This window comes from Myxococcales bacterium (assembly GCA_016703425.1).
Taxonomy (GTDB): Bacteria; Myxococcota_A; Polyangia; order Polyangiales; family Polyangiaceae; genus JADJCA01.
On sequence record JADJCA010000013.1, the window covers coordinates 115344 to 230686 of the forward strand.

At 68.2% G+C, this 115343-nt stretch carries 82 protein-coding genes, 1 tRNA gene and 4 pseudogenes (2 of these 87 cut by a window edge); 33 read left to right on the forward strand and 54 right to left on the reverse strand.

Annotated elements, in window-relative coordinates:
- The 8 genes from IPG50_25455 to topA all read left to right on the forward strand — a co-directional run.
- A protein-coding gene (locus tag IPG50_25455) for a sigma-54-dependent Fis family transcriptional regulator (protein ID MBK6695531.1) crosses the window boundary here: on the forward strand, positions 1 to 166 show its final stretch. It extends 1184 nt beyond the left edge of the window; the window shows 166 of its 1350 coding nt (coding positions 1185–1350); its start codon lies off the left edge, out of view; its stop codon occupies positions 164 to 166.
- Between the two features lie 118 nt (positions 167 to 284).
- Positions 285 to 704 carry a response regulator gene (locus tag IPG50_25460; GenBank protein MBK6695532.1) on the forward strand — a complete coding sequence of 140 codons (420 nt, stop codon included), beginning with the start codon at positions 285 to 287 and terminating at the stop codon, positions 702 to 704.
- Positions 705 to 779: 75 nt separating this feature from the next.
- On the forward strand, positions 780 to 1841 hold the full coding sequence (gene queA / locus IPG50_25465) for a tRNA preQ1(34) S-adenosylmethionine ribosyltransferase-isomerase QueA (GenBank protein MBK6695533.1): 1062 nt from the start codon (positions 780 to 782) through the stop codon (positions 1839 to 1841).
- On the forward strand, positions 1838 to 2971 hold the full coding sequence (gene tgt, locus IPG50_25470; GenBank protein MBK6695534.1) for a tRNA guanosine(34) transglycosylase Tgt: 1134 nt from the start codon (positions 1838 to 1840) through the stop codon (positions 2969 to 2971). The genes queA and tgt overlap by 4 nt, the downstream gene beginning before the upstream one ends.
- Before the next feature lie 175 nt (positions 2972 to 3146).
- Positions 3147 to 4814 carry a zinc-ribbon domain-containing protein gene (locus IPG50_25475; GenBank protein MBK6695535.1) on the forward strand — a complete coding sequence of 556 codons (1668 nt, stop codon included), beginning with the start codon at positions 3147 to 3149 and terminating at the stop codon, positions 4812 to 4814.
- Between the two features lie 195 nt (positions 4815 to 5009).
- Positions 5010 to 5777 (forward strand): hypothetical protein, encoded by a 768-nt coding sequence (locus tag IPG50_25480; GenBank protein MBK6695536.1) that lies wholly within the window; start codon positions 5010 to 5012, stop codon positions 5775 to 5777.
- A gap of 44 nt (positions 5778 to 5821) precedes the next feature.
- A complete protein-coding gene (locus tag IPG50_25485) occupies positions 5822 to 6688 on the forward strand; it encodes a DNA-processing protein DprA (protein ID MBK6695537.1) in 867 nt (288 codons plus the stop codon).
- A gap of 42 nt (positions 6689 to 6730) precedes the next feature.
- Positions 6731 to 9241, forward strand: a complete 2511-nt coding sequence (gene topA / locus IPG50_25490; GenBank protein MBK6695538.1) for a type I DNA topoisomerase — start codon at positions 6731 to 6733, stop codon at positions 9239 to 9241.
- A 33-nt stretch (positions 9242 to 9274) separates the two neighbouring features.
- Here the strand turns inward: topA and IPG50_25495 are convergent, their stop codons facing one another.
- Together IPG50_25495 and IPG50_25500 are read right to left on the reverse strand one after the other, a co-directional pair.
- Positions 9275 to 9934: an O-methyltransferase gene (locus IPG50_25495; GenBank protein ID MBK6695539.1), complete on the reverse strand. Its 660-nt coding sequence runs from the start codon at positions 9932 to 9934 to the stop codon at positions 9275 to 9277.
- A complete protein-coding gene (locus tag IPG50_25500; GenBank protein MBK6695540.1) occupies positions 9931 to 10452 on the reverse strand; it encodes a group 1 truncated hemoglobin in 522 nt (173 codons plus the stop codon). The genes IPG50_25495 and IPG50_25500 overlap by 4 nt, the downstream gene beginning before the upstream one ends.
- A 180-nt stretch (positions 10453 to 10632) precedes the next feature.
- On the opposite strand from IPG50_25500, the gene IPG50_25505 reads away from it, so the two are divergent.
- Positions 10633 to 12693: a hypothetical protein gene (locus tag IPG50_25505; protein ID MBK6695541.1), complete on the forward strand. Its 2061-nt coding sequence runs from the start codon at positions 10633 to 10635 to the stop codon at positions 12691 to 12693.
- A 113-nt stretch (positions 12694 to 12806) separates the two neighbouring features.
- Here the strand turns inward: IPG50_25505 and def are convergent, their stop codons facing one another.
- The 10 genes from def to IPG50_25555 all read right to left on the reverse strand — a co-directional run bounded on the left by def (position 12807) and on the right by IPG50_25555 (position 26732).
- Positions 12807 to 13382 carry a peptide deformylase gene (def, locus tag IPG50_25510; protein MBK6695542.1) on the reverse strand — a complete coding sequence of 192 codons (576 nt, stop codon included), beginning with the start codon at positions 13380 to 13382 and terminating at the stop codon, positions 12807 to 12809.
- Between the two features lie 10 nt (positions 13383 to 13392).
- Positions 13393 to 14355 (reverse strand): magnesium/cobalt transporter CorA, encoded by a 963-nt coding sequence (corA, locus tag IPG50_25515; GenBank protein MBK6695543.1) that lies wholly within the window; start codon positions 14353 to 14355, stop codon positions 13393 to 13395.
- A gap of 7 nt (positions 14356 to 14362) precedes the next feature.
- The gene (locus IPG50_25520; protein ID MBK6695544.1) at positions 14363 to 16546 is read right to left on the reverse strand and encodes a methyltransferase domain-containing protein; all 2184 of its coding nucleotides are present in this window, start codon (positions 16544 to 16546) and stop codon (positions 14363 to 14365) included.
- On the reverse strand, positions 16543 to 17415 hold the full coding sequence (psd, locus tag IPG50_25525) for a phosphatidylserine decarboxylase (GenBank protein ID MBK6695545.1): 873 nt from the start codon (positions 17413 to 17415) through the stop codon (positions 16543 to 16545). Before psd ends, IPG50_25520 begins: the two co-directional genes overlap by 4 nt.
- 254 nt (positions 17416 to 17669) lie before the next feature.
- Positions 17670 to 19205 carry a hypothetical protein gene (locus tag IPG50_25530; GenBank protein MBK6695546.1) on the reverse strand — a complete coding sequence of 512 codons (1536 nt, stop codon included), beginning with the start codon at positions 19203 to 19205 and terminating at the stop codon, positions 17670 to 17672.
- Positions 19202 to 22126, reverse strand: coding sequence for a DUF4175 domain-containing protein (locus IPG50_25535; GenBank protein ID MBK6695547.1), 2925 nt, complete (start codon positions 22124 to 22126; stop codon positions 19202 to 19204). Before IPG50_25535 ends, IPG50_25530 begins: the two co-directional genes overlap by 4 nt.
- A 101-nt stretch (positions 22127 to 22227) precedes the next feature.
- A complete protein-coding gene (locus IPG50_25540) occupies positions 22228 to 23754 on the reverse strand; it encodes a protein kinase (GenBank protein MBK6695548.1) in 1527 nt (508 codons plus the stop codon).
- A 258-nt stretch (positions 23755 to 24012) separates the two neighbouring features.
- Positions 24013 to 25128 (reverse strand): hypothetical protein, encoded by a 1116-nt coding sequence (locus IPG50_25545; GenBank protein ID MBK6695549.1) that lies wholly within the window; start codon positions 25126 to 25128, stop codon positions 24013 to 24015.
- A 177-nt stretch (positions 25129 to 25305) separates the two neighbouring features.
- Entirely contained in the window at positions 25306 to 26280 is a 975-nt protein-coding gene (locus IPG50_25550; protein MBK6695550.1) for a D-alanine--D-alanine ligase, read from the reverse strand.
- Positions 26277 to 26732, reverse strand: coding sequence for a dCMP deaminase family protein (locus tag IPG50_25555; GenBank protein ID MBK6695551.1), 456 nt, complete (start codon positions 26730 to 26732; stop codon positions 26277 to 26279). Before IPG50_25555 ends, IPG50_25550 begins: the two co-directional genes overlap by 4 nt.
- A 111-nt stretch (positions 26733 to 26843) precedes the next feature.
- Between IPG50_25555 and IPG50_25560 the strand changes: the two genes are divergently transcribed.
- Positions 26844 to 27407: a hypothetical protein gene (locus IPG50_25560; GenBank protein ID MBK6695552.1), complete on the forward strand. Its 564-nt coding sequence runs from the start codon at positions 26844 to 26846 to the stop codon at positions 27405 to 27407.
- The gene (locus tag IPG50_25565; protein ID MBK6695553.1) at positions 27404 to 28501 is read left to right on the forward strand and encodes a hypothetical protein; all 1098 of its coding nucleotides are present in this window, start codon (positions 27404 to 27406) and stop codon (positions 28499 to 28501) included. The genes IPG50_25560 and IPG50_25565 overlap by 4 nt, the downstream gene beginning before the upstream one ends.
- 23 nt (positions 28502 to 28524) lie before the next feature.
- Here the strand turns inward: IPG50_25565 and IPG50_25570 are convergent, their stop codons facing one another.
- The 5 genes and pseudogenes from IPG50_25570 to IPG50_25590 all read right to left on the reverse strand — a co-directional run bounded on the left by IPG50_25570 (position 28525) and on the right by IPG50_25590 (position 36413).
- Positions 28525 to 29217: a response regulator transcription factor gene (locus IPG50_25570; protein MBK6695554.1), complete on the reverse strand. Its 693-nt coding sequence runs from the start codon at positions 29215 to 29217 to the stop codon at positions 28525 to 28527.
- A gap of 69 nt (positions 29218 to 29286) precedes the next feature.
- On the reverse strand, positions 29287 to 31542 hold the full coding sequence (locus IPG50_25575) for a hypothetical protein (protein ID MBK6695555.1): 2256 nt from the start codon (positions 31540 to 31542) through the stop codon (positions 29287 to 29289).
- Positions 31543 to 31666: 124 nt separating this feature from the next.
- A pseudogene (gene uvrC / locus IPG50_25580) lies at positions 31667 to 33764 on the reverse strand (excinuclease ABC subunit UvrC).
- Positions 33765 to 33785: 21 nt separating this feature from the next.
- On the reverse strand, positions 33786 to 34223 hold the full coding sequence (locus tag IPG50_25585; GenBank protein MBK6695556.1) for a L,D-transpeptidase: 438 nt from the start codon (positions 34221 to 34223) through the stop codon (positions 33786 to 33788).
- A 600-nt stretch (positions 34224 to 34823) separates the two neighbouring features.
- Entirely contained in the window at positions 34824 to 36413 is a 1590-nt protein-coding gene (locus tag IPG50_25590) for a BamA/TamA family outer membrane protein (GenBank protein ID MBK6695557.1), read from the reverse strand.
- Between the two features lie 121 nt (positions 36414 to 36534).
- Between IPG50_25590 and IPG50_25595 the strand changes: the two are divergent.
- From IPG50_25595 to IPG50_25605, 3 genes and pseudogenes are all read left to right on the forward strand, one after another.
- Positions 36535 to 37843, forward strand: a pseudogene (locus tag IPG50_25595) (aminotransferase class III-fold pyridoxal phosphate-dependent enzyme).
- A gap of 169 nt (positions 37844 to 38012) precedes the next feature.
- Positions 38013 to 38756, forward strand: a complete 744-nt coding sequence (locus IPG50_25600; protein ID MBK6695558.1) for a hypothetical protein — start codon at positions 38013 to 38015, stop codon at positions 38754 to 38756.
- A 215-nt stretch (positions 38757 to 38971) separates the two neighbouring features.
- Positions 38972 to 40579 (forward strand): hypothetical protein, encoded by a 1608-nt coding sequence (locus tag IPG50_25605; GenBank protein MBK6695559.1) that lies wholly within the window; start codon positions 38972 to 38974, stop codon positions 40577 to 40579.
- A gap of 21 nt (positions 40580 to 40600) precedes the next feature.
- Here the strand turns inward: IPG50_25605 and IPG50_25610 are convergent, their stop codons facing one another.
- On the reverse strand, positions 40601 to 41476 hold the full coding sequence (locus tag IPG50_25610; protein ID MBK6695560.1) for a hypothetical protein: 876 nt from the start codon (positions 41474 to 41476) through the stop codon (positions 40601 to 40603).
- A 127-nt stretch (positions 41477 to 41603) separates the two neighbouring features.
- Here IPG50_25610 and IPG50_25615 point away from each other — a divergent pair.
- Positions 41604 to 41677 (forward strand) — tRNA-Arg (locus tag IPG50_25615).
- Positions 41678 to 42612: 935 nt separating this feature from the next.
- Here the strand turns inward: IPG50_25615 and IPG50_25620 are convergent.
- The 4 genes from IPG50_25620 to IPG50_25635 form a co-directional block, all read right to left on the reverse strand.
- The gene (locus tag IPG50_25620) at positions 42613 to 42750 is read right to left on the reverse strand and encodes a hypothetical protein (GenBank protein ID MBK6695561.1); all 138 of its coding nucleotides are present in this window, start codon (positions 42748 to 42750) and stop codon (positions 42613 to 42615) included.
- Positions 42751 to 43071: 321 nt separating this feature from the next.
- Complete coding sequence (locus IPG50_25625) at positions 43072 to 43578, reverse strand: hypothetical protein (GenBank protein ID MBK6695562.1); 507 nt, start codon at positions 43576 to 43578, stop codon at positions 43072 to 43074.
- Positions 43579 to 43679: 101 nt separating this feature from the next.
- A complete protein-coding gene (locus IPG50_25630) occupies positions 43680 to 44291 on the reverse strand; it encodes a hypothetical protein (GenBank protein MBK6695563.1) in 612 nt (203 codons plus the stop codon).
- Positions 44292 to 44327: 36 nt separating this feature from the next.
- Positions 44328 to 45497: a serine/threonine protein kinase gene (locus IPG50_25635; GenBank protein ID MBK6695564.1), complete on the reverse strand. Its 1170-nt coding sequence runs from the start codon at positions 45495 to 45497 to the stop codon at positions 44328 to 44330.
- 80 nt (positions 45498 to 45577) lie between these two features.
- On the opposite strand from IPG50_25635, the gene IPG50_25640 reads away from it, so the two are divergent.
- The 3 genes from IPG50_25640 to IPG50_25650 are packed head-to-tail and all read left to right on the forward strand — an operon-like array spanning position 45578 to position 48940.
- Positions 45578 to 46906: a choice-of-anchor L domain-containing protein gene (locus IPG50_25640; protein ID MBK6695565.1), complete on the forward strand. Its 1329-nt coding sequence runs from the start codon at positions 45578 to 45580 to the stop codon at positions 46904 to 46906.
- 13 nt (positions 46907 to 46919) lie between these two features.
- Positions 46920 to 48074, forward strand: coding sequence for a hypothetical protein (locus IPG50_25645; protein MBK6695566.1), 1155 nt, complete (start codon positions 46920 to 46922; stop codon positions 48072 to 48074).
- A 50-nt stretch (positions 48075 to 48124) separates the two neighbouring features.
- Entirely contained in the window at positions 48125 to 48940 is an 816-nt protein-coding gene (locus tag IPG50_25650; protein MBK6695567.1) for a cupin domain-containing protein, read from the forward strand.
- A gap of 1 nt (position 48941) precedes the next feature.
- Here IPG50_25650 and IPG50_25655 read toward each other — a convergent pair whose 3' ends face one another.
- Entirely contained in the window at positions 48942 to 50549 is a 1608-nt protein-coding gene (locus tag IPG50_25655) for a DUF2330 domain-containing protein (protein MBK6695568.1), read from the reverse strand.
- A 167-nt stretch (positions 50550 to 50716) separates the two neighbouring features.
- Here IPG50_25655 and IPG50_25660 point away from each other — a divergent pair, with 167 nt between their 5' ends.
- Positions 50717 to 51598, forward strand: a complete 882-nt coding sequence (locus tag IPG50_25660) for a DegV family EDD domain-containing protein (protein ID MBK6695569.1) — start codon at positions 50717 to 50719, stop codon at positions 51596 to 51598.
- Between the two features lie 4 nt (positions 51599 to 51602).
- Here the strand turns inward: IPG50_25660 and IPG50_25665 are convergent, their stop codons facing one another.
- The 6 genes from IPG50_25665 to IPG50_25690 form a co-directional block, all read right to left on the reverse strand.
- Positions 51603 to 53645, reverse strand: a complete 2043-nt coding sequence (locus tag IPG50_25665; protein MBK6695570.1) for a c-type cytochrome — start codon at positions 53643 to 53645, stop codon at positions 51603 to 51605.
- A gap of 18 nt (positions 53646 to 53663) precedes the next feature.
- Positions 53664 to 53867 (reverse strand): hypothetical protein, encoded by a 204-nt coding sequence (locus IPG50_25670; GenBank protein ID MBK6695571.1) that lies wholly within the window; start codon positions 53865 to 53867, stop codon positions 53664 to 53666.
- Between the two features lie 88 nt (positions 53868 to 53955).
- Positions 53956 to 54759: an acyl-ACP thioesterase gene (locus IPG50_25675; protein MBK6695572.1), complete on the reverse strand. Its 804-nt coding sequence runs from the start codon at positions 54757 to 54759 to the stop codon at positions 53956 to 53958.
- Positions 54759 to 57086 (reverse strand): hypothetical protein, encoded by a 2328-nt coding sequence (locus IPG50_25680; GenBank protein MBK6695573.1) that lies wholly within the window; start codon positions 57084 to 57086, stop codon positions 54759 to 54761. Before IPG50_25680 ends, IPG50_25675 begins: the two co-directional genes overlap by 1 nt.
- Positions 57083 to 58879 (reverse strand): cyclic nucleotide-binding domain-containing protein, encoded by a 1797-nt coding sequence (locus IPG50_25685; GenBank protein MBK6695574.1) that lies wholly within the window; start codon positions 58877 to 58879, stop codon positions 57083 to 57085. The genes IPG50_25680 and IPG50_25685 overlap by 4 nt, the downstream gene beginning before the upstream one ends.
- Entirely contained in the window at positions 58879 to 60999 is a 2121-nt protein-coding gene (locus IPG50_25690) for an FAD-dependent oxidoreductase (GenBank protein MBK6695575.1), read from the reverse strand. The genes IPG50_25685 and IPG50_25690 overlap by 1 nt, the downstream gene beginning before the upstream one ends.
- Between IPG50_25690 and IPG50_25695 the strand changes: the two genes are divergently transcribed.
- Positions 60998 to 61606, forward strand: coding sequence for a thioredoxin (locus tag IPG50_25695; GenBank protein MBK6695576.1), 609 nt, complete (start codon positions 60998 to 61000; stop codon positions 61604 to 61606). The two genes, IPG50_25690 and IPG50_25695, sit on opposite strands and share 2 nt — an antisense overlap.
- Positions 61607 to 61621: 15 nt before the next feature.
- On the opposite strand, the gene IPG50_25700 is transcribed toward IPG50_25695, so the two are convergent.
- The 5 genes from IPG50_25700 to IPG50_25720 form a co-directional block, all read right to left on the reverse strand.
- On the reverse strand, positions 61622 to 63451 hold the full coding sequence (locus tag IPG50_25700) for a hypothetical protein (protein ID MBK6695577.1): 1830 nt from the start codon (positions 63449 to 63451) through the stop codon (positions 61622 to 61624).
- A 105-nt stretch (positions 63452 to 63556) separates the two neighbouring features.
- The gene (locus IPG50_25705) at positions 63557 to 64108 is read right to left on the reverse strand and encodes a hypothetical protein (GenBank protein ID MBK6695578.1); all 552 of its coding nucleotides are present in this window, start codon (positions 64106 to 64108) and stop codon (positions 63557 to 63559) included.
- Between the two features lie 115 nt (positions 64109 to 64223).
- Positions 64224 to 65546 carry a sigma 54-interacting transcriptional regulator gene (locus IPG50_25710; GenBank protein ID MBK6695579.1) on the reverse strand — a complete coding sequence of 441 codons (1323 nt, stop codon included), beginning with the start codon at positions 65544 to 65546 and terminating at the stop codon, positions 64224 to 64226.
- 50 nt (positions 65547 to 65596) lie between these two features.
- Entirely contained in the window at positions 65597 to 67057 is a 1461-nt protein-coding gene (locus tag IPG50_25715) for a protein kinase (protein ID MBK6695580.1), read from the reverse strand.
- A gap of 101 nt (positions 67058 to 67158) precedes the next feature.
- Positions 67159 to 67995, reverse strand: a complete 837-nt coding sequence (locus tag IPG50_25720) for a hypothetical protein (protein MBK6695581.1) — start codon at positions 67993 to 67995, stop codon at positions 67159 to 67161.
- 158 nt (positions 67996 to 68153) lie between these two features.
- Between IPG50_25720 and IPG50_25725 the strand changes: the two genes are divergently transcribed.
- Together IPG50_25725 and IPG50_25730 are read left to right on the forward strand one after the other, a co-directional pair.
- On the forward strand, positions 68154 to 68489 hold the full coding sequence (locus tag IPG50_25725) for a TIGR02266 family protein (protein ID MBK6695582.1): 336 nt from the start codon (positions 68154 to 68156) through the stop codon (positions 68487 to 68489).
- Between the two features lie 34 nt (positions 68490 to 68523).
- Complete coding sequence (locus tag IPG50_25730) at positions 68524 to 70380, forward strand: UbiD family decarboxylase (GenBank protein ID MBK6695583.1); 1857 nt, start codon at positions 68524 to 68526, stop codon at positions 70378 to 70380.
- Between the two features lie 4 nt (positions 70381 to 70384).
- Here IPG50_25730 and IPG50_25735 read toward each other — a convergent pair whose 3' ends face one another.
- From IPG50_25735 to IPG50_25755, 5 genes are all read right to left on the reverse strand, one after another.
- Positions 70385 to 71491 carry a VWA domain-containing protein gene (locus IPG50_25735; GenBank protein ID MBK6695584.1) on the reverse strand — a complete coding sequence of 369 codons (1107 nt, stop codon included), beginning with the start codon at positions 71489 to 71491 and terminating at the stop codon, positions 70385 to 70387.
- A 12-nt stretch (positions 71492 to 71503) separates the two neighbouring features.
- Complete coding sequence (locus IPG50_25740; GenBank protein MBK6695585.1) at positions 71504 to 73939, reverse strand: hypothetical protein; 2436 nt, start codon at positions 73937 to 73939, stop codon at positions 71504 to 71506.
- A gap of 184 nt (positions 73940 to 74123) precedes the next feature.
- Entirely contained in the window at positions 74124 to 75821 is a 1698-nt protein-coding gene (locus IPG50_25745) for an FKBP-type peptidyl-prolyl cis-trans isomerase (GenBank protein MBK6695586.1), read from the reverse strand.
- 128 nt (positions 75822 to 75949) lie between these two features.
- A complete protein-coding gene (locus IPG50_25750; protein ID MBK6695587.1) occupies positions 75950 to 78523 on the reverse strand; it encodes a DUF3516 domain-containing protein in 2574 nt (857 codons plus the stop codon).
- Between the two features lie 25 nt (positions 78524 to 78548).
- A complete protein-coding gene (locus IPG50_25755; protein ID MBK6695588.1) occupies positions 78549 to 78965 on the reverse strand; it encodes a hypothetical protein in 417 nt (138 codons plus the stop codon).
- Positions 78966 to 79156: 191 nt separating this feature from the next.
- Between IPG50_25755 and IPG50_25760 the strand changes: the two genes are divergently transcribed.
- The 9 genes from IPG50_25760 to IPG50_25800 all read left to right on the forward strand — a co-directional run bounded on the left by IPG50_25760 (position 79157) and on the right by IPG50_25800 (position 93133).
- Positions 79157 to 80443: an AarF/ABC1/UbiB kinase family protein gene (locus IPG50_25760; protein MBK6695589.1), complete on the forward strand. Its 1287-nt coding sequence runs from the start codon at positions 79157 to 79159 to the stop codon at positions 80441 to 80443.
- Positions 80444 to 80717: 274 nt separating this feature from the next.
- A complete protein-coding gene (locus IPG50_25765; protein MBK6695590.1) occupies positions 80718 to 82112 on the forward strand; it encodes a carboxypeptidase regulatory-like domain-containing protein in 1395 nt (464 codons plus the stop codon).
- Between the two features lie 77 nt (positions 82113 to 82189).
- Positions 82190 to 82801 carry a DUF2760 domain-containing protein gene (locus IPG50_25770; GenBank protein MBK6695591.1) on the forward strand — a complete coding sequence of 204 codons (612 nt, stop codon included), beginning with the start codon at positions 82190 to 82192 and terminating at the stop codon, positions 82799 to 82801.
- Positions 82798 to 84618: an Hsp70 family protein gene (locus IPG50_25775; GenBank protein MBK6695592.1), complete on the forward strand. Its 1821-nt coding sequence runs from the start codon at positions 82798 to 82800 to the stop codon at positions 84616 to 84618. Before IPG50_25770 ends, IPG50_25775 begins: the two co-directional genes overlap by 4 nt.
- Before the next feature lie 2 nt (positions 84619 to 84620).
- Positions 84621 to 87485, forward strand: a complete 2865-nt coding sequence (locus tag IPG50_25780; protein MBK6695593.1) for an Hsp70 family protein — start codon at positions 84621 to 84623, stop codon at positions 87483 to 87485.
- Between the two features lie 404 nt (positions 87486 to 87889).
- Positions 87890 to 88885, forward strand: coding sequence for a TRAP transporter substrate-binding protein DctP (dctP, locus tag IPG50_25785; protein MBK6695594.1), 996 nt, complete (start codon positions 87890 to 87892; stop codon positions 88883 to 88885).
- 103 nt (positions 88886 to 88988) lie between these two features.
- Complete coding sequence (locus IPG50_25790; protein ID MBK6695595.1) at positions 88989 to 91253, forward strand: methyl-accepting chemotaxis protein; 2265 nt, start codon at positions 88989 to 88991, stop codon at positions 91251 to 91253.
- Positions 91254 to 91388: 135 nt separating this feature from the next.
- The gene (locus IPG50_25795; GenBank protein MBK6695596.1) at positions 91389 to 92210 is read left to right on the forward strand and encodes an acyltransferase family protein; all 822 of its coding nucleotides are present in this window, start codon (positions 91389 to 91391) and stop codon (positions 92208 to 92210) included.
- The gene (locus IPG50_25800) at positions 92207 to 93133 is read left to right on the forward strand and encodes an SDR family oxidoreductase (protein MBK6695597.1); all 927 of its coding nucleotides are present in this window, start codon (positions 92207 to 92209) and stop codon (positions 93131 to 93133) included. The genes IPG50_25795 and IPG50_25800 overlap by 4 nt, the downstream gene beginning before the upstream one ends.
- 34 nt (positions 93134 to 93167) lie before the next feature.
- On the opposite strand, the gene IPG50_25805 is transcribed toward IPG50_25800, so the two are convergent.
- From IPG50_25805 to IPG50_25815, 3 genes and pseudogenes are all read right to left on the reverse strand, one after another.
- Positions 93168 to 95030, reverse strand: coding sequence for a BamA/TamA family outer membrane protein (locus IPG50_25805; protein ID MBK6695598.1), 1863 nt, complete (start codon positions 95028 to 95030; stop codon positions 93168 to 93170).
- A gap of 10 nt (positions 95031 to 95040) precedes the next feature.
- Positions 95041 to 98500: pseudogene (locus IPG50_25810) on the reverse strand (UvrD-helicase domain-containing protein).
- Positions 98497 to 101811 carry a PD-(D/E)XK nuclease family protein gene (locus IPG50_25815; GenBank protein ID MBK6695599.1) on the reverse strand — a complete coding sequence of 1105 codons (3315 nt, stop codon included), beginning with the start codon at positions 101809 to 101811 and terminating at the stop codon, positions 98497 to 98499. The pseudogene IPG50_25810 and the gene IPG50_25815 overlap by 4 nt, the downstream one beginning before the upstream one ends.
- Positions 101812 to 102015: 204 nt before the next feature.
- Here IPG50_25815 and IPG50_25820 point away from each other — a divergent pair, with 204 nt between their 5' ends.
- On the forward strand, positions 102016 to 102543 hold the full coding sequence (locus IPG50_25820) for a GNAT family N-acetyltransferase (GenBank protein ID MBK6695600.1): 528 nt from the start codon (positions 102016 to 102018) through the stop codon (positions 102541 to 102543).
- A 15-nt stretch (positions 102544 to 102558) separates the two neighbouring features.
- Here the strand turns inward: IPG50_25820 and IPG50_25825 are convergent, their stop codons facing one another.
- Positions 102559 to 103263 (reverse strand): hypothetical protein, encoded by a 705-nt coding sequence (locus tag IPG50_25825; protein ID MBK6695601.1) that lies wholly within the window; start codon positions 103261 to 103263, stop codon positions 102559 to 102561.
- A 2-nt stretch (positions 103264 to 103265) separates the two neighbouring features.
- On the reverse strand, positions 103266 to 104195 hold the full coding sequence (locus IPG50_25830; GenBank protein ID MBK6695602.1) for a Ku protein: 930 nt from the start codon (positions 104193 to 104195) through the stop codon (positions 103266 to 103268).
- Positions 104196 to 104308: 113 nt separating this feature from the next.
- Between IPG50_25830 and ligD the strand changes: the two genes are divergently transcribed.
- Positions 104309 to 107044, forward strand: a complete 2736-nt coding sequence (ligD, locus tag IPG50_25835; protein MBK6695603.1) for a DNA ligase D — start codon at positions 104309 to 104311, stop codon at positions 107042 to 107044.
- Positions 107045 to 107090: 46 nt separating this feature from the next.
- Here ligD and IPG50_25840 read toward each other — a convergent pair whose 3' ends face one another.
- From IPG50_25840 to IPG50_25885, 10 genes and pseudogenes are all read right to left on the reverse strand, one after another.
- Positions 107091 to 107837, reverse strand: a complete 747-nt coding sequence (locus tag IPG50_25840) for a hypothetical protein (GenBank protein ID MBK6695604.1) — start codon at positions 107835 to 107837, stop codon at positions 107091 to 107093.
- A gap of 77 nt (positions 107838 to 107914) precedes the next feature.
- Positions 107915 to 108622, reverse strand: coding sequence for a DUF72 domain-containing protein (locus IPG50_25845; GenBank protein ID MBK6695605.1), 708 nt, complete (start codon positions 108620 to 108622; stop codon positions 107915 to 107917).
- Between the two features lie 111 nt (positions 108623 to 108733).
- On the reverse strand, positions 108734 to 109072 hold the full coding sequence (locus IPG50_25850) for a hypothetical protein (GenBank protein ID MBK6695606.1): 339 nt from the start codon (positions 109070 to 109072) through the stop codon (positions 108734 to 108736).
- 247 nt (positions 109073 to 109319) lie between these two features.
- On the reverse strand, positions 109320 to 109850 hold the full coding sequence (locus IPG50_25855; GenBank protein MBK6695607.1) for a dihydrofolate reductase: 531 nt from the start codon (positions 109848 to 109850) through the stop codon (positions 109320 to 109322).
- Between the two features lie 2 nt (positions 109851 to 109852).
- A pseudogene (locus IPG50_25860) lies at positions 109853 to 110763 on the reverse strand (thymidylate synthase).
- Positions 110724 to 111050, reverse strand: a complete 327-nt coding sequence (locus IPG50_25865; protein MBK6695608.1) for a BolA family transcriptional regulator — start codon at positions 111048 to 111050, stop codon at positions 110724 to 110726. The pseudogene IPG50_25860 and the gene IPG50_25865 overlap by 40 nt, the downstream one beginning before the upstream one ends.
- 92 nt (positions 111051 to 111142) lie before the next feature.
- Positions 111143 to 112555 carry a protein kinase gene (locus IPG50_25870; protein ID MBK6695609.1) on the reverse strand — a complete coding sequence of 471 codons (1413 nt, stop codon included), beginning with the start codon at positions 112553 to 112555 and terminating at the stop codon, positions 111143 to 111145.
- Between the two features lie 72 nt (positions 112556 to 112627).
- The gene (locus tag IPG50_25875; protein ID MBK6695610.1) at positions 112628 to 113689 is read right to left on the reverse strand and encodes an alpha-ketoacid dehydrogenase subunit beta; all 1062 of its coding nucleotides are present in this window, start codon (positions 113687 to 113689) and stop codon (positions 112628 to 112630) included.
- A gap of 1 nt (position 113690) precedes the next feature.
- On the reverse strand, positions 113691 to 114728 hold the full coding sequence (locus IPG50_25880; protein MBK6695611.1) for a thiamine pyrophosphate-dependent dehydrogenase E1 component subunit alpha: 1038 nt from the start codon (positions 114726 to 114728) through the stop codon (positions 113691 to 113693).
- A gap of 98 nt (positions 114729 to 114826) precedes the next feature.
- Positions 114827 to 115343, reverse strand: the 3' portion of a protein-coding gene (locus IPG50_25885) for a hypothetical protein (GenBank protein MBK6695612.1). Its footprint extends 269 nt past the window's final position; only the last 517 of its 786 coding nucleotides appear in the window; the start codon falls outside the window, past its right edge; it ends in the stop codon at positions 114827 to 114829.

Below are 115343 nucleotides of genomic sequence, written 5' to 3' on the forward strand. Positions count from 1 at the left end.
CCGCACGCTCGCCGAGGTCGTCGACAGCGCCGAGCGGACAGCCATCGAAGCGGCCCTCCGCGACGCCGACGGCAACCGGGAGAAGGCCGCCGAGTTCCTTGAGATCTCGCCCACGACGCTTTGGCGCAAGATGACCCGTCACGGCGTGACCTTCGACGCCCGCTAAGCGGGCCCGCGCTCCTTTCAACCTTGAAAGGTACTACGCAGACCTGAACGGTGAGCCGCCCCAGAAGTGTATGGTTACCGCTCGGTCGGGCCGGCACTGTCGTTGCTAAGGAGCGGGCATGGCGGCGTTCTTGGTGGTCGACGATGACGAGAGCCAAGCCCACACGCTGGCCTTGAGCCTGCGCCTCGAGGGGCTCGACGCGACGGCCGCCGTCGGCCCGCAGGCGGCGCTCGCCATGTTGCGGGTCGCGCCGGCACGCGTCGTCGTCTGCGATCTGCGCATGAAGGGCAAGAGCGGCCTCGAGCTCGCGCGCGAGCTTGAGGCTGTGCACCCTGGCACGAAGGTGGTCCTCACGAGCGGTTACCCGCTGAGCGACGCGCAAATCGAGCGGAGCGGGTGCCAGGCCATCGTGGGGTTCGTGCCCAAGCCTTGCGACTTGCCCGCGTTGGTCACGCTCCTGCGCCGGCTCTACTCGGAGCCGCCGGCTCCGCCGCCGTCGTCGGCGCGCATGCTGACACGCCCGGCCTCGCGCGAGTAACGCAAGGCGCCGCGCGCCTCTGGCTGGGCCCAAAGTGCACGCGCGCGCAAGCCGCGATTCGCGGTATACGACCCCGTGCGCGTCGACGCGTTCACCTACGAGCTGCCCGAGGAGCTCATCGCGCAGAGGCCCGCCGCGGAGCGCGAGTCCGCGCGCCTCTGCGTGGTACTTCCCCACGCGCTCGAGCATCACGTTGTCCGCGAGCTACCGGAGCTCTTGCCGGATGGCGCGCTCCTCGTGGTCAACGACACGAGGGTCGTACCGGCGCGGCTCTTGGGTCACCGTCGCCCGAGCGGCGGCAAGGTCGAGATCTTCTTGGTACGCCAAGAGGGCTCGACGGGGCGCGGCGAGCGGTGGAGAGCCCTCGGCCGCGCCTCGAAGACGCTCCGGCCCGACACGGAGATCGAAGTCGGCGCGCTCACGGTGCGCGTGCTCACGCGGCACGACGACGGCACGCTCGACGTCGAGCTCGAGAGCGGCGACGGCCGCTCCGTTCGCGAGCTCGTGCACGCCCTCGGCCACGTGCCACTCCCGCCTTACATCGCGCGCGGCGACGACGCCGACGACGCGGCGCGCTACCAAACGGTCTTCGCGCGGGTCGACGGCGCCGTCGCCGCGCCGACGGCCGGCTTGCACCTGACCGACGCGTTGCTCGCGAGGCTCATGGCGCGCGGTGCCGCGCAAACGGCCATCACGCTCCACGTGGGGCTCGGCACGTTTCAGCCGGTGACAGCCGAAGACCTCGACGACCATCCGATGCACGCAGAGTTCTTTGAGGTCAGCGAGGCCACGGCGCACGCCATCGCCGCCGCCCGCAAGCGCGGTGCGCCCGTCGTGGCCGTCGGCACGACGGTGGCTCGCGCCCTCGAGAGCGCCGCGGACCGGGAGCGCCCAGGCCTCGTCGTGCCGCAGGCCGGTGAAACGCGCCTCTTGATTCAGCCTGGGTATCGCTTCCGCGTCGTCGATCGGCTGCTCACCAACTTCCACTTGCCGCGCTCGACGCTGCTGGCGATGGTCTGCGCCTTCGCGGGCACCGAGCGGATCCTCGAGGCCTACGCCGCCTGCGTTCGCGACCGCTATCGCTTCTTCTCCTACGGAGATGCGATGCTTGTGGCTCGGGAGCCCCGGACACCATGAAACCCCGCACGCCAGGCTTCTCTTTTCGCGTCACCCACCAAGACGGCCACGCGCGCCGCTCGGTGCTCACGACGCCGCACGGCGACGTCGACCTGCCGACCTTCATGCCCGTAGGAACCCAGGGCAGCGTCAAGACACTCACCCCCGACGAGGTGGCGGCAACGGGAGCCCGCATCGTCCTCGGCAACACCTACCACCTGTGGCAACGTCCAGGGCCCGACGCGCTCGCGCATTTCGGCGGCCTTCATCGCTTCACCAAGTGGCCCCACGCGATGCTCACCGACTCGGGCGGCTTTCAGGCGTTCTCCCTCGCGAAGCTCCGCAAGACCACCGAAGACGGCTTCTCGTTTCGCTCGCACCTCGACGGCAACCTCTTGCACTTGTCACCGGAAGAGGCCGTGCGCATCCAAGGCGCCATTGGCGCCGACATCCAAATGCAGCTCGACATCTGCCCGCCGGGGCAGGCCCCGCGCCGCGAGGTCGAAGAGGCCGTAGCCCGCACGACGCGCTGGGCAAAGCGCGCCCTCGCCGCGCCGCGGCCCGAGGCCCAGGCCCTCTTCGGAATCGTGCAAGGTGCATGTTTCACCGATCTTCGCCGGGCGCACGCGGCGGAGCTGGCCGCCCTCGACCCGGGCTTCGACGGCTTGGCCCTGGGCGGTTTCTCCGTCGGCGAGCCCATCCCGAAGATGCTGGAAACGCTGTCGGAGGTTGCGCACACGCTCGATGCCGAGCGCCCGCGGTACCTCATGGGCGTGGGCACCCCGAGCGATCTGCTCGAGTGCATCGAGCGGGGCATCGACATGTTCGACTGCGTGCTTCCGACGCGTAACGCCCGCAACGGGCAGGCGCTCACCCAGTTCGGCAAGGTCGTCATCAAGCAGGCGCGCTACCGCCTCGACGCCTCGCCTCTCGACCCAAAGTGTGGCTGCCCCGCGTGCGCCGGCGGCTTCGCGAGGGGCTACCTGAGGCACCTGTTCCTGGCGGGAGAAATCCTGGCGCTGCGGCTCCTTACGGTCCACAACCTCCACTTCTACGGCGAGCTCGTGGCAGGGGCCCGCAAAGCCATCGAGCGGGAGCGTTACGCCGAGTACAAGCGCTCCCTTTTGGCGCGCATGAGCGAAGGGGGCTGACGGGTCGGCGAGGGAGCCTCCTCGACATTTCCGCCCAAGGTAGACGCCCCGATGAGAGTCCGACTCGAGGGGCTCATCACGTTCACCGCCGCGGCAACCGGCGGAACGGGCCCGCTCTGCAAATCGTTGTCGCCCCCATCGGCCCCCGTGGGCTACACTTTCCCGTCGAACCGCCGTGAAGTTCCTCTGCGAACAATGCAAGGCGAAATACCAGATTGCCGACGACAAGGTCGCCGGCAAGACGGTTCGCATGAAATGCCGCAAATGCGGCTTCATGATCGAGGTTAGCGCCGACGTCACCGAGACGAGCGTGGCGCAGGGGCTGCCGCAGGAAGACGGCGCGAAGAAGGCGCCGCCGAAGCCCGCCGCCAAGCTGGCCACGAGCCTCACCGGCCGCCCACCGCCGCCCAAGGGAAAACCTGACGCGCTCGCTGGCGCGTTCCAGCGCAAGGTTCGGCAAGACGCGCCCGAGAGCACGGCCTCGCTCGACATGCTCGACTCGGCGGCGACCAACGGCTGGTACGCGGCCATCAACGGCGTCCCCGTCGGGCCCATCCGCATCTCGGAGCTGCGTCGCAAGGCCGCCAACGGCGCCATCAACGAAGACTCGCTCGTTTGGCGCGAAGGCCTCGAGGAGTGGCGCCCCGTTCGTTCCGTCACTGAGCTCGCGGAGATCGTGCGTGAGGCGATGAGCAGCGGAAGGCCATCGCTCGCGACGCCGCCGCCGGTCGACGTGCGACCGAGCAACCCGCCGCCGGCTCCATCGATCCCGCCGCGCGCGCCGGCGCGGCCGCAAGCGCCTCGCGCGCCGGAGCCGCGTCCCCCGGAGCGAAGCAACTCCCCGGACCGCCACGGTCAGCCGCTCGCCGCGCGAAGCAACGTCGTGCCGTTCACCGGACGCCTCGCCACCGCCGAGAAGCGCGACGAGCTCGAAGACATCGACGTCGACGAAGACTTGGCGCCGTCGGCGTTCCCCGCGCCACCGGCTCCTGCGCCGGCGCACTTCGCCGAGCGTCCGTCGCTCGTCACGGCGGATCCGTTCGCGGTGCCGGGCGCGCCGCTCGCGCCGACGCCCCCGCCAGCCGCTGTCTACGCATCGCAGCCGGTCGCCGGGTCGAGCCCCTTCGCGATGCCGGGCCCAGCGGTGGCCACGGCAGCCGTCGACGCGCAGCTCTCAAGCCTCGCTCAGCCGCCCGCTCGGAAGGCGCCCGTCAATCCGATCGTCATCGGGATGATCCTCGCGTTTATCGCCTTCGGCGTCACCGCGGCCTTCTTGTTCTTCAAGCCGGCTCCGCAGGCGCCCGAAGTGAAGGTCATCACAGTGCCGGTGCCCATGGGCCCCACGGCAACGCCGATGAGCACGGCGCAGACGCCCGAGGTCGCGCCCACGGAGAAGACGCCCGAGAAGACTCCGGCGTCAAAGACCGGCGCCGTGGCACAGGTGGGCAAGACCCCCGCACCAACGACGGCGCCGCAGCCCGGACCGGGAAAGATCGACGTCGGTGGCCTCCTCGGCGGTAGCGGCGGCCCCGACACGCGCCCGGGCCAGTCGACTCAGAAGCCCACCAGCGCGCTCGACGCCGCCGCGATCGAGTCGACGGTTCGCAGCTATGCGCCTGGGGTGAAGCGCACGTGTTGGGAGCGCGCCAACTCGCAGATCTCGTCGGTCAACATCAACGCCGAGGTAACGGTCGCGTCGACCGGTCAGGTGCAGAACGTCCGCGCCGACGGCAACGAGCCGACCGTTGCAAAGTGCATCGAAAACCAGGTGCACAACTGGAAGTTCCCGGCCTCGAGCGGAACGACCACCGTGAACATCCCGTTCAAGTTCGTTCGCCAATAGCGGTGTAAGGTCGGCGCGTCCGCCGCGTTGTCGTGAGGTGAGCCCCGGTTTTCGCGGTTTTCCCGAGACGTTCTTCGGGGTAACGTGTGTCCGCTCGCACCTCGGCAGACCGATGTGTGGGCTCGCGCGTCCATCGGGTGCGTGCATGAGGAGGCATTGATCATCATGGCGATTTCTTCCCGTTTGGTTTCCGCGGTGGCTTTGACGCTGGGCGCGCTCGCCCTCGGCTGTGGAGGCGGCGACAAGAAGCCCGCGGACACCCCGCAAGGCGCTTACCCGGGTTACCCGCAGCCGGGGCAGCCGGGCGCATACCCGCAGCAGGGCCAGCCGGGCGCGTACCCGCAACAAGGCCAGCCGGGGGCCTACCCGCAGCAGCCGATGGCGGGTCAGCCGGGCATGCAGCCCCAGCCGGGCATGCAACCGCAACCCGGCATGCAACCGCAGCCGGGCGCTCAGCCCGGTCAACCGGCGCAGCCGACGAACATCGCGGGCATCCCCATCGATCCGAACATGCTCGGGCAGATCGCGGCGGCCGGTGCGGCCATGATGGCGCCCGGCGGCGTCGGCGGCGCCTTGGGCGGCGATCCCGTTGAGTCCGGGATCCGCGCGGAGGCCGCGAAGTCGGCGCCCAACATGTCGCCGGAAGGCCAGATGGCGAAAGACCAGCTCCCCGCCGACGGGCACAAGGAGATGCTCATCACGCTGGCCGGTGGCAAGTGCTACACGATCATCGGCTTCTCGCCGGCGGGTCAGATCAAGGATCTCGATCTGCGTCTCCTCGCGCCGCCGCTCTACAACCTCGTGGCCGGGCAAGACGGCACCGCGAGCAACACGGCGGTGATTGGCAAGGGCTCCAACCCGACCTGCCCGCTGACGCCCTTCCCGCTCCAGTACAAGCTCGACATCCACGCCAAGAACGGCGGCGGCCAGTTCGGCGTCCAGGTCTTCTCGAAGAACAAATAGGTCTAACGACGCAACTTCGGAGCGACCGCCGCCGATTGGTGTGCGTGTCGCTCCGAGTGCATTTTGTGGGCGCGTCCTTCGCCGATTGGCCCGAGCGCCTGCGTCGCGGGCCGCGCCTCCGTGACGTGTCCGTCGAAGGCTCGCTGGAGGCGGAGCGTGTCGTTGCCATCGTAGGTCCGCGCGATCCGTGCCCCGGGATTCTCGAAGGCACGCGCTTCATCGCGGGCGAATGCGCACGGCGGGGCATCGTCGTCGCGTCGGGCGGAGCGCGCGGCGTCGATCGGGCTGCGCACGAAGGGGCGCTCGATGCGGGCGGCGTTTCGTGGGCCGTCTTGCCGTGCGGCGCCGACCACGTCTCGCCGACGGAGCATCGCGCGCTCTTCGGCCGCATCGCACAAGCGGGCGGCGCCCTCGTGTGGCCTTACGCGCCGAACCAGAAGAGCGGCCTGGGCACCTTCACCAAACGAAACGAAGTGCTCGTTGGGCTCGCCGACGCGGTCATCGTCACGCAGGCGCCCGAGTTCGGCTCCGGCACCCAAAACACGATGGGCCACGCGAAAAAGCGCCAATGCCCGCTATGGGTCGTTCCCCCCGTTCCGTGGGTGCGCGGCGTGGCCGCCGTGGCTGCCCTTGGCGGAGGCGCGCGGCCGCTCTACAGTCTCGAGCCGCTCTTCCGGTCCCTCGGCCTCGACGTTTTCGCAGAAAGCGGCCCGCTCGGCTCCCTGCCGCCCCGCCAGGATCCCACCGAGCAATCGCTCATCCTGGCCCTCGTGAGCGGGCCTCGGCATCCCGATGATCTCGTCTCCGCGTGCGGTGGTAGCGTGGCGGCGGTCCATCGAGCCCTCTTGACGCTCTCCTTGGACTCCGTAGTAGTAGACGGTCCTGACGGGCGTTACCGCCTTTGTCGGTAAACAGACCACTTCATCCCACACATTCGCGACGTCGACCCACTCATGCGTAAGAGCGCAGCCAAAGCCGAAGCGAAAGCCGAAGCGCCCGAACAAGAGTCGACGCCCAAGGCGAAGGCCAAGCGCTCCGCCGATGGAGCCAAGAAGGCGCCGAGCACCAAGACGCTCGTCGTCGTGGAGTCGCCGGCGAAGGCCAAGACCATCAAGAAATACTTGGGGGCCGGCTACGAGGTCCTCGCCTCAAAGGGACACGTCAAAGATCTCCCCAAGAAGATGGGGATCGACATCGAGAAGGGCTTCGAAGAGACCTACGAGGTCATCGAAGGCAAGGCGAAGGTCCTCGCGGAGCTGAAGGGCGCCGCCAAAGAAGCGGACGAAATCCTCCTCGCGACCGACCCCGATCGCGAAGGCGAAGCCATCGCGTGGCACCTCGCCGAAGAGCTCGGCAGCAAGCAGAAGAGGACCCAGCGCGTCGAGTTCCACGAGATCACGAAGTCCGGCGTGCAGCGCGGCATCGATCACCCGCGCGCCCTCGACAAGCACCTCTACGACGCGCAGCGCGCGAGGCGCGTCCTCGATCGCATCGTCGGCTACGACGTCTCGAAGCTCGTTTGGACGAAGGTCGCCTTCGGTCTCTCGGCGGGGCGCGTTCAGAGCGTGGCGCTTCGACTCATCGTCGACCGCGAGCGCGAGATCGATGCCTTCGTGCCGGAAGAGTATTGGAACTGCGGCGTGATGCTCACGCCGGCCGACAAGAAGACCGACGGTCGCAAGGCGGCGTTCTTGGGGCGCCTCGTGTCCGAGGGCGGCAAGAAGCTCGAGGTCGTCAACGCCGCTGGCGCCGCCGACGTCCGCGCAGGCCTCACCTCAGCCACCTTCCGCGTCGCCAAGGTCACCAAGAGCGAGCGCAAGCGGCGCGCGCCAGCGCCCTACACCACGAGCAAGCTGCAACAAGACGCGGTCAATCGGCTCAGCTTCGGCGCCAAGCGCACGATGCAGGTCGCGCAGGGGCTCTACGAAGGCGTCGACCTCGGAAAAGACGGCGGCCCCGTCGGTCTCATCACGTACATGCGTACCGACTCGACTCGCGTCTCACCGGAGGCCATCACCGCCGTCCGCGAGTACATCGCGCAGTCCTTCGGCGCCGATCACGTCCCCGCGAAGCCCAACGAGTTCAAGTCGAAGAAGAACGCGCAGGAGGCCCACGAAGCCATCCGCCCGACGAGCCTCGACCTGTCGCCGACGGCGGTGCGCAAGCACCTCAAGGACGAGCAATTCAAGATCTACAAACTCATTTGGGACCGCTTCGTCGCGAGCCAAATGGCTGACGCCCTCTACGATCAGACGAGCGCCGACATCGAGGCCAAGAGCCAAGTCGATGGCAAGGATCGGGTCTACGGCCTCCGCGCTAGCGGCCGCACGCTCAAGTTCCCCGGTTGGCTCGCAGCCCACGGTGAGACGACGTCGACGCCGCAGGCTGGCGAAGAGGAAACGCAAGAGCCGGCGACGGAAGAAGACAAGCCCCGCGCCGGGCAAGACGAAGAGAACGCGACCTTGCCGGAGCTCTCGGAGAACCAGCCGCTCGCCGTCGTCGATCCGCCGGGCGTCGTCACGGAGCAGAAGTTCACGCAGCCGCCCCCCCGCTACAACGAAGGCTCGCTCGTGCGCGAGCTCGAGAAGCGCGGCATCGGTCGCCCCAGCACCTACGCCGAGATCATCAGCAAGGTGCAGGCGCGCGACTACGTCGAGAAGCTCGACGGCAATCGCTTCCGGCCCACGGACCTCGGCAAGGTCGTTGTTGACGGCCTCGTCGGCAGCCACCTCGACTTCATGGACCCGGCCTTCACGTCGGGCATGGAAGCGGAACTCGACGAGGTCGGCGCCGGCAAGGAAGAGCGCGTCGATCTGCTCTCGCGCTTCTACAAGAAGTTCCGGACGCAGCTCGACGCCGTTCAAAAGGGCAAGCGTTGGGCGCCCGACCCGATCCCGACCGACGAGACGTGCGAGACGTGTGGCACCGGGACCATGATGAGGAAGTGGTCACGCAACGGCTGGTTCTTGAGCTGCTCGAACTACCCGAAATGCGAGAACAAGCGCGACCTCGCCGCCGACGGCACGGTGCTCGTGCCCAAAGAGACCGGCATCCTCTGCGACAAGTGCGGCAAGCCCATGGTCATTCGCATGGGCCGCTACGGCGAGTTCTTGTCGTGCACGGGGTACCCCGTTTGCAAGAACGCGAAGCCCGTTCCCTTGGGCGTCCCCTGCCCCAAGTGCGCCGGCGACCTCATCGAGGTGCGCTCTCGCAAGAAGGGCGGTCGCTCGTTCTTCGGTTGCTCCAACTGGAACAACGAGACCATCAAGTGCGACTTCAAGCTCTGGCAGCGGCCCATCGCCGAGCACTGCCCGCAGTGCGAGAATCCGTACCTCGTCATGGGCGGCAACAAGGCCAAGCCGATGATTGTGTGCGCCAACAAAGAGTGCGACTACAAGCGCGTCGTCGAAGAGCCGCCGGAGCCCGGTGATGCCGCGCCGACGGTGACGACGGCGACCGCCTGACGCCTCAACCCTTGGGACCGTGTCGGAGAGCCGTCAGGAAGCGGTCTTGACGGCGAAGGCGACGCCGTCACCGAACGGCAAGATCGCCGCCGAGAGGCGCGCGTGCGCGACGAGCGCGGCGTTGAACGACCGGAGCGCGGCGGTGCGTTTGCGCTCGCCTTCCGGCACCTCGGCGGCCGCCACATGGCCCTTCCAGAGGACGTTGTCGGCGACGAGCACGCCGCCCAGTGACAGGCGTGGCGCCAGCGCCGCTAGGTAGTCGACGTACTCTTCCTTGACGCAATCGACGTACGCGAAGTCGATGCTCTCGGGGGCGAAGCGTTCGAGCTCGGCCAGTGCGAGCCCTTCGACCACGGTTACGCGCGAGTCGAGCCCCGCTTCGCGGACGTTCGAGCGAGCGAGCGCGCACAACGACGGCGAGTGCTCGACGGTCACGACGCGCGCCGCCGGCGCTGCGCGCGCGAGGACGATGGCGCCATATCCGATGTTGGTGCCGAGCTCCACGACCAGCGCGGGCTGCCTGAGGCGCGCCACCAAGGAGAGGAAGTTCGCGACCTCGGGATCGCTGATGGGCTGCCGATGCTCGGCGGCGTAGGCCTCCATGCGCGTGAGCAGCTCGTCCCGCGGTCGCTCGAGGCTCGCGAGATAGCGAGCCTGCTCGGGCCTAAGGATGGCGTCGGCGGCGTCCTTCACTTCTTCTTGGCAGCGACGATGAGGTCCTTCATGGGAGCCAGCTTGGCTAGGAGCTCACTTTGCTCGTTGTCGGCGACCTTCTGCTCGTTGAGCGCGGCCGTTAGCATCGAGACAAACTTGTCCCACTGGGCTTCCGTGATGCCCATGCCCGTGTGCGCCGCCTTCATCTCCTTGCCCTGGTACTTGCAGCCGCCGTCGGTGGCCTCGCAGAGCTGGTCGGCCAGGTTCTTCTTGAAGGCGTCGAGCTTCGGGCCCGTCGTCTTAGCGAAGACCTTCTTTAGCTGAGGGTCGGTCGCCACGTACTTGACGAGAGACTCGACCACCGCGGCCACCCCCTCCTTCCCGCCGAGGCGGTCGTAGAGCGTCTTCGGCGCGGGCTCGGGCTCGGGCGTCGGCGGCGCGCCGGCATCGGCGACGACCGTGGGCGTGAGCGGCTCTTGAGGCTTCTTCGCCCCGCACGCGCCAAGGGCGCACATCCAAACGACGACACAGCACCGGGAAATCAATCGAGCGTTCATCGACCCGCCTCCGGAGACGCCAGCCCGAGGCGGCCAGGGGCCGTTGGGCGCGCAACAGGGAGCTATATAAGCGGAATCCGCCGCGATTAGCTCAAAAATTGTTGCCGCGGCGCATGCTGTGGCCAAATGGCAGTTCGGTTCTGGCCGGCCCGGGCCGATCGCGCAAGACTACGCCCGCCCATGGCATCCAGGGGAGACACCACAACTAGCCAGCCCGCTGGCTGCGAGCTCGAGATCGCGGGCGTGTCCGTGGTGCGCTCCGACGTGGGCCCCCTTGAGGCCGAATACGCGCTCTTCGACGCCTCCGAGATCGAGCTGCGCGCCACCGACTACGGCGCGATTCACGAGGTCGGCTACCGGACCACCGTGGCCGATGCGCTCGCGCGGCTCGACGCCGCCGGGGCCACGAGCGCGCTGGTCCGAGAGCTCGCGTCAGCGCTCATGGCAGTGGCGCCGAAATACGTCGCGACGTCCGCCGCGCCGGTCCTCGGAGTGCTCAGCGCCGCTGAGCTCTTGGTGGGTGATCGGTACGACGGCGAACGCAAGACCTACTCGAGCCCCGTCGTTGACCTGGCCCGCGTGTCGATCGATGCCGGCAGCGCGGGCGCCAGCGCCGCCCTCCAGGCGGCTGGCCTCGCGGCCTGGCTCCGCGACACGAACCCAGACGCCGAGGTGGTGCTCCGCACGGCCGACTACATGGCCAAGCGCCGGCCCGGCGAGAGGTCCATCAAGCGCGTGTCGCTGTCGGGCCTTCGCGCGCTCGCGGCGGCCGTTCTCAAGCTCGAGAACCACGGACCCGTTCGCACGCCGCCACCCGACGTGAGCCAGAGCGATCTCGTCTTGTGGCTCGCGCGGCGCGGCGCGCCAACGAACCGAATCTCGTGGGCCGAACAAGTCTTCGCGCGGGCGCCGAGCGGCTCGCCCAAGGGCCCGCTCTCGGATCCGCGGGCCCTCGCCATCGACGTCCTCATCGCGAGCGATCGAACCGCTGAGGCGATGCCGCTCATCGAGAAGCTCGAGGTCGACCTCGGCCGCGGCCCGGCGGCACAATACCTGCGACTTCACGCGTCGTTCGCCAGCAGTGCGCCGAAGGAGGTGGCGGAGCGCGCCACGGCGTTGCTCGCCCAGGAGCCATCGTCTGAACTTCGCATGCTGGCGGTCCGTGCGCTGACGGCGTCGGGCCACGCGGCTCGTGCCGCGTCGCTCGCGCGCGAGGTGCTCAGCGATCCCCACGCGAGCGAAGCCCTCAAGGTGGAGGCGCGCAAACACACCGACGTCGAGGCCGACGTCGTGACGGAGCGCACGCGAAGCGTGCCGACGGCGCCGCCGCCGGGACGCATGCGACCGAGCGCACCGAACCTCGTTCTCGACCTCCCGCGGTCACCCTCGCCGTCGGTGGCCGAGGTCGAGACGTTCTCGGCGCTCTCACGGCGTCCAACGCCGCCGCCAAGCCCCACGCCGTCGGGCGCCCCGAAGTCGTCGCCGAAACCCTTCATCATGGGTGTCACGACGCCGCCGCGAACCTCGGCCGCCGCCACGCCGAAGCCGCCGGAGGGTCACGTGGGCACGCCCTCCGAGATGCCGACGAGGCCGCCGGCCGCGGGCCTCGATCCGTACCTCTTCGCCGAAGGTCGGGCCGCCTCCCAAGGCCCCAAGGTGGAGCCCGCGGTCACCTACGAACCACCACCCCCGCAAGGGTCGCCGTCAAGCTGGGCGCGCGGGGCTTCGCGCCCGCCGTTCCAATCGGGACCGCCCGCCCCCGCGCTGCCGCGACCGCCAGCGGTCCCGCACTTCGAGCGCCGCGCCGCCGAGCTCGCCGAGACGCTGTCCTTGCCGCCGGGGCTCCACGGCCTCGCTGTTCCCTTCGACGCCGTGCCAAAGTCCGTTGCCGAAGCACGTGTACTGTTCACGCTTCTCTCGAGGACCCTGGGCCGCGCCTACCGCGAGCAGCGAGCCACCCAACTCAAGACCGACCTCTCGGGCATCGAGCACATGCAGGGGTGCCTGCGCGAACGCTTCACCGTCGCCGCGATTCGCTCCGCCGAGGAGGCCTCTGAGATTCGCAGCCACGGGGCCCTCTTGAGCGAGATCCTCGCTCGCAATTTCGGCGCCGAATGGACCGACATCGCGCCGAGCGAGCTCGGCTATTGGGCCATGACGACGCCGTCGGGCTTGCGCCTCTGGCCCTTCGGACGCGTCTTGCGATTCGTCTTGCAGGCCACCGCGAGCGCGACCTCGTGAGCTACTACCTCGAGCTCGACGCGCGCGTGCGCGGACCGCGCTAGGCTCGGCGCGAGCGCGGTCTAGCCGCCTCCGAACGGGGCGAGCTAAGCCAGCCGACCCCGTCAGGCCCGCTAGCCGGACCACCTCGCCGCGATGGCGCGCGCGCGCTCGATGTACCCAGGAAGCACGTGGCGCTCGAACTCGACGAGCGTCGCGAGCGTCGCCGTGTCGACGACGCGGTCGACGAAGAGCTTCCCGAAGAGGTGGTCGATCTCGTGCTGGAAGATGCCCGCCGCGAAGCCCTTGACCTCGAAATCGAGGTCCTCGCCGCGCCGACTCCAGCCACGAACCCGCACGTGGCCGAAGCGCGGCACTTGACCGCGGAGGTTGGGCACGGAGAGGCAGCCCTCGTAGTTGTCGAAGGTCTCGGTGGTGAGCGGCTCGACGACGGGGTTCACCACGACGGTGAGCGGATAGTTGGGCTTGTAGGGATAGCGAGGGTTGTCCTTCACTTCGACGGCCGCGATCTGAAGCGGCTCGTGGATCTGGTTCGCCGCGAGGCCCGCGCCGGCGGCATCACGCATCGTGTCGACGAGGTCGTCGATGAGCGCCTGCACCGGGCTCGAGAGGAGCTCCTCGCGCGACAGGCGGCGCGCGGGTTCACGAAGGATCGGATGGCCGATGCTCGCGATCTTCCGAATGGCCATACCTCGCTCCTTACAAAAGGCCCTTGCGCTTGAAGTAGAACACGATGGCGATGGCCACCGCTAACATGAGCGAGAGCGCGAACGGATAGCCGTTGGTCCACTTCAGCTCAGGCATGCGCTCGAAGTTCATTCCGTAGACACCCGCGATAAAGCTCAGCGGCAGCATGATCGTCGACATCAGCGTCAACGTCTTCATGACTTCGCCCATGCGGTTCGACTGCATGCTGAAGTAGGCGTCGAGGGCCGACGAGACTAGCTCGCGGTAACCGTCGACGATGTCGGTGACGCGGGCGAAGTGGTCGTAAACGTCGCGGTAGAAGGGCATCGCCGCCTTGGGAATCTCCGGGAACTCCCCCTTCGAGAGCCGCAGGAGGAGCTCGCGCTGGTGAAGGCTGTTGCGCCGCAGAATCTGGAGTGACCGCTTGAACGTCAAAATCCCTGTGAGAATGTCCTCGTTGTTTCCAGCGCCCTCGAGGACCTGCGCCTCGAGCGCCTCGAGTGCGACGTCCATTTCGTCGAGCACCGGCAGGTAGTGGTCGACGAGGTCGTCGACGATGGCGTGCATGAGCCAACCGGGCCCCCTGGCGAGCAGCGCCGGCGAGCGGCTCGCCTGTTCGAAGACCGACGCGATGGCTCGCGACCCGGTGTGGTGAGTCACGAGGAACTTCTTGCCGACGACGAAGTCGATCTCGCTGAGTTCGAGTTCGCGCGCGCTGGACCCGGCGCGGACGCCGTGCATCAGAACGAAGAGATAGTCGTCGTAGCGGTCGATCTTGGGGAGCGCGCGGTCGCCCCAGAGGTCTTCCACCACGAGCGGGTGGAGCTGGAAGACTTGGTCGAGGAGTCGATCGGTGTCCGGCGTTCGCTCCCCGGTGTCGACCCACAGCGCTTGGCCAGCCGCGAGGGCCGCGGCGACCTCCTCGACGTCGCTCGTGCGGCGAACGCGATCGCCATCGTGGATCAGCGCGTCCACAGTCGCTTCAACGCTTTTCGGCGAGGACCAAGACGCGGGGCGACTCGGCGCCAAAGAACACGCCCGGCGTGCTGACGCGGCCGCTCACCTCGGCCACCCGGAATCCGTGGTCGTGGAGCATCTTGCCGAGCTCATGGAGCGAGTAGATGCGGATCGAATATTCGATCTCACGCGAGCGACCGTCGTCCATCATCATCGTGCGCTTCACGCGCATGCGGCTCGTGATCCAGTCGATCTGCATCTCGTCCATGCACATGCAGCCGTCGCCCTCGAACCAGACGAGCGAGGGGGCCTGCAGGGCCGCGAAGTCGCGATTGACCACGTCGAGAACGAACTGACCACCCTTGCGGAGCGCGCGGTGAACGCGAGCGATGACCTGCGCGTTCTTCTCCTCCTCGAAGAAGCCGAAGCTCGTGTTCCAGCAGAAGATGCCGTCGAACATGTCCTCGAAGGTCATCTCGCGCATGTCGCCCTGCACGAAATTGAGCTTCTGGTCCCGCTCTTGCGCCTCTTCCGCCGCCTTCGCCAACATCGCCAGCGACAGGTCGAGTCCCACGACACGGTAGCCGCGGCGCGTCAGTTCGATGGAATGGCGCCCGGTGCCGCAAGCCATGTCGAGGATCATGGCGCCGCGAGCCACGCCAAGACTGTCCTCGATGAAGTCGATCTCGCGCGCGATCTGCGCATCGGTGATCTTCGCCATGGTGCGGATGAAGTCGTCGTTGAAGAGCTCCTCCCACCAGGGCCTGAGCCGCTTCGCGCGGCTCGCCGCGCTCTCGTTCATGGGCTGGGGCGCCAGCGGACTCGCGAGCGGTTCGACAAGAGCGGCCCGCGGCTCGACGACCGGCGAGGCGAGCGGTGCGGTGACTGGCAAGGCGATTCGCGGCTCCGACGCGGCAGCGGCGACCGGGGCCTTGACCTCTGCGGCCTTCGGCGTGTCGCCGACGCGCGTCTTGGGCGGGGGCACCGTCTCCACCGACAACATGTCGTCGGTGAGCACTTCGCTCTCGCTCGACGGTTCTGGCGGCGCGTCCTCGTCAACGGAGATGTCGATGCCGTCGCTGTCGGCGACCGTCATCGACGGGACCGGGGCGGCGGGCGGCGCGACGGGCGGCGGCGGGCCGGCCCGGAACTCGTCCGGAGGCGGGGCCGGCGCTACGTCGGTCGTGCGCGGCCTTGGCTCCGACGGCTCCAGCTCCTCTTCGACGATGGGAATGTTGTCGACAGAATCACGAGCCGGCTCGATGGCCGGCAGGTCGGTGAGGGTCGGCAGATCGTCGGGCGCTTCGAGGCTGCTGTCGGGGGGCGGGGGCGCCGGTGCGACCGACACGATGCGCGTAGGCTGGATCGGCGCGCCATCGATGGGCGTCGCGGAGTCCACGAGCTCCGTGGCGCTCATCACATCGGTGGGCACGGGCGCGTCTTTGGCACGGGGCACGTCGTTCGCGCGCGACACTAGATCGACGACGGGCGACTCGGCGACGGCCGGCACCGGTGCCGGGGGTGGCGGCGGCGCCGGCGGCGGTACGACCGGGAGCGGCGCGACCGGCCCGGGTCGCTCCGAGGCCACTTCGTTGGTAACGCTCGCACGCGGGCGCGGAGCTTGGGGCGGCTTGGGCGCCCCGTCCGGCCGCACCACCTCGGAGGAGACCGACGCCGCGCGGGCCCGCGCCGGCAGCGGCGGCGGCTCGAGCTGTGAGGACGCGCGGGGTCGCATGGGCGGCAGTCCGTCGGCGGCGTCGCGCGGCCGGACCGAAGTCGGCGCCGAGCCGCCCGGTGGGGCGAGCGCTGACCCATCGAGCTGAGACGGTCGCGGTGGCGGCCCCATCATCACCGGCGGCGTCGGCGCCGTGTCGTGCTCGATCTCACGAGGCGGCGGGGAGCTCCGCTGCTTCGTGACCCCCTCCTCGGAGCGCGCCGATGGCGGCGCAGGCCGACGCACCACCTCGTCGTCGGGTACGCGGAGCGAGATGCGGGCGCGCGGCTTCTTCGATTCGCGGACATCGGGCGGCGGAGGCGGCTCCGTCGCGACGCGGAGCGGTGTCGGCGCGGACGCGGCAGGCAACGCCGGCGCGCGCGCGCTGGCCGGGCGTTCGTCCGCCGTGTCGTCGAGATCCACATCGACCTCTTCGGCGAGCGCGTCGCCCGGCACGCGCGCCACACCAAAGCGATGGGACGCTTCGTCGCTCATCGCGCCTCCGTTGCGTCGCCGGGTCGCGCACGCGGCTCCCCTTGCCGGAGCAACGGATCACCGAGGCGCACGGCCCCTTCGCGGGAGAGCCAGGGGCCTTGGACGCCGCGCTCCATGAACATGACGACCGTCGAACCCAAGTGGAAGACCCCGACCTCATCGCCCCGGCTGACGGAGAGCGGGCTCGCCAATCGGTGTGTGCCTTCGGGAACGTCGCGCGCTGCGATGCCGCTGACGGTGACTCGCCCCACCACAATGGCCGCGACCATCACGAGCGTGACCCGCCCGAAGTCGCGACTGTCGATGGCGATGGCGACGCGGCGGTTGATGGCGAAGAGGTTCGGTACGTGCCGAATGCCAATGGCGTTGACGGGGAAATAGTCGCCGGCCATCGACCTCACTTCCGTCACGACGCCGGTCACCGGCGAATGCACGCGGTGATAGTCGCGCGGGGAGAGGTAGATGACGCAGGCCCGGCCCCCTCGATAGCGCTCGGCCTCGTCGTCGCTGCCGAGGAGCTCCGCGGCGCGGTAGGAGCGACCCTTCACCCAATACACGGCCGCCGCATCGACATCGCCGGGCGCATCGAGGCGTCCGTCCGCCGGGCTGATGATCGTGCGGTCGTCGCCGTGAAGCGGCCTCACCCCTTGCCGCAGGGGCCGCGTGAAAAACTCATCGAAGCTGCGCCAGTCGCCGCTGTGATCGCACTCCTCGAGCCTCACGTCGTAGGCCTTCGTGTAGAGGCCAACGACGGCCCGGCCTAGCGGCGCCGACCATTCATGCTCCGCGAGCCGCCCCATGACGCGACTCACCCCGGCCCTAGGCAAGACCCTGAGGATTTGGGCGGTGGCGAACGTCAAGGCGCTCATGGGGTGGTGCCCAGACGGGCGGCGGCGAAGGGGGCTCGGACGGACCACCACGCCAAGACGGCCAGGGCGGGTCCGTCGGAGGCCCCCCTCGAAGCGTGGTTGCGGGCACGAAAGCACGGGCCCGACGGCATCCGAGCAATCGTAACCGCCGGCGTTCGAAGCGGTCAAATGACCTCGGCTCGGCGGCGCCACGGTGGCAGAGCGACGGCGGCGCGATCTGCAAATTCAGCGGAAAAACTGGCAAAATGCGACGTTCAATCGCCCTGCGGTCCTCGACGGCGGGCGGCATCGCACAGTAGGCGCTTTTCAGGCCGAGGCAGCTCGACGCCCCCTTCGCAGGCCGCGTCGATGTCGATCGGATCTTGGGCCACGGCCTCGACAAACGCAGCGTCGGCGTCGCCCAGCACGCCTGAGCCGCGCAGGAGCGTGCCGCGGAGCGCCCACCAGGGACCGTACGAGGCGAGCAGCTCCTTGGGATCGCGGGTGACGGCCTCCGCCTCCTTCGACTGACCGAGGCCCGCGTGGGCCCTTCCCCAGAGCGTGCGCAGCACTGGATCGTCTTGCCCCGCAGCGGCCGGCAGCTTTCGAAGCTCCGCAAGCGCAGCGGCGGGATGCTCGCGACCGAGGAGGAGCTCAGCGAGGCGGGCCCGCTCGCGCAACTCGCTGAGGTTTGGGGGGGCCGCGCCAAGACCGAAGCCCGGCGGAATGGAGTCTTTCGGCTTGGCGGCAAGCCAGGTGCGCCACGTCCCATCCCAGGTCTTGAGATCGCGGCCGCTCGCGGCGACGAGCGCCTCATCGGCCCCCTTCGCGGTACGCAGCTCAGTCAAGAGCTTGGGGAGCACGTTCGGCGGCCCCGATTCGGCGAGGAAGCGGACGAAGCTCGTCACCTCGGCAAAGGCGACGAGGGCAGCGTCGGCGGTGGGCAACATGGCGATCGACGGGCCGAGCTTGTCGAGCGGCAAGTCGAGCTTGAGCTCCATCCCGCGGAGCACCAACGACTCGGGCGAAGGACGGTCGTCGAAGGGCCCCGGCGGACGCCAGCGAACCTCCTCGCGCTTCGCGAGCCCTTCTTGGAGCCACAAGGGTGCGCGGTCGAGCGAGGCCCGCGTGATGGCCATGTGCGTGAGCTCATGAGCCACCGTGTCGCGCCACGCGTAACCGTGAAGGCTCGCGCGGGGTGAGAGCAGCGTCACGCGGCCCCACTTGGCGACGCCGACGGTGCCCGTCGTGCGAGCAGCGTCGTACGGGAGACCGGTCATCGCGCTCAGCGACAAGAGATCACGCACGACGACGAAGCGCGTGGTCTTCGGCCACGTGACTCCGAGGTCGCGCGTGAGCGCCTCTCGGGCCGCAACAATGGTCTCCACGAGGACCGGCGTCAGGGCCCGATCTTCGTCGTCTTGATAGCGGATCTCGATGCCGCGAGCGTCGTCCCTCTCGATGTGCGTAGCCGCCGTCACGCGGGCGCAGCCGCCGCTGATTTCCGCGAGCGCCGCTCCCACTTCAAGCTTCTGCAGCTCCGGTCGCGCCAAGATTGCCAGCGCCGCATCGCAGTCGCCGTCGTAGATGGCGAGCCTCACGCGCTCGAGCGCCACCTCGATGCTCGTGGGCGCTGCCTTCGCCGCCACGTCGAGGAGGCGACGCGCGTCGTCGAGGTCGAGCCCCAACGTGAGGTCCCGGGCCTTGGCGCCCACGTCGAGCGGTCCGTCAGCGGAAGCCGGCAGCACGGCCGTTGCGCAGACGAACAGGCCGAGGGCCCCGAGAGACCGTAGTCGCGAGGAGCGGTTCATCGGAGCAACCCCTCGGCGTAGCGTCGCACGGCGTCTTTCAGGCGCCCCGCCGACGGCTGCCCGAGCCCTTGGATCACGCGCCGACGAAACTCCTCAGGCCCCTTGTGCGCGTCGGCTTTGGGAATATCGGCGTGGCCCATGTCGGTAGGTCCGTCGTCACCCCGCGGCGGATCCGACTGCCCTTCGTCGCCGAGCGCCTCACGGGCCGCCTCGAGCAAGCGCTGAGCCTCCGCCTGCTTTGAGACGCCTTTCTCCGCAGAGAGCTCCCGCAGCGCGCGGGCCGCATCCCGCGCGGCGCGCTCCGCGGACTCCAACGAATCCAGAGCCGGCGCCGGCAGCGCCCCCTTCTCCTTGCCACGCTCGGCGAGCTTGCCCATCCGTTCGGCGAGCTTCTGCTCCCCCTCGCCGCTCTGATGCAGTTGACCTGAAGCCCGCTCGGCGGCCCGCTTCTTCATGGCCTCGAGCTTCTCTTCGGTCCAACGGAGTTCGGGCTCGAGCTTCCTCTTGGCGTCGTCGATGCGCCGCTCCGCTTCCGCCTCGCCACCGAAACCGAAACGCGAGAAGCGATCGGAGCGAACCTGACGCCTCGCCTCTTCAAGGGCGGCGAGGCCGCTCTTGCCACTTTGCACCGCGTCGGCAGGGCTCCCCTGCTCGAGGGAGCGAGCCATTTGCTCGGCATGCTCGCGCGCCGCGGCGCCTTTGCTGGTCCACGAGTCGCTGCCTCCGCCGACGCTCGGAAGGCCCGCTGTCGCCTCGCGCACCGCCTCGGCGTGCTTCTTCGCCTCTTCCGCAAACGAGCGAAGCTCCTCCGGCGAGGCGCCGCTCACGGCCGCCTCGGTCTCGCCCTTCTGCTTGGCGTGATCGCCGATGAGCTGATCGAGATCGCGGGATGCTTCGTTGAAGGCCTGCTCCTCCTCGCTCATCTCGTCGCCTTCTCCCATGACGCCACGGGCGCCGCCCGATTCGCCGCCGGCGCGATGACCCGACCCCTGCGAGCCAAACGACGCATCAGGCTGCCTCAGGCGCGCGACGAGATCGCGCGCCGCGAGCTCGGAGTGCACGAGGTCTACGGCCTTGCGGCTGCGCTCGACGCGCACGAGCGCGGCATCCACCGCTCCGCCGATGTCTCGCCCCAAGGAGCCGAGGCGCTTCATGGCGGTCGCGCTCCCGGTGAGAATCGAGAGCGCCGCGTCGATGTGCTCGACGCGACGCGGGGAGGCCTTGGCCTTGCGAGCCTCCGACTGCGCGAGGAAGCCCAACTCGCTGGCGAGATCCTCCGCGACCTCGACGAGGCGCTTGGCGACGTCACGCGTGTCTTTGGCGCCGAAGCCGCGGAGCGCCGCGTCGACGACCAAGACGAAGCGCTCGTTCTGCTTCGTGAGCGCCGCAAGCGACGCCGCGCTTGGGGCGCGCGCGTGGGCCCGAACGGCGTCGTCGAGCTTCCGCGACTGCGCGCGAAACATCGCCTGGAGGCGCCCCGGGACACGAAGGCCCGCGTAGCTCGCGCCCAACACCGAGTCCATGAGGTCCATGTCGGCCTCGGCGCCCTGCACGAGCTCCGCGACGTAGTGCTTGCGCGGCTCACCGGCGGGGGGCACGGGCTTCTCCAGCCGCCACGCGAGTCGATCGACCAGGGCGTCGCGAAGCTTCTTGAGCGCCTCGACACGCCGCGCCTCCGGCTCGCCGACGCTCGGCGGCACCAGCGTGATCGCCGGGCTCGCTCCCCACTTCGGTCCGGTGACCGCGTCGTTGTCCTTGGCCTCCACCAAGATATCGACAGGGGCGTTGCTCTTCTTGATGAACGTGTCGGTGGCTCGGAGCACATGCCCGCCGCGATCCGACCTCGTCTCTCCGTCGAGCTTGGCGAGGACCCGCCGCTCCTCTCGGGAGCCGCTTCGCAGCACCAGATGAACCTCGCGCAGACCGTGGTCGTCGGTGACTTCGTAGCGAAGAGGAATTTCGGTTACCTCCACCTCGCCCGCGAGCGCGATCCGTTTGGGCGCCCCTTCGAGCTTCACGTCGGGAGCGCGGTCCGCGATGGAGACGACGGCCAGCGTCGACGCTTCTTCGATGATCACGTCACCAAAACGCGCGACCACACCGAGGTTCACGCTGTCGCCAAGAGCCCAGCGCGCGACGACCTTCCCGCTCCCGTCGTCGACGAAGGGAACCTCCGTGTGCCCATCGGTGAGGAGCAGCTGACGGCCACGATGCGTCGGCGCACCGCGCACCGTGAGCAGCGTGCCGCGCGGCAGCTCAACGCGCGCGGCCCTTACGCGTCCCTCGTCGAGATGGAGGTACTCGGGCGGCCGCGCGCGGACGTCCGTATCTTCGACCCACGTGCCCGTCAGCGGCGCCACGCCGCCGCGAGCGAAGAGGACGTTCGCACCTTCGATGATCGCAAAAGGATCGAGCGCCGTAACGACGAGCGCCGCGAGCCCGAGCGTCACGCCCGTGGCGAGCCACCGCGCCGCCGTTCGCTTCGCGCCACGCCTTAGCTGTTCGACGGAGACGTCTGATACGGACCGCTCGACGTGAAGCCTCGCCAGCGGCAACGAGGTCCCCGCCTGCCGCGCGTTTCCGCTTTCGTCAAAGAGCGTGAGCGCTCGCGAGAGGCGCCCCGCCACGTCGGGCTGCTCCACCGCGATGAGCTCGGAGACGACCCACTTCGTCGAACGCAGGCGGCGCTCGCGGCGCCGGCTCCACACGGCAGCGGCGCCGAAGGTGAGGATGACGCCGAGCACAGCGGCGATGCGGGAGCGGTCCGTTCCCTGGCGCCCCACCAGGCTCGCGGTGACGAGCGCGAGCGCGACGAGCGCCACGACGGCGCGGCGCGTCGGTGCGCGCACCACGCGCAGCCAAGCGTCGCGCATCGGCCGAAGCGGCTCGAAGACGTCAGCGCGGGCTTCGGGAGACGGCACGCCTCAAAATGTACCAGTCGCGTCGTCGATCGCCCAGCGACGCTGGCCGCTTCAGCCGCTTCAGCTGCTCTGGCGGTCGAGCGCGGCGCGGCCTTGGCGCGTCACTGCGGCTGCGGTGGCGGCGGAAAGGGCGGCAGCCCAAAGCCGCTCGGGATCGCCGGAAAGCCCGATGGCAAGGGAAACGCCGACGGCATCGGAAAGGGCAACGCCGTGGGAAAGCCCGAGGGAAAGGGTGGAAAAGGTGACGTGGGCGTCGTCGTCGTTGGCACGCTCGCTACAGGGCCCGCGTCGCCCGTGGGCGGCTTCGTCGAAGGCGCCGTCGGGAGCTTCTGCGTAGCGAGCGGCGGCGGAACTTGTCCCGACACGAGCGGCGGAAGAGCGGTGGCCGGCGTCAGCGTTGGCGCGGGTACGGTCTCGACGGGTGGGACCGGCGTGGCCGTCGTCGTTGGCGTGAAGATCGACGGCGCCGGCGGCGCGTCTTCGGCTTGGAGCATGAGAACCACCACGGCCCCCGCCGCGCCAAGGACGAGCGGCACGCCGATGACCCAAGGCAGCGCGCTTCGTTGACGACGCGCTGGCGCCTCCGCGTAGCTCGGCATGGAAGGTTGCGGCGCATGCGCGTAGGGCGTCGCGTACGGCGGCGGCACCGGAGAGTGCGCCGGCGCGACGTCGGGGGGCGCCGTTCTGAGGGCCGTTCCAGGACCCGACACGCCGGACGGTGCGGGACTCGCCAACGGACGCGCGAGCACCGTACCCGTCGCAAAGGCTGGTGAGGTGGCCAGCGACGGCGCGAGGGCGGCGAGGGCAGCGCTCATTTCCGCGACCGACGCGAAGCGCAGCTCGGGGCGCGCCGAGATGGCGCGATGAACGAGCCCCGCGAGTTCACCGGGCACGCCTGGCGCGGCGTGCACGAGCGGCACGATCTCGCCGCGATGCACCTTGGCCGCCACCGTCTGAGCGTCTTCGCCCGTCGCGGGCCTCGTGCCGGCGAGCATCTCGTAGAGCAAGACTCCCACCGCGTAGATGTCGGAGCGCGCGTCGGCGCGATCGGCGGAGAACGCTTGCTCCGGCGCCATGTATTCGGGCGTGCCCATGACGACACCGAAGGCCGTCAGGTTCTTCGCCGCAGGGTCGGCGCTTCGCAGCTTGGCGATGCCGAAGTCGATGAGCTTGACGACGGGGCCGGACGGTCCTGGCGTGAGGAAGATGTTGTCGGGTTTAAGGTCTCGATGCACCACGTTGAGACCGTGAGCGACCTCGAGCGCCTGCAAGATCTGGAGCGTGTAACCGATGGCTACCGCCGGCGTGAGGCGTCGCTCCCGATCGAGCGCGCGTGAGAGCGGCTCGCCGCCGAGCAGCTCCATCACGATGTACGCGGTGCCGTCGGGCGTTCGGTCGACGTCGAAGACCGACACGACGTGTGGGCTCTTGATTTGCGCCGCCACGTGGGCCTCCCGGAGGAAGCGGTCCACGAGGCCGGGGCGGCGAGCCAAGTCGGGATGGAGCACCTTGATCGCGAAGCTCGTGCCGAGGATCTCGTGGCGAGCCTCGTAGACGGTGCCCATGCCTCCGTCGCCCAACTGACGGACGAGGCGGTACTTGCCTGCGAGAAGCGCTCCCACCTCCATGATGGCTCGACTCTAGAGCGTATTTCACACCGACGCGACCGCCGAAATCGTGCTTGCCACGCTGGGCGAGCAAGCCCGATCTCGGCGGGACGGCACCGCTCCGTTCATCCGAGACTGTCCCAGGTCTCGAGCGCATTCACGTTGTGAAGTGCGCTCCCGAGCGTATTTCACACCGACGCGACCGCCGAAATCGTGCTTGCCACGCTGGGCGAGCAAGCCCGATCTCGGCGGGACGGCACCGCTCCGTTCGTTGAGCCGTCAGGCGGCCTGCGGAAGCTCGGGCGTCTCGCGCAAAAGAGTGCCGACGGTATCCGCGTCATCGATGGCTTGGAGCACCGGCTGAAGCGTACCGTCACTTTCGCCACCAAAGGCCCCGCTGGCCGCGAGCGCGCGCGCTTGCGGTCCGTCGAGCACGAGGAAGACGTCCCGCAGGCCACTCCAGCGCGGAACGAGACGGTTCGATGGCGCTGAGATCACGTACGCGATGCGGGAGCGGTCGAGCATGAGCTCTTCCCTGCCCCGCCGAATCAGAACGCGCCGGTCGGTCACGAAGTAGCGCGTCTCACGCGCCAGCTGCCTCGGCCGTAGCCCTGCGGCCCAACCGGTTCCAACTGCAACCACCGCCAAGAGGCCGATGCCGAGCCCGACCCCGGACACCAGGAGGAGCGCTTGCCCCACGGTGAGCGCGTGAAGTTCGAGCAGCCTCTCGAGCGCCGGTAGCGCTCGCCAGGCAGCGTGCGTCGCCGCTGCGCCGAGCACGAGAGCGGACAGCACGCCGGCGCTGCGGCGCACGGTCCATGCGGACTTCCGCGGGACTCCGCTCCAGAGGACGCGCTCGCCCGTGTCGAGCCGCTGCGCGAGCGGCCTCGCACCGGTGCCGAGGGGAGCGCTCGCATCGACACCTCGGATCAAGGACAGCACACGATCGGGCGCCGCCAGCCCTGAGAGTGTCAGGCGTAGCGTTCGTCGCAACGCGCCCGTCGGCACCGCGCGAACGAGCTCGAGATCACCGACTTGGCCCCCCGCATGCCATCGCACGAGGGCGTAGCTGATGGCGTCGCGCGAGATCGTTCGACGGAGTCGACCGCATCGCCAAATGACGTGCTTGTCGGTCACGAAGTATTCGAGCTTCTGCGTCACCAGCACCGGGAGCCGCCACGCCAAGAGCGCGAGTGTCGAACACCACGCCGACAGGATGAGGAGCCCGCCGGTTCGCACGTCGAGGGCCGTGGCCAGTGTGATGGCGAAGCACAGGCAAACGACGGCCACCACGACGGCGACCCCGGCGAGAAGGCGCAGCGACGGCGTGCGAACGATGGTGGCCGGCTTTCCCGACCACAAGATCGTTTCGTCGAAGAGCGAGTCGCGCGCCATGAGTCCTTGCCGTGAGCCGCGCAACGAGCGCGCGTCCTCTACCGTGGGACGCCGAAGCGGTCCTGTAAAGTCACCGTGAGCTCCCCGGACGACGAAGGCAACGACGTTGCCCTACACGCGTTGCTGCGCCAACCGCTGCGCGAGGGCCGCTTTGCGCTCAAACAAGAAACTTTGTGCTCAAACGGGAAAGGCCTTCGGGGCGTTCCGGGGCGTCGCCCCGCGCCGATGGGCGCGCTCCACGAGCTCGCCGCAGAGCCTCTCGAAGCCGATGCCAACGGCCGCTGCCTCCTCGGGAAATAGGCTCGTCGGCGTCAGCCCCGGCAGGGTGTTGACCTCCAGCAGCACGACCCGAGCGTCACCGACCACGAAGTCCGCCCGCGACAGATCGCGACAACCGAGGACACGGTGTGCCAGAAGGGCGACCTCCTCGACGCGAGCACGCTGCCCGTCGAGCTCGGCGGGGCAGACGTGCACGCTGCGACCCCGCGCATAGCGCGCCTCGTAGGAGTAGAACGCATCGCCGGGCGCACGGACCTCCGTAGGGGGCAAGGACCTCGCGGCGTCGCCCTGTTCGAGAACACCGCAGGTCACCTCGCGACCGCTCACGAACTCCTCGACGATGATATCGGCGGAGAGCGCGAAGGCCTGGCTCACGGCGGCGACCGCCGCTTCGCGGTCAGGGCGCTCGGGAAACCGACCGATGCCGATGGCCGAGCCGCTCTCCGCAGGCTTCACCACGAAGCCGGCGGGCAGCTCGTCGAAGATGCGCGCGACCACCGCGTCGTTCGCCTCCCCGCGCGAGGCGCAAAACCCGCGGGCGACCGGGAGGCCGGCGGCGACGAAGAGGCGCTTGGCCACCGCCTTGTTCATGGCGAGGGCGCTCGCGAGCACGCCGGACCCGACATAGGGCACAGCCATCACTTCGAGCAGCCCCTGCAGCGAGCCGTCTTCGCCCACGGCGCCATGCACCACCGGGAAGACCACATCGTAGCGTCCAACGCGCAGCGCCTCGGCGAGCGCCTGATCGAGCTCGAGGCACGTCACGCCGTGACCGCCAGCGCGCAGCGCCTCCGCAACGCCGCGCGCGGAGACACGACTGACCTCCGCCTCCGACGAGGGGCCACCTTGAACGACGGCGACGCGGAGGCTCATGTCGGAGACGCCTCGCCTTGTTTTGCCTTGCCCGAGAGGTCCACGAGCTCGATGCCGAGCGCCTGGGCCATCTCGAAGATCTTCGGATCGCGGTAGAACTCCCCGAAGACCACCCGCTGGATGCCCCCGTTGGCGATGAGGCGGAAGCAGCTCCAACAGGGCGAGGCGGTCACGTAGATCGTGCTCGCGTCGATGCGCGCGCCGTTGCGCGCCGCCTGAACGATGGCGTTCGCCTCTGCGTGCACCGTGCGAACGCAGTGGCCTTCCTCCATGAGGTGCCCCACATCGTCGCAGTGGGGAAGGCCGCGAATGGAGCCGTTGTACCCGGTGGCGAGAATGCACCGATCACGCACGATGACCGCGCCGACGTGCTTGCGATCGCAGGTTGCCCGCGACGACACCTCGCGTGCGATGTTCATGAAGTAGTCGTCCCAGGGAACTCGTCCGGACATGGCCATGGAATCTCACCGCTCCCGCCCAATGACAAGCGCCGCGGCGGGGGCTCGCCGGGACTTCGCGTGAATCGGATTGACGCAAGGGGGGCCGCACGGCATTCGTCGTGGGTGAAAATTCCCCGCGCGGCGGCGTCCGGCCTCCTGGCCCTGTCGATTTTCGGGCTCGTCGTGCACGCCGCCGGCGGAGCAAACGCAGCCCTCCCCGAGCCCGCCGCCGCGACCGACGCGACGAGAACCCTGGCGACGCTCAAGTCGCTAGAAGCTGACACGGAAACGACGGCGGCGACGGCCGACGCGCGCGCCCGCGCGCAGGCGGCGCTCGCCCGGGCCACCGAACTCAGGTCCGCCGGCGACGACTACCGGGCGCGCCTCACCGAGGGCCTCGCCGTGCGGCTCGCCGAGCTCGCAGGCGACGTAGCCCGCGCCGTTCGCTCCGAGCGGGCTGCCGCAACGGCGCTGCGCGGGGCCCAGGACGCCGGCGCGCAGCTCGACCGGGAACGGGCGCTGCTCGAAGAGGCGCTCGCGCAATCGGGCCGGCTCCGCGCGCAGCTCGAGGCCCTCACCGAGAAGCGGCCGCCGGACCGCGTGGGGCGCGAACCGACCGATGGCGGGGCGAAGGCGCCCAAGAAGGCCGCGTCACCAGCACGCGTGGCCGACGGAGGTGCGCCGTGAGGCGCGTCGCGTTGGGCGCTTGCGCCCTGCTCCTCGTCGCTTGCGGCGCAGGGCAACGCCCGGCGACGCCGGCCCTTGAGGCCGCCTCGCGACTTCGGCAGTCACCGGCGATCCGGGACGCGGAACGGGTGGCGCCCCAGCTCGTCGCGCTCGCCGACATCGAGCAGAAGAAGGCCGACGAAGCGGCCGGCGAAGGCGACCTCGCGAGCGCGGAGATCTACGCGGCCCGCGCCGCCGCCCTCCTCGACCGCGCCGTCGCGACTACGCGCCTGCTCCGCGCCGAGGCTCAGGAGCGCGAGGCTCGCGCGAAGGCCGAACACGCGGCGGCGGAGCTCAAGGAGCTCCTGCTGGAGCGCGCGGCGCGCGTTCGAGACAACACGGCCCTCGAAAAGAAGATCGCCATCGCGAAAGAGCTCGAACAACCCAAGGCGACGAGCCCCGCGGACCCAAAGCGCGAAGCGGCTCGCCGCGTGGCCGCCGACTCGCTGCGAACGGAGGCGCAGCTCCTTTGCGGCGCCGCGCGACTCCTCGCAAAGGCGGATGCGACGCCGGCCCTCGAAGCAGCGGAGAAGCTGCTCTCCGAGCCTCTGGCGAAGGAGGGCGGTCCCGCCATCGACCTCGCCACGCGGGCGCGCGCCGCCTGCCTCGACGCGTTGACCAAAGGTCGTCGCGGCACCAGCGCCGCTCCCGCCGAGCAGCCCGACGTGTTCCTCACGGAGCTCGGCGCCGCCGGCAGCGACGTCGTGCGCGACGAGCGCGGTGTTGTGGTGACGTTGCGCGAGGTCTTCGACTCGAAAGAGGCGCGGCTCACGCCGAGCGCCGACAAATCCCTCGCCGACTTGGGCCGCGTTTGGAAGACGCACCCGTCGTTCCGCATTCAAGTCGCCGTCCACGACGCCGCCAAGACGACGGACGCGAGCGGCGCTCGCGGAGCGCTCGTGGCGGCGGCGCTCGCCAAGGCCAGTGACTTTTCTGTGAACCAGGTCAACGTGGTGCACGCGGGCACGAAGCTTCCCGTGGTCGACCCGGCGAGCGCCAAGCTCCGACCGCGCAACGCGCGCGTGGAAGTGGTCTTTGTGGCGGCCGCCCCCTGAGCCGCTCCTCCCCTGCATAACGCCTACATGACGAGCTTGTACCCGTAACCGTAGACCGTGAGGATGTGCGCCGGCTTGTCGGGATAAGGCTCGACCTTGCGGCGCAACTTCACGATGAAGTTGTCGACGGTGCGGTTCGAGGGCGCTGCATCGAGGCCCCATATCTTCGACAAGATCTCGTCGCGGCTGACGGGCTGCCCCGCCCGCTCCACGAGAAGGCGCATGAGCTCGACCTCGTAGAACGAGAGCTGCGACTCCTCGCCGTCGCGCTGGACCGTGTGCGCGGTGAAGTTGAGGACCGCGGCGCCCACGTTCACGAGCTCGGGAGCCGCCGTCGCCGCCCGCGCGGCGCGACGGAAGATGGCCCTTAGCCGCGCGATGAGCTCGTTCACGCTGAACGGCTTGGTCACGTAGTCGTCGGCGCCGGCGTCGAGTCCTCGAATCTTGTCGGGCTCGCTAGAGCGTGCCGTCAGCATGATGATCGGCACGAAGGGCGAGACGCGACGAATCTCCTCACACACGGCGTAGCCGTTCATGTCGGGGAGCATGAGGTCGAGAATGACCGCGTCGGGTGCTTCGGCGCGCGCCGCCTGTGCCCCTTCCTTGCCGCGTTCCGCCGAGACGACGCGAAAGCCCTCGAACTCGAGGGCATCACGCAGTCCCATCACGATGTGGGGCTCGTCGTCGATGACGAGGATCGTCTTCTTCTGCGTCACGGTGCACCAAAAGCAAACGAGCGCGCGAGCTCTTGGCCCGCGCGCCCACTTACACGACCCGGCCGCTGCCTACTTGGCCCCGGCGTCGCTCTCGTTGGACTTGATGCACTGGAGGCTGACGCGAGCGCCAACGGGGTTACCAAGCTCGGAGAACTTGATGGCTTGCGGGCACGTGCCGCCAGCGGCAGCGCCCGTCAGGTAACACCAGCCGACCTCGGGGGTCTTCTCGCAGGAGTTGCCGGAGAACTTCGCCGGAAGGATCTGCGGCGCTTCGCAGACGACGTTTTTGTCGGCTTCGGCGCCGAGCTCCGCGCGCTGCGCTTCGCGGAACTTCTCGAGGATCTTCGGATCCGGCTTCTTGAGGCCCTTGGACTCACACGTCACGCCGGCCTCCTGGAAGGACTCGAGGATGAGGCACGAGACCTTGCCGTCCTGGTCTTGCGAGAGCTTGTCCGGGAGGCACTGCGACGCGAGCGAGTTCTTGAGGCGGTCGACGATGGCGCGAACCGCGGGACGGTAGCCGTAATACGGCGTGCTCTTGTCCTTCGGCTCCGGCGGGCAGATGGAGGCGACGATCGACTGATCGCCAAGGGCCTTCGCGACAGCGAGCTCGCTGATGGTCGGGTACGCCTTACCCTTCGTCTGCGTCTTGCTGCCAGCGGCCTGGCAGAGCGGCGAGTCGGTCGGGTCGGAGCAGTCGCAGAAGTCGCGGAGGTCAGGCTGCGAGCAGTCCTTCGGGCTCGGCAACGTGAAGGTGCAGGCGTACTGCAGGTCCTTGTTGGCCGTGTTCCACTCGCGCGTGTGGGCTTCGTCGGCGCCGGCGCTCGGGCGCGGCGTGATCGACTCCTGCATGAGCGGGTGTTGCCCCGCGAAGTCGTACTTGAAGGGGTCGTTGCCGAGAAGGAGCGTCCAGTCGGCGGCGCCGAGGCGATCCTTGAACTTGCGGCCCTGGTAGTTGGAGCTCAGGTTGGTCTGGTCTTCCGTGAGGAGCTGCCAGGGGACGCCGCCGATGATGGCGAAGTACACGAGGTCGCTCGTGCGGGGACCGGCGGTCAAGGCGCAGAGCTCTTGGCCCGGTTCCGACGGCAGGTTCGCCGAGAAGAGCGGGTTCAGGCAGGTCGCCTTGTCGGCGTCGTTGCCGATGTAGCGGAGGTCAGCGGCGTATTCGTTGTCGCGATTCGGAACGCGGCGCTCCTTGAGGCCGCGGACGTAGCGCTCGATGGGGAAGCGCGGGTCGATGCCGAAGCGCTGCTTCATGTGGAAGAAGCGGACGTTCGGGTGATCGTTGGTCTCGTCGAGCTGCTTGGCGCAGCCCGGGTCGCCGCTGGCGGCCGAGAGGTAGCAGGACTTGCACGCATCGCTGGCGGGATCCGTGTCGCAGGCTTGCGTGCCCGGGCGAACGCGCTTGCCGTCGCTGAAGAACCAGCCGCGGCCGCCGAAGGCCGTGGGCGCCACCGTCGACTCGTTCTCGTCGGTCACCATGATGACGGCCACGAGCGAGTCGGGGCGGAGGAAGTCGCGGCGCTGCTTCAAGAGCTCGAAGTCGTAGCCGTCGTATTTGACGACTTCGCCTTCCTTCACGAGCTTGTCGTAGGGGTCCGGCTGCATGAGGAACCGGTACATGCTCTCGAGCTGGGCTTCGTAGCCGCAGCCGTTTTCCTTCACGCCGATGATGAGGTCCTGGAAGTTCTGGACCATCGCGGCTTGGTCGGTGAAGGGCGTGGCGCCGACCTGGTTCTTGTCACGCGACTTCGACGCGTTCTTGTCGTTCTGCGGGAGCCACGCCAAGAAGTTCGACGGCGTCGCTTGGCCGACGACCGTCTCGGTCTTTGTCGCGCGGTTCAAGAGGTGCGCGCGGTCGTCGTTGTGACGGGTCGCTTCGTTGCCGCACTGGTCGCCACCGCGGCCGCCGAGCGACGACGAGATGATGCCGATGTGCATGTCGTGGACCGGCGGGAACTCGAGCTTGCCGGCGCTGCAGACGGCTTCGCCGCCCTGCACCTTCGACGGTCCGAGGACCTTCGTCGGATCGTTTTCGTCGACGCAGTCAGGGCTGAGGAGCCGGGAGATGAGGTCCGGAACGGCTTCCTTGAGCAGCTCCTGCTTGTCGCCCATGGAGGCCGAGTTATCGATGGCAAAGAGCAAGTCGACCTTGTCGATGGCCGCCTGTCGAACGACCGCCGTGAAGTTGGTCTTCGTGGTCGGCTCGTTCGGTGCGATGGGGCGCGTGATGCAACCGGACGCGACGGGACCGAGCCCCAGCGCTGTCACGGCGACCACCGCCGCCTTGATGGCCACTCCGAATCTTGTCGTCGGCTTCTTCATGCAAACGCTCCACGGCTCTCCCCAAAGTGGGGGGGCTCACCACGTAGTCGCGACCGGACGGGCCGCGGCGGCAGCAGTAAAGCACAAGGTAGGCCAGAGATGGGCTAGATCATGCTCAGGAATTTCAGGGGTCTCGCCTAGCCGGCTCGCCAACTATGTTGGCAATGGACCCCTCGGTTGGCTCGTCGGGGGTGTCGAGGGCGGGCGATCGCTGAGGGAGAGGGAGAGCGCCGAACTTGTTTCGGAGCGCCGTCACGTGGCGGCGCGTCACGCCCTTAACGGCCAGTAGCGTGGGCTCATCGGCGGCGAGGACCGCGTCAACGGTGCCGAGGGCGCGAAGGAGCGCCTTCTTGGTCTTTGGGCCGAGGCCAGGCACGTCGTCGAGTTGCGAACGAAACCTACGCGCCTTGCCGAGCTTCTCTCGCGCGCGGTTGGAGAACCGATGGGCCTCGTCGCGGGCCCGAGCGAGGAAGAACAGCGAGGACGTGTTGGCGCGCAAGGGGATCGGATTCTTCTGCCCCGGCAGGTAGACGCGATCGACCAGCGCGCCCTCCGTCAGGCTCTCGCGCCCTGGCGAGGCCCACGATGGCGAGGCCGTGAAGGCCCAGATCTTTGGCCGCCGTGAGCGCCACGCCGAGCTGACCGCGGCCACCGTCGACGACGAGCAGGTCGGGCAGATCCCACACGCCGTCGACGCCGTCAGCTCCGTCATGGTCGGCCTCACGGTCGAGCTCAAGGTCGCCCTCGCGGTCCTTAGACACCGCGGCCTCCGCGGGGAGCGCGTCCTTGCTAACGGCGGCGAGGCCACGACGAAAGCGGCGAGCAAGGACCTCGTACATCGCCGCGTAGTCGTCTCCCATGGCGGCGAGGCCCTCGGGAACCGTGCGCACATGGAAGGTCCGGTACCGTTTCTTGTCGGGCACCCCGTCCTTCAGCGCGACGATGGCGCCAACGGTGTCGCCGCCACCCAAGTGCGAGATGTCGACGCACTCGATGCGCCGGGGCAGCGTCGCGAGGCGGAGCTTCTCTTTGAGCTGCCCGAGGCGCTCGAGGACGTCGTCGCTCGTTCGACGCTTTTCGAAAAACGAGTGGCGAGCGTTCTCGTTGGCGAGCTTCAAGAGGTCAGCCTTTGAGCCGCGCTTCGGGTGGACGATGGCAACGCGAGCCCGCGCGCCTCGCAGGTCCGACAACCACTCGGCGATGCCTTCGTGCCCCTCCGGCAAACACGGGACCAGGAGCTCTTGGGGGAGCAATGCGCTCGGCAGGGCGTCGGCGCTCTCGTCATCGGAGACGTGGCGAGCACCATAATGTTGCGCCACGAAGGCAGCGACGATCTCTTCGTCGGGAATCGCTGCGCTCTGCACCGAAATGGACACGACGTCCCATAGCCGACCCCCGCGAACATTGAGCACCGCGATCTCTGCTAGCTCCCCCTCCCGGTACAGACCGATGACATCGCGGCTCACGTCGGTGTCGACGTCCACGACGCGCTGGGCTTCGCGCACCTTGTCGATGGCCGCGAGCTGATCACGGTACACGGCGGCGAGCTCGAACCGCATCGCCCTGGCGGCGCTCTGCATGCGGTCGCCGAGCTCTTGCGTGAGCTCGTCGTGCCGCCCTTCGAGGAACATGGCGACGGCCTGCACCTGCTCGCCGTACCAAGCCGCGTCCACGTCGTAGACGCAGGGCGCGGGACACCGCTTGATCTGATGTTGCAGGCACGGCCGGCGCCGCGACGTGAGCTCCGTGTCGCTGCAGGTTCGCAGTTGAAAGTGCTTGTTGATGAGGTGGAGCGTGCGCCGCGCCGCCGTCGCCGAACGGTAGGGCCCGAAGTAGCGTGCATCGTCCGCGCCGGGGCGACGCACGACCGTGAGGCGCGGCCAGGCGTGCTCGAGACCCAAGCGGATCGAGAGAAACTCTTTGTCGTCGCGGAGCTTGACGTTGTAGCGAGGGCGTCGCTCTTTGATGAGCGAGTTCTCGAGGATCGTGGCCTCCTTCTCCGTCGACGTGACGATGGTCTCGAGGTCCCCGATGGCGCGGTGCAGGAGCGGGATGAAGGAGCGCGTGTCGCTGGAGCCGCTCTGAAAGTAGCTCCGCACGCGGCTGCGAAGGCTCTTCGCCTTGCCCACGTAGAGCAGGCCGCCCGCCTTGTCGTGGAAGAGATAGACGCCGGGCTGCGCGGGCAGCGACTCGAGCTTCTCGAGGACGACGTCGGGGACCATCACCGAGGTCGAGTATAGGACTCAGTCCTCGATGTCGACGACCGTCCCGATGGGGGCGCTCTTTGCGATGAGGTCGATCTCGTCGTCGTCGACGGCGATGCAGCCAGCGGTCCAGTCGACGAGCTTGTGCCCAACCTTCCACGGCGCGCCCTTGGGCGGTGCGTGGAGGCCGATGTCACCACCGATGCGGGCGTCCTTGGGTAAAGCGCCGCTGGCGCGGAGCCGCGCGAAGCGCGCCTTGTCGACCTCGTTGGGGTAGTCGATGCCGAGAAACGTCCGGAACCGCGAGGGCCCCTTCGACACGATGCGATAGCGGCCCACGGGCGTCACCATGTCGCCTTCGCGAAGCTTGGGTCCAGCGCCGCCGGGCCCGAGCGCCGCCGTCGTGCGGAGAACGACCTCTTCTTTCGAAAAGAGCGTGACCGTGTGGTCCGCCTTCTTGACGAGGATGCGATCCACCGATGCCGGCTTGGCCGCTCTCTTGCTTTCGCCCGCGCTCGCCGCCAGCCCCGACCCCGCCGAGATCCCGAGCGCCAGCCCAACGGCGACGGCCGGCCAGGCGCGAGCCAACGACAGAACCCGCGCGGCGCGCCCCCCATGCCGTTTGACTCAAGAGCGCGCGATCGACGACGGGGAGGTCTCGGGCTTCGAGGCATTGTCGCATGACACCTTCGACGTTGAGGGCCGCCACGTCGCGTTCGCCGCCGGGCACCGTGAGGCGAATGCGGTAGACCTCGTCCCACAGGTCGTAGACGACGCGGCATGTCCGCACGCTGAGCGCGATGGGTTCGGTCCGCCCCTCCTCGAGGACGAAGGCGCGCATCGCCACGACCGTCGGCAGGCCGCTCGAAAGCTTCCGCAGGAAGGTCGCGTCGGCGATGTCGCGATAGGAGAAGGTGGCGCGGAGGAGCGCCTTGTCCCACGAGAACGACGCCGTCCTTCGCGAGAGCTCGCTGACCGTCAGCGGCTTCTCGGGCTTCTCGGGGCCGTCTGCGCGTGCCGCTCCGCTCACCGCGAGGAGAGCCGCGAGGACGCCGTGCCGCATGGCGCGACGCGTCGTCATGGGCCCACCTCGCGACGGAAGGGAATGAGCCACAAGAGGTTCGACGAGCCGAGCACGAAGCCGCCGGCCGACGTGTCGATGCGGAGGCCGAGGTTGAACGTGAGGTCGACGGGAATGCGCCTGAAGCCCGCGTAGCCGCGCGGCGGCCTCTTCGCGTCTTCCGCGGTCGTGAGGCCGTAGAGGCCGACCGTTCCGAAGAGATCGACGCCGTACACCGAACGGCGGCCGCGGTAGAGCGGGACGCGGTATTCGCCGGCGACCTTCGCCGCGTAGGTGCCGTAGCGAACCTCACCGATGAGGTTGTCGAAGAAGTTCGGCGCCGCCCGGCGGTCAAAGGCGAGGTCGAGCGTTCGGTCCGGGAGGAGATCGGTCAGGTCGCCCACGTAGAACCGTTCGAAGAGCGGTGCGTCGCCGAGGATGGCGCCGGCGAGGCCCTCTACCCGTACGACGTGAGCCCAAGGCAGCTTCATCCAATGAGAGCCTTGGACCTGAAGCCGTGCGTAGGGGTAGTCGCTGCCGAGCGGCGTCAGCGACGCCTCGGCTTGCGTGGTCACGTAGACGCCGCGCGTGGGAAGAAACGGCTCGTCCCGCGTGTCGTGGAGGAGCGTGGCTCTCACCGTCGAGAGCAGCGAGCTGCTCCGTTGAATGCGAAAATCGATGGGCTCGACGTCGAGGCCGCGGCGGTGACTCGCCGCCAGAGGCAGCGTCGCGTCGACGCTCTCGAGACGGTAGTCGAGGAAGAGCCTCGACGAGGCGCCGACGTCGTGGCCAATGCCAGCCTGACCCCCGAAGCGCTGGTACGAGACGATGGCGAAGTCCTGCGGGCGACCCGTCGGCGACGTGTCTTCGACCAAGACCTCACGGTTGCCGAAGAAGTCCCGCGCGCGATTGAAGAGCACCTGCGCCTCGACGCTGAAGGCCGAGCCAAAGACCTGCGGATCGGCGAAGCGCGACCGAAGGCCGAGTTGGCGATCGGCGACGGCGAGGGCCGCGCCGAGCTTGATGCCCGTGCCCGCGAGGTTGTTCTCCGAGACGTCGACGCCGCCGTAGGCCGTGAGCGGGCGCGCCGCCCCGTTAGGCTCGGCGTCGGCCGAGAGGCCGAGCCTCACGTCGTTGACGACGATGGTGTTGCGCTCGACGACGCGCACGACGAGCACGACGTGCTGACGTCGAGAGCCGCGACGCAAGGAGAGCTGCACGTCGCTGAAGAAGCCGGTCCCGAGGAGACGAAAGCGCGTGAGCTCGAGCTCCCGGTCGTCGACGTCGAGCATGTCGCCGGCGCGAAAGCGGACGAAGCGGAGGATGACGCGGGAGAGCGTCGTGGTGTTGCCACGAACCTCGACGCCCTCGAGCACGTAGCGGAGGCCCACGCGGCCCGGCGCACGCACGAGGACCGGTTCGCCATCCTCGGGCGGAGCTGGCGCTGGTGGCGCCGGGGCCACGACAGGCGCCGCAGGAACCACCGGCGGCTCGTCGGGCGGGTCGACCCCCCACGTGCGGAGCGGCGTGCGCACCGGCTCGGCGGCCGCTGACGCGGCGCGAAGCGTGAGGAGCGCCACGGCGGTCGCTCGAAGGAAGGTGGACAACGCGGCTCTCAAAGGCGGGCGAGGCCCATTGTAGGCCACTTTTGCCTGCCGGCGGGCCCGCCCCGCTGCCCCTTTCGTGATACGAAGGGCCCTTCCGATTCCCGAGGAGAACGCCATGAGCATGTCGGCCGCTGAGATCGTCGAGCTCTCTCGAAAACACTCCATGTACGAGTGGTCGGCCCAGTCGGCCGTCGACCCCATCCCCGTCAGCCACGCGAAGGGGCTCGTGTTTCTTCACGCCCGACGGCAAGCGCTACCTCGACTTCAACAGCCAGCTCATGAGCGTCAACATCGGCCACGGCGATGCGCGCGTCATCAAGGCCATTCAGAAGCAGGCCGAGACGCTCGCTTATGCCAACCCCTTCATGGCTCACGAGCCGCGGGCGCAGCTCGGCAAGCGCCTCGCCGCCATCTGCCCCGGCGACATCGACAAGTTCTTCTTCACCAACGGCGGCGCCGAGGCCAACGAGAACGCCATCAAGATCGCGCGGCTCGTCACCGGCAAGCACAAGATCGGCGCGCGCTACCGCTCGTACCATGGCGGCACCGCCGGAGCGATGACGCTCACCGGCGATCCGCGGCGCTGGCCCGCAGAGCCCGGCATCCCCGGCGTGTTCCGCATCCCCGAGTTCCACAAGTTTGGAAAGAAGGATCCCGAGCCCGTCGACGCCGTGCTTCGTGACACGCGCGACGCGATCATGTTCGAAGGCGGCAAGAACATCGCCGCGCTCCTCGTCGAGACGGTCGCCGGCACCAACGGCATCTTGATCCCGCCCGACGGCTACATGCAGGGCCTGCGGCAGATCTGCGACGAAAACGGCATCATGCTCATCTGCGACGAGGTCATGGCGGGCTTCGGGCGCACCGGCAAGTGGTTCGCCGTGGAGCACTGGGGCGTCGTGCCCGACATGATCACGATGGCCAAAGGGCTCACCTCGAGCTACCTGCCGCTCGGCGCCGTGGGCATGCGAAACGTCCACGCCAAACACTTCGATCAAAACGTCTTCTGGGGCGGCCTTACCTACAACAGCCATCCCATGGGTTGCGCCGCCGCGCTGGCCAACCTCGACGTCTACGAAGAAGACAAGCTCCTCGAGCGCTCCACCAAGATGGGCGCGCTCATGAAGCAGCATCACCAAACGCTGATGGAGAAGCACCCCTCCGTCGGCGCCGTGCGCAACCTCGGCCTCTTCGGCATCATCGAGGTGGTTCGCGATCGAAAGACCTTCGAGCCGATGGCGCCGTTCAACGGCCACAGCGACGAGATGAAGGCGGTGGCCAAGCACCTCAAAGACAACGGCCTCTACACCTTCGTGCGCTGGAACACGATCATGACGAACCCGCCGCTCTGCATCACCGAGGCGGAGCTCGCCGAGGGGTTCAAGATCATCGACGACGCGCTGGCACACGCCGACAAAGGCGTGCGCTGAAGATCGCCGCTGCTCGCGCGAGCGGTTGCCAACGTGTCTCTTGCCGCCGGGCGTAAGCCGCGGCGCGTGACGAACTGTCGCGGCCCTGCCTCGGGGCCGCGTGGCTGGGCCTGTTTTTGCGGGCCTTCGCGACGCGGGCCGACGGCACGGCTCGCGCAAGGACGGCGTCATGGCCCATCGACTCTTCGGCACGAGCTCGCTTCTGGCTCTAATCACGCTCGGCACGTGGAGCCGCGCCGACGACGTTCCGCCGCAGGCGCTTTCCGAGGCCCCGCCGTGCAACGGCGTCGCGGTGCGGGGGCTCGTCCGCGCGGAGAAAGCGCACCATTCGCTGTCGCTCGTTGGAGAGGAGGGCCGCGCCGACTGGCTTCGGCCCGGCGCACGCGTAGGCCCTTACCGGCTGCTCTTGGTGGGCTCCGAGCGCGCGTTCTTCGTGCGGCCGTCGTCGGCAACGTCGTACGCCGTGTGCCACGCCGAGCTCGGCGCCAAGCCTGCACTTGCCCCCGAGCCGGCGACCCGTGTGGTGGCGCAACCGGCCACGGGGCGCGCCTTGCCGCTCGATCACCTGCTGCCGCGCGTGGTACGCACCAGCGAGACCTCGACGACGCTCGACCGCAGCGTGCTCGACGGACTCTTCGAGGATCAAGCCGGCCTTATGTCCCTCGTGCGCGCCACGCCGGACATGGAGCGCGGCGCCGTCGCAGGTCTGAAGCTGACGCACGTGCGGCCCGGCAGCGTCGTCGAGAAGCTGGGCCTTAGGAGCGGCGATCGGCTGCGAAGCGTCGCCGGCGTCGACCTCACGACAACGGAGGCGGCGCTCATCGCGGTGGCAAAGCTCCGCTCCATGCCGCGCTTCTCCCTCGGCATCGTGCGCGGCGAGCGACCGATGCAGCTCGACTTCGAAGTGCGCTAGCGCAGGCAAGAGCGGAGAGCGCCTGGATCGCCAGCGCACCATGCGGATCATCGTCCTCAAGGGCGGCGTTCGCCCGAGTTCGAGCGCGAGCGGACAACGACGCGCCACGAGGAATCGGGGCGCACCCTCGCGGTCCGATTGCTGGCGCACCGGACATTGGTGCGCCGCTGTAGGAGCGCTTGCTGCCGGCGCGGGTGTTGCTCGTGGGGACGCTCATGTGGCGAAGACTTGTCCCCCTCGTGCTTGGCGGCCTCGTGGCCTGCGAGCTCGAACCGATGGACGAGCCGGCGGGCTACCTGGCCGGGCCACCTCGCGATCCGGCAACGGCGTCGGGCGCCGCGGCGGCGGGTGCCGATCCGCCCGGCGCCTCGCAAGCGACCGATGGCGCCAACACCTCCTCGGGTCCAACGCCAAGCCCCACACCACCGCCAAGCGCGAAGCTCGCCACCGGGCTTGCCATCGCGGAGATCGCCCTCTTTCAAGGCGTAAAGGTCACCGTCGCCAAGGCGGGCGCGAAAGCCACGCGCACGGTGCCCATCGTCGCGGGTCGCGACGGCCTCGTGCGCGTCTACGTGACACCGGAGAACGGCTACGTGGCCAAGGCGGTACGCGCCGAACTTCACCTCGTGTCCGATGGGAAGGGACTTCCCATCGCCGTTGACACGAAGACCATCGCCGCCGCCTCGAGCGACAACGCGATGGCCTCGACGTTCAACTTTGAGGTACCCGGCGCGAACCTTCCCGCTGGGGTCACCTTCTTCGTGCAGCTCATCGACGAGGGCGCCGCGCCCGTACCGACGGCCACCGCTAACGCGGCGCAATACCCGGTCAACGGCGTCGCGGAATCGCTCGACGTTGCCGCCGGCCCGGGCGCGCTCAAGATCATGCTCGTGCCGATGCGCTACGGCGCCGACGGCTCCAACCGAGTGCCCGACACAAGCCCCGCCATCCTCGAAGAGCTTCGAAAGAAGACGCTGGAGCTCTACCCGGTCCCGGCCGTCAACATCACGGTTCATGATCCGGTCCAGTTCGGTGGCGTCATCTCGGGCACCGGCGCCGGATGGGACGCGGCGTTGGCGAGCGTCACGCAGCTTCGGATGCAGGAGAAGCCGGCCGCCGACGTCTACTACTACGGCGTCTTCGCGCCCGGGACGACCCTCACCAACTATTGCACCGGGTCCTGCGTGCTCGGCCTCTCGAACCTCGCATCGAGCGTCACCGACGCCTCGCAGCGGGCCAGCATCGGTGTACTTTACAACAACGCGGCGACGTTCGGAACGTTGCCCCACGAGCTGGGGCACGCGCATGGGCGGCGTCATGCGCCTTGCGGCGGCGTCGCCGGCGCCGATCCGAGCTACCCGTACCAAGACGGGACCATCGGCGTCTTCGGCTACAGCATCGTCACCAAGCAGCTCAAAAACCCCGGCGCGACCACGACGCCCCACGATTTCATGAGCTATTGCGGGCCCGAGTGGACTAGCGACTACACCTTCAAGGCGCTCTTTGATCGGGGGCGCGCGCTCGGGGGCGCGCAGGTGCGCTCGCTCGCCGCGCCGCCCGTGTCCCGCTCGCTGCGGTTCCTCTTTGATCGGCAGGGCGTTCTCACCTGGCGCGACGCGCCGCCCTTCGAGACCACGGAGGCGCTCGGTGGCGACCCGCGCGTGGTGACGTTCAAGGATGCCGCGGGCACCGTCGTAGGCGAGGCGACGGCGCACCGATACGACTACGGTCACGTCGACGGCGGGTATTTTCTTGTGCCGTCGGCGCCCGCCGGAACGGCCACTGTGCTCATCGAAGGCGCCGGCACCGTTGCGGCACCGTAGGGCGCGAGCGACGACGAGTCGTCAGCGGCGGCGGCGAAAGGCGACGACGTTGCCCTGACCTTCGGGCCCCAAGGGGCTCGGATCACGGGGCGGCAACGCGAGCACGAGGCGCTCGATGCGCGGCATCGCGTCGGACAGGGCGCGCTCTGCGCGAAGCTCGTCGAAGGCTTCGTCGAAGACGAGCACGAGCAAGTAGATCCCCGCGAAGGACTTCGCGACGTAGCCGAAGTCGCGGCCGCGGTGGATGTGATGAAGCGCCTTTCCGCGACGGAGGCCCGCCATCTCGGGGAGGTTCCGCACGTCTTGCATGGCGCGGAGCGACGCCTCTGGTGTGCCGTCGACGTCGCGAAGGACGAGCGACGACTCGAGCGGCGCCGGAAGCTCGGGCGACGAGCCCTCGGCGGCTTGCGGCGCGTCGCTGTTGGCGGCATCAGCCTCGGGCCGCGCGTCGCGGATGAAGTCGAGGCGGCAGAGTTCGATGAGGCGAAGGGCTTCGTCGAGCTCTTCGGCGGTTCCCGTGGCGGAGCTCCATACGACGGGCGATTGACCGTCCAGGACCAACGCGTCGCAGGCCTGCGCGCGCGTCGCGAGGGCGCGAAGCTCCTCGTGGAGCGCCTTGGCCACCGGGCCCCGCTCCTTGTGCGGCGGCTCCGAAAGGCCGAGCGAAAAGGTCGACGCGAGCATGTCGAGTCGCCGGACGAGCACGTCGCGCTCTTCCGGCGTGTCGAAGAACGTGGCCACTACGACACGGCCATCGCCGAGCTTGGCTTGCATCGTGTTCTGCGACTCGGCCGGGGCGTCAGCGGCGGCGACCACGCGGACGTCGCCGGCGCCGAGCTCCCGACGAATCAAGGCGCATAGACGCGCGTCTGGGGACGGGGGCGGCTCGGTCGACATGGGGGCACCGTTTTAGCCTGGATGGGCTCCTAGCGGTAGCGCCGCTTGACGTCGCCGCCGGCAAGGCGGGCAACTTGTGCTATGCAGAACCTTCGGCGCGGCGGCCGAAATGCGGTCGCTCCGCTCCGCGCTCGTAGCTCAGCTGGATAGAGCAACGGTTTCCTAAACCGTAGGTCGCGCGTTCGAATCGCGCCGAGCGCGCTACCCGGGAAGCAGTGTCAGCCACTTGGGCGCTCGCGAATGCTGTGGCTCGCCTCGGAAGCGTCCAACGATGTCCGCATAGAGGAAGGCGTCGCGGGACGAGCCCCGGAACCTCTTGTCCTCGTCGCGCCAAGAGACCCGCTAATGCACCTGCGCCGGTCCCCGCCGGACCTTGCCGGAGCGCTCCAGCGTCCCTTTGTGGCCATGGTTGGCCATCGCCAGCAACACGAAGCTGGGCGGCCGGGAGACCCTCACCAACGAGCCGAAAGGTTACGCTGAAGCTCACGAAGATTTCGTCCGGGCTCTCTGTCAGAAAGACATCGCTGTCGCTGCGCTCGACGTCACCTAGGACGTACCCGCGCTGGCGCAAACGCTCGTCGTCGCCGGCCGTTGCCCTCGCCTCGCGGGATCGCCTCCACGAGCTTGTCGTGTTGGCGCGCTCACCGTGCTCGGATCTCGCCCAGCACGAGTCTTGACGGTCCCCAAGAGGGCAGACGGGCGGGGGAGTCTATGCGACCGTCGCGGTTGTCTCTTCAACCAGGACCGGGGCAACCCCCGTTGCCAGCCTGCGGCGATCCCTGTAGAACGCCGTGTGCGAGGTGACGGGAACAACCTCATCGCGGTCGGCAGTTGGCAGCCACTCCGCCCACAAGAACCGGTCCGCGGAACTCGAGGCTGGTCCTTCGGTGCAGCGGCGGGCGGCCTTCAATCGTCTTGAAACGCTGAAGCGCAGGCGCGTCGACGCTCGCGTTGAGGGTGCAGGCCGCCAGGCCATCCTCCACCGTGACGACGGTCGCCCACCACCTGGCCCGGATCGTGCCTGCGCACGCCTGTCTCCCGTCCAATCTCTTTCTTCGTGGGAAGCGTCGCCGACTTGGCAGCGTCCCCGAACACGCTTAGAAGTTGCCGATGACTTGCCTCGGCTTGTCATCCCGTCAGCTTTCAAGGCTCTTGCGCAAGTGGCCTTCGACCTCCAGGCGGACAACCTCAGGGACCACGAGGACCGCGTTGTTCTTCCTCAAGAAGAAGCGGACCGAAACGCCGCCAGCGGACGTCAACCATAGTTCTTTCATCCAGACCTTTGTGGTCGACCTCACGGGCAGCATTGCGGGCCGTCGGACCGTACGCACCCCACCTCGCGCCACGTCCGCCCACGGGGCGATGGCCCTCGCTCACTCCGACATGGGCCATCGCGCACCGTGGCCCAAGGTGGCGCGATCGTTCGTGCTTCGACTCGCGGCCGCGGAACGGGAGCAGCGTTCGCATGCACCGAACAGAGCAGGCCGCGTGCCAGCGAGGGAGAGGCGCGATCAGCGAGGGCGCCGCTCAAGGTGGCCGGGTAGCGCCTACCACAGCTTTGGTTGGGCCCGAAGCGGCGACCAGCCTCGCGCCCTTCACCTCCGCGAGCGTCGCGGTTTCGCTGCTGCGTAGACCGGCTCCGGTGGTGCCTTTGGCGGCGGCACCAACTCGATGGGAAGGCGAACCACGACGCGCCCCTGGCGCGGCGTCGAAAACGAGAGCGTCGAAAGCCCTGCCCGCAAACACGCCAAGGGCTTCTCGGGCAACGGGGCGCTCGCGAGCACCACGCCCTCGACTTTACCCGACTGGGCGAAGGCGAGATCGAAGGCCACTCGCTCTGCCAGCACTGGACCGGTCGCGAGCCACGGCTCAAAACACCGCGCGACGTGCCTCGGCACGAGGCGCGCCAGCTCCGCCGCCTCGTCCTTCGTAGGCCCACGCGTGACGGCGCGAACGGGCACACGCTCGCCGCGAGCGACCGGCGGCGGGGCCACCGCGGAGGTGAGCTGCGGAGGCGCCGTGGTGGGCCCCAGACTGCTACCGCAGCCGGCGGCGAAAAAGAGCGTGAACGCGACCAGAACCGACGAAGCGTACGTGCTCATGGGCTTGTACGAGAGATCGGCCGCTCGCCGGGAATCTTAAGGGCGTTCTGACGATTGCGAGAGAAAGGTCGCATGATCGCGCAGCGCGCGGGCCGCCTTGCCTACCGCGGCTTCGGAACGCTCACCTCGACGCCCGTGGCCACCACATATCCCGCGGAGGCGCCGAAGCGCGCGGGCTCGAAGCGAAAGAGCACGGCATCGGAGCTCGCGAGCTCACGGGAGAGAGACCAACTCCGCAGGACGGTGCCTCGGAGCGACGCCCACGCTCGAAACGGAAAGGCGCGCGCGACGACGAACTCTTCCGAGTAAGTCGGCATCTTGAAGTATTGCGCACCGTCGAAGCGCACGCGCGCCAAGGGCGGAGTGACCGGCGGCGGCCAGTCGACGTCGTGGACCTCGAGCGACAAGACGTCTTCGACGGCTCCCGCCAACTGAACGCGGGCGTGCGGCCCAAGCACGCTCGACAGCTCGCTCATCGACGCGCGGAAGCGCTCGTCTGCGTCAGGCAGCGTCAACGCGTTTTCGCGCCACGCAACGGGAGCGACATCCCGCGCCACAAGGACTCCGCTTTCCTCCTCAAGAACGGCCTCGACCTCTTCGTCAGGGAAAAAGTCCTCGACGAGCGCTTGGGCCCGCGAGAGCGGCAGCACGCCAAGCTCGCCCACGAGCTCCCCCTTCCCTTCGTCCGAAGACCAACCGCGCACACGCCACATGACGCGGTCATGGTCCAACGGCCGATGGCGCGCAAGTCAGGGCGGCGCGATCCCGGCGTCGCCTGACTCCGGTGCCGAAGGCGCGGGGTCCGACGGAGGCGACGCAGGTGCGCTTCGCGCGACGCGCCCCGGCGGCGACGCAGCCGCGGGTTGGGGCGCTCGCTCGGGTCCTCGCGTGAGCCAGGCGGCGCCGACCGCACCGATGAGGGCCCCGCCGACGACGAGGGCGCCGAGCGTCCTTGGCCGACGGAGGCCGGAAGGCGCATCGCCCACCTCGTAGGGCCTCAGCGAGGCCCCCGACGGACCTCCGTCAAGCCACGTGTCGAGGGCCGCCGACATCTCTTGCGCCGTCGCGTAGCGCGCCGAACGATCACGGGCCATGCCGCGGTGAACGATGGCGGCGAACTCTGGGTCGATGTTGGGGCAGGCCTTCGTGAGCGGCGCACATCGACCTGCGACGATGGCCTTCAGCGTGACGTCAGGCGATTCGCTGACAAACGGATTCTTTCCAACACATGCAGCATACATACACAGCGCGATGGCGTAGACGTCGGCGCGCCCGTCGAGGTCGAGCACGAGCGCTTGCTCCGGCGACATGTACGAGAGCGTGCCGATGAGCGAGCCCGTCGACGTGATGGCGGCCTGGCTCCCGAAGAGCACCTTGGCAGCGCCGAAGTCGACGAGCTTCGCGTGGTCATCGCCGTTGCCGCTCTTCTGCACCATGATGTTGCCCGGCTTCAGGTCGCGGTGAATCACCCCGGCGCGATGCGCCGCCGCGAGGGCGTCGAGGATCTGACTTCCGATGCGCGCGACGCGCTCCGGCGAGAGCGGGGCCTCGCGCATCAGCTCGCGTAAGGGTCGCCCCGGCAAGAGCTCCATGACCATGTAGGGCAGCTCGCCGTCGCCGATATGGAAGTCGTAGACCTGCACGATGTGCGGATGCTGGAGCGCGGCGGCGGCGCGCGCCTCGAGACGAAAGCGCCGCAGCGCTTCGTCGGTGATGGGTTGGGCGATGACCTTCACGGCGACGAGGCGCCTTAGGTCTTCCTGGAACGCTTCGTAGACGGCGCCCATGCCGCCCTCGCCAATGCGCCGACGCAGCCGGTAGCGTCCGCCAAGGCAAACGCCAACGAGATCTCGGGGCGCGGGCTGCGAGGGCGGCGGCTCCGGTCGCGCCGCAGGTCCTCTTGTGTTTTCCAGAACCACCGAGGCCACGAAGTAGCACGACGCAGTGCGGCGTAGGTCGAAGGGCCCGGTATAGTCCGCTTCAAATCGCGTCCCAATCGTTGGCGCTGCAAGAATCCGAGGAGGGCGCCCAGGATGCGCACCTCGGACTCCAGATTCAACGGGCCGAGGCGCCGCGGCCCGATCCAGCGCGTCACAGGGGGGAGACGCTCTCGGCGCCCCACAACGGCCACAAAGTCCCGCGAATCGTGCCCACGCGCTTGGCAGGGCGCGTGCACATCCCCGAGCCAATGCGAGCCCTCGAGCGCCCCCTCCCCATCGTCGGTCGCATCCTCGCAGCAGCCGCCCTTTGCGCCTGCAGCGGCCCCGCTCCCGGACAGGACGGCCCCGTGGGCCCCGGCACCGCTGCTGGCGCGCTCTTCGTCGACGGCGGAGCCATCGGCCCCGGAGCGTGCACACCCTCCCCAGGCAACTTCGAGATCCCCGGAAACCAATGCGACGACGACGCCGATGGCAAGGTCGACAACGCGCCGGCCTGCGACGCGAGCCTGCCGGTCGAAGGCACGGCGGCGCACTTCGCCCAGGCGCTCGGCGTGTGCCAAATGGCGGACGCGCAACGCTGGGGCCTTATCGCTGCAGAGTACACGGGAAGCTACGGGAGCTCGCTCCCGCCCAATCCGCAACAACACGGCATCCTCTCGAAGTTCGGGTCGACGCTGAAGCCGCGGCAAGGCGGCGCGCTCGGTGTCCTCAGCTCGGGCTTCGCCCGCGAGTTCAACGGCTCGGCCACCGGCGCGTTTCAGGAAGGCGCCACGATGGCGGGCCCCGGAAAGGCGCCGCCCGGTTACCCGAAGCCCGCCGCCGGCTGCCAGATCGACACGGCCGTCAACGACGTCGTTTCCCTGAAGTTGCGCATCAAGGCTCCCGCCAACGCACGCGGCGTCGCCTTCGACTTCAACTTCATGTCCGGCGAATGGCCTCAGTGGGTCTGCAGCCGCTACAACGACGCCTTCGTCGCGATGCTCACCTCGTCGGCGAGCGGCAGCGTCGCCACGAACATCTCCTTCGACGCGCAGAAGAACCCCGTGAGCGTCAACAACGGGTTCTTCGATCGCTGCACGCCGGGCACCATGACCGGCTGCAACGGCGACCCGCCGGTGATTCGCACCTCGGCCTGCGCCGGCGGCGAGACGGAGCTCTTGGGCACCGGCTTCGCTCAACGCCAGCTCTACTGCGGCAACAAGCCGAGCACCGGTGGCGGCGCGACCGGTTGGCTCACGTCGCAAGCGGCGGTGAAGCCGAACGAGGAGCTCACGCTCGAGTTTTTGATCTGGGACACGGGCGACGACAACTACGACTCGCTCGTGCTCTTGGACAACCTGCGCTGGGAGTTCGGGGAGACTGTGACCGTCACGCAACGCCCCAAGTGAGGCCGTAAAGCACATGCCGTTTCAAGCCATCGACGCTGACGCGCTCGCGTTCGTTTCTGGGGGCGACGACGAGACGCCCGCTGCTGAGGCGCCGGAGCCGGTCGCCGCGCCCGTCGACGAGCTGCGGACTCCCGAGCCGGTGCTCGACGTGCCGCAGGCGCCGCAGGCGGAGGCGCCGCGGGACACGAGCCAGGATGGCCTCTATGGATACGGCGATGAGGGCGGCGTGCTCGCCGCCGCCAACGAGCAGCCGGCGGCGCCGGAGGCGCCCCGGGATACGAGCCAAGATGGCCTCTATGGCTATGGCGACGAAGGCGGCGTGCTCGCGGCGGCGCAGCAGGAGCCATCCGCTCCGGCGGCGCCGGTCGATCCGGAGGCGGCGCTCCGAACCATGGTGCCGACACCGGCTCTGCCCGAAGCGCCGAACTTGGACGCTACGACGCTGGGCCCGGTGGCGCCGAGCACGTTCTCCGAGCTCGATCGCTTCAACTACCAAGTCGACATCGCGCAAAACTATCGAGACCTCGCGAGCCCTCCCGAGCTTCGCCAAGCGAACCGCTCCGACTGCTTCAACGTCGCCGCCATCAACGCCTTGACGGCGCGCGACCCGGAGGCGGTCTCGTCGCTCGCGACGGAGACGCGACGGCCCGGCGTTTGGGACGTGGCCACGTTGAACCGAGAGGGCAACCAGCAAAACGTCTACGTCAACGACACACCGCTTCGGCGTGGCGGCGCGACAACCGACGACCCGGCGCTGCAAGCCGTCTACAACGCCACGACCCAGCTCTACCACCCCGGTCGTCCCGGCGGCTCGCCGGCCGACGCCATGGAGCGCCTCGGCGCCACCACCGACATTCTCCAGCCGGCGGACGCGGTGCAACGCTACCAAGCTGGCGACGCGGCCGTCTTGGCGACGCTCGATCCGAAGAGCCTCGGCCGCGCCGACCCGGCGACGCAGCAAGCTTTCCGCGACGCGGGCCTCGTCGACAATCACGCCTACCAAGTCTCCGCCGTCATCCGCCACCCCGACGGTCGCGACTACGCCGTGCTGACGAACCCGTGGATCAGCGGCACGCCCGACAACCCCGGCAACGTTCACCCGAGGCCGATTCCCGTCTCCGATCTGTCACGCTTCTTTGGGAGCGGCTTCACGGGTCGCCTGCGTTAGAGCGGCGGAGGCGTGCCGAGCGACGCGCATTCGGTGTAGAGTCCGCGGCCATGCAGAAGGTCACGCTCGCCCTCGTCGGTCTCGTCGTCGTCGCCTCGTCGTTCGGATGTGGCGGTGCACCGCCTCCCGCCGCCGCTCCGCCGTTGGCAAAGCCGGCGGAAGCGCCGAAGCTCGAGGCGCAAGCGACCAAGACCGAGAAGCCGAAAGACGAAGCTCCGAAGGACGCGCTCGAGGTCGCCCCGACGGTCCACAAGAAGGTCTTCGAAAACGGCGCCGTCCGAATCTTCGAGGTCACGTTCAAGCCAGGCGAGAAGGTGCCGCTTCACGGCCACCCGAACTCCGTCGTCTACGTGATCAGCGGCGGCAAGCTCAACGTCACGGTGCCCGACAAGGGCACACGGGAGCAGGAGCTCAAGGCGGGCGCTGCGGTCTACTTGAAGGCCGAAGCCCACTCGACCGAGAACATTGGCGGCACCGAGGTGAAGTTTGCGATGTTCGAGCTCAAGCAGCGGGGCGCAGCCGCCGCGCCCAAGGGCGCCGATCCAACGACGCGCAAAGGCTTCCGCAGCGTCTTCGAGAACGACGAGGTTCGCGTCTTGGAGGCCACCTTTGCCAAAGGCGCGAAGGTCCCCGCCGCCGTGCACCCGGAGCACGCGGTCTACGTCCTTGCCGGCGGCAAACTAAAGTTCACCGACCCGTCGAAGGGCAAAGACGGTGTGCAAGAGGTCGACCTCACGACGGGCTTCGGCGGTTACCTTCCCGCGCAGCCCCGTGCCATCGACAACGTCGGCGCCGGCGAGGTGAAGCTCGTCATGGTGGAGATGAAGCCCGACCCGGCGGCCGAAGCGGACAAGCCGAAGAAGTAGGTCACCGTCGGCGGCGCTTCGCCCCCCGCAGAATGCCAAGAACCCCCAGAACGCCCAAGAGGGCTGGCACCGCCCCCGTCGACTGACTCGTCGACCGACACGCGCAACCTCCCCCCGAGTCGTTGGCCGCGATCCCCGCGCACGGGTCGACGTTGGGATCGGTGAACTTGTCGGTCTTCAACACAGCAGGCAACGGCGTCTGCTCCGGGGACGGCTCGAGCTCGAGGTCGGCGGCGGCGCAGGCCTCGCCGGAGAGCTCGGCGCGCATGCGCGTGACCCAAACGTCGGAGCGGTGGAGTCCGAGGAGAGCGACCTCCGCGTCATCGAACTCCTCGCAAGGGGACACACACTCCGCGGGGGAGGACGCGCCGCCTTTGACGTTCGCGTCACCGCGGGCGTCGGTGTTCGCGTCGACGACGGTGCTCGCGTCAGCGGCGTGTCCGCCATCCACAGGGCTCGCGGCCGCGTCGTCGCTTGCGTCTGCGCTCGCGTCGCCGGCTTGCGCTACGCCCGCATCATCGGGCGTCGCGGCATCCACCGGGTTCACCGTCACGAAGGGACGCGGCGCGCATGCGGGCGATTCGGGCACGCGCCGGCAGGCGGCCGTGTAGACGTCGTCGAGCGGCCCAGAGAGCGCCGCGCCTCCGACCGTGGGTTGGTACGTGGGCCCCAGCGTGGGTCTCGTCGCGCGGTCGAAGGGCTTGCCCGCGTACTCCGTGAGCCAGCCGCGGTCTCCTCCGCGCGCGAGCGCGGCCTCGGCGAGTTCGCGGTAATTGGAACGCTTCTCGTTGAAGTTCCACGCGAGAGAATCGCGGTCGACGAAGACCTCGGGGAAGTTCTTCGGGCGATAGCGACCTTCTGTGATCACGAACAACGTCAGACCGACCTTCGCGCCAATGCCGGCGGCGACCATGCGAAGGGGCAGCGTGGCGGAGGCTCCGGGGAAAACCACACGCACCGGTCGCATGGCGCGAGTGCCCGCGTTCGGTCGCAGCTTGAGCGCGAGGAAGTCGAAGCCCTCGGTCGTGTACCGACCGAGGATGGGCTGGATCGAATCGGGAACGGCGAAGCCGTTGATTCGCAACCAAAGGTGAATGGCGTCACCACGAGACGAGCGGATGACGACCGATTCGTAGGGACCGATGACCTTCTGACTGACGACCTCCACGCCGGCGCCGCTCGTGAAGTTGCCGTCGCCGTTCGGGGCCGCCGCGCCACTGGCGGCCGTATCCATACTGCTCATGGAGAGGCCACACCCGCCGCCACCACCACCGCCTCCACAGGAGACGTCCGGCCCCTTCACCGACGGGCGCGTGGCGACATCGAGCGTCTCGATCCACGCGTCTTGCGCGAGCTCGACTTGCGCGCCCTCCCGAACGGGAAGGACCCAAGCGAACTCCGAGGGGTCGCCGGTATACTTCACCTGGTCCCAGAGGACCGATTGCGTCGTCGAGACGGAGAGCACCATGCGGTGGTCCGTCACGAAGCTCGTGCTCGTATCGGTCGCGGCGTGAAAGCAGCCACCGCACGCTCGCGCGTCGTGGAGGTTGAATCCCGTGACGCCCGCGAGCGTCAGTCCCAAAGCGAAGATCGTCGTCCGAAGCCGCATCGCGCTCTCTCCCCTTTGCACAGTCCCCACGACAGCAATGTCAGGGGACAACCGTGTGAAGCCGTGCGGGTCCAGGGGAAATTGCCGTGTCCCCAGCCGCTCGCGGGCACCAGTGCAGGTTGCATGCCGCGCGGGACGAAGTCGCGTCGACGCGATACGCTCAGCCCGTGCGCTTCGTCACCAACCCCGGGTCGAACCTCAGCGACGAAGAAGTCCGCGAGTTCGACCTCTTCCTTACGCCGCAGCAGATCGTGGTCGATGGCGTGTACCACGACATGCGCACCAAGGCGCCGCACGCGACCGTCGACGCGTGGGTCAAGACGGCGAAGGAGCACCCGTTCGTCCTTGGTAGCTCGGCCGCCGAGTGCAGCGACTACTTTCGTCAGATCGCCGGCCGCGACAAAGGCATCGTGATGCTCACCACTTCGCGCCAGTTGATCGGCACGTACACGGCGGCCGTCGCAGCGGCGCGCTCCTTCGCCGCCCTTCACCCCGACGTGAACATCGACGTCGTCGACACACGCTCCACAGACCTCGGCGCCGGCATGACCGTGCTCTTCGCGGCGGAGGCCGCTCGCGCGGGTAAGCCGCAGCGCGAAGTGGTGGCGCTAGCGGATCGCTTCGCCGCCGCCGGCAAGGTGATGTTTCACATTCCGAGCCTCGACTACATCGTCAAGGGAGGCCGCGCGAGCTTCCTGCGCGCCTGGGTCGCCGACCTTCTTCGCGTGACGCCGCTCCTGTCTTTCGTGAACGGAGAGCTCAAAGCCGTCGGCCGCGTTGCCCGCTCTGCCGACCCTGTAGTCGCGATACGCGACGCCATCGTCCAGGACGTCCCAGCGGGTCGCGCTGTGTGGCTGGCCGTCTTGAACGGCGGGACTCCTGATGCCGCACGGCTGGCCGACCTGCTTCGACGGACGTACGTCGTCGAGCGGGAGTTTGTGCGCCCTTTGTCAGCGAGCATCTATTTGCACGGAGGCCCGCGCTGCATGGGTGCCGCCGTCTACCCCACCGACGCTTTGCCTTGGCGCCCCGAGCCTAAGCCCGCGTAGGTCGTCACAGGAGCTCGAGGAACGCTCGCAGCGCGTCGCGCTCATCAGGGCGCAGGGTTCCCTTCGCGCCCGCCTCCTGCCGCGCGTCGTGGCGAAAGCCCGCTTCGTCGATGCGGACTTGCTCAAGAACGCTGCCAAGGCTCTGCGCGCTCCCGTTGGTGAAGTAGGGCCACTTGGCGTAGACGCGGCGGAGCGACGGCACCCTCGCGCCACGCTCGTGCACGTAAGGGACGATGCCCGTCTTTTCGTAGCGCGCGTCGGCCCAAACGAGCGGCCCGTCGGCCGACAGCACGTAGCGCTCCCACTGCTCGAAGGGCACGCGCTCGCTTCCGTCGGAGGAGAGCTTCGCTTGATGGCATCCTTCGCAACGCTGCTTGAAGAGCTCCGCCCCGCGGCGCTCACTCTCGGAGAAGCGGCCACCCTGCTGGCTGCGACGCAAGGCTCGTCCGTTGGGCCGAAAGGGCGTCTCGGCGAGGTAGGTCATGAAGGCGATGCGGAGGTCTTCCGCTGAGCGCGCGCCGGCCACGCCGAGGTGGCTGAGCCACGGCGCGTCGGCGCCGGAGACGGCGAAATAGGGGTCGTGCTCGCTCTTGGCGTTGGCCGCGCGAAACTCATTCATCGCGAGCTCGGCGAGATCACCGTCGAGCGCCCGCGAGAAGTGCGGGCGGTTGTTCACGAGGCCCAAGATTGGCTTCGTCGTCGCGTGCACGTTCTCGCGCCCCGTGTGGTGGACGCGGCCATCGGTGCCGCCCTCGAAGTGGCACGTCTCGCAGGTGAAGCGACTCAAGCGCCCTTCAGCCTTGTTCCACGGCGCCATCAGCGTGGTGTAGATAAGCGCTTCGCCGACGCGGTGCGCGTCGCTCCGCGGAGGCAAGACGTCGGCGCCGGCCACCGGCACGACGCGCGTCCGCCCGCCTTTGACGGACACCCACGCGTCAAGGAGCGGGTTCGCGAAGACCCGCCGGTCTCCCGTCTGTGCGACAGCGCGCGCCCCCGGCGCGGAAGGCTCACGTGAGAGCTGGCGGCCGTCCGACAGCGCCAACGTCACGATGTCGGGCGTCCCGTAGCCAGCGACCTGGAGCTCGTCCTTCGACGGCGAGAGGTGGAGCACCTTCGGCGTCACGATGCCGAGCTCCGAAACGTTGATCGAGAGGCGGCGCGTCACCCCCCCCGTCGCAAGATCGACGCGTGCAACATACACAAATGAGTCAACGAACCCGAAGCTCCCTTGCGTGCGGTCAAGGGGATGGTCTTCTACAGCACCGGCGGCCACTGTGAGAACCGACGGAGAGAGCGCGGCCGCCGTGACGCCAAAGAAGGGGCCATCGAGGTTGATTCGCACGGGCGCGCTGTCGGACCGACCGGTGCGCACGACGTCGACGGCGTGGCCCGACGAGCACGCGACCGCGAAGGCTCCCGGGGCGGCGACGACCTCGAAGGCGCCCCTGCAGATCGGCGTTGCCGCAGCGACGACGTCTTGGGTGCCGACGGCACGACGCCATTGGCTCGCCGCCAACGACCGAAGCCGCTCGGCGCGCGGGTCGACGGCCCCGAGGGTGCCGTCGGGCTGAATCGCGACGGCACGGAAGCCGTCGGCATCGGGCACACGCAGCGTGGACTTCAGGGCGAGTTGTTCACCTCGCTCGACGGCGAAGACGCGCACCTCGGGCGACAGCTCGCCGGCAACGACGATGGCGTCCTCGCTTACGGCCAGGCCCATCGCTCCCGCCGGTGCAGGCGCGCGCGCCACCTCCGCAAGCTCGTCGTCCAAGAGGACGACCGCCGACAGACCGCGCAGGAGGCCGACGAACCGCGCTCGACCGGTCCCCAAGAGCGGCTGAATCGCCCAGGGGTCGGCGCCGCTCCCGGGCCCTCTAGCGTTGGCGGCGCGTTCGCGCAGCTCACGGTCGACGGGTCGGAGACGGACCACGCGCGCCTCGTTGAGGCGGCTCTCCGCGTCAGCCGGTGAGACCTCTACGGCGGTAGGGCGGGCGCTGCACGAGAAGAAGAGCGGCGCGAGGAGCCCCGCGCCTAGCTTCAGGGACATGGCGAACCGCGCGCGTTCTTACCAGCCGCCACCCGCGGCGGGCTTCGGAGCGGCCGATGCCGGTGCCGCAGGCGCGCGGGCAGACGCGGCGGGCGCAGCGGGTGCGTTCGCGGGAGCGGCCGATGGGGCAGCCTTGGGCGCGTCGGGTACAGCCTTGTCCGGGCAGCCAACCAACATGGCCGCAAAAACCACGGCAACCGACGCGACGATGAGTCTGTTCATCCTCCACCTTCCTCGAGCGCGCTCGTTCGTTCGAGCCCGCGGAGTATAGCGTGCCGATCGGGCCCCAGCGCCCTTTCAGCGCGCCACCTCAGAGTGCGGCGCCGAGAGCCGGCGGCGCCACCGACGCGATGGCCTCCCGCGGCACCCATCGCGTCACGAGCCGCGCGACGTCCGCGGACTCGCCCTCTCGTGCGATGGCGTGACGAAAGACGCGCTCGCCCTTGTCGGCGGCCGGCGCTGCACGAGACACGACGCGGCACGGATGAATGCATTCCGCCAGGTAGTGGATCTCAAGCCAGTCGAGGCGCGAGCTCTGCCACGTCGCAAGCGGGATCGCCTCAAGCGCCCACCCGACGTAGCTCGTGCTCGTCACGTGCAGGTTCCGGTCGATGTCCGCGAAGCGAGAGTCCATGGTGCGACCTGAGACCTCCTCCGTCTGCGCCGCGTCGAGGGGCCCTAGCTTGATGAACGGCTCCTCGAAAGCTCGCGCGACGTCCAGGGCGACGAGCTTCGCCAACGTCTCGTCAGGCCAAACGGCCCGCCTCTTCTCGACGTCGAAGAGCATCCACTGGGTCGCGGCCCGGCCTACGACGGTGTCGCCCACGAGGAGGCGAAAGTCGCGAAGGGCAAAGAGCCGCTCGACGCCTTGAGGAAACGTCTCGACGCGGAGCGTCGCCCCTTGAAGGACAGGCTCGTCGAGCTCCACGCGGAGTCGCGAGAGCACCCATGTGAGGCCGCGCGCCGACATGGCTCCAAAGCCGAGGCCGAGCTCCTCCGCGTGCAAGATGGCGAGCTCCACCAAGTAGCCCACGAGCGCCGGCGGCGACAGCTCGCCCATGGCGTCCACCTCGTAACTTCGAACGAGAAACGACTCGGTCCGCACCGCGCTCATCAGAAGGCCCCCTTCAAGGCCGCCATCTCCACGATCTGGAGCCGGTCGACGAGCGCGCCAACTTTGACCTTCTCGTCGGGCGCTTGGAGAGCGCCCAGCGCGCGAACAAAATAGGGCGGCACGTTCCGGAAGAGGAGCCGCACAGACAAGGTCCCCGTCCCCTTCGCGACGCCGCGTGGGAGCGCGACGGCGTAGCCAAAGGTTCGCTTCTCGAGCGGGCGCAGCGGAACGACGGCCTCTTTGGTCGCAGGCCGTTTGCGGGCGATGGCGCCACCCTCGGGATGCTGCAACACCGTCTCGTGGGCATCGCGACCGCCCACGACGACGAACTCACCGCGGTCATCCTTCGACGGCGCGCCCTTGGCGTCGGGCAAGACAGCGATGCGATCGATGAGCTTGAGCTGCACGTTGACGAGCTGCGGGTCGGCGGCGTCGCACCCCACAACGTGCTTCTTGAGGTCGTCGTCGAGGGTGCTCGCGTCGCAGAGATCGCTCGATGGCTTTGCCACCTTGCCCGATGAGAAGAGGACCTCTCCCGCGGGGCCGGTGGCCACGACCTCGAGCCACATCTGCCGTGCGAAGGCGAAGCCCGTCGGAAGGTTGTGGCCCGTCTGGTTCGTGAGGGCGATCTGGAACTTCAGCTTGCCCGCCTCGACGGTCGGTGGCGCTTCAAAGGCCACGGACGCAGCTCCGCGAAGGAGGGCCGCCCGCTTGGGTGCCTGGGGATCGCGCTCTTGGACCGTATCGAGCGGATAGTCCACGCCGACGAACGAGTGATCGTGGACGACGCGCGGCGGCGCGTCCTTGTCTTGCTCGAAGGGAACGAGAGCCGTGTCCGCGGCCCGCGTGAGCCCCGGGACAACGGGCATGTGGCACGTGGGACAGCTCGCGCCGCCGCCGGCCGCTTGATACTCGCGGAACTCGTCGTAGGTCGTCTGAAGCACGAGGTCGACCCCCTTGACGATCTTGCCGTCAGCGTCGCGATCCAAGTGGACGTTGTGGCACGACGCGCAGATCTGCTCCGGCTTCTGGAACATCGGCGACGCCTCGCTCCGATGGTTCGCGTTGCCGACGGGCGCCGTGAGGGGACCGTAATACTTTCGCCCGGGCTCCAGCTTCGCGAGAAGCTGCGACCGAAAACCTCCGCCGCCAGGCACCGACGGTTCGGCGTGGGCGTGGCACGCCACGCATGAGATGCCCTCGTTCATGGCCGCGCCGCCGGGCAGCGGCAGCGTAGTCTCCGTGGTCGCCATGGCCCCCGTTGGCGCGTGGCAATGAATGCAGACGCGCTTCGGATCGGGGTAGGCCGCTCCCTTCAGACTGATGGCCACGTCGAGGTTGTTCTGCGCGATCGTGAGCGGGCTCCGGAGCGCATGGGCGTGCATCGAGTCGGCCCACTGAGCGTAGATCGCCCCGTGGCACCCTTTGCACGACTCCGAGGGCGCGAAGGCGGCAAAGGGACCGTCCTTCGTCGTCTCGGGCGAGAGGGTCTTGGGCAAGACATCGAACGCGCCCAAGACGTGAACCACCAGGAGCCCGCCGAAAAAGAGCGTGAGGGGCACGTGAAGGACCCGCAAGCCCTGAAGGCGCTTGGTGTACTTGTCTTGGAGCTTCACGCGGCGAAGGGCGCGGTGACGGCTCAAGGCGATGCGCGCCATCTCGCCAAACGCGCCTTGCTCGGCGGTCGGCACACGGGCGGCGATGGCGGCGAGCTCGGCTCCCTCCCGAGCGGCCGCGAGCAACAGGGCCTTCGCCTCGTGCAGCTCGCGCGACTTGCCGGCCGCGAGCTTCTCGATCTCCGTCTCCTGCTCGGCGGCGCGACGCGCGCTGCCGGCCTTGGAGTAGTTGACGACCTGAGGGCCTGCCACCGGCGGCACCCACGCGTAGACGAGACGCCACACGACGCCCGTCATGACGACCGCGAGGAGGAGGAACCAAAGGACCTTGCCGCTCGAGAACTCGAAGCTCACGATGCCCGGGCCCGCGTGCAAGGTCGCGAGCACGAAGGCCACGAGCCCGCCATACACGTGGACCCAGAGCCAGGTCATCATCGTGGCCTGCGAGCCGACGGGCCGACGACGCTTGCGGACCGAGTACCAGCCGGTCACGAGCATCGACAAGACGCTCACGACGCCGAGGGCAATGCCCGGCGCCGTGTACCCGCGAAGGATCGCGGCAAACCAGTGGGCGTCGACATTGGCCAGCGCACCGGCCGACGAGGCCAGGGCCCAGCCCCCGAAGATCCCGCACGAGATGATGGAAAGGAGCAGCCACGGCCCCTGCCGCTCGGCGAGCTTCGTGGTGCGAAGAAGCTCCGCCTTCTTCATCGACCTTCCTTCTTCATGGCGAGGCCGAGCTGCGCGGCGTCGGCCGGCAAGATCGAGCGCGGGTCGATGCGGAAGGCGGCGCCCACGGGGCAGGCGCTCACGCACGCGTAGTCGTCATAGCCGGCGCACAGATCACACTTCACGGCCTTGCGGGGACGTTCGGGTTGAGCGACTCGAGGGCTCGCTCCCGCTCGCGGCCGCCGCGCAAGAAGTCCATCAGCTTCACCGTGAAGGTAAGCTTCGGCGGCTCGACGGGGTGCATGTTGATGTTGCCGTAGGGGCATCGCTCGGCGCACGCACCGCAGCCGATGCAGTTGTCCTCCACGATGGTGATCTCGCCGCTCGGCAAGCGAACGATGCCGTTGACGCTGCACAGGAGGCACACCGGGTCTTTCGCAGTGGCGGCACGCCGTGGGGAAGAGGAAGTGGTCCACCTGAAGGCCGCGCAGCTGGAGGCGGCCATACTTGTGCCGGCGCGCACACGCGTCGACGCAGTTCTGACAGTTCACGCAGACGTTCGTGTCCACGACGAGGACCTCGCTGCCGGTGGCGAGCCCCTTCTCCACGAGGACGTCCATCGACATGACGGCCCGCGTCGCGTCTTTGGGCCCGAGCGCCGGGGATGGGGGCGAGAAGAGCGCGCTCCGAGCGACGCGCTCGACCTCGAGCCCCTGCCCCGCCTCAAGCGCCGCGCGAGCGTTGGGGTAGCGGCTCATGACGGCGAAGAAGTGGCTCCCGGGAATGACGACGACCTCCGCGCGCGTCGTAGCGAGGACCGTATACGCGTGCCCCCGCTCACCGTGGAGCAACGGGAGGAGGCCGAAGAGGTCGCCCTCGCGGAAGTAGACGAGCACGGCCTCGCGCTCCGCATCGACGCGGCGACTCACCTTGAGAAAGCCGGTACGCACGAGGTAAACGTCGCCCGGTGGTGCGTCCTCCTTGAGGACGACCTCGCCGGCGCGGAGCATCCGAAGCTGCGCTCGCGAGAAGATCTCCTCGACCGCTTGCTCAGGGAAGCCGCCCAAGACGTCGGGGCGGCGAGCGTAGGTGAAGAGCGCGCGGCGACGGTACAGCTCGTCCATCGTCGTCTTGAACGACGGCGACGTGTCCATCAGCCGTTGGAGCGCGGTCTTGGGAATCTCCAGCACCACCGACAGCTCACGGGCCACGACCGCGTAGGGCTCCGGCTGATCGGCGATGACGGCGAGCTCGCCGAAGAACGAACCGGGGCCGAGATCCAGGACGTGAACGCGAACGCCGCCGTGCCCCTCGGCCCATTGCTCGAGGCCGCCCGACAGGATGACGCACATCCGATCAAAGAACTCGCCCTCGCGGACGAGGAGCTCGCCGGCGGCGAGCTGGCGCAACGTGACCTTCTGCAAGAGAGCGCGGACGTCGGTGGCTGGAACACCAGCGAACAGCGCCACGTGGGCCATTCTCGCCGTGAGATCATCGAGGGCCCACGGCGATGGCGACACCTGCTGGCCCACCTGCAGGAGCAGCGTGTAGTTGGGGACCGTGTCCTCGACCTTCATCTTGTTGAACAGCACCATGTCGGCGCGGCTCAGATCGGCGGGGCACGCCGGTACGCACTGCCGGCACTGGGTGCACGCGGTGACGAAGTCGACGACCGCCGGATTGGTCACGACGGTTTGCTCAACGGCGTGATTGAGCTCGGCGATGGTGACGAGCGACGCCTGAGGCAACGGGCACGCGATCAGGCAGTCGTTGCAGCCGATGCACGCCATCACATCGCGCGTCGCGCTCTGCGCAACGGTGTTCCGGGCGTCCATCAGGCCCCCCCTGCGCCAGGCGACACCATCGACATCTCTTCCCAGGCGCGAAGTCGCGTGGGCCGCGCGGTGAAGACGAGCGCCACCTGCCCGATGGTGATCGCGTCGCCCTCTTTCAAGGTCGCCCAATGGCCTGGCATCAGCCGCTGGCCACCGCAGCTTGTGCCATAGACGCTCTGCGCGTCGGCGAGGTGAAATGCGCCGCCTTGCTCCCGCAGCTCGGCGTGAACCGGCGACACCGATGGATCATCGAGGCGGACGGCGCACGACGGATCGCGCCCGATGCGGACGACGGGCGCCGTGAGCGCGAAGGCGAGGCCGAGCGCATTGCCCGAGCGGACCTCGAGGTGCGGCCGCGCATCGGCCGGTCCGCCAGTCGGCGCATGGGCGTCGGCGCGCGTGGATTGACCGTCGATGCTGACGAGGAGCTCGACGCCGCCGACGCGCACGCGGTCGCCGCCCGACAGGCGCAGCGGCACCGTCACCGGCGCGCCGTTGACCCATGTCCCGTTGGAAGAGCCGAGGTCGCGCACGTACACGCCGCCGTCGTGACGCGCAACCTGCGCGTGCGTCGCCGACACCATGCCATCGGCCAAGACAACCTGCGCGGCGCTCGGATCGCGGCCGATCACGGCGCTCGGACCTCGCAGCGGAAACTGCGTCGCGCCCGCCAACAGAATCACGCCGGCGAGATCGGGTGGCGCGCCCATCGCCGCCACCGCCATGGTCGCCGCCTTCTTCGGTGGCGGCGGAGCGCCACGGCTGTCGGGCATGATGGCCACGAACTGTGTTCCCTTGACCTTCGCCCCGGCCGCCACGTTGGCCCCCGCCAGCGAAACCGGCGGCTTCTCGATGAGCCGGTTCTGGCGAAGGTACCCCGCGAGATCGAAGGTCGGGTCGAGCAATTCCTTCTGAATGGCTCGAACGTCGGCGCCCTGATCGATGAGCGTCTTGAAGGCGCGCCCCCGCTGGCGCACGCGCTCTTCGCGCTCGCCGAAGAGGAGCGCCCCGACGAGGCGCCCGCCGCGGAAGACGAGCTTGCGGTACGAGATACGACCAGTCCGCTGCGGAAAGTCGACCACGTCTTCGGTGCCCGCCGCGCCGCCAGCCGATTCACCGACGGCGGCGCAATCGAGATCGTAGAGGCGCGTCGCCATGTAGTGGGCCCCGGGCGTGTACGCCTCCTCGCCGCCGCCGACCATGTTGCGCGCCGCTACCCGCCCCTGCACGCGCGCCGGCTCCCAGAGTTGCAGGACCTTTCCGCCGGGCGCGGCCACATCGCCCGCGGCGAAAAGGCCCGGGGCCCCCGCGCGGAGCCGGTCGTCGGTGACGACGGCACGCTGTGGCGACAGCGTCACGCCTGAGTTCTGCAAGAACTCCGTGTTGCACGCGACGCCGATGGCGGCCGCCACGAGCTGCGCCGGCACCATCACGCCGGAGGTCAAGCGGACGGCGCCGACGCGCCCCGACGGCCCCGGCACGGCGGCCGCGATCGTCTCTCCCATGCGGACGTCGACGCCGCGTTGCCGAAGCCGCGCGAGCAGGAGATCGGACGCCACGGCGTCGAGGACGCCGGGCAGAAAGCGAGTCTCACGGACCACCATGGTGACCTTCGCGGACCGCGTGGCCATGCCGTGGGCCCACTCGAGGGCCAAAGGGCCACCGCCAAGGACAACGGCCTGCGAGAGCCCGACGCGACAAAGGTCGACGACGACCCGTGCATCCTGCAAGGTTCTCATGGTCATCACGCCCGGGAGCGCTGCGCCCTCGAACGATGGCGCGTTGGCGCGAGCGCCCGATGCCACGAGGAGCGCGTCGTAGGCGAGCGGCTGTCCGCCCTGGCTGAGCCAGACCTGGGCGCGCGCTGCGTCAACGGCGAGGACGCGGGTCAGGACCCGGTGAACGTGGTGCTCCGCGTAGAAGCTAGGCGGCACCGCGAAGATTTGCTCTTCGCGCAGCTCACCGAGGAGGTAGTTGGTGAGCGCCGCACGGAAGTAGGCCGGCTGCGGATCGTCGGAGAGGATCGTGATGTACGCCTGCCCGTCGAGCTCACGCAGCCGCTGCGCCGCGGCGGTACCGGCAGCGCCGTCTCCGATGATGAGGTAACGTTTGCGGGACATGGTCGGCGTGGAGAGCGAGCAAAGGCCGGGCGAGTATAGCTGCAAGTCGAAGGCTTCCTGGGGCCGATCCAGCCTTCCTTCCGCCGGGCGAGCGTTCACCTTCCTAGCGGTCGCCCTCCTGTCGCTGGCGGGCTGCACCGAGAACCGACTGAAGGAGCCCGACGGCAAGAGCCCCGAACCGCGCCGCCCCACGCTGGGAGCGACGCGCACCAATGACGTGACGCCTCGAATCCGCTTTGTTCCTGCGGCCGCCGGCGACGTCGTCGGCGTCGTGAACGCGGAGCGCGCGAAGGCGATGGCGGGGCAGCGGGCGCTCCTCGTCTATGTCGGCGCCGGCTGGTGCGAACCGTGTCAGCAGTTCCACCGCGCCGCCGTCCGCGGCGATCTGGACGGCGACCTGCCAGCGCTCACGCTGCTCGAGTTCGACGCCGATCGCGACGGCGAGCGGCTGCGTGCGGCAGGCTACGCGTCGACCTACATCCCGCTGTTCGCGCTGCCCGGCGATGGCGGTCGCGCCAGCGGGAAATTCATCGAGGGCGGGATCAAGGGAGACGCGGCAGCCAAGGAGATCGTGCCGCGACTCCTGAAGCTGCTCGCGTCCGGCTGAGCCGCACCACGCGTTCTAGCGTCGACGGCGGCGCGCGAGGAAGACCGCCGCCGCGATGCCCGCGAAGGTGACGCCAAGGCTCTCGCCCAGCGACACGCGCCGCCCGACAAGGCGACAGCCGCACCCGCTATCTTCCTCGCCGGCGGCAGCTCCGGCTCCGGCCCCCGCTTGGTCGTTGGGACCTTGCCCCGGCACGCCGTTGGCGGGGGGGATGTTTCCGCCAGGAGGGCCGATGGGCGCCGCGCCAGGTGGCGCAACCTTGTCCTCGCTCACGGCGCACGGGTTTCCCGCCGCGCCAATGGTGAACATCAGCGGGCGACCGACGAAAGCTCCTGCGCCGGCGCCTGGCGTCACCGTGATGCGGCAACCGGCACCTTCGACGACCGCGGTCACCGCAGAGGTTCCGTCGGCAGCCTCGGGGGCGTCGAATACCACGTGCCTCGCGCCACCAGGGACGACGTACGAAAGCGACGCGCCCGCGGCGCCGTCTTTCGCGCTCGACCCCACCACCACGGTGCGCAACGCGCCACGCGTGACGACGGCGCCAAGCACCGCGGGATTCTTCGCCGCGTCGATGAGCGGATCGTTGACCGATAGCGTCTGCGGCGCCGCCTCGCCCTTGCCCGTGCCGCTGAGGACGTGGACAGCGCGGGCGTCGGGACCGGGAACGCGAAGGTTGTACTCGCCGGCCGTAAAGCGCGCGTTCTCGCAGGCGCCACGCGTCGCGCTGCTGAAGCAATCACCCTCCGGTGACATGCGCTCGGTCGCCGTTTGGCCGCCCACCTCAACGCCGTGGATGCGCAAGGTCGAAGCGCCGACATCGGTGGTCGCGACCCCCGCCGCCAGCGTCAACTTCTTCGACGCGTGGAAGCGCACGCGGAGGCCGCGGGCCGGCGCGTCGGTTCGCGCGCGATCGATGAGGACGACATCGCCTTCGGGAAGATAGGCGAACTCGCGATGCGCGTAGGGAACGTCGCTGGCGGCGCCCTTCGTCCCCAGGAACGCCTTCGACAGCTCCGACCGCGCCGCGACGATGCCCGATTCGCCGGCGCGCGCCCAGGGCAACTCCGCCTTGTTGGGCCACACCGCCTGGCTAGGCTTGTATTCTGCACCGACCGATTCACTCTCGACGGTGAGCGCGTTGCTCGGCAACGTGGAGAACGCCCCGTAGGGCGTCGCGTCCACGATGAGCGCATCGGCACCGCGGTAGAAGTTGAAGCTCGAAGCGTCGGCGTGCTCGTGATCCGGCACTTGGTGCGGTGACGAGACGAACGCTGCCCAAGACGCCGCCGCGTCCCAACCGCTCCGCATGTAGAGGCGCCGCGCGCCCTCCGCCACGTACCACTTCGAGGCCGTGGGGCTGCCGAGATCGGCGGCGGTCACGGTTCGCGCCTCGGCTAGCGCGTCGATGAAGGCGATCTGCTCGTCGCCCTTGGTGATGTTCTTGCGGGCGAAGAGCGCCCAGCCGGCGGCTTCATCGCTGCTGGGGCCGACGAGCGTGGCCAGGGGCACGCGCATGTGAGGCGCGGCGTTGAAGGCCGCGTCGTCGAAGTCGCCGCCCACGTAGAGCTGCGCGCGGTTGGGCGTGAGCGCATGGTAGAAGCGCAAGGCCAGCTCGTTCGACCATGTGGCCACGGCGGGGAACGTGGCGCCTTGTTCCGCGAGGGCGCGCGCGCTCAGCGAATACGAGAGCACGCTGAGGGGACCGTATTGCCAACCCTCGGACCAGTCGCCACCGCGTAAGACGCCGCCCTTGGCGAGCCCCTTGCCGACGATCTGCCCCGTGAAGAGGTTGTCCACGACGTCGGTGAAATAGGTGGCACCGGCCGGGTCGTCGCCGGACATGGCGATGGCGATGACGGTCTTCGCGAAGACGTAGCCCGCGTGATAGTTAGCCCCTGGCTCGTCGGGAAGGTAACCGCCGTTGGGCGGCGGCTGTTTGCTGCCATATTAATTTATCCACGCCTTGAAGCGCCCGATGGCCTTCGCCTTTAGCGGAGCGTCGAACTCGGGCGTGCCGTAGAGCCAGTCGTACGCTAACCCCGCGTAGGGACCGAAGAGGCGAATGTAGTAGCCCGTGTCCTTTCGAACGACCTCGTTGCCGCCGGCGCCGTCCCCCACCGTAGTGAGGTCATCGAGGAGCGCGTTGAAGAGCTTGAAGGCAGGCGCCTGGTACTTCGCGTCCTGCGTCACCTGCCACGCAAACGCACAAGCCGTCGCGCCCACGCCCCACTGGAAGTCGAAGGACGGTTGGCTGTTCCACTTGGTGGGGTTCGCGATGACGTCATCGCATTTCTTGATGACACGCGATGTCTGCGACGTCGGGTCTGTCTTCTTCGCCTTGAGCGCGGCCAAAACGGTCGGCGTGAGGAAGATGCGCGGGTGCGCCCCAGCGGGCGCAGGCGGTGCCGCGATCGCAGTCGTTGACTGGGCCGACGCGGCGAGGAAGACGCCAAACGCGGAGAGGGCACCGGTAAGCCTGCGGGCGGAAAAAGTTCGCATGGATCCCGGACCCTAGCAAAGCGCGCCTCCGGCGCCACCTCCCGTTCGGTGACCCCTGCACGAATGGCAACGTGGCTGAAATGTTTGAGTGAAACTATGCCAACTCAGCCGCCGCTCATTCGTCTTCGTCGGCCTTCTTGCGCGGCCGCGGCAGGCCAAAGGCATCGAGCCGATTGAGCAACGTGCGACGAGAAATTCCCAGGAGCTTGGCCGCACGGGTCTGGTTGCCGGCGCTCTTCTCGAGGGCCTCGGCGACGCGCTGCCGCTCTCTGCTCTCGGCCGAGTCTCGGCCACGCTCCGCCGACGTCCACGCGAGGTGCTCCGCACGAATCGAAGCGCTCGGTTCAAAGAGCACGGTCCTCACGATGACCGTCTTCAACTCCCGAACGTTGCCCGGCCACGCATGAGCCACGAGCCGCGCCACCGCGTCGGCCTCTAGCGTCGGCTCTTGGCGACCCTCGTCGCGAGCGGCCTCGCGCGCGAAGGCCCGCGCGAGAGCCGGAATGTCCTCCAGGCGATCCCGGAGCGCGGGGACACGAAGCGAAAAGCCGTCGAGGCGAAAATAGAGATCCTGCCGAAAGCGGCCAGCGGCAACGAGGCTCTCGAGCCCACGGCTTGTGCACGCCACGAGGCGGACATCAACGGGGCGCGCCACGTGACCGCCCACACGCGTCACGGCGCCGGCTTCGATGACGCGAAGCAGTTTGCCTTGGGTCCCAAGGGGCAAGTCGCCGAGGTCGTCCAGCACGAGCGTGCCACCATTCGCTTGCTCCAAGAGGCCGGCTTGACCTGCTGAGGGCCCGTCCTTGTCGAGGCCGAAGAGCTCGGCATCAACCTGGGCCTCCTCGACAGAGGCGCACCGCAGCACGCGGAAGGGGCCCGCGCGGCGCGGTGACTGGGCGTGAATGCGCGCCGCCACGAGCTCCTTGCCGACGCCCGTCTCCCCTTGAATGAGCACGCTCAACTTCCCTCGCGCGACCAAGTCCGCGAGTTGAATGGCGCGCACCATCGCCGGGGCGGCCACGGTGACATCATCGACCTCCACCGGAGGCGCAGCGGCTTTCGCGTTGCCGTGAAGCCCGACGAGGACCGTTCCCACCTCAATGAGGTTGCCGACGCGGACGACCACCTTGGTCTGCGGCGCGAGCCGCTGACCGTCGACGAACGTGCCGTTGGAGCTCCCAAGGTCCTCGACGAACAGCGGATCACCCAGATGCAGCGTCGCATGCCGACGCGAGACCGACGTTGCGTCAAGAAGGACATCGGCGCCTTCGCCGCGTCCCATGGTGATGGTGCCGCTCGCGGGGAGGTCGACAGCGACCGACCCGCCGTTCCAGTGCGCCACAAGCCGAAGACCTCGCGAAGTGACCTCCTCCCGCGCCAAGATCTCGGTCGCGAGATCACTAGGTCCCTTCGCCCCCTCACGTTCACCCGCCATCCCGTGGAGGTTACCGCATGGCCGCCCGCCGCGGAACGCGATGCGCCTGCTCAGAGGCACTCACGTTTCGGAACCTTAATGCCATCGACGATGCGAAACGGTGGCTCGCAGTCTGCCGGCGGCGCCTTCGAGGGAACCCTCGGTGCCGGCGGACGCAGCGGGCGCGTGGTCGCCGCGGAAGACGCCATCGGCGTGGACCCGACGGGAATCGCGCGAACTTCGGCCGACGGCGACGCGGTCGGTGCGCGCGGCTCGTCGGACGGCGCGGGCGCCGGAGGAAGCGTAGCGCGAGGGCGCCAGGACCCTGCCTCGCCGAGCCCGCGGGCTGAGGGATGCGATGCGACGGGAGTGCGACTCGCCCGTTGAGCCACGAGCGCGAGCGCGACCCCCGCGAGGACGAGGACCGCGAGCGCCGCCCACCCGAGGCGTCGCTTCGGAACCCGGGGCTCCTCCCGCGCGGGCGGAGACAGCACCGCCGGTTCAACGCCGCGAGCGTGTACGACGCCCGTCGCCTCCTCGCTGGGGGGCGTCGGGGGCGTCGGCGAAGCGCCGCGTGCTCCCGTCCTCGCCCTTGGTCCGGGGGTCACCAACTCCGCGAGCTCGGCGCGCGCGCTGGCATCGGCGCCGAGGGAGTCGCTACCGCTCTCAATGGCGCGCAGCACTCCTTGCCGTTCGACGAGCGCGTCACCCGCACGCAGTTCCACCCACTCGCCAAGGGCGCGACCCGTCGCCGGAGCACAGACCTCTTCCAGGGCGATGGCCATCGCGCGAGCCGTTGGGAAGCGAGCCTCGGGATCACGCGACAGGCCGCGCAAGACCACGGCGTCGAGCTGCGCGCTCGCACCGGGCCCCGGAATCTCCAGCCCGAGTACGCGCTGAACCGTGGCGCCGGGCGAGTCGGCGACGAAAAGAGCTCGGCCCGCGAGCAACTCCCACAAGACGACACTCGCCGCCCAAACGTCGCCGCGTCGGTCGGCGGGTTCACCGAGCAACAGCTCGGGAGCCATGTACGCGGCTTTGCCTTTGAGCACGCCTTCCTCGGTCGTCTGCATGCGTCCGGCGGCTTTGGCGATGCCGAAATCGAGGAGCCTCGCGACGCCGTCAACGCCAAGAAGAATGTTCTGCGGCGACACGTCGCGATGAACGAGCCCAAGGAGCTCGCCGTCTTCGCCCCGCGCTTCATGAGCCGCATGCAGGCCGTGGAGCGCGCCGACCACGATGCCCACCGCGATCGACGGCTCGACGCCCGCGGAGCCCTGGAGGCGCACGAGGCGACTCAGCGACTCACCGTGCACGTATTCCATGACGAGAAAGAGCTCACCGTCCTGAGCCACCACGTCGAGAATCGGCACGACATTCTGATGACGGAGCCTCGCTGCGAGCCTCGCTTCGTCAAGGAACATCGCAACGAAGGTAGGGTCGTGCGCGAACTGCGCGTGGAGCCGCTTGATGGCCACGGTGCGAGCGAAGCCGGCGGGCCCCATCAAACGCCCGAGGTGAACCGTCGCCATGCCGCCCGCCGCCAGCTCACCGTGGAGCGTGTAGCGCCCGAGCTGGAGCGGGGCCGCAAGCGGCGCGGACGAACCGCTGTTGCCTGCCGCCGCGCCTCCCGTCAAAAGGACACCTGCGAGAGCATCGCAACCGGCGCGCGGCCCGTCCGCGTGAGGGTCAGGATGGTGGCGGTTGCGAGGGCAACGACGGAGACCCCGAGAAACACGTCGGCCGCTAGGTAGTGACGGCGAGCACGGTCGACATCCGCGGCGTCGCAGTACGGGCGACACCCGTCGAGGTCCGATTGTTCGCTGCGTCCGACGGCCGCGAAGACGCCGAAACCTACGGCGGAAGCCGCACCCACGGCGAAGAGAGCGATGGCTCCCGGCGACAAGGCGCTGGCGTTGCGGTTGTTGCTCGGCGGTGCCGCGTCTCGCACGTGCTCGCGTGGCGCCTCGAGGTCGACGCGCTGAGCCTTCTCGCCCTCTTTGATCAGGACGCGACGCGTTCGCGCGGGCTCCCCCGGCAACGCGACGACGATCGTGTGATAGCCGGGGTCCATCTCGTGGGCGCGCCCATCGAGCGGATGGGCCCAAAGGACGCCGTCGACGGTCACCCTGGCTCCGGCCCCGACCTCACCACCAGCCAAAATGACGACGCTCGGCGTGAGCCGCTCCACGTCGGTGAGCCATTTCGCGCAATCGGCGCGAAGGAAACCCGGACACGCGTCATCGAGGCACACGGTGATGGCCTCGCGCGCCGAGAGAAGGCGGCTCGCCTTCATGGCGCGTTGCGCCCCTTCGTACGCGTCGGCGCAAGCCTCACGCGTGGGCGCGGCGCGCGCGGCGGAAGGGGCAAACAGCGCCAGGGCACCGAGCAACGTGAGAATGCCGCGGGGCCCGGCTTCGCCTTCCCACCGCGGTCGACGCGTGCCCCTCACGTGCGGACTGTGCTCCATGGCGAGTTCAGCCCCCGTTTCCGGCGGCCGCGTGCCACAAATGCTACCACGCAGCGGGGGCGCGCCGTGTTCCCTTGCCTTTCGGGCGAAGCCCGAAGACGATGCGAAGAGCGATGACGGACGGGGCGGCACGGAAACCAAGTCTACCTCCGACGGGCGTGGAGCAACGGGCGCACCACCGCACCGAGGTCCAGGTGGAGGTGACGCTCCACAGCGACTCGCATTTCTTCGTCGGCCTGACGAACGACATCTCCAGCGGCGGCCTGTTCGTGTCGACGTACAAGCCGCTAGAGCTCGGCTCCAAGATCGAGCTCGAGTTCACGCTGCCGGAGGGCGTCGTGCGCGTCATCGGCACCGTGCGGTGGCGCCGCGACTCCACCGAGATGACCCCCGGCGTGGGCATCGCCTTCGAGAATCTGCCGGCCGAGACGCACGCGATCATCAAGCGCTTCTGCGACCGGCGGCCGCCCCTCTACTACGATCTCGACGAGTAGCGTGCTCGCCACCGACGACACGTAACGTACCTCCTTGGCCTACGCGTCCCTCGCCGAATGCGTGCGCGACCTCGAAGCGTCGCGCCAGCTCGTTCGACTCTCCGTCGAAATCGATCCGCGCCTCGAAGCGGCGGCCATTCAGCGGCGTGTCTTCCGCGCCGGTGGCCCGGCGTTGCTCTTCGAGCGACTCCGCGGCACTCCGTTTCCGGCGGTCGCGAATCTCTTTGGCACCAAAGAACGCGCCCGCTTTCTCTTTCGCGACGCGTTGGCGGGCGTCCGCGCGCTCGTGGACGCGAAGGTCGATGTCGGCCGACTGCTTCGCGCTCCTTCGCTGGCCCTGCGCGTTCCTGGGGCGGCGCTTCACGCGTTGCCGCGCACGGTCCGCAGTGGCCCCGTGCTCGCAAACGAGACGCGCATCGGGGCGCTGCCCGCGATCGTCTCGTGGCCCGACGACGGCGGGCCGTTCATCACCCTGCCGCAGGTGTTCACGGAAGACCCCGACCAACGAGGGCTTCTTGGCTCGAACCTCGGCATGTACCGCGTGCAGCTCGGGGGCAACGCCTACGCTCCGGACCGCGAGGTTGGCCTCCACTACCAGCTCCACCGCGGCATCGGCGTTCATCACGCTGCGGCCATTCGCCGGGGTGAACCGCTCGAGGTCAGCATCTTCATTGGCGGTCCGCCGGCCATGACCTTGGCGGCCGTGATGCCGCTGCCGGAAGGCCTGCCGGAGATCGCCTTCGCCGGCGCCCTCGGCGGCCGCGCCATCCGCATGATCCGCCCGCCGGAAGGGCAAGGCACGCACGTGCATGCCGACGCCGACTTCTGCATTCGGGGCACCATCGTGCAAGGCGTCCTCAAGCCCGAGGGTCCATTCGGCGACCACCTTGGCTATTACGCGAAGGAGCACCCCTTCCCGGTGCTCGCCGTTCGCTCCGTGCATCACCGGGACGGCGCCATCTGGCCCTTCACCACGGTCGGCCGACCGCCACAGGAAGACACGCTCTTCGGCGAGCTCATCCACGAACTGACGGCGCCGCTGGTGCCCGAGGTCTTGCCCGGCGTCGTTGGCGTGAACGCCGTCGACGCCGCGGGCGTGCATCCGCTGCTGCTCGCCGTGGGCCGCGAGCGGTACGTGCCCTACGCCGACGAGCAGGAGCCGATGGAACTCTTGACGCAGGCGTCAGCCATCTTGGGACAAGGGCAGCTCTCCTTGGCGAAGTACCTGCTCATCGCCGCCGACGGGACCGACAAGCCGCCGCTCCACGACGTCGGCGCCTTCCTTTCGCACGTGCTCGAGCGCTTTGATCCGCGCCGCGACCTCCATTTTCACGCGCGAACGACCATCGACACGCTCGACTACTCCGGCGTGTCACTGAACCACGGATCGAAGCTCGTGGTCGCCGCGGCTGGCCCGAAGAAGCGGAGCCTCGGCCGCAGCGTTCCGAGCCAAGTCACGTGGCCGCAAGGGACCGGTCGCCCCGCGGTTGCGCTTCCCGGCGTGCTCGCCATCGGCGCCGGCCCCGCGAGCCGCGAGTCGTCGCGCGGCCTCCGACTCTTCTGCGAGGCGCTCGAGCGTTCCCTTTCGCGCGATGCCGTGCAGGCACTGGCCGACGCGTTTCCCCTCATCGTGCTCGTCGACGACGCCGAATTCGCGGCGCGCTCCGTCGACAACTTGGTGTGGGTCACCTTCACGCGGTCAAACCCGGCGGTGGACGTCGACGGCGTGATGGCCTTCATGGAGCACAAGGCGTGGGGCTGCCGCGGCTCGCTCGTCATCGACGCGCGCATCAAAGCGCACCACGCGCCGGAGCTGGTCGAAGACGAGGCGGTGTCGCGTCGCGTCGAGGCGCTGGCCGTCCGCGGAGGCCCGCTGGCGGGCCTCTTCTGATCGCTCAGCGAATCGTGATGCGGTCGCAGCCGAAGACGACGTCGATCTTCCCATCGTCGACGGACTTCACTTTGTCGCAAGTCTTGGGGCAGAGGATGACCTTCTTCGGCGCGTTGGCGTCGTCGAAGTACCAACCGTTCGTCTCGGCCTTGGCGCAGTCGGCGGCGTTACCGACGTAGAGGAAGAGCTCCTCGCCGGAGGAGCGGACGAAGTTCACGTTGATCTTGTTGGGGTCCGGCGCGCTTCCGAGCGACGGGATGTCGTAGTCGCACGGGATTGCCGTGCGGCGGATCGATTGGAGCGCATCCAAGAAGGCTTGCTCCACGTTCTGCGTCGTGTCGACGAGGATGGCGTTGCCGGTTCCGCCGGCCTGCCCAATGCCGTTGAGCGCGCTCAACTCCGTGCCCACGCCGATGACGAAAACACTCACCGGCGGCGAGCCCGTGAAGGACGCCTTCGCGGCCGCGACCGCGTTGTCGATGGTGTTGGGCGTCGAGCCGTTCACCGCCCCCTTGCACGTGTCATCGGGGATGCCGTCGGTCGCGAGCACGATGACCGGCTTGCGCTCGGGATGCTGCGCCGCAAAGGTCTTCATGTACGTGTTGAGTCCCTGGAGCATCGGCACCATGGGCGTCCCGCCGAACATCTGCTGGCCATCGAGCGACTGGCTCACGGGCGCCGCGGCCGCCGGCAGGTCGGTGATGGGAACCGCCGGCGCCGAGTAGTCGGTCACGCTGCACTGCTTCCGGAGGGGAAAGTACTGCACGCCCACGCCGAGTCCGGCTAGCCCGGGGTTCTGGACGAACGACTTGAGCGCGGCCTGCACGCTGAGCCACTTGCGGTCGAAGTCCATCGAGAAGGAGGTGTCGAGCCCGATCATGAGATCGACCGGCTTGACCTCAGCCTTCTTCGACTCGGTGGCGCACTTGGCGAGCCCCGTGCCGCCGCCGTCTCCTTGATTGGTGAAGCCGCCGCTGTCTTCGCCGCCACCGCCTCCACCGCCGTTGGCGTCGCCGTTGTTGCCGTCGTCGCCACACCCTCCGAGGGAGGGCGTGAGCGCGCACGCTGAGAGGAGACCCGCAAGGAGAGCCCGGTTGAATTCGCTTCGCATGGTCACCTCAGATCAGCCGCTGCAAGTGATGGTTCCGCCGCACAGGTCGGATCGGGTCCCGACGAAGCCGGGGAAGTCGGTGCACGCCTTCGGCTTGCAGCCGCAGACGTTTGCAGTCCCGCCGCCACCGCAGGTCAGTTGGTTGGTGGCGGTGAAGTTGCACCCGCAGTTGAAGTTCGTTCCGCAGCCGTTGGAGACCTGTCCGCACGGAGCGCCTGCCGTTCCGTTGGCACCGGCGGCGGCGCAGTTCAGCTTAGGAGTGCAGCAGTTGGTACCGACGCAGACCTGGCCTGAAGTGCAACCGCTGGCGCACGAGACCGGACCTTGGCCACACACGCTGGGCTGCGTCTGATTGCACTTGCCAGCGGGCGAAGTGCACGTGCCCTCGGCGCAGCAGCTTCCCGGATTACCGACACAGATGCCGGAAGGCAGCCCGCCGGACCCGCAGTTGCAGTCGATGGTTCCACCGCACCCGTTGTCGAGGTTGTTGCCGCACTGGTTGGGGAAGTCGCCGCACGTCTTGGGGGAGCAGCAGCCACCGCCGGCGAGGCAGACCTGATTGCCGGGGCACGGATTGCAGCGCGCCGTGAGGCCCCCGCACTGATCATCCTGACGACCGCACGCGGTCGGGAAGTCGGCGCAGGTCTTTGGCGTACCGCAGGAGATCGTCCCGCCGCAGCCGTTGGGCAGATTGTTTCCGCAGGTTCCCGGCGGGTAGTCGCCGCAGGTCAGCGGCGTGCAGACGCAGACGTTCCCGGTGCACGTGCCAAACGCGCAGTCGCCGCAGAGCAGCGGCGTCCCGCAGTTGTCGAGGGTGACGTTGCATTGGTTGCCACACGTGATGGGCGCGCAGCAACTGTTGCCGTTGCAGACGGTCTGCCCGGGAGGACAATTGCTGCAGGTCGTCGGCGCACCGGTGCAAACACTGGTCACCGTCTTGTTGCACTCGCCCGGTGCAGCGTTGCAGTTCGTTTCGGTGCAACACACACCGGCCGTGCCGGGCGGCGGCGTCGTGCCCGCTGGCGGCGTGCCCGCAATGCAAGTTTGGCCATTGGCGCAGCCGCACTCACCTGCCGGCCGACCCCCAGTTGAGGCAACCAAGCCGCCGCAGCCGTCGGAGAGTCCGGTGCCGCATTGCCCCGGGTAGTCCGCGCACGTCTTCCGGACGCAGCACGTACCCTGTTCGTTGTTCGACACGGCAGCGCCGCCGCTGTCGAGGCAGGTCTGTGTCGCGCCGCCCGGGCATGCGCAATCAACGGTCCCGCCGCAGCCATTGTCGAGATTGCGTCCACACGTGTTGGTGGAGCCGGCGAGAATCTGTTGGCAGGTTTTAGGCTGGCAGCACTTGTTGTTCTGACAGACCTTGCCGGCCCCACACTTGCAGTCCAGCGTGCCTTTGCAGCCGTCGGGCGGACTCCCGCACTCCTGCCCCGCCGGCAGCGCCGCGGTACAGCTCTTCGCAGTGCACGGCGGACCGCACACACCGTTGTCATTGCAAACCTCGCCGCCCGCGGTGTTGCACGTGCCGCACTTGATCTTCGTCCCGGTGCACACGCTCACGATCTCGCCGCAGTTTTTCCCGAGAGCTTCGCACTCGGGCGGCGTCGGGAAGGGCTCACAACGATTGGCCACGCCACGGACGCCGCAACCCTGACCCGAGGGGCAGGTGAACCCCGTGATCGGCGGGGCGCTGCAGTCGACCGTGCCGCCGCAGCCATCGGAGATGGTCCCGCACTGGATCCCGCGACTCGCCTTGGCCGCGTCGCAGAACGCCTTCTTCTCTGCGTTGGTCTTGGGTCCCGTCACGCCGGGCACGCAGACGGGCTCACACACGTTGAAGGCGCCGTTGCATCGAGGTCGGGCCGGATCTTGGCACGTGCCGCAGTTGGTCTTGGCGGTCGGACTGCCCGACCCGAGCCACGCGACGCCACACTCGTAGCCGAGGTCTTGGCAGGTGACCGTTTGCGCCGGCTGACACTTATTGGTGTCGGGGTTGCACTCCTTGCCCGCGGGGCAGGAGCCGCAGAACTTGTACTCGCCGCAGCTCGTCTTGATCTGACCGCACTCGGCGCCAAAGTCCTCACACTTGACCTTCGGGACGCCGCACGTGTGAGCTTGAAGATCGCAGACCTGGCCCGTGGGGCAGCCGCCGCACATCTTCACTTCGCCGGAGCAGGGGTCACGAACCGGCCCGCACTTATCCGTGCAGTCTACAGGCTTGGGAATGCAGGGGCCGGCGTCCAGGAACGGGCCCGCTTCGAACGGCACCGAGCCATCGGCCGTAGGCTGAGCGTCTTCACCCGGGGCAGTGCCCGCCTCTTGAGGCTCGCCGGGTTGCGCTCCCGGTTCACCGGTGGACCCGCACGCAATGGTCAACACGCTGACCACGCCGCCGACCGCGGCAAGAGCCGCGAGGCGAATTCCCCTCTCAAGCCATACTGAGTTCATGGCGCTCCCTTATTGCGGGTTGGGCGCTCTCGACGACCTGATGGAGTCGCGGAGAGTGCGCAGCCCATGCCGCTCGGAGAGCATACGAGAGGAATCGTGCGTTGGCACAACAACCCTTCAGGATTGCTGCTTTCTTGGACGACGATCGGCGACCGTGTGGGAGCGGCGCTTCGGGAGCGAGCCCTCAGTCGACCGAGACGAGCTCGAGGTCAAATACGAGCGTGGCGTTGGGCGGCACCGCACTGCCGAGCCCCTTCTCGCCATACGCGAGCTGGGGCGGCACGACCAGCCGGCGCTTGCCGCCCACCTTCATACCGGGGATTCCCAGCTCCCACCCTTTGGTGACGCGGCCTTGGCCGAGCGTGAAGCTGAACGGTGCGACCGCGTGGCTACCATCGTAAACGACGCCGTCAGCCTGCCGCTTGGCGGTGTAACGAACGGTGATCTTGTCGCCGCTCGCCACAGCCTTGCCGCGGCCCGCCGAGAGGTCGACGACCTGAAGCTTGGCGGGGGGCGCCGACGAGGCTTTGCCCTCGGCGAGAGCAGCGGGCGAAGTGGCGGCCGAAGTCGACGTTTCCTCAACGCGCGCGGGGACCTCCCTGGTCTCGGCTTTCGGAGCGGCCTCGGCTCGCGCTTCGGCGCGACGCTCGTCGCGCTCACGACGGTCGCGACCGCTGCGCGCCGTGGGGAGGGAGCCGATGTCGACCGACGGACCGTCGCTGCCTTCCGGCCTGGCAGCCTCCGGCGTCGTGACCTCGGCGGAGCTCGTCTTGGTCTCCGACGCAGCGGCCTTCTCGGCCGCCCGGCGGGCTTCGAGCGCACGCTCTTGGTAGCGAACGACGCCCTTGTACGCGACCGCGCCGAGGGCGCCGAGGGCGATGACACCGGCCAAGATGCCGCCGACGGCGAGGAGCACGCCCGCTCCGGACTTCGGCGTGGGCCGCGGCGGCACGACCAGGTGCGCGCTCGTCATGGGGCTGATGCTGCCGGTGAATTGAGCCGCGGCGCGCTGGAAGATGAGCTGGAGCTCCGCGAACGCGGCGCCGGGGCTCGGGAAGCGCTCCGCGGGATTTCGCGCGCCGCAACGCGCGAACCATCCGTCAAAGGCGCTGGGCAACGAGCCACCACGCCCGAGCTCATAGGCGCGGACCGTGGGGACCGGCAGCGCGTCTTTCACGGCTTCGCGGGCGATCTGAGCGTCGGCCGTGCCGCGCCAGATTCGTTGCCCCGTGAGCACCGTGAAGGCCAAGAGGCCCAGCGAGTAGACGTCGCTGGCGGGGCTCGGCTCGTGCCCTTCGATCTGCTCGGGCGCGGCCCACGCCGGATCGCAGGGAACCGCGCTCGGTGCCGTCGCGACGCGAGCGTCGCCGAGCACCTTCGCGAGGGCTCCGTTGATGAGCTTGACCGCCGTGCGCTGCGTCGGGTCGGCGGTGAGCACCACGGCCTCCGGTCGAAGACCGCCGTGAAGGACGCCAACCGCGTGAAGCTGGCCGAGGCCGGCGGCGACCTGGCCGAGGAGCGACAAGGCGTCCGCCGCCTGCATGCCTCCGCCGCGCATCGACGCCGTGGCGAGGACCTCACCGCGGAAGGGCTCCATCGCGATGAAGGGCACCATCGAGGTCGGGTCGATGGCCGCCGCCAAGACACGCGGGATGATCGGACCCGCAGCGGCACTCGTCGACGAGGCGGCTCGGATGAAGCGGTCGCGGAAGGCTTGCCCGGGCACGACCGGCGAGAAGATGAGCTCGAGGACGCGTTGCTCGCCGCTGGGCGTGTGAATCGCCCCGTACAGCGCGAGGTGGTTCGTATGCGAGAGGAGCTCGAGAATTCGGTACTCGCCAGCGAACGTGGTGCCTTGGGCTAGCGGAGGGAGAGCGATCATCGCCGGGGGGTGTACGACAAATTTTCGAGTTGTCTCCCCACGCTTGGATTTTTTTCGCTCACCTCGGAACGGCAGCCGAAAAAGCTCCCTTGGCTCGGGGCGGCGAGCCCCCAGCTCAGCTCCCCGGTCTAGCTTGCCAGGCGGACGAATCGGAGCGCGAGGCGCCCTTCCGCGCGCGTCGCTTCGAGGTCGAGGCGCAGGTGCAGCGAGAACGGCGTCGGCCCATCGTCGCTGAGCAGCGTCTGCTCGATCTGCCACGCCGCGAGGTCTTTCTCGATCCGCAGGTGCTTCGAGGAGCGCGCCTCCGCGTCCGTTGAGAGCCGCGGCGAGTCGGCCCAGTAGGCGGCCATGTCCTTCTCGAGCGTCAGCGAGGTGGGTGCCCCCTCACCCTGCGAAGCGAACACCTCGGCGGCGGCTTCGTACCGGCCTGCAGCGAGGGCTCGCACGACGCGAAAGACCTCGTTGCGAACGAGGATCGCCAGCGCGCGCGGATCGCGCGTCAGATCCGCCGAGCCGGCCGGCTCCGCCGCGTCGGACACGGGTACGCCGCCGAGCTTCGCCTCGACGCCGAAGCGCCGGATTCGCTCCCACTCGTCGAGGAGACTCGAATCAACCTGGCGAATCATCGTCCCAAAGAAGAAGGCGAGCTCCTCCGTCTCATCGCTCCGGGCGGCGAGCGGCACGGTCTGCTCGAGGGACTTGTAGACGTCTGACAAGTAGCGGAGGAGCAGCCCTTCGCTCCGCTCGAGCCCGTACTCGCGGACGTATTCGGTAAACGACATGAACTGTTCGGCCATGTCGCGCGCGATCGACTTGGGGCGAATGTTGTCGCCCTGCCCTTCCTTGACCCACGGATGAATCGCCGCGAACTCGTTGAAGGTGCCGTAGATGAACTCCGCGTTCGGTTTGTCCCACTCGATCTTCTCGAGCTCGGCCATGCGCTCTTCGTATTCGACGCCCGCCGCCTTGAGCTCGCGAACCTTGTCGGCCTTCTTCTTGTCGACTTGGCGAAACAAGATGGCGTCGGGGTTCTCGAGGACCGCCTCGACGAGCGAGAGCACGTCGAGGGCGTAGCTCGGCGACTCGCGATCGAGGCCCTGCGTCGCGGTGGCGAGGTAGAGCGAGAGCGCGTGATGGAGCGAAAAGTCTTCCTGGAGGTCGCCATGCACCACGAGGCGCGACTTGCCGTCTTCGCCGGTGGCGCGCGTCACGATGTCCGCGTCGATGAGCGAGCGCATGAGGTCGCGCGCTCGGCGCCCGTGGATTCGCTTCTCGGCGTCGCGGTCGTGTGACGCCTTGATGAGTCTGCCGATGCCCAAACATCCGCCGCCCACGTCGCGCTCGAGGACCGACAGCAACATCGCGTGCGTCACCTGAAAACGTGACACGAGGGTCTCCGGCAGGGCGACGCGCATCCGCTCAAAGGTGGCCTTGTCCCAGGGCACATAGCCCCGATCCGGCGGCTTCTTGCGCACGAGCTTACGGAGCTTCTTCGCGTCGCCCTGCGCCTTCGCCTCGAGGCGGAGGTTCTCGATGACGTGCTCGGGCGCCTGTGCGACTACGAAGCCGCGCTCGTCGAAGCCCTTGCGACCGGCGCGGCCCGAGATCTGATGAAAGTCGCGGACGCTCAGGAGCGCCGTCTTCTCGCCATCGAACTTGCACAACTTGGTGAAGAGCACCGTGCGGATGGGGATGTTGACGCCGACGCCCAACGTGTCCGTGCCGCAGACGACCTTGAGGAGGCCGCGCTGCGCCAGCTTCTCGACCATGAGGCGATACTTCGGCAACAGGCCCGCGTGATGGATGCCGATGCCGTGGCGGACGTAGCGGAGCATCTCTTTGCCGTAGGGCGAGTCCCAGCGAGCCCCGACGAGCTCCTCCTTGATGGCCGCCTTCTCTTCCTTGGTGCAGAAGTCGACGCTCATGAGGTTCTGCGCCTCTTCGGCGCACGCGCGCTGCGTAAACGCGACGACGTAGACCGGCGCCCTGCCGGCGCGCGCGAGGTCCATCACCGTCTCCTGAAGCAGCGTCTCGCGATACTCCCACTCGAGGGGAACGGGCCGCTCGTTGGAGCGCACAACCGCCGTCTCGCGGCCGTTCAGCCTCGTGAGTCGTTCGCGAAAGGGCATCGGATCGCCAAACGTCGCCGACATGAGGAGGAAACGCGTCCGCGCGAGCGAAAGCAGCGGGACCTGCCAGGCGACGCCACGCTCGCGGTCCGAGTAGTAGTGAAACTCGTCCAGGATCGCCGCGTCGACGTCGGCGCGCACGCCGCTCCGAAGCGCCATGTTGGCCAATACCTCAGCGGTGCAGCAGATGATGGGGGCGTCGCGATTGATGCTCGCATCGCCCGTCATCATCCCAACACGCTCCGCGCCGAACTCGGTGCAGAGCGCAAAGAACTTCTCGCTGACCAGCGCCTTGACGGGGCTCGCGTAGAAGCTACGGCCGCCGTAGGCCGTCACGAAGAAGTGGAGCGCCGTGGCCACGAGCGACTTGCCCGAGCCGGTGGGCGTGTTGAGGATGACGTTCTGCCCCGCGAGGCACGCGAGGATCGCCTCCTCCTGCGCGCCGTAGAGCGAGAGACCGCGCTCGGCCACAAAGGAGAGAAACGCATCGAGGAGAGCGTCGGCGGTGGGCGCGGAGCCCAGCTCGCGGAGTCGCTTCCCGAGGAGAGTCCGCTCGTCGGAGGCGTCGGTCAAAGATCGTCCGAGGGGCGGCTGTGGCCTAAACGGCCGCGACCCACTTCATCAGCGAGCCACACAAGTCCGACTGCGGATTGCGCGCGCGCTCCATGTTAAGCGCCTTGCGGAACGTCTCCGCGGCGCCCTTCTCGTCGCCCGTCACGATCTGGCAGATGCCGTAGAGCTCGTAGTCGTGGGGATCGTCGTGAGCGTCGATGAGGGCCTTGAGCGGCGCCATGCCGGTCCGATAGCCGCCGACGAGGTGCGGCGAGAGGCTCGAGGGAATCACCTTGAGGCTGATCATCAGCTTCAGCGCCTGCCGCTGATCTTGCGGAGCGTAGGTGGCAAACTCGGGGGACTTGAACAGCTTCGTGTACGCCGCGTAACCTTCCGCCTCCTTGCGCTCGCGGAAGAGCGTGAGGATCTGCTTCACCGAGGCAACCAACGCTTCGTTCGCCATGGGGGGGAGCATATCGGCCGCCGCGCTCCGGGAGAAGCATGCTGAGAACGCGCCAATCAATCGGGCCGTTGGCGCGCGTTTCCATGGCTCCGCGGCCGCCCCCCCCGCGCGCGAGCGGATGTTGCCGCATGGGGCCGCCCGTCCTATGCCTGGCCCGTGCAACACGTCGTGTCCCGCGGAGCCCCCGGCCAGTGAGCGACGTCCCTCGCGGCAAGCTCGGGCGCCTGTCGCGGCTCGTGTCGTTGGGCGTCAAGGGAGGGGCCGGCGCGCTCTTGGGCCGTGACCCGACCGTCGCCGCGGCGGAAGCGGCGAAGGTGCTCGGCAACCTCCGCGGCCTCGCCGCGAAGGTGGGCCAGATGGGCAGCTACGTCGACGGCCTCGTGCCGGAAGCGCAGCGCGAGGCCTACGAGAACTCGCTCCGCGTTCTAAGGGCGCAGGCGCCGCGCTCCTCCCCCACCGCGATCCGCGCCCTCGTGGAGTCCGAGCTTGGGGGCCCCATCGACAAACTCTTCGCGACGTGGAGCGATGATCCCATCGCGAGCGCGTCCATCGGCCAAGTGCACCGCGCGACCCTCGCCGACGGCACCGTCGTCGCCGTGAAGGTGCAGCACCCGGGTATTCGGCAGGCCGTCGAGAGCGATCTATCGAGCGCCAGCGTGCTCGAGGCGCTCGTGGGCACACTCGGCGGGCGGCGCTTCGACTCGAAGACCCTCTTCGAGGTCGTGCGGAGCCGCTTTCGCGAAGAGCTCGACTATGCGCTCGAAGGACAGAGGCTCGTCCGCTTCGCCAAGCTCCACGCAGGCGACGAGACGATTCGCGTGCCTGCGCTCGTCACCAGTCATTCCACGAAGAGCGTCCTGACGACCCAATTCGCCGAGGGCGGCTCGTACGATGACGCCATCGCCGCTGCGCCGAAAGACCGGCTCGCGTACGCCGACACGATGTGGCGCTTCGTCTTCAAGGGCACGCTCATCGGGCGAATGTTCAACGCCGACCCGCACCCGGGAAACTACATCTTTCACGAGCGCGGCTCGGTCACCTTCCTCGACTACGGCTGCGTCCAGGAGCTCTCGCCTCACCATTGGCCGCTTTCGCGGGCCCTGCACCGCGCTGCGCTCGACAAGGATCAGAAAGCCTTCGGCGAAGCCGTGTCGGCGATGATCTCGGCGAAGCCTGGCGCCCTGGAGCGCATGGGGCAAGACTTCTGCCGCGCCTGCTTCGAGCCGCTCTTCGCGTCGCCCTTCCGCATCACCCGAACGTACGCGGCGGGCCTCGTCGACCAATTCAAGGCCATGACGGTGGCCGCAAGGCAACTGCCGGAGGACGAGTTTTTCACCATGCCTCCCGAAATGCTCTTCATGAATCGGCTCCAGTTCGGCTTCTACTCGGTGCTCGCGCGCCTTGACGTCGAGGTCGACTTCGCCGCGGTGGAGCGCGCGTTCATGGCGGAAGCCGACGACGGCCCCGGCGGTAGGTAGGAGCCGAACGGCATCTGTGTGGCAGGCCGGGGTGGCAGGCCGGGGTGGCAGGCCGGGGTGGCAGGCCGGTGTGGCAGGCCGGTTCTGGCAGGCCGTCGGCGGCGCGCCGCGCCTCGATAAAACCTTGCACAGGTGCCGAGAACCAAGAACGCTATCCATCGTGCACCGCGTTGCCTATGGCTGCGCGCCCGCGTGCCCGGAGAATTTCACGATGCGACACGGCCATTCTTTCTTTTCATCAGCCTCGCGTCGCGCCCGCGCCCGACGAAGCACCTTGTCTCTCGTCGCGGCGACGAGCGCCCTCGGAGTCTTTGCGCTGCTGTCACCCGCCTGCGGCTCGAGCGAGGGGACGGGAGCCACCACCGGCGGGGGTGACCTCGACGCGACGACCGACGGCAACAATCCTTTCGCGAGCGGCGATGGCGGCAAAGGCCCGTGCCAAGGACTCGAGTGCGCCGTCGCCAAGTGCACCGGTGGTGGGTCGACGACGATAAGCGGAACCGTGTTAGCGCCCAACGGGACCTTGCCGCTCTACAACGCGGTGGTCTACGTCCCCAACGCGCCGCTCGCGCCCATTCCCGAGGGCGCGTCGTGTGATCGCTGCGGAGACGTCTCCGGTAGCCCCGTGGCCGCGACGCTCACGGACACGAACGGGAAGTTCACCTTGAAGAACGTCCCGTCGGGCAAAGACATCCCGCTCGTGGTCCAAGTCGGCAAGTGGCGCCGCGAGCTCAAGATCCCGCAGGTGAGTGACTGCGTCGATCACCCCGTCGCGAAGGCCGACACGCGGCTCCCGAAGAATCAGAGCGAAGGGCACATCCCCAAGATCGCCGTCACCACGGGCCAGTGTGATCATCTCGCGTGCCTCCTGCCGAAGCTTGGCCTCGACGCCACCGAGTACACGACCAACACGGGCGCTGGGCGGCTTCATCTTTATCGAGGGGCAACACACGAGAGTGTTCCTGCCCCCGCACCGACGGGAACGCCCGACGCGATGACGCTCTGGGGAAGCGTCGACACGCTGAAGAAGTACGACATGGTCATGTTCTCGTGCGAGTGCGGCGAGCACAACGAGACCAAGCCGAACTCGGCCAAGACGGCGCTCTACGAATACGCGAAGCTCGGCGGGCGCGTGTTCACGTCGCACTACCATTACACGTGGTTCCAGAACAGCCCGATACCCGAGCTCACCTCGCTCGCCGAGTGGGCCGGGGACGGCAAGGCGAAGTCGGGGAGCGAACTCCCGTTTCTCGTGGACCAGACGTTCCCAAAGGGCCAAGCGCTGGCCGAATGGCTCGTCAACGTCGCCGCGTCCTCCAAGAAGGGGGAGATGCCCATCAACCAGCCCCGGGAGGACGTCGTCGGCGTCAAAGCCGGCACGACGCGCTGGGTCTACAACAAGCCCTTCGCCGGTGATCCCGAGACGACGAAATACCTGAGCTTCAACGCGCCCGTCGGCGCGCCCATCGAGAATCAGTGCGGCAAGGTCGTCTTCGGCGACATGCACATCACGGGCGCGCCCACGACCACGCTCCCCGACAACAGCTTTCCTGCGTCGTGCCCGCCGACCCTCACGCCGGAAGAGAAGGCGCTCATCTTCCTCTTCTTCGACTTGGCGTCTTGCGTTCAGAAAGAAGAAGAGCCGCCGAAGCCGCCGGTCATTCGCTGAAGGCCGCGGCGCGCGAGCCAGCCGAGGTCGACCGGTCCGCTATGGCAAAGGCCCGCCGCGGGAGGTAACGTCGCGGCGTGTCCGACCCCGCCCCGCTCTCCTTCGGAGCCCGCTTTTTCTACGCCTGGGCCTGTTTCTTCAAGGTCCTCTTCGACGGCACCTTCGCCGCCCGCGCCAAAGCCCTCGAGGCTCCGGCGCCGGCCTTCGTAAAGGAAGACCCGGCCGAGCCACCGGAAACCCGCGTCGAGCGTTCCGCGGCGCGGGCCCGCAGCATCAGTGCGGCGCCCCGTTCCGACGCAAGCGGTGACGCGACCCGAGACGGCGCCCTGCAACTCTTGGCGCTGCTCCAGCGAGACGGACGACTCGTGGACTTTTTGCAGCAGGACATCGTTTCCTTCTCCGACGCCGACGTCGGCGCTGCCGCGCGCGTCGTCCACGAGGGATGCAAGAAGGCGCTCTCGGGCCACGTCACCGTCGAAGCGCTCCGCAGCGAGGAGGAGGGAGCGAAGATCATCCTCGAGGCCGGCTTCGACGCGAAGGTCGTCAAGCTCACGGGCAACGTCCACGGCGAGGCACCCTTCAAGGGCACGCTGCGCCACAAGGGGTGGCGGGCGACGACCATTTCCCTGCCCGAGCTGGTCGCGGGCCACGACGCGCGCGTGCTCGCGCCGGCGGAGATCGAGCTATGACCGCCAAGTACGTCGTCGGTATCGACCTCGGCACTACGCACACGGCCATCGCCTCGGCGCGCCTCGACGAAGAGAAGCCTGAAGTCGAGGTGCTCTCGCTGCCCCAGCTCGTGAGCACAAGCAGCGTCGACGCGCGTCCCCTCTTGCCGTCGTTCCTCTACTTCGCGCACGAGAGCGAAGGGGCGATGAAGCTTCCGTGGAACGAAGACCGCCGCTTCGCCGTTGGCGAATACGCACGAGCGCGCGCCATTGAGGCGCCCACGCGGGTGGTCTCGAGCGCCAAGAGCTGGCTGTGCCACCCCACCGTCGACCGCCGCGGTCCGATCCTCCCCGCCGCGGCCCCCGACGACGTGGAGAAAATCTCACCGGTCGAGGCGTCCTTCCGGCTCCTCGAACACGTGACCGAGTGCTGGGATCAAGCGCATCCCGATGCGCCGCTCGTCGAACAAGAGGTGGTGCTCACGGTGCCGGCGTCTTTCGACGCGGCGGCGCGGGAGCTCACCGCCGAGGCGGCCATGGCCGCGGGCCTCGAAAACCTGACGCTGCTCGAAGAGCCGCAGGCGGCGCTCTATTCGTGGATCGCCAAGAGCGGCGACGGGTGGAGGAAGAACGTAAAGGTCGGCGACGTCATCCTCGTCGTCGACGTCGGCGGCGGCACAACGGACTTCTCCGCCATCGTCGCCAGCGACAAGGACGGCTCCTTGGAGATGCACCGCGTCGCCGTGGGCGATCACATCCTCTTGGGCGGCGACAACATGGACCTGGCGCTCGCGCACCTCGTCGGCAGGCGCCTCGAGGAGAGCGGCAAAGAGGTCGACAAGATCCAGTTCGCGAGCCTCACCCACGCGTGCCGCGCCGCCAAGGAGCGCCTCTTCGTGGACGGCAAGGTGAACAAGGTCCCCATCGCCGTCGCGTCGCGCGGCTCGAAGCTGCTCGGCGGTGGTCTCAAGGAGGAGGTGACGCGCGAGGAGGTGATGAAGCTCGTCGTCGAAGGCTTCTTTCCCTCCGTTGCGGCCGACGCTCGGCCCGCGGCTCGAGCGCGAACGGCGCTCACGCAGATGGGCTTGCCCTACGCTTCCGATGCGGCGATCACGAAGCACATGGCGGCGTTCTTGGCCCGCCAGCTCGACGCCGTGGAAAGCAACGCAAAGGGCGGCGCGCGGATGCTTCGCCCTACGGCGCTCCTCTTCAACGGCGGCGTCATGAAGGCCGCCGCGCTGCGAGAGCGCCTCGTCACGACGCTCAACGGTTGGCTCGCGGAAGCGGGCGCTCCGCCGGTCCGCATTCTCGAGGGCGCCGACCTGGACTTGGCCGTCGCGCGCGGAGCGGCGGCCTTCGGGCTCGCCAAGCGCGGTCGGGGCCTCCGCATTCGCGGTGGCACGGCCCGCGCGTACTACGTCGGCATCGAGAGCTCGGTCCCGGCAGTCCCCGGCCTGCCGCCACCGATGACCGCACTATGCGTCGCGCCCTTCGGCATGGAGGAGGGCACCGTCGTGGAGCTACCGGCGCATGAATTGGGCGCCGTCGTCGGCGAGCCCGTGCAGTTTCGCTTCTTCGGTTCATCCACGCGCCGCGCCGACGTGGCAGGCACGACCCTCGAGCGCATCAGGCCCGAGGAGCTTGAGGAGCTGCCCGCCGTTGCCGTCACCTTGCCTGCGAAAGGGCGCCACGCCGGAGAGGTCGTGGAGGTTCGGCTCCGCTCCCATGTGACCGAGATCGGAACCCTTGAGCTCGAAGCGGTCCCCACGAAGGCGCTGCAAGCCGACGAGCGATTCAAGGTCGAGCTTTCGCTCCGAAACAACGCCACCGACCAGTAACGATGACCGCGCGACCGATTGTCGGCATCGATCTCGGCACGACGCACACCGTCGTAGCTTTCGGTGACGCGACGACGAGGCCTCAGATCTTCCTCGTGCCTCAGCTCGTCGACGCGGCGCACACGGAGCCGCGCCCGCTCTACCCGTCGTTCCTCTATGCGCCGCCGGCGGCGGAGCTCGATTCAACGCCCAACGTGTTCGGAGATGCGCCGTTCGTTACCGGTGACTTCGCGAAGCGGCGCGCCGCCGAGGTGCCGGGGCGCGTGATCACCTCGGCCAAGAGCTGGCTTTGCCACACGGGCGTCGATCGTACGGCGCCCATCTTGCCGTGGGGCACCGACGACGCCGACGGGGTGCCTACGCTCTCGCCGCTCGAGGCGAGCGCGCGACTCCTGGCGCACGTGCGCCGCGCGTGGGACGCCGCGCACCCCGATACGCCGCTCTTCGAAGCCGACGTCGTCCTCACCGTTCCCGCATCCTTCGACGAAGCGGCGCGCGAGCTGACGGTGCGTGCCGCAGAGCTCGCAGGCCTCGAGGTGAGGCTGCTCGAGGAGCCGCTCGCGGCCTTCTACGACTACCTCAGCGGCGCCACCCAAGAGGCGATGCGAGCGCTCGCAGCGAACACCGGCGGCGAGGCGTTCGTGCTCGTCGTCGACGTGGGTGGCGGGACCACAGACCTCTCGCTCCTTCGCGTTACGGCGCGGACCAACGAGGCGCTGGCAGCCGAGCGCATCGCCGTCGGACGGCACTTGCTCCTCGGTGGCGACAACATGGATCTCGCGTTGGCCCACGCCGCAGAGTCGAAGCTTACCGGCGGCGAGCGCCTCGACGCGGCTCGCTTCGCGCAGCTCACGGCGGCGTGTCGCTCGGCCAAGGAACGGCTGCTCGCGAACGATGCGCCGAACGCTGTGCCCATCGTCGTGGCGAGCAAGGGCTCGGCCCTTGTCGGCAGAACGCTGCGAACGGAGCTCTCCCAAGCGGAGGCCACCACGCTCGTCCTCGAGGGTTTTTTTCCATTTGTTGCGGACGCCGAGCGCCCCGCGCGAAACACCGCAGGCCTCGTTAGCTTGGGGTTGCCCTACGAGCGTGACGTCGCCATCACGAGGCACGTCGCCGACTTCCTCTTGCGACACTTGCGCCACCTGCCGGAGGGCCGCAGCGTCGACGCGGTGCTCCTCAACGGCGGCGTGTTCAACGCCGCGCGCATCCGCGAGCGCATGGCGCAGGTGTTGTCGAACCGGGGCGCGAGGTCGCTCACCGTGTTGCCTCACGGCGATCCCGATCTCGCCGTGGCGCGGGGCGCGGTCCACTACGGACTCGCGCTCCGCGGCGAGGCGCTCAAGATCACCGCCGGCGCGCCACGGGCGTATTACGTTGGGCTTCGGTCCGAAGGCCACGCGCCGCGCGCCATGTGCGTCGTCCCTCGCGGCGCCAGCGAGGGAGCTCGGCTCCGCGCGCACGCGGCCGGATTGACCCTCGTCGTCGGCCGACCGGTAAGGTTCGACCTCTACACGTCCGATGACGCCCCGCAGGAGGAGGCAGGCGACCTCGTCGACCTACGCAGCGGTTCATACGAGCGTGTCCCGCCGCTCTTGGTAACCTTTCCTTCCGAGGAGAACGCCGGGCCGCGGAGCAAGCGAAAGGCCGCGAGGGAGGAGACCGTCGCCATCACCCTCGAGGCCGTTCTCACCGCCGTTGGAACGCTCGAGCTGTCGTGCCTCGAGCTCGCCGAGGGCGTCGACGAAGAGCCGCGCCGCTTCCGCCTCGCCTTTGAGCTGCGCTTCGCCGACGACGGCGGAGGCAGCGACACGCAGGTGTCCCTCCCGGCGCCCGCGTCCTTTGTGCCAAAGAGTTCGCTGTCGCCGCGCTCGCTGCCGCCACGAGGACACGCGAGCGAGAAGAGCGACGCGCGCCTCGACGAGGCCGAGGACGCCATTGATCGCGCCTTTGGCAAGCCGCGCGGCGACGCAGCCGGCGGCGGCGGCCGCGGCCGCGAAGCCAAGGACCTGGTCCGCGAGCTCGAACGAATCCTGGGCGAGCGCTCCGCGTGGACCATGGAGCGGGCGCGCGCCGTCTTCGACGCTCTCGCCATGGGAGCCCGCGCCGGCGCGCGTCGCCGTTCACCGGACCACGAACGGGTCTTCTGGATGCTCGCCGGCTATTGTCTGAGGCCAGGGTTCGGAGCTCCCGGCGACGACCAGCGCGTGACCGAGCTAGCGTCGCTGTTTCCTGCGCGACTCGCGTTTCCCGATGAGCCGCGCGCGTTTCAACAATTCTTCATCGCCTGGCGACGCGTGGCGGGCGGGCTCGCGGAGCCCACCCAGACGGCGATTCGTGACTTTCTCGACCCGTTTTTGGCGCCGCCCGAGGCGGGTCTGAAGAAGCCGAAGAAGCCCAAGCTGGAGGGCGATCTCGACATGCTGGAGCTCGCCGCCGCGCTGGAGCGGGTGCCCGCGGCCCGACGCGCCGAGCTCGGCGCGTGGATCGTTGAGCGCACTTGGACCGAGCGCGATCCCCGCCTCTGGGCCGCCCTCGGGCGCGTGGATGCCCGCGTCCCTGCCTACGCGAGCCTCCACCACGTGATCTCGATTCCTGCGGCGGAGCGCTTCCTCGACCATCTCCTTCGAGAAAAGTGGGAGTCCGTTGCGACGGCGGCGCGCGCGGCGCTGGACTTGGGTCGCTTCACCGGCGATCGCGCGCGCGACCTCGCGCCGCGCGTCCGACTCGAGGCCGCGAAGCGCCTCGAAGCGCTGCCGGACAAGGCCGAATGGGGCCGCGCGCTCCGCGAAGTCGTGCTCCCCACCGACGACGACCGGCGCGCGATGTTGGGCGAGGACCTGCCCGTCGGCCTCGTGTTGACGTCCTGACCGAGCCGCGCTTCCCGAAGCCCATCGCTAAGAGCGAACCTACGTTCGCGCACAAACACCGCTTCGCAAGGCCGCAGGTTCAAAGCTTCTCCGAAAAGAAAAGAACGAGTAGTTTAGGCGCGCTGTCTTGTGCCCCGCACCACGTCGCGTGCCGTTCCCAGAGGGGGGAAGCGCGCGCTGAGGAGGACTCTCCGATGAGCGATGAGAACGCGAAAGAACCGACCGACACCGCAGGCAATCGCCGCGCCTTTCTGAAGGGCGCTGGAATTGCCAGCGTCGCCGCACTGTCCGGCGCTCTGGCCGGTTGCGACGATAAGAAGAAGAAGTCCTCCTCGTCTGAGGAGACGACGAAGACCGCCGAGGTGGACGCCGGCCCGCCGGCGAGCACGAAGATCACCTGGAAGATGCAGACGGCCTGGGACGCCGGCACCGTCGGCTTCGCCGTCTTCGAGAAGTTTGCTCGAAGCATCTCCGACCTCACCGGTGGCAAGCTCGAGATCGATCCGCAACCGAACAACGCGGTGACGAAGACGCCGGAGATGTTCGCGGCCGTTAAGAACGGCGACCTCGACGCGATGAACGCGTTCCCGATCTATTGGACCAAAGACCAGCCCGTGGGAGCGTTCCTCTCGAGCTATCCGCTCGGGCTAGACCGCCCCGACCAGTGGGAGACTTGGTACTACGAACTCGGCGGCCTCGACATCGCTCGCAAGGCGTACGAATCCAACAACATGTACTTCGTCGGACCGGTTCAGCACGACCTGAACCTGATCCACTCGAAGGTCCCCATCAAGTCCTTCGAGGACTTCAAGAAGAAGAAGATTCGCTTCCCCGGCGGCATGATCGGAGACATCTTCAAGGCCGCCGGCGTTGAAGTTCAGAACTTCCCTGGTGGCAAAGTGCTGGGCGCGCTGAAGGAAGGCCAGATCGAAGGCGCCGACTTCACCGGTCCGGCCGTCAACTTCAACCTCGGCTTCTGGGAAGCAGCCAAGTACATCATCATGGGGCCGACCTCGACCCCCTGCATCCATCAGCCCTGCGACTTGATGGAGATCACCGTCAACCTGAAGAAGTGGAAGGAGCTCTCGCCCACCCTTCAGCAGGTCTTCACGGCGGCGGTGCGCAAGTACTCGTGGGACCACTACGCGTACATCCAACGGGAGAACGTGAAGGCGTGGGGCAAGTTCCGCGAGAAGGGCGTCGAGATCATCCGTCTTACGGAGGTCGACGTAAGCAAGTTCCGCAAGATCGCCGTTCCCCTCTGGTTCGAGTGGGCCAAGAAGGATCCGCTCGCCACGCAGGCGTTCAAGTCGCAACTCGAGTTCATGCGCTCCGACAACATCGCGTACGTCAACGACGCGATGCTCGTCGACGCGAAGGGCCAGAAGCTCTCGATCTGAAGACCCCGAGACTGAGCCGGAAGAGGGCCGACCACGCGTCGGCCCTCCCCTCCCTCCTCCCTATCGTCCCCACGCAACGTAGAACCCAAGAACGGGTGAGTTCATGAGTCAGTCGGCGCCGGTCAAGGCAACGGAGTTCCTTCAGAGAGCGGTCTTCCTGTCCGCCGCTTTGATGGACCGCCTCCGATACGGAACGAAGTTCATCGTCATCGGCGTCATTGTCGCCGTGCCGTTCTTCGCGCTGCTCTACTTGCAGAGCGGCGCCACGAGCGAGCGCATCGACGTCGCCGAGAGAGAGCTCCACGGCGTCGAGTACATTGGCGCCGTCAAGGACTTCTACCATCAAGTCCAAAGGCGTCGCGTGCTGGCGCTCGCGGAGGTCGGCCTTGAGGACAGCTCGTACAAGACCGAGGTCGCCGCGGCGACCAAAGACGCAGACGCGGCCGCCGAGAAGGTCACCAAGGTGGACAACGACTTCGGCGAAGCGCTCGAAACGACCGAGCGCTGGAAGGCCATCCGGGCCGACTGGGACAAGCTGAAGGGACAGTCTTATAAGACCGTGACCGACGCCGACCGAAGCCACTCGCGCGTCACCGGGTCCCTCCTCGAGCTCATCCAAGCGTACGCGGCCGCCAACTCAAACTTGCCGCTCGATCCCGACCGCGAGTCTTCGCGACTGATCGCCGACTTCCTGACCGGAAACGCGTTTCGCATGGAGACCATCGCGCGAACGGTTCAGGTCGGCGTGACGACCGCCCCCGATACGACGAACCAGGCCGAGCGCAACTTCGAGCTCACGGGCCTGTCGGCCCGCCTCGGCAACATGGCCGAGGAGACGAAGAAGCTGAGCATCCGAGCCACGGAGCTGGCCGATAAGGACAAGAAGGAGAAGAAGGAGTCGGCCGGCGAGCAGGCCAAGAAGGCCGACGAGGCGAGCAAGACCTTTGGAACCGCCTTGAGGCGCCGCTTCTTCACGGGCAACGTGGAGAAGCTCGAGAAGGCGGAAGCGAAGGCCTTCATCACCGAGGCCACGGCCATCCTCAAAGCGACGCATGGCTACTGGGATGCTGCCGGCAAGGAGCTCAATTCGAGCATCTCCGCGCGACTCTCATCGGCGCAAGGCATGAAGCTCGTCGCAACGGTCGTCAGCCTCGTGACGGTCCTCATCCTCGTCTTCTTGTTCCTGGGCTTCTACGCCTCTGTGAGACGCTCCATCGACGCGCTCCGGAACGCCACCCAGCGCATGCTCAGCGGAACGTCCGAAAACTTCCAGCTCGCCACCCGCGACGAGCTCGCGGAGATCGCGCGTTCGTACAACCAGATCAACGCGGCGCTCATCGAGGCCCGCGAACTTCGCGGGCAGGTCGCGCTAGACAATGACGAGCTCCAGAAGAACATCCTCGTGATGCTCGAGATCGTCGCCATCGCCGCCGACGGCAACCTCTCGCGCAAAGTGCCCGTGACGGTCGGTGCCCTCGGAAACGTCGCGGACGCCATCAACGCGATGTTCGAGAGCGTGTCCGGTCTCGTGCAGAAGATCACCGAGGCCGCAGGCCGCGTCTTCCTCGAAGCGCGTGAAATTCAGCAAAACTCCGACGCCCTCACGAGCGGCTCGACGAAGCAGCTCGACAACATCGTCTCCGCGACGACGTCGATCCAGGACATGTCGACGGCCATCTCGCGCGCCGCTTCAACCGCCGAGGTCACGCTCGACGCCGCGCAGAGCTCGCTCAAGCAAGCGGCCTCGAGCCGCGACGAAGTGCTCCGCGTCGTCGACGGCATGCGCGGCGTCCAGAAGACCGCCGGCGAAACCTTGACGCAGCTCAAGGTCCTCGGCGATCGCACCGACGCCATCACCGACATCGTCAACACCATCACGCGCATCGCCGAGCAGTCGAACCGGTTGGCTCTCAACGCCGCCATCGAGGCTTCCCGTGCCGGCGAACACGGTCGCGGCTTCGCCGTTGTCGCGAACGAAGTCCGCCGCCTCGCCGAACGAAGCGCCGACGCCGCCCGCGAGATCACGACCGTCGTTTCGACGATCCAGACGGAGACCTCGCAGACCGTCCGCGCCATGAGCGACGCGACACGCAGCGTCGAGGGTCAGGTGAAGTCCGCCGAAGCCGCCATGAAGACCCTCGAAGAGCTCGCGCGATTCTCGCGGCAGGTCTCGGAGGCCATCTCGCAGATCAACGTCACGGCACGCCAGCAAGCCAAGGGTGCAACTGACGTCGTGAAGACGATGGACGTCGTATCCACCGTGTCTAAGCAAGCCGTGCAGCGCGTCGAACAGACGAGCCTCACAACGCGACGCCTCGTCGAGCTATCGACGGAGCTCAACAAGGCCGTGCAGCAGTTCCGCGTCTAGGTGCCCCTTCTTCACGAGGGCCGCGCGTAGGCGCGTGACCGACGCCCCCGACCTCCGGCCGGGGGCGTTTTTCATTTCGCCGGGGGCGCTCCCGTGGACTCAGAAATTCATCGTGAGGTGGCGTAGCCTTGGCCCATGACAACCTCCTTGGCTCGCGCCGCGCTTCCGAGCTCGATCGAGGAGCGACTGCACCGTCTCGAATTGCCCTTCGACGAGTTCGGCGTCGATCCCTACGGCATCTCGAAGAAGCACCTCCGCGCCGGCTACCGCATCCTCGCGCCGTTCTACCGCCACTACTTCTCCGTAAGCGCGCACGGCATTGAGCACGTGCCTGACCGGGGGCGAGCCATGCTTGTCGGCAATCACTCGGGCGGCGTGGCGCTCGACGGCGCGATGGTCATCGCGAGCGTCTTCTTCGACAAGGACCAGCCACGGCTTGCGCAGGGCATGGTCGAGAAGTTTCTCGCGCGCATTCCCTTTGCCGCCTTGTGGACGAGTCGATGCGGCCAGTTCGTTGGTCTGCCGGAACACGCCGAGCGCTTGCTAACCGACGAGCGGCTCCTCCTGGTCTTCCCCGAGGGAGCGCGGGGCACCGCGAAGCTGTGGAAGGAGCGCTACTCGCTCGTCGACTTCGGCACCGGCTTCATGCGCCTGGCGCTCAAGACGAAGAGCCCCATCATCCCCTTCGGCTTTCTCGGGGGCGGCGACGCCGTGCCCACCGTGTCGAACCTCTACAGCGTGGGACGCGCCCTCGGCGTCCCCTACGTGCCCATCACGCCGTGGCTCGCTCCTTTGCCCCTGCCCATCAAGCTCGAGGTTCGCTACGGCGCGCCGATGCACTTCGAGGGCAGCGGCACGGAGGACGACGAGACCGTTGCCGGCTACGTGGCCCAGGTGAAGGCGACCATCGCCGAGCTGCTCGCCGAGGGCCGCCGTGCGCGGCGGGGAGAGTCATGAAGATCCTCATCTGTGGGATCTCCGGCGGCGTCGGGCAGAAGCTGGCATTGCGGCTCGATGAGGGCGGCCACGAGGTCTCCGGCATCGACGTGCGCCCGTGGCCCTCCGCGCCGCCGAACATCACCGTGCACCGCGTCGACATCAAGAAGCGCGCGGCCGAAGAGGTGTTCCGCAAGTTTCGGCCCGACGCCGTCGTCCACATGGCGACGGTGACCGCCTTCGTCGTCAAGAGCGACGAGCGATACCGTATCAATCTGGGCGGCACGCAGGCGGTCTTCGAGCACTGCACGCAATACGGCGCCAAGCACGTGATCTTCGTGGGGCGTCACACGTATTACGGCGCCGGTCCCGACGCGCCCCTCTTTCACACGGAGAGCGAGCCCCCCTCAGGGCTCGGCGCGCACCCCGAGCTCGCCGACCTCGTGGCTGCCGATCTCTACGCGACGACCGCGCTCTGGAGGTACCCGGATCTTGCCACTGCGGTCCTGCGCATTTGTTACACGCTCGGACCGTCGGGGCACGGGACCCTCGCCATGTTTCTCCGTGGCAAACGGGTTCCCGCGGTCCTCGGGTTCGACCCGCTCTTTCAGTTCATGCACGAAGACGACGTCGTCTCGGCCATCGCGCTCTCCATTGAGAAGCGGCTGCGCGGCGTCTTCAACGTGGCGGGACCGCAGCCGGTGCCGTTCTCCGTCGTGCTGCGCGAGACGGGACGCACGCGGCTACCGCTCCCCGAATCAGTGCTCGCGTTCGCGCTTGGCAAAGGCGGCCTGCCCGACCTTCCGAAAGGCGCGTTGGACCACTTGAAGTTCCCCATCGTCGTCGACACGTCGCTCTTCCGTGAGAAGACCGGTTTTGTCCACGAGCTCGACGAAGGCCAGACGCTTCGCGACTTTGCGAAGACGTTTCCCGCGCCGCGGTAGCGGAGGCCCTCGCCTCACGAGCCTGTTCGGCAGGCTATTGACCGAGGATGCCCGACGAGGCGCCGTTGTTGACCGAGACCGGTGCGCCAGCGCTCGAGAGCGCGAAGGCCTGCTCGAAAGCGACGAAGATGGTCGGTGCTGGCACACCGAAGATGCGCGATCCGAGACGCGCAACGCCGCCCGGCAAGTCCGCCGTGAGGGGAACGGCGAAGTCGCCGCGAAAGACGACTTTGTCGAACTGAGGAAACAAGATGCGGAAGCCGGTGCCGGCCGACTGTTGCGGCCGGAGCTCCTCCCATCCGTCAAAGGCGTGCCCAACGTCATAGAAGAGAGCGCCTCCGAGCAGCACCGTGAACACCTTGAGGGCGGGCGTCCGGTACTCGAGGTTGCCGACGACGTAGTCCTTCCCGGCGAAGAAGTTCGTGGGGTACCCGCGAAGGCGACTGTCGCCGCCAAGCCCCGTCTTGCGATTCAGATAGTTCCGATACCGCCCCAACACGCCGGCGTCGAAGACCAGCCGGCCAAAGCCGAGGCTAGGCGAATGAACGCGCAGGTCGGCGCTCGCGGCACCGTCAGAGATCTGATCCGCCTCCACCTCGTTGAGCAGCTCGCCACCGACGCGCACGATGCCGTCGGCGAGCGCCCACGTGTACTGAGCCGTGGCCAGCGTTCCAAGGAACGAGCGGCTAGACCCAAGCTCGCGAAAGACTGGATAGACGCGCGCCGTCATGTCGTAGCCGAGGCGAATGTCTTCCTGGAGGCCCAGCGTCTCCAAGTCCAAGACGCGCTTGAACCTCGTGGTGTAGATCCGTGCTTGAAGTGCAGGCCCGACGCGCGTGTCGCCGACGGGAATGCGCGCCTTCACGTACTCCGAGACCACGTCCGGCGCGAAGCGCCCGAGCGTCCCGGGGGGCAGGTGGTAGCTCCGAACGTTGACCTCAGCGCCGAAGGTCACGTCCTGCTTGTGCTCGGCACCGAAGGATCGAACAACGGCCAACGTCTCGGTGAAGCGCTGCGCATGGTACTCGTCGCGGAGGTTGTCCCTCTCCGGCGTCGCCTTCGCGTTGAACAGGGCGACGCGTGCGTTGACGTAGCGGCGCACCCTCTCGTTTCTAAAATCGCTCGAGACGAACCACGCCCACTTCTCGCGCGTTGAGGTGAGCGGTCGCGCGATGTAGGTCGAGCCGTACGAACCTTCCGACTCCCCCTTGTCGGAGAGAATGACGTTGGCGTCGGCGCCGAACGAGAGCCGTTGGCCTTGCAAACGGGGCACTCGAAACGCCGTCCCCAGCGTGTACGTCTCAGGTCGCATGATGAACCGCCCGGATACGCTCTGATGCGTGCCGGCGACGTTCGTCTCCGTGGGCTCGAGTCGAAGAAGCTCGAGGCCGGCGCCGGAAGCTTTGACGTCCCAGCTCATGCGCAAGCTCCAGACGTCTTTGGTGAGGACGAGGAGGCGAACCGTCCCCGCCGCACGGCCCCGCACCGGCACCACCAAGACGAGAGAGTTTTGCGGAAACGCGCGCAAATTGCGGGCCGTCTCGTCGGCCAGCTCGCGGGCGTAGGGCTCGCCCACTCGGAGCAGGACCTCGCGACGAAGCACCTCAGGCAACGTCGTCGCGTGAAGGACGTTGGCGATCTGAAGGAACCCCTCTCGTTCGTCGAAGACCTCCAAGGTCACAACGTCGACGGCCTCGACGCGCTTGCCCTCCGGTGCCGGGTCGACCTCCGCGCCGAGCCTCGCGAGTGACATCTGCAACGTGTCCGCCTCGTATCGGGAGAGACCTCGGGCCGCCTTGGGTGCGCTCGCTCCCGCCTGCGCCGACGCCGAGCGCGCCGACGCCGCAGCGGTCAGCAGCGCGAGGAGAACCCACGGGGATTGGCGCGCGCGAATCATCAATCGGACCTCATACCGAGAGCAACACGGCCCTCGCCTTCCCGCCTGTCGCCCTCGTGAGGGCTTCCGTGTACACGTGGAGCTGCGTGGCGTAGACGTCGAGCCGCTCGCCGAGCTCTGCGTCGGTCTTGAAGTCCACGACGAGCCACTGATCGCCGTCGAGGAAGGCCAGGTCCACGACCCCCTCGACGATCGTGCCGTCGTCGACAGCACGTTGGATCGCGCACTCGCGCCTCACATCAGAGCTCGCCCGCGCGCTGAAAGATGTCGTGCTGCAAGGCGGCGCGGACCGCAGCTTTCGCGGCGTCGACCTCATTGGCCGGCGAGCCCACGAGGCGTCCCTGCACCGCCGTCACGCGAGCGATGGCGGCGTCGTCGGCGTCGAGCGGCACCACCGCCAACGCCGCGTGCACAAGGATCCCGAAGCGCTTGCCCCCGGGCCGTCCGGCTCGCTCCACCGTGGTCCGCAAGACCTCGGGGCGAGGCGCGGCGGCGCCCTTCTGGAGCGTCGCTTGCTCCGTGGCCGTCTCGACGACCGACGAAGGCCGGCGCGCGCGTTCGCGGACCTCGACGCGGGTGGCCTGCCACGCGTCGTGCATCCTCTGCCCCGCGTCGTCGGCGCCGCCGGCCGCATCGGCGGCCAGCATCCGCTGTTGCCGAAGACCGCCATCTTGCTCCTTGTCTAGTTCGAGCGCGTGCGGATCCCACACGACGACACGATGAGCGCCGGCGCGCGGCCGGTGCTCGCCGGGCATGACCGAGCCCTCCGCACGCGCGTAGACACCGTTTGGCCGTTCGCGCACGCTGTCGGTACCGAAGGGCGGGCACCCCTCCGCCGGGCTCGCGTGGCGCTGCGACTCCGCTGGCGGAGAAACGGCGTCGAGGAGCGGCGCGACCCACCAGTCGTCGGTCTCGTGTTTGTCGCCGCAAATGGGGACCACCAGCAGGTCTTTCGCGCGCGTGGCGGCGACGTACAAGAGGCGTATCGCCTCCTCCTTGTCGTGACGCTGAGCGACCTCTCGGCCCAAGACAAGCTCCAAGGGCGCGCAGTGCGCCAGCGGGGTCGCCCAAAGCCGGCGCCCCGCGTCGACAAATCGGCTCGGCGTGCGCTGGATCGCGGTCGCCGTCGGGTCGCACAGGATCACAATGGGAAACTCGAGGCCCTTTGCCCGGTGCACCGTCATGAGGCGAACCCCCTCGGTCCCCTCCTCGACAACGGGAGCCTCCGCCGAACCGCCGCGCTCCGCGTCATCCATGAGCTTCGTGACGAAAGCGCGAAAAGACGTGGCGCCGGCGGACTCGAAGCGCCGCGCCAAGTCGAGCACGCGCAGCACGTTGGCGAGCGCTTGCTCTCCCGTCGGCCAATTGGCGATGCCCGCGTGCGCTCGCGTCCGCTCCAGGAAGTCGGCGAGCGTATCGGCGATGGGCCGCCTGTTTCGCTTGCGATGAAGCCGATGCAACTCCCCGAGCGCTTCGGCCACGGGCCGCGTGACGTCGTTCAAGCTCTCGGCTGGCACCTTGCGGAAGGAGTGGAGCGAGCCGTGGTCGTGGCGAAACGCCAACAGCGCGTCGTCTTGGAGTGCGCAGAATGGCCCTCGCAGCGTCGCGAACACGCTGAGCTCGTCGTCGGGCCACTCGATGGCGGCGAGCGCGTTGCGCACCGCGAGGACCTCCTCGCGGGCGTGGAACGAGCGGCCGCCGAGGAGCACGTGGGCGACGCGGCGTGCCTCGAGGGCTCGCACGTACGAGCGGGTGACGTCGTCGCCTCCATTCTGGAGGCGCTTGAAGAGGAGGCAAACGTGGCGCGGCTCGATGGGCACGTCGGCGCCCCGATCGCGAACCGTCCATCCGCTCTTGGTCGTGAGCCAGTGGATGAAGGCGGCAACGGCGTCGGGGAACGAGTCGTCGATGCGAAAATTGACGACCTTCCCGTAGTCGCCGTAGGGGCGCGGGACCGGCAACGCCACAACGGAGGGCCTCCCCGGCACGTCGTCGCGGAACGGTTCGAGTGAAACGTACTCGGCCTGCGAGCCATCGCTCGTCGGCACCATGCGCCGCTCGAAGGTCGCGTTCACCGCCGACTGGATCGCCGGCAAACTTCGGAAGCTCGTCCGGAGGTGAAGAACCGCGGCGCCGTCGCTCACGAGTCGGCGCTTGAGCGACTCGTAGAACGCGACATCGGCGCGCCGGAACCGGTAAATCGACTGCTTCGGATCCCCGACGAAGAAGAGCTTGCCGGGCAGCGGCCGCGCGCTCTCCAGCGAGTCGGCGTCGGGGTCGCTCGCGGCGAGGAGAAAGAGAATCTCCGCCTGAAGCGGATCGGTGTCCTGAAACTCGTCGACGAGGAGGTGCGTGAAGCGCGCCTGCAATTCGCGCCGCACCTCCCGTTGATCACGCACGAGGTCACGCGTCACGAGCAAGAGGTCGAGAAAGTCGAGGCGTCCCGTGCGCGCCTTCAGGCGCAGGTATGCATCGACCACTTCACGAAGCTCTTCGCGAAGCATAGCTGCGAGCTCCGCCTCCGCGAGGTCGAGCGTGCGGCCCAGCTCGACCTTGGCGGCATCGCGGCGGGCCATGACGGTGGCTCGTTCGAGTGTCTTCGAGAACCATTTGCCGGAGCCCTTCCAGCCCCAAAGGCGCTGTCTCTCCAGGTGGCGAAGCTCGGCTTCAAGCCCGTCGTAGTCGCGAGCATCGCCGCGAATGCGCTCGCGGCGCTCGATCTCGGAGACGACGCGCCCAATCTCGAGGAGGCTCTTGGTGAGCCAACTCTCTTGGTTGTCGGTCGCCTGGGCGAGCTCCGCGAGCTCCTTGAGCTCTCGGAAGCGAGCGTCAAGCTCCCGCTCCCTCTCAAAAGCCTGGGGCTTCGTCCACGGCGCATCGTAGTCGCGGTTCTCAAGCAGCGTGAGCATCGCGCGCCGGAGCTCGTCCCTCGGACCGATGGCGTCGCGCCGATTCACCTTCCGCCGAAGGACACGGCCCACGCCCGGCGGAGGCGCCATCAGCGCTTGCTGGAAGAACGTGTCGAACGCTGCGTCGACGAGCCGGTCCTTGTCGTCCTCGGCGGCCACTTCGAAGAGCGGGTCGACCCCCGCTTCGACGGGGCGCTCGCGCAAGAGGTCGGAGCAGAACCCGTGGATGGTGCCGATACGTGCCGTTTCGAGCTCCGCCAGGGCGACGTCAAGGCGCTGGCGGACCTCGGGTGAGGGGGCGCCCTCTCGCGCGCGCTCGATCTCCCCGCGGAGGCGGAGCTTCATCTCGCCGGCGGCCTTTTCGGTAAACGTAACCGCCACGACGCGGCCGAGCGTCGTCGTGCCCGTCGTCAGCAGCGCGAGGATGCGCGCCACCAGCATCGTGGTCTTCCCCGTCCCCGCCGCCGCTTCAACAACGAGCGTCTCGTCGAGCGCGCTCGCAATCCGCGCTCGCGCCTCCGCGTCAGCGAGCACGCGGGTCCCATCACTCTTCTGGCTCATCGGCGCCCCCGCAAGGCCTTGAGCGGAAGGAGCGGTTCGGCGTGTTTGATCTTCGGAGCGCGCTGCTCTTCGTAGGGACCGCACACGAGCCGGTAATCGCAATAGGTGCACTCGCCCTTGGCCGGTGCGGCCGGGAAGAAGCCGTCCTCCATCGCCTTCGCGACCGTGTCCACGACGGCCTTCGCGCTCTCGCGCGCGCCTTCGTCGAGGGGGACCCAAACCGGGTAGAAGCCCGCTGCCGCCGTCGAATAGTAGAGGCGCCCGCCTTCAACGACCCGGCCCGGGAAGAGCTTCTCGAGGGCCATGGCGTAGAGCACCGGCTGCAGCGTCAAGCCGCCGCCCACCACCGTCTGCCCCTCCTTCGCGCGGACCTTGCCGGTCTTGTAGTCGGTCGCGCGCAACGTGCCCTCCGAGCTCTCCTCCACAAGGTCGATGGAGCCGCGCAAGCGGAGCCCGATGTCGAGCGCTGCGGGCGCGTCCACACTCTCGGCGTCGCGCTTTCCGGCTCGCTCCGACAGGCCGAAGGAGAGCTCGAAGTGAGTGGGATGCCACCGCGGGTCGTCGGCCTCGCGACGCAACATTTCGCGCACGTCGGCCGTCAGCGAGTCAACGGCGTCGTCGAACACGCGATCGATGGCCGGGAGGAGCTGCTCGCGGTAGCGCGCGGAGACCTCCGCGACGACGCGGCGAAGGCGGGCGTCGGCCTCGTCGAGTCGCTCTCGCGTCACCGGGAGGAGTCCCGCGGCTCTGAGCTCGGTGTGGAGCTCGAACTCCACGTCATGGAGGAGCGAGCCGCGCTGCAGCGGATCCAACTCTTCGATCGGGAGCGGCTCCTCCCGCGGCGATAGCCGGTGGATCGCCTGCAAGACGAAGCGGTACGGGCACGCCGCGTAGTTCTGCAGCGCCGTCGGTGAAAATGAGCGCTGTCCGAACCCGTGTTTGGCCAGCGCCGCGCGCGCCTCGGGGCGCGGCTCCACAAGACCGTCGGCGCCGCTCCACCTTCGCACCCACCGTTGGCCGCGAAAGCGTAACGCGCGGCCCAGGTGAGGGTTCGCCGTGAGCAGGTAGCGCGCCATGCCCACGGTCTCGGCGTCGGGCATGCGGAAGATCTTCTCGAGTAGCGCGAGGTCGTGCTCCGCCTCGTCGATGGCGTCCTCCGGCGAGGGCGGCGCCGGCCAGCCGAGGCGCGCGCCACCAACCTGCTCCGCTCGGCGCGAGAGCTCCGTGAAGCTCGGGAGCTTCCCCTCGACTGCGCGCAGCGCCTCCAGCGCATAGAACGACGGCGTCCTCGGCCGCGCCTGGTCGAGGTCCACGCGCGGGTAGCTGAGGACCACCTTCCGCGTCGCGGCCCCCACGGCGAGCCGCAGCGCGAGGCGTTCCAACTCGGCGCGCTCGGCGCTTGTGGCCAGCGCTCGAGCGATGGGACGTACCGCATCCTCGGCGCTCCCCTGCGGCAGGGCGCGACGGCGCGCGTCCGACAGGATCGGATCTTCCACGATCTTCTGCGGGAAGAGCCGCTCCGCCAGCGCCGGAACAAAGACGACGTCGAAGGCGAGACCGCGAACTTCATCGGGACTCCCGACGAAGACCTTGCCAAAGCGCCGCGTTTGAGGACGCTCTGGCAACTCCACGAGGCGGTGCTCGAGCCGCAACCGCACCTCGTCGAGGCGCACCGGCCCGACCTCGCCCATCGGGTCGAGCTCGGCCATCAACGAGAGTACGCGCGCGGGGCGTCGAAGCGTGCGCGACGCCAGCTCGCTCAAGCGGTCAACCCACTCACCCCATTTGGCCTCACGCGGAAGCCGCTCCAGCTCCTCCAGCACCGGCAACGCGTAGGCCTTGAGCGAGTCCACGTCAGCGACCGTGGCCACGAGTCGTTCCTTCTTCGCGTCATCGGGATCTTTGCAATCGGCGAGCTCCAGCGCCACCTGGGCGCGATAGCCGTCGAGGCGTCGTCGCCAGCGCTCGAGCCCACCGATGACGGCTGCTTCGACGAGCAGACGCTCCCAGCGATAAGGAGCCCGCAACGTGCCACCCCTCGCGTCCCCCGCAGCGAGGGCCTCGTCGTCGCTGTCTTCGTCGGGCTCCTCGACGTCATCGCCCGAGGGGCTCTGGTCGAAGACGGTCGGAGCGAGCTCCTCGTCGGGGGGCACATAATCCTGACTGCGCGCCGTGGCGTCCGGCGGCCCGCCGGAAGGCGTTCGCGGCGGCACCTCACCGAGCGAGAGGTATTCGGCGAATCGACGCGCCGACAGGCCCTCGGCAGCGCAGGCGAGCAGCGAGAGAAAGGCTCGACCGACGGGGTCGGGCTTGCGAGTCCCACGTGAGAAGTGAACGCGAATGTCGGCGCGACGAAACGCCTCCACGAGGTGGGCCCGGTAGGCGGTCGGTGCGCGGAGCACGACAGCGATGCGATCAAAGGGCGTTCCCGCGGCGGCTTCGCTCTGCACACGGCGAGCGATCTCGACGCACTCACGACTCTCCCCGGGCGCGGAGAAGATGTCGACGCCGCTACTTGTGGCCGCCTCTCGCGCCGCTTCCGAGAACAATGCATTCTGCAAGGAAGCAACAGGGCCTTCGGCCGCGACGTCCTGGACGACAGCGTCAACGATGGCTGCCTGCAAGAGGGCGAGCGTTCGCGTGTCACCGGTAGGGAGCGTGACCAAGACGTCATCGCTGGCCCCGGCGAGCGCCGCGACGAGGTTGGCTTCCAACGTCGAAGCCAGAGCAAGGTCGACAAGCAGCAATGGAGCAGCGGCGACGGCGCCCTCGCGAACCGCCCGGGCGGCTTCGCCAAAGACCAGGGCTCGGTCGGCGAGGGCCGCCGTCGTGAGCTCTGCCTCAAAGGCCGCGAGGAGCGCGTCGAGATCAGGATCGCCGATGTCGCCGGCGGAAAAGCCGCCCATGCGCAACTCCTCGAAGGAGCGGGCGATGGCGCGCGCGAAGCCGGGCCGGTCCACCATCTCGCTGAAGCGCCCAAGAGCGGCGCGCGCTCCCATCCGGTGCACGACGCGCGCGGCGAGGGCCTCGAGGGGCAATCGGCCAACGGGCGCGATGCCGCGGGAGGCGAGCCCCGGCGCCGCCCACTGGGCCGCGGACCGTGCCAACGTGGTGCGCTCCCACCCAAAGCTCGCACCGCCAGCGGTGCGGCGCAGCGCGTCACGACACACCTCGTTCGCCCCGTCGAAGGAGCCACCAACGACGCGAATCGCCTGTGCCGCACCGCGTTGCGCGAGCCATTCAATGGCCCGCGACCGCCTGGCGACGGCCCCCGTGGCTTTGAGAATGACGCGACGCGGTGCGGCAGCCATGAGGGGTCGGAGGGTATCGCAAAGTTCCCATCGCGGTTCGCGGAGTCGCAAGCGTGAGCGGGAAAAAGCTGCGGAGCGCTCTCGTCACGCGTGAGTCACGTTCATGCGCCGACGCCTTCGGCGCCCTTGCCCGACGCCGCCTTCGGGGTACGCTGCCTCTGGGGGTTGGGGTTCGCCCACGTCCTCGTGATTGCCAAGGGCGCGATGAGACTTCGCACGACACGCCTGCATCTGGAGCCCATTCGGCTGCCGCTGGTGGAGGCCGTCTTGCGAGGGGATCGTGCGACGGCAGAGCGCATCGCAGAAGCGACGCTCCCAGAGGCGTGGCCCGGCGCGGTCCTCGTGGAGCGCGCCTTCAGCGCGTCGCTTGAGGCGATTCGACTCGATCCCGATTTGCGCCTGTGGGGTGATCGGCTCGTGATCCTCGATGGCGCAAGTCAACGCCGCATCGTGGGGAGCGTGGTGTTTCATGGGCGGCCCGCTGACGATGGGATCGCGGAGGTCGGCTACGGCGTAGAGGACGAGTCGCAACGACTCGGGTACGGCACCGAGGCGGTGCTCGCCTCCGTTGACTGGGCACTGGCGCAGCCCGAGTGCCGCGCGGTTCGCGCCACCACGTTTCCTTGGAACACGGCGTCGATCCGAGTCCTCCAGAAGGTGGGCATGGAGAAGCTCACGACGCGCGACCACGACATGCTCGGTGAGATGTGGATCTTTGAGCGGCGTCGGTAGGCTGCGTTTCTTGCTCTAGAGCGCGTCCCACTCGGCGCGGTCGAGCTCTTTGCTCTGCACCACGGCGGAGCACGTGCCGGAGCCACGGACCGTGAACCGCAGCCCGACGCGTTCGCCGCGCCAAAGCGAAGTCTCCCCGACCACGCGCTCGGGCGCACCAAGCTCGCGCGTCAACGTCTCGCGGATCGGCTTGCAGTCGTTCGGCGACTTCACCGCAAACAAGATCGTCGACAGTTGGTTTCGCTTGAACACGTAGGTCACGTCGCGAAGGGCGTAGCCTCCGTAGCTGCGTTCGGGGGCGCGGTAGACGACGGCCTCGCCACGCTTCTCGAACTGCACAAGACCTCTGTGTGCCTTCGGCGACGAGCCGAAGGTCGCGCCCAAAAAGCCACCCTTCAGGTCTAGTTCGCGCGAAGGGCCGCTCTCGGCACCGGGCGCGCGCGGCGACTCACCGGTTGCCGCCGTCGGGTCGCGCTCGGCGCCCTTGTCTGGCGATCGGTCCGACGCCTTCGCGCCGCTGGGGCTCGACGCCGCCCCGGCCCCCTGAGGTCCCGCGCCACGCGGCGGCGGCAAGCGCAGCGTCCCCACCGCGTATTCGCCGATGGGGACCTCGACGGGCCGCGGCCGCGGCGGCGGTTCGACGCACGCGGACAGCCACGCAAGGGCGAAGGCAAAGAGAGGCCCGAGCCCGCTCAAGTCGGGGCGCGGGGGCGAGCGCACCGTCACTTGTCCGAAGCGACCTTCTTCTTGGAAGGGCCCTTCGCCGGCTTCTTCGACGTGCCCTTGGCGCCTCCCTCGGTGCCCGTCGCCTCTTCACGCGCAGGCTCCGGCTCAGCGGGTCGCACGGACGTCTTCATCGGCCCGCCTTTGGGCACACCGCCGAGCGAGCGCGCCAAGAGCTCCGCCAGGTCAATGACCTTGGCGCCGGTCGTCGTCGTCTCAGCCTCCTCGGCGTCATCGCGCTTGAGGTCGTCGGCTTCGACCTTGCGTTCGACGGCCGCTTCCACGGCAGCCCGGTACTCGTCGGGGTGCTTGTGAGGATCAAACTCCGCGGCCAGCTGATTCACGAGGTTGAGCGCCAGCTCGACTTCGCGGTCCGAGGCGGGCTTCACGTCGGGTACCACGATCTCCTTCGCGTCGACGATCTCGTCGGCAAAGCGCATGACCTCGAGCGCGAAGATTTTCCCGCGGGGCCGAAGCAATCCGAGCTGCGTGCGCGTGCGAAGCTTCACCTTGGCCAGCGCCACGCGGCCCGTGCGCTCGAGTGCCTCGCGAAGGAGGTCAAAGCCGCGCGCGCTCTTGCCGCCAGGTCCCACCCAATAGCTCTTGCCGATGTAGACGAGGTCGACGTCTTTCGGCTCGATGAACTCGACGATGTCGATGCCACCGGAGGTCTCTTCGCCGTCGAGCTTGAGCAACTCCTCTTTGGTGAAGAGGGCATATTCGCCCTTCGTCACCTCGTAGCCCTTGCCGATCTCGGCCCACTCGATGTCGCGCGCGCACTTGGGGCAACGACGGGCCAGGTTGATGCGCGAGCCACACTCCTTGTGGAGCTGGTGGAACTGCGGCGTCAGATCCTTGGTCGCGGTGTAGAGCTTCGCGGGGATGGTCACGAGACCGAAGGCAATTTCGCCAGACCACATCGCACGCATGAACTCTCTCCTTCGAAGGACCCGACACTGAGCGTCGGGCACCGGCAGTTCGGACTTCTGGAAACCCGCCCCGTGGGCGACACTGCCGAAGGGCCGCCTGCGAGACTCAGCGTATGACCAAGAAGAGAGGACCGACCACTCGACGCCCGTCCAGCGGCCCTCCTGGGCCGTCCGATGCGAGCGGCGAGTCGTCCCTCTCGGAATACGAAAAGAAGCGCGATTTCTCCGTAACCCCTGAGCCCTCCCCGGCGCCGACGATCGGCCCAACGAGCCCCCCAAAGGGAGCGCCGAGCCAGGGAGGACGATCGTCCCATTCCGGAGGTCCGGCCGTAAAGAAAACCGCGGAAGCGGCCACCACCGGTCCCGTCTTCGTCGTTCAGAAACACGACGCCAAGCGCCTCCACTACGACGTGCGGCTCGAGTTCGAAGGCAAGCTCGTGAGCTGGGCCGTGCCCAAGGGGCCGACCTACGACCCCAAGGTGAAGCGCCTCGCCGTTCGCGTCGAAGATCATCCGCTCGACTACGCGGCCTTCGAAGGGCGCATCCCCGACGGCAACTACGGAGCGGGAGACGTTCTGGTCTGGGACCACGGCACCTTCGAGCTGCCGGCCAAGGGGTTACCCATGGCGCGGATGCTCGAGAAGGGCCACGTCCACGTCATCCTTCACGGCGACAAACTCAAGGGCGGATGGCACCTCGTTCGGACCAAAGAGACCAACGTTTGGTTGTTCTTCAAGGCCGAGGACGCCTTCGCAAACAAGAACATCGACATCGCCAAAGACCGGCCCGAGTCGATCGTCACGGGGCACGTCGCGACGCGCGGCCCCACCGGCACCGTGACGCGAGTTGCCCCAAACAAGGACGCCCACGAGCTCGCGCGCGTCGTCGGCGACGTCTCGCGCGCCGTCTCATCGCGGCTACTCGGCCCACCGAGCGAGTACCTCTTCGAGGTGAAGTTCGATGGCTACCGAATCGTCGCTTCGAAAGCCGGCGCGGACGTGCGACTCACGAGCCGCGCCGGTCACGACTGGACCGCGCGCTTTCCCGAGGTCGCGCGCGCTGTCGCGACGCTCCCTGTGCGCGAGGCCGTCTTCGACGGGGAGGTGTGCGTCGTGGACGCCATCGGCCGCCCCTCCTTCGAGGCGCTCCAGCGGCACCTATCGGGCGAGCGCAACGTCGGCCACCTGATCTTCGCGATGTTCGACCTCTTGTGGCTCGACGGGCGCGATCTTCGCAGCCTTCCCCTTGAGGAACGAAGGCGCCTCCTCGACGACGTCACGGGCGACGCGCCCTCTCCCCTCACCTTCTCGAGGTCCATCCAAGGCGAGATGGGAGACATCGTCGCGGCAGCGCGCGGAGCGGGCCTCGAGGGGCTCGTCGCGAAGCGTAAAGGCTCAATCTACACGGCCGGTCCAACGCAAGCGTGGATCAAGATAAAGTTCGAGCTGCGACAAGACGTCGCCATCACGGGCTACACGCCGATGACGGGCACCAAGGTCGTTGGTGCCCTGATCGTCGGCCTCTACGACGACGAGGGGAACTTCGTCTACGCCGGGAAAGTCGGCACCGGCATGAGCGACAAGCTGCGGGCAGACTTGGCCCATGAACTCGACGCGCGGCGAGCCCACGGCAACGCGTGCCCCTTCGCCCGTGATCCCAAGATTCCCGACGCCATCTACACGGCGCCAGGGCGCGTCATCGAGCTTGGCCTCCGCGAATGGACGCGCGACGGCTCTCCGAGGTTTCCTCGCTTTTTAGGCTTTCGCGACGACAAGACCGCCGCCGAGTGCCTCCGCGAGTCCGTCGACGGCTTCGTCGACATGTCGCACGCCGCGCCGGGCACCAAGAAGGGCCGCGACGCCCGAGGACCTCTCGCCCCCGGAGGGGCACGCGACGCGGAGGACGACGCGATTCCGCCGCCGCTCTCCCAACGGGCCGGCCTGGTGAAGCTAAGCAACGCCGACAAGGTGCTCTACCCAAAAGACGGGATCAGCAAGCGGGACATCTTTGCGTATTACACGGACATCTCGACGGTCATGCTTCCGCACCTACGCGGCCGTCCCATTCACATGCAGAGGTGGCCCGACGGCATCGACAAGGAGGAGTGGTTCCAGCACGCCGCCCCGCCCAAGGCGCCGCCCTTCGTGAGGCAACTCCCCTTCGACCGCGACCCCGACAGCGCCTTTGAGAAAGGCGCACGGCAGAAGTGGCGCATCATTCCCGAGAACGTCGAAACGCTCCAATACCTCGCGAACCTGGCCGCCCTGACGCTCCATCAGCGCTCGAGCCACCTGCCGCCCGACGCGACGACCGAAGAGGCCATCGCCAAGGCGCTCTCGATGCCGAACTACGTGGTCATCGACTTGGACCCTGGCGAGGGTCCCTTCTCCGACCTCATCCGCGTGGCTTGGGCTGTGCGCGCGCTCCTCGACGCGCTCGAGCTCGAGAGCGTCGTAAAGACCAGCGGCCAGCGCGGCCTTCACATCTTCGTGCCCCTGGCACCAGGGCACACGCACGACGATGCCTCCGCCTTTGCCATCGAAGTGGCGCGCGCTGTGGCCAAGGTCCTCCCGGACATCAGCACCGTCGAAACGCGCAAGGACAAGCGCAAGGGACGCCTCTACGTCGACGCGCTGCAGAACGGCCGCGGCCGCACCATCGTGTGCCCCTACTCGCTGCGCGCCAAAGACGGCGCGCCCGTCTCCACGCCCGTCGAGTGGAACGAGGTTACCGATGCGCTCGATCCCGGAGCGTTCAACCTCAAGACGATTCGCCAGCGGGTCGACAAGAGGGGCGACCTTTTGGCGCCGCTGCTGCGCGGCAAAGGGATCTTGCCGAAGGTGCGGTGAGGCTCAAACGCAAGTCATCCCACGCACACGAGCCGCTTGGCGAGCGCTACGCCCGATGCTCGAGGCGATGCCCGAGCACGGTGCGGCCGACCATCGGGCTGAGGTTGAGCGTGTCGTCGGCCTCCTCTATCTCCCACTCGAGGTTCATGCCCCACCCAGTGAAGAAGAGGTCCCTTTCGATCGTCTGCAAGACCGTCGCGATCTCCGCGTCACTCGGAATGCGCGAGGCGTCGAGGGTCAGCCTGCAGCGCATGCCCGTTGCTCGGTCGTAGACGAGAGATGCGTCGCCGCCGAGCCACCAGGATTTGTCGTCACCGCCGGTAGCCTCCATGAGGCAGTCCACCTGGTCGAGCGGTTGAATCACACGAGCGCCGTCGAAACGAGCGAGGATCTCCGGGTCTCGGATCTTCTCCTCCTCCTCGGTGTCCGCTTCGACGTTCACGATCTTTGCCTGGACGTAGACGAGCAAGCTCGCCACCACCGTCGATGAGGGCGCCGCTGGCAACCCTTCGGTCCGTAGCCCGACCCCTGCCAACAGTTTCCCGAGCTCGCCATGCTGCGCGTCCGACAGACGCGGGACCCATTCCTTGAGAACCTCGACGCACCGCTGCGCGAGCGCCTCCGCTGATGCGAGCGTCTCCGGAGCGACCTGCATTCCGAAACACTGACCTGGCTTGAGACCGCGCAACGTCGCAGCGGCATCAAAGAGCTGGGGCACTACCTTCACGTCGTTCGATCCCGGCCGGCTCGCCTCGATCTGCGCCGAGATCCAATCATGCACCTTTTGGGTCATGGGCACGCTCTGCCACACCAGTGGCAAGCGGCAATCGAGCGCTACGGCGCTGGACCGAGCCTGCCGCAATTAGTCCCTCAAAACTGCCCCCGCAGGACCTTCGCGCACTCGACCGATCGCACCGCCTCGTGTTTGAAAAACACAAAGACCTTCTCCCACGCTTGAGCCTTGAGCCTCGTCGCCCACGCGACGAGCTCCGCTTCCGTGTAGTCCTCGCGCCTAAGGCGCAGGTACCCGAAGGGCGCCGTCGCGATGAAGGGCGCGTTCAGCTCGTCGTCGGCCTTCGCGTCCTCGGTCTCCGCCAGACAAAGCGCTACACCGCGCGCGCGAAGGCGCTCGATCACGTCGTCCTCGAGCCAAGACGGGTGCCGCGGCTCGAGGGCGACGCGGACGTCGCTAGGCACGTGCTCCAAGAAGGCGTCGAGTCGCTCCAAGTCCTTCTTCATGTTCGGCGGCAGCTGAAACAAGAGCGCGCCGAGATGGGAGCCGAGCGTGCGGGCGCTGTCGATGAACGCATCGACGACGTCGAGCGGCTTGAGACGCCCGATGTGGGTAATCTTGCTGGGCGCCTTGAGCACGAACGAGAAGTCGCGACCGGCCACTTGCTCGGCCCACCCTGCCAGAAGCTTCTTCGTGGGGAACCGGTAGAACGAGCCGTTGATCTCGACGCACGGCAGCTCCGACGCGTAGTGCGCGAGGAAGCGATCGGCCGGCATCTTGGGCGGATAAAACGCCGGTTGCCACTCCTTGTACGAGAAGCCGCTCGTGCCAACGAAGAGTTCCATCGCGTCCTCCGCCCCTCTCCTGCCAACGTGGGTGGCCGCTCTTTGGGACGCAGGTCCGCTCGCGCAGCCGCTGGGCGACGCCGAGCATACCCTCATCGGCGGGGGCGCCGCCTATTCGAGGGTGAACTTCTTCCCGAGGACCACGGGGCTCCCTTCGAAGGGGCTCACCTTGATCTTGCGGTACGCCTTCTCGATGCACTTGGACGACTTCGACCCCGCGAACGGCGCCTTGTCGACGACGACGTCTGTGATCAGGCCCTTCGGCGTGATGGTGAGAAGGACATGCCCCTCACCGCTCGGGCCACCCTTCACCTTGCAGGCCTTGAGGTCGACGGCCGACAAGGCCTCGTTGACCGCCTTTTTGTCGAGGGTGGATGGCACCTCCGCGCCTCCGCTTGCAGCGGAAGATGCCACCACCATCACGAGCGCCAAGGTCAGCGAATTCTTCATCGTGGACTCCTCCCTTTCGCCACCGACCGATGCACGGAGCGCCGTCGCGCTCTCTCGGCAGCACTCACGTGAATGAGGAGCGCGCGCCCGACGCGCCACGCTCCATGGATGCCTCAAGATCCAAGAGAGGTGCCAGATGCCCACGCGTCGGGGCGCGCCTGTTTCGGCGCGCTTCAACTCGGATCGAAACACGGACGTGAGCGATAGCCGATCCATCGACGTCCGTGTGGGAGACACACGCGCCTCGCTACTCGCCCTCCTGGCCGCGCTTCTGTTCGCCGTGCGGATCGGCCGTTTGCCGGCGCACCAAGGTCACGAACGAGACACCAGGCGTTTCGCCGGCCCTTCGCTCGACCTCCTGCCACTCGGCCGCGGCGAAGGGCGGCATGATCGCGTCGCCTTCCACGTCGAGATCGACCTCCGTCAGAAAGATCGTATCGGCCTGTGACAGCGCCTCGAGATAGACAGCGACGCCACCAATGACCCGTGGCGACGGATCGGTCTGGCGCGCCAGCGCGATGGCGTCATCGACGCTCTTGGCGACCTCGCAGCCGGGGATGACGTAGCCCGGTCGCCGACTGATCACGATGTTGCGGCGACCGGGCAGCGGCTTGCCGACCGACTCGTAGGTCTTGCGACCCATCAGAATCGCGTGCCCCATGGTGAGGCGCCGAAAGTGCTTCAGATCCTCAGGCAAGTGCCAAGGCAGGCCGCCTTCTTTGCCAATGACTCCGTTGGTCGCGCGCGCCAAGACGAGCGCGAGTCGCGGCACGGGCACCGTCACACGCTCACCGGCGCTTTGATGGCGGGGTGTGGATCGTAGCCTTCGAGCGTGAAGTCCTCGAACTGGAACGCGAAGAGGTCGCGCACGTCGGGGTTCAGCTTCATGACGGGAAGCGAACGGGGGCGCGCTCGAGCTGGAGCCGCGCCTGATCAAAGTGATTCTTGTAGAGGTGTACGTCGCCGAACGCGTGAACGAACTCGAGCGGCACGAGACCCGCCACCTGCGCCACCATCATCGTGAGCAGGGCGTAGCTCGCGATGTTGAACGGCACGCCGAGGAACACGTCGGCGCTTCGCTGGTAGAGCTGGCAGGAGAGGCCACCCCGGTCTTCGCCCGACGCATCGCGGAACCGTGTGACGTAGAACTGAAACAGCGTGTGGCACGGAGGAAGCGCAACTTGGTCCGCCTCGCGCGGATTCCAGCCCGTCACGATGAGCCGACGACTGTTGGGATTCCTCCGAATCTCCTCGACGAGCCATCGCAGCTGGTCGATGCCGTCCTTCTCGTAGGTTCCGTCGGCGCGCCGCGTGGCGCCAAAGTTCCGCCACTGGTGGCCATAGACTGGCCCCAAGTCACCGGGCTCGCGCCCGAAGCGTGACGTTTGCTCCGGCGTGGCCCATTCGTCCCAGATGGTGACGCCTTTGTCGCGGAGGGCCTTTGCGCTCGTGTTCCCGCTCACGAACCACAAGAGCTCGTGCACGATGGACCGAAGGTGCACCTTCTTGGTGGTGAGGAGCGGAAAGCCGCCGCGAAGGTCGAAGCGCAGCTGGTGACCAAAGATCGAACGGGTGCCGGTCCCCGTCCGGTCGTCGCGATCGCTCCCCTTGTCGAGGATCAGACGCAAGAGATCGAGGTACGACTGCTCGCTCACGACGCGCCACCTTCGGCCTTCGAGCCACCGAGGCATGGCGGCGACGTGCCGGCATCATTGTCTTTGGCCCATTCCTCGGCGGTCTTTGTGACGAGCGCCAGCGCATGCACCCCACGTTTCAGCTCCTCGCCGAGGGTGTCGTAGACGAGCCTGTGGCGCTCGACGCGCGATCGCCCCGCGAAGGCTCCGCTCACGAGGACGACGCGAAAGTGCGTCTCCGAACCTCGCGGGACCGAGTGATTGCCGCTCTCGTTTTCGACGAGCAAGTAGCTGGGGGCGAAGCGCTCGCGCAACTTCTCCTCGATGACGCTGGCCGTGCTCATGCACCCCGACTTATAGCGCCGACCGCGCGGTTCGGGCAGGGGCGTCGTCTGGGCGCGTCCTCGTTTCGAGCGCCTTCAGCGTGTGACTGCACTCAGTGCGAGGCCAACAGCACGTAGGTGACGTACCCGGCGACGGCGGCGAAAACGAGAACCGGGACCCAGAGCAGCTTCTTGACCAGCTCCGGCAGAGGCGACGCGAGCGCGCGCTGTTTCGTTCGCGTCGGCGGCGAAGCCGGGGTCGCCAGTAGCGGCGCGTCGCGTCCCTCCGGGTCGAAACGCTGGCTGAGCGGCGCCTCCGTGGCGGAAGACGCGGGCGAGAGCACCGCGGGATCGGCGCGCTCGTTGACCGGGCGGACGGAGCGCGGTCCCCGCACCGAGCCCCCCCGCACCGAGACAGGGATGCCCGGCCCTTGCGGCGCGCGGGCTCGCGGTTCGGGACTCATCGGTGACGGCGGATACGACGGCCTCGGCCGTATCGAGGCCGAAGAAACCGCGCTGGCGTGCGTCGGCGTCGGCATCCCCATCTTCGCCGGTCCCGTGTTGCGCGGATCGTAGTGAAGCGTGACCGTGTCGCGAACGTCCGAGTCGTCGAAGAGGACGGGCGCCGGCACGGCCACCGTCGTCTCCGACGGGTGCTCCATCGTCGTCTCTTGAGCGAGCCGAATGCGATAGTCGCGCTCCTCCTCCGCGTCGGCTTCGGCGTTTCGCTCCAAGAACCGACCGAGGAGCTCGACGACCTCCGACATGGCGGGGAAGCGGCCTTTCGGATCCTTGGACAATGCACGCATGACGACGTCGGCGACGCGCTGTGGAACCTGCGGCGCGACCTCACGAATGGACTTCGGCGTGCCTTTCAGGATGGCGAAGGGCACGGGCAAGTGGCTCTCTGCCGTCGTCGTGATGGGATGCGTCCCGCCGGTGAGCAGCTCGTAGGCGACCGTCGTCCACGCGTATTGATCGGAGTGCAGGTCGAGCTTGTCGCCGAGCACTTGCTCCGGCGCCATGTACAGCGGCGTTCCAACAACGATGCCCGTGTGCGTCACGACCGTGAGATCGATCGACGCGCGGGGGTCGGCGATGGGCTTCGCCACGCCGAAGTCGAAGAGCTTCACCCAACCGTCGTCGCAGACCATCACGTTTTCGGGCTTCACGTCCCTGTGCGCGATTCCTTCGCGGTGCGCCGCCGCGAGGCCCCGGGCCATGCCCCAGAGCCACTCGACGCGCTGATCCATGGGGATGCGCTTGTCACCGATGAACTGGCCGAGCGCGCGACCGCGAGCGAGCTCCATGGCGATGTACGGCGTGCCGTCGATCTCACCGGAGTCGAGAACAGCGACCGCGTTGGGGTGCCGAAGGCTCGCCGCCGCGCGCCCTTCGCGGACGAGACGACGAGCCGCTTCAATGCCTTGGTTGCCGTCGGGATCGAGCGCGAGGTCGGGATTGACGACCTTGAGCGCCACGCGGCGCTCCCGCTCGACGTCGGTCGCCTCGTACACGATCCCCATCCCGCCCTCTCCCAGCACGGACTCGATGCGGTAGTGCCCGAACCTGTGCCCCGGTCTGAGCATCGCGATGGCTTAAGGCTCGTGCCTCGCGAGCTCGCGCATCCTCTGGGCGATCTCGGCCTCTTGCGGCACGGAGGCCATCTCGAGGTTGTCGGCCAGCCCGACACCGGGGACGTTCGCGCCGGCGACGAGGCGCGGCGGCGCGTGAAGATCGTAGAACAGCTCTTCGACGGTGCGGCGCACGAGGTGCTCGCCGAAGTTGGTGATCTCCGTGTCCTCGTTCACGAAGAGCACGCGGTTCGTCTTCTTGACGCTCCGCTTGATGAGCTCCCAGTCGTAGGGCCAGAGTGAGCGGAGATCGATGACCTCGACGGACACGCCTTCCGCCGCGAGCGTTAGCGCAGCCTTGTGGCAGATGGGCACCATGCGGCCGTAGGTGACGCACGTGACATGCTCGCCGGCGCGCAAAACCTTGCCCTCGCCGATGGGAATGAAGAGGTCTTCGACCTTTGGCCACTCGGGCTGCCACTTCGAGCGATCGCCGAGCGGCGCGTCGATCATTCGGCTCAAAACCTTGTCGTCACCGGGTTCGCCGGGCACCTGCTCGTCGGGGCCGCCGCGAACCCGCATCAAGGCCTTGGGCACCATGAACATGACGGGGTTCGGGTCGGCGATGGCTGACAGCAAGAGGCCGTAGGCGTCACGCGGCGTGGAAGGCATGACGATCTTCCACCCCGGGATGTGCGTCGCCATCGCGTCGAACGAATGCGAGTGATAAACGCTGCCGCGAATCCCAGAGCCGACGGGCGTCATGAGCACCATCGGCAAGTTCCAGCTGCCGTTGGAACACCAGTACGTGTTCCCGGCGAGCTTCAAGAGATCGATGGTGTTGTAGATGTAGTCGCAGAACTGGATCTCGGCGACGGGCCGCTGCCCTGCCATCGCGAGCCCCATCGCGAAGCCCACGATGCCGCGCTCGTCGAGCGGCGTGTTCCACGCGGTCTTGAGGCCCTGCGTCGCGGTGAAGACGCCGCCAAGCGGCGGCCCTACGTCCTCACCGAAGATGTCTGTTACGCCGTGGCGTTCCTCGCCGGCGTGAAGCGCGAGACGAATCGCTTGCACCATCGTCGACATGTCAGCTGCTCTTTCCCGTGTTGCCCGCGCCCGTGTTGCCCGCGCCCGTGTTGCTCGAGCCTGCGCTCGGCGCTCGGTAGGGCACCGGCTGGCGCCCCACCACGTCCCGCTCCGCAAAGACGTGATCGTAGATGGTCTTGCCCTCGGGCTGCGGCTCCTCACGAACGCGCTTGGAACCCTCGAGGAACTCCTGCGTCACCTTGGCGCGCAGGTCGTCGGCCTGGGCGCGCGTCAGAAGTCCGAGCTGCGACAAGCGGGCTTCGAACCGCGCGAGACAATCGGCCTCGACCTCGACGAAGTTCGCGCCGGACGCCGATGAGTGCCCGTAGAGGCGGGACACTTGTGCCTCCATGAGGAGGGGCTTGCGCTCGCTCCGAACGTACTCCATGGCATCTTTCAGCGCCGCGTAGGCGACCTCCGGGTCGTTGCCGTCGACGACCATGGTCTTCATGCCGAAGGCCTTGCCGCGGTCCGCGATGGTCCGATCGCCGTGTTGCGTCGACGCGTGCGTGGAGATGCCCCACTGGTTGTTGGTGACGATCATGAGGAGCGGCACCTCGGCGCCGGGCCGGGTGCTCCACACGAGGCACGTGGCGAAGTCGCCTTCAGCGGTGCCCGCGTCGCCGCCTTGCACGATGGTGATGCCCCGGCCCCCGTGGCGCTTTTGGGCCATGGCGCTCCCCGGCGCCATCGAGAACTGAACCTCGATGGGCGACGTAATGGGCACCACGTTCCAGTCACGCACGGAGGCGTGCCCGGCGAAGTTGCGCCCGCCCGAGTAAGGGTCGGTCGCCGTGTTCTTCATTTGGCGAAGGGCGTCGATGGGATCGGCGCCCATGGCCAGCAGCGTCCCGCTCGAACGGTAGTGAAGGTGCAGGAAGTCGAAGTCGAGGCCGCGACCCTTGTGCACGAGAAGTCCGAGGGGAATGTTGAAGGCCTCCTCGCCGGGCCCGCCGATCCAGAAGTAGCCGTCGCCCTGCTTCTGCATCTTGATGAGCCGCTCTTCGAGCAGCCGCGTGCGAAGCATGAGGTCATGCATTTTGAGCAGAAGCTCGGGGGCGAGCCGCGAGGCTTTGCCCATTTCGTGCGCCGTCGTGGTGCTCACGTGTGATTGCTCCTAAGGGGATCGCGGGTCCGTTACGGAACGACTCGGACGGAGCCAGGCATCGCGCTCCCATGAATGGCGCAGTTGTAGTCGAAGGTTCCGACCGCGGGGAACGTGACCTCCAACTCGCCGATGTCGCCGCCGTCCGAGGCGACGCTCGTGACCGCGGGGATCGGACTCCCGATGGAGCCACCGTTTTGCAGCGGATGGCTGGCGAAGGAGCCGCTCCAACGCACGATGGTGCCGACCTTCACCTTCACGCACTTCGGCGAGTAGTCCGCAGGCGAGGCGCCTGTCGGGAACGTGACCGTCACGAGGGCCTGCGCCGTCTGATCGTTCGCGTCGAACTCCACGTCGGTGCAGTTCGCGGAGAGGCCGCCATCGGGGCCGCTGTCAGGGCTGGCGTCGGAGCCCGCGTCGACCTCCGCATCGGGGCCGGCATCTGCCTCTGCATCGGCCGCGTCGGCCCCGGCATCGACCGCGGCGTCGACGCCCGAATCGACGGCGCTGTCAGCCTTCGCGTCGGAGACCGTTGCCCCGTCGGTGGCG

Bases quoted from the DNA above. Each gene is read 5' to 3' on its own strand.
- IPG50_25460 (MBK6695532.1), top strand. From the start codon at position 285: ATGGCGGCGTTCTTGGTGGTCGACGATGACGAGAGCCAAGCCCACACG.
- tgt (MBK6695534.1), top strand. From the start codon at position 1,838: ATGAAACCCCGCACGCCAGGCTTCTCTTTTCGCGTCACCCACCAAGAC.
- topA (MBK6695538.1), top strand. From the start codon at position 6,731: ATGCGTAAGAGCGCAGCCAAAGCCGAAGCGAAAGCCGAAGCGCCCGAA.
- IPG50_25500 (MBK6695540.1), bottom strand. From the start codon at position 10,452: ATGAACGCTCGATTGATTTCCCGGTGCTGTGTCGTCGTTTGGATGTGC.
- IPG50_25505 (MBK6695541.1), top strand. From the start codon at position 10,633: ATGGCATCCAGGGGAGACACCACAACTAGCCAGCCCGCTGGCTGCGAG.
- def (MBK6695542.1), bottom strand. From the start codon at position 13,382: ATGGCCATTCGGAAGATCGCGAGCATCGGCCATCCGATCCTTCGTGAA.
- IPG50_25520 (MBK6695544.1), bottom strand. From the start codon at position 16,546: ATGAGCGACGAAGCGTCCCATCGCTTTGGTGTGGCGCGCGTGCCGGGC.
- psd (MBK6695545.1), bottom strand. From the start codon at position 17,415: ATGAGCGCCTTGACGTTCGCCACCGCCCAAATCCTCAGGGTCTTGCCT.
- IPG50_25530 (MBK6695546.1), bottom strand. From the start codon at position 19,205: ATGAACCGCTCCTCGCGACTACGGTCTCTCGGGGCCCTCGGCCTGTTC.
- IPG50_25540 (MBK6695548.1), bottom strand. From the start codon at position 23,754: ATGGAGGTGGGAGCGCTTCTCGCAGGCAAGTACCGCCTCGTCCGTCAG.
- IPG50_25545 (MBK6695549.1), bottom strand. From the start codon at position 25,128: ATGGCGCGCGACTCGCTCTTCGACGAAACGATCTTGTGGTCGGGAAAG.
- IPG50_25550 (MBK6695550.1), bottom strand. From the start codon at position 26,280: ATGAGCCTCCGCGTCGCCGTCGTTCAAGGTGGCCCCTCGTCGGAGGCG.
- IPG50_25555 (MBK6695551.1), bottom strand. From the start codon at position 26,732: ATGTCCGGACGAGTTCCCTGGGACGACTACTTCATGAACATCGCACGC.
- IPG50_25575 (MBK6695555.1), bottom strand. From the start codon at position 31,542: ATGAAGAAGCCGACGACAAGATTCGGAGTGGCCATCAAGGCGGCGGTG.
- IPG50_25600 (MBK6695558.1), top strand. From the start codon at position 38,013: ATGGCCCATCGACTCTTCGGCACGAGCTCGCTTCTGGCTCTAATCACG.
- IPG50_25605 (MBK6695559.1), top strand. From the start codon at position 38,972: ATGTGGCGAAGACTTGTCCCCCTCGTGCTTGGCGGCCTCGTGGCCTGC.
- IPG50_25610 (MBK6695560.1), bottom strand. From the start codon at position 41,476: ATGTCGACCGAGCCGCCCCCGTCCCCAGACGCGCGTCTATGCGCCTTG.
- IPG50_25620 (MBK6695561.1), bottom strand. From the start codon at position 42,750: ATGAAAGAACTATGGTTGACGTCCGCTGGCGGCGTTTCGGTCCGCTTC.
- IPG50_25625 (MBK6695562.1), bottom strand. From the start codon at position 43,578: ATGAGCACGTACGCTTCGTCGGTTCTGGTCGCGTTCACGCTCTTTTTC.
- IPG50_25630 (MBK6695563.1), bottom strand. From the start codon at position 44,291: ATGTGGCGTGTGCGCGGTTGGTCTTCGGACGAAGGGAAGGGGGAGCTC.
- IPG50_25645 (MBK6695566.1), top strand. From the start codon at position 46,920: ATGCCGTTTCAAGCCATCGACGCTGACGCGCTCGCGTTCGTTTCTGGG.
- IPG50_25650 (MBK6695567.1), top strand. From the start codon at position 48,125: ATGCAGAAGGTCACGCTCGCCCTCGTCGGTCTCGTCGTCGTCGCCTCG.
- IPG50_25655 (MBK6695568.1), bottom strand. From the start codon at position 50,549: ATGCGGCTTCGGACGACGATCTTCGCTTTGGGACTGACGCTCGCGGGC.
- IPG50_25665 (MBK6695570.1), bottom strand. From the start codon at position 53,645: ATGTCCCTGAAGCTAGGCGCGGGGCTCCTCGCGCCGCTCTTCTTCTCG.
- IPG50_25670 (MBK6695571.1), bottom strand. From the start codon at position 53,867: ATGAACAGACTCATCGTCGCGTCGGTTGCCGTGGTTTTTGCGGCCATG.
- IPG50_25675 (MBK6695572.1), bottom strand. From the start codon at position 54,759: ATGAGCGCGGTGCGGACCGAGTCGTTTCTCGTTCGAAGTTACGAGGTG.
- IPG50_25680 (MBK6695573.1), bottom strand. From the start codon at position 57,086: ATGAAGAAGGCGGAGCTTCTTCGCACCACGAAGCTCGCCGAGCGGCAG.
- IPG50_25685 (MBK6695574.1), bottom strand. From the start codon at position 58,879: ATGGACGCCCGGAACACCGTTGCGCAGAGCGCGACGCGCGATGTGATG.
- IPG50_25695 (MBK6695576.1), top strand. From the start codon at position 60,998: ATGGTCGGCGTGGAGAGCGAGCAAAGGCCGGGCGAGTATAGCTGCAAG.
- IPG50_25690 (MBK6695575.1), bottom strand. From the start codon at position 60,999: ATGTCCCGCAAACGTTACCTCATCATCGGAGACGGCGCTGCCGGTACC.
- IPG50_25700 (MBK6695577.1), bottom strand. From the start codon at position 63,451: ATGTCCGGCGACGACCCGGCCGGTGCCACCTATTTCACCGACGTCGTG.
- IPG50_25705 (MBK6695578.1), bottom strand. From the start codon at position 64,108: ATGCGAACTTTTTCCGCCCGCAGGCTTACCGGTGCCCTCTCCGCGTTT.
- IPG50_25710 (MBK6695579.1), bottom strand. From the start codon at position 65,546: ATGGCGGGTGAACGTGAGGGGGCGAAGGGACCTAGTGATCTCGCGACC.
- IPG50_25715 (MBK6695580.1), bottom strand. From the start codon at position 67,057: ATGGCGACGGTTCACCTCGGGCGTTTGATGGGGCCCGCCGGCTTCGCT.
- IPG50_25720 (MBK6695581.1), bottom strand. From the start codon at position 67,995: ATGGAGCACAGTCCGCACGTGAGGGGCACGCGTCGACCGCGGTGGGAA.
- IPG50_25735 (MBK6695584.1), bottom strand. From the start codon at position 71,491: ATGCGAAGCGAATTCAACCGGGCTCTCCTTGCGGGTCTCCTCTCAGCG.
- IPG50_25740 (MBK6695585.1), bottom strand. From the start codon at position 73,939: ATGAACTCAGTATGGCTTGAGAGGGGAATTCGCCTCGCGGCTCTTGCC.
- IPG50_25745 (MBK6695586.1), bottom strand. From the start codon at position 75,821: ATGATCGCTCTCCCTCCGCTAGCCCAAGGCACCACGTTCGCTGGCGAG.
- IPG50_25755 (MBK6695588.1), bottom strand. From the start codon at position 78,965: ATGGCGAACGAAGCGTTGGTTGCCTCGGTGAAGCAGATCCTCACGCTC.
- IPG50_25775 (MBK6695592.1), top strand. From the start codon at position 82,798: ATGACCGCCAAGTACGTCGTCGGTATCGACCTCGGCACTACGCACACG.
- IPG50_25780 (MBK6695593.1), top strand. From the start codon at position 84,621: ATGACCGCGCGACCGATTGTCGGCATCGATCTCGGCACGACGCACACC.
- dctP (MBK6695594.1), top strand. From the start codon at position 87,890: ATGCAGACGGCCTGGGACGCCGGCACCGTCGGCTTCGCCGTCTTCGAG.
- IPG50_25790 (MBK6695595.1), top strand. From the start codon at position 88,989: ATGAGTCAGTCGGCGCCGGTCAAGGCAACGGAGTTCCTTCAGAGAGCG.
- IPG50_25795 (MBK6695596.1), top strand. From the start codon at position 91,389: ATGACAACCTCCTTGGCTCGCGCCGCGCTTCCGAGCTCGATCGAGGAG.
- IPG50_25800 (MBK6695597.1), top strand. From the start codon at position 92,207: ATGAAGATCCTCATCTGTGGGATCTCCGGCGGCGTCGGGCAGAAGCTG.
- IPG50_25805 (MBK6695598.1), bottom strand. From the start codon at position 95,030: ATGATTCGCGCGCGCCAATCCCCGTGGGTTCTCCTCGCGCTGCTGACC.
- IPG50_25815 (MBK6695599.1), bottom strand. From the start codon at position 101,811: ATGGCTGCCGCACCGCGTCGCGTCATTCTCAAAGCCACGGGGGCCGTC.
- IPG50_25820 (MBK6695600.1), top strand. From the start codon at position 102,016: ATGAGACTTCGCACGACACGCCTGCATCTGGAGCCCATTCGGCTGCCG.
- IPG50_25830 (MBK6695602.1), bottom strand. From the start codon at position 104,195: ATGCGTGCGATGTGGTCTGGCGAAATTGCCTTCGGTCTCGTGACCATC.
- ligD (MBK6695603.1), top strand. From the start codon at position 104,309: ATGACCAAGAAGAGAGGACCGACCACTCGACGCCCGTCCAGCGGCCCT.
- IPG50_25840 (MBK6695604.1), bottom strand. From the start codon at position 107,837: ATGACCCAAAAGGTGCATGATTGGATCTCGGCGCAGATCGAGGCGAGC.
- IPG50_25845 (MBK6695605.1), bottom strand. From the start codon at position 108,622: ATGGAACTCTTCGTTGGCACGAGCGGCTTCTCGTACAAGGAGTGGCAA.
- IPG50_25850 (MBK6695606.1), bottom strand. From the start codon at position 109,072: ATGAAGAATTCGCTGACCTTGGCGCTCGTGATGGTGGTGGCATCTTCC.
- IPG50_25865 (MBK6695608.1), bottom strand. From the start codon at position 111,050: ATGAGCACGGCCAGCGTCATCGAGGAGAAGTTGCGCGAGCGCTTCGCC.
- IPG50_25870 (MBK6695609.1), bottom strand. From the start codon at position 112,555: ATGGGGATCGTGTACGAGGCGACCGACGTCGAGCGGGAGCGCCGCGTG.
- IPG50_25875 (MBK6695610.1), bottom strand. From the start codon at position 113,689: ATGTCGACGATGGTGCAAGCGATTCGTCTCGCGCTTCACGCCGGCGAG.
- IPG50_25880 (MBK6695611.1), bottom strand. From the start codon at position 114,728: ATGCATGACCTCATGCTTCGCACGCGGCTGCTCGAAGAGCGGCTCATC.